78 protein-coding genes, 4 tRNA genes and 1 riboswitch (1 of these 83 running past the window's edge) are annotated in these 81,578 nt (G+C 66.5%); of the genes, 45 read left to right on the plus strand and 37 right to left on the minus strand.

Translation table 11 applies throughout. From position 1 onward, the window contains the following. From BM031_RS01490 to BM031_RS01515, 6 genes are all read right to left on the minus strand, one after another. On the minus strand, positions 1-765 hold the 5' portion of the coding sequence (locus tag BM031_RS01490; RefSeq protein ID WP_091870136.1) for a GH1 family beta-glucosidase. It extends 603 nt beyond the left edge of the window; 765 of the gene's 1,368 nt are visible here — the first part of the coding sequence; the start codon lies at positions 763-765; its stop codon lies beyond the left edge, outside the window. Between the two features lie 110 nt (positions 766-875). Further along, complete coding sequence (locus BM031_RS01495) at positions 876-1,904, minus strand: LacI family DNA-binding transcriptional regulator (protein WP_091870139.1); 1,029 nt, start codon at positions 1,902-1,904, stop codon at positions 876-878. Between the two features lie 88 nt (positions 1,905-1,992). Then, positions 1,993-3,045, minus strand: coding sequence for an ABC transporter ATP-binding protein (locus tag BM031_RS01500; RefSeq protein ID WP_091870142.1), 1,053 nt, complete (start codon positions 3,043-3,045; stop codon positions 1,993-1,995). 7 nt (positions 3,046-3,052) lie between these two features. Then, positions 3,053-3,952: a carbohydrate ABC transporter permease gene (locus tag BM031_RS01505; protein WP_091870145.1), complete on the minus strand. Its 900-nt coding sequence runs from the start codon at positions 3,950-3,952 to the stop codon at positions 3,053-3,055. Continuing rightward, positions 3,949-4,821, minus strand: coding sequence for a carbohydrate ABC transporter permease (locus tag BM031_RS01510; protein ID WP_091870148.1), 873 nt, complete (start codon positions 4,819-4,821; stop codon positions 3,949-3,951). Before BM031_RS01510 ends, BM031_RS01505 begins: the two co-directional genes overlap by 4 nt. Position 4,822: 1 nt before the next feature. Next, positions 4,823-6,079 carry an ABC transporter substrate-binding protein gene (locus BM031_RS01515; protein ID WP_091870150.1) on the minus strand — a complete coding sequence of 419 codons (1,257 nt, stop codon included), beginning with the start codon at positions 6,077-6,079 and terminating at the stop codon, positions 4,823-4,825. 311 nt (positions 6,080-6,390) lie between these two features. Here BM031_RS01515 and BM031_RS01520 point away from each other — a divergent pair, with 311 nt between their 5' ends. Continuing rightward, the gene (locus BM031_RS01520; RefSeq protein WP_229408381.1) at positions 6,391-6,897 is read left to right on the plus strand and encodes a glycoside hydrolase family 24 protein; all 507 of its coding nucleotides are present in this window, start codon (positions 6,391-6,393) and stop codon (positions 6,895-6,897) included. 125 nt (positions 6,898-7,022) lie between these two features. On the opposite strand, the gene BM031_RS01525 is transcribed toward BM031_RS01520, so the two are convergent. The 6 genes from BM031_RS01525 to petA form a co-directional block, all read right to left on the minus strand. Then, positions 7,023-7,098: transfer RNA gene (locus tag BM031_RS01525), tRNA-Thr, on the minus strand. A gap of 26 nt (positions 7,099-7,124) precedes the next feature. Continuing rightward, complete coding sequence (locus tag BM031_RS01530; RefSeq protein WP_091870153.1) at positions 7,125-7,607, minus strand: ClpXP protease specificity-enhancing factor; 483 nt, start codon at positions 7,605-7,607, stop codon at positions 7,125-7,127. Positions 7,608-7,737: 130 nt separating this feature from the next. After that, complete coding sequence (locus tag BM031_RS01535) at positions 7,738-8,349, minus strand: glutathione S-transferase N-terminal domain-containing protein (protein WP_091870155.1); 612 nt, start codon at positions 8,347-8,349, stop codon at positions 7,738-7,740. A gap of 99 nt (positions 8,350-8,448) precedes the next feature. Beyond that, positions 8,449-9,213, minus strand: coding sequence for a cytochrome c1 (locus BM031_RS01540; protein ID WP_091870158.1), 765 nt, complete (start codon positions 9,211-9,213; stop codon positions 8,449-8,451). A gap of 31 nt (positions 9,214-9,244) precedes the next feature. Continuing rightward, entirely contained in the window at positions 9,245-10,660 is a 1,416-nt protein-coding gene (locus tag BM031_RS01545; protein WP_091870160.1) for a cytochrome b, read from the minus strand. Between the two features lies 1 nt (position 10,661). Continuing rightward, on the minus strand, positions 10,662-11,276 hold the full coding sequence (petA, locus tag BM031_RS01550; RefSeq protein WP_091870163.1) for a ubiquinol-cytochrome c reductase iron-sulfur subunit: 615 nt from the start codon (positions 11,274-11,276) through the stop codon (positions 10,662-10,664). 236 nt (positions 11,277-11,512) lie between these two features. On the opposite strand from petA, the gene mscL reads away from it, so the two are divergent. From mscL to BM031_RS01575, 4 genes are read left to right on the plus strand one after another with little or no spacing between them, the layout of a single operon-like run. Beyond that, on the plus strand, positions 11,513-11,923 hold the full coding sequence (gene mscL / locus BM031_RS01560; protein ID WP_091870168.1) for a large conductance mechanosensitive channel protein MscL: 411 nt from the start codon (positions 11,513-11,515) through the stop codon (positions 11,921-11,923). 47 nt (positions 11,924-11,970) lie between these two features. After that, a complete protein-coding gene (locus BM031_RS01565; protein WP_091870398.1) occupies positions 11,971-13,122 on the plus strand; it encodes a Do family serine endopeptidase in 1,152 nt (383 codons plus the stop codon). Between the two features lie 18 nt (positions 13,123-13,140). After that, positions 13,141-13,833 carry a DUF2461 domain-containing protein gene (locus tag BM031_RS01570; RefSeq protein ID WP_091870171.1) on the plus strand — a complete coding sequence of 231 codons (693 nt, stop codon included), beginning with the start codon at positions 13,141-13,143 and terminating at the stop codon, positions 13,831-13,833. 20 nt (positions 13,834-13,853) lie between these two features. Continuing rightward, positions 13,854-14,201 carry a cupin domain-containing protein gene (locus tag BM031_RS01575; RefSeq protein ID WP_091870174.1) on the plus strand — a complete coding sequence of 116 codons (348 nt, stop codon included), beginning with the start codon at positions 13,854-13,856 and terminating at the stop codon, positions 14,199-14,201. A 185-nt stretch (positions 14,202-14,386) separates the two neighbouring features. On the opposite strand, the gene BM031_RS01580 is transcribed toward BM031_RS01575, so the two are convergent. The 5 genes from BM031_RS01580 to BM031_RS01600 all read right to left on the minus strand — a co-directional run bounded on the left by BM031_RS01580 (position 14,387) and on the right by BM031_RS01600 (position 17,307). Beyond that, a complete protein-coding gene (locus tag BM031_RS01580) occupies positions 14,387-15,418 on the minus strand; it encodes an NAD(P)H-dependent glycerol-3-phosphate dehydrogenase (RefSeq protein ID WP_091870177.1) in 1,032 nt (343 codons plus the stop codon). Positions 15,419-15,447: 29 nt separating this feature from the next. Beyond that, entirely contained in the window at positions 15,448-15,888 is a 441-nt protein-coding gene (locus BM031_RS01585; protein ID WP_091870179.1) for an SH3 domain-containing protein, read from the minus strand. A 115-nt stretch (positions 15,889-16,003) separates the two neighbouring features. Beyond that, positions 16,004-16,462, minus strand: coding sequence for a protein-export chaperone SecB (secB, locus tag BM031_RS01590; protein WP_091870181.1), 459 nt, complete (start codon positions 16,460-16,462; stop codon positions 16,004-16,006). Positions 16,463-16,620: 158 nt separating this feature from the next. Next, positions 16,621-16,884 (minus strand): glutaredoxin 3, encoded by a 264-nt coding sequence (gene grxC / locus BM031_RS01595; RefSeq protein WP_091870184.1) that lies wholly within the window; start codon positions 16,882-16,884, stop codon positions 16,621-16,623. 21 nt (positions 16,885-16,905) lie between these two features. Beyond that, a complete protein-coding gene (locus BM031_RS01600) occupies positions 16,906-17,307 on the minus strand; it encodes a rhodanese-like domain-containing protein (protein WP_091870186.1) in 402 nt (133 codons plus the stop codon). Between the two features lie 87 nt (positions 17,308-17,394). On the opposite strand from BM031_RS01600, the gene gpmA reads away from it, so the two are divergent. The 16 genes from gpmA (at position 17,395) to BM031_RS01680 (ending at position 33,342) form a co-directional block, all read left to right on the plus strand. Next, entirely contained in the window at positions 17,395-18,141 is a 747-nt protein-coding gene (gpmA, locus tag BM031_RS01605; RefSeq protein WP_091870189.1) for a 2,3-diphosphoglycerate-dependent phosphoglycerate mutase, read from the plus strand. A 10-nt stretch (positions 18,142-18,151) separates the two neighbouring features. Next, entirely contained in the window at positions 18,152-19,579 is a 1,428-nt protein-coding gene (locus tag BM031_RS01610) for a murein hydrolase activator EnvC family protein (RefSeq protein ID WP_091870191.1), read from the plus strand. Positions 19,580-19,597: 18 nt separating this feature from the next. Next, a complete protein-coding gene (locus BM031_RS01615) occupies positions 19,598-21,079 on the plus strand; it encodes a S41 family peptidase (protein WP_091870193.1) in 1,482 nt (493 codons plus the stop codon). 119 nt (positions 21,080-21,198) lie between these two features. Continuing rightward, entirely contained in the window at positions 21,199-21,957 is a 759-nt protein-coding gene (locus BM031_RS01620; RefSeq protein ID WP_091870196.1) for a HesA/MoeB/ThiF family protein, read from the plus strand. Between the two features lie 139 nt (positions 21,958-22,096). Continuing rightward, positions 22,097-22,540, plus strand: coding sequence for a type II secretion system major pseudopilin GspG (gene gspG / locus BM031_RS01625; protein ID WP_091870199.1), 444 nt, complete (start codon positions 22,097-22,099; stop codon positions 22,538-22,540). A gap of 9 nt (positions 22,541-22,549) precedes the next feature. Beyond that, the gene (gene gspH, locus BM031_RS01630) at positions 22,550-23,038 is read left to right on the plus strand and encodes a type II secretion system minor pseudopilin GspH (protein WP_091870201.1); all 489 of its coding nucleotides are present in this window, start codon (positions 22,550-22,552) and stop codon (positions 23,036-23,038) included. Positions 23,039-23,053: 15 nt separating this feature from the next. Continuing rightward, entirely contained in the window at positions 23,054-23,434 is a 381-nt protein-coding gene (gspI, locus tag BM031_RS01635) for a type II secretion system minor pseudopilin GspI (protein ID WP_091870204.1), read from the plus strand. Continuing rightward, a complete protein-coding gene (locus BM031_RS01640) occupies positions 23,431-24,099 on the plus strand; it encodes a PulJ/GspJ family protein (protein WP_091870206.1) in 669 nt (222 codons plus the stop codon). Before gspI ends, BM031_RS01640 begins: the two co-directional genes overlap by 4 nt. Further along, entirely contained in the window at positions 24,099-25,094 is a 996-nt protein-coding gene (gene gspK, locus BM031_RS01645) for a type II secretion system minor pseudopilin GspK (protein WP_091870209.1), read from the plus strand. The genes BM031_RS01640 and gspK overlap by 1 nt, the downstream gene beginning before the upstream one ends. 16 nt (positions 25,095-25,110) lie before the next feature. Beyond that, entirely contained in the window at positions 25,111-26,319 is a 1,209-nt protein-coding gene (gspL, locus tag BM031_RS01650) for a type II secretion system protein GspL (protein WP_091870212.1), read from the plus strand. Then, on the plus strand, positions 26,316-26,846 hold the full coding sequence (locus tag BM031_RS01655) for a type II secretion system protein M (RefSeq protein WP_091870214.1): 531 nt from the start codon (positions 26,316-26,318) through the stop codon (positions 26,844-26,846). The genes gspL and BM031_RS01655 overlap by 4 nt, the downstream gene beginning before the upstream one ends. Beyond that, positions 26,843-27,616 (plus strand): type II secretion system protein N, encoded by a 774-nt coding sequence (gene gspN, locus BM031_RS01660; RefSeq protein WP_091870217.1) that lies wholly within the window; start codon positions 26,843-26,845, stop codon positions 27,614-27,616. The genes BM031_RS01655 and gspN overlap by 4 nt, the downstream gene beginning before the upstream one ends. Continuing rightward, the gene (gene gspD / locus BM031_RS01665; protein WP_091870219.1) at positions 27,616-29,940 is read left to right on the plus strand and encodes a type II secretion system secretin GspD; all 2,325 of its coding nucleotides are present in this window, start codon (positions 27,616-27,618) and stop codon (positions 29,938-29,940) included. Before gspN ends, gspD begins: the two co-directional genes overlap by 1 nt. A 7-nt stretch (positions 29,941-29,947) precedes the next feature. Then, positions 29,948-31,369, plus strand: a complete 1,422-nt coding sequence (gspE, locus tag BM031_RS01670; RefSeq protein WP_091870221.1) for a type II secretion system ATPase GspE — start codon at positions 29,948-29,950, stop codon at positions 31,367-31,369. A 4-nt stretch (positions 31,370-31,373) separates the two neighbouring features. Then, on the plus strand, positions 31,374-32,594 hold the full coding sequence (gene gspF, locus BM031_RS01675; protein WP_091870224.1) for a type II secretion system inner membrane protein GspF: 1,221 nt from the start codon (positions 31,374-31,376) through the stop codon (positions 32,592-32,594). A gap of 25 nt (positions 32,595-32,619) precedes the next feature. Beyond that, positions 32,620-33,342 carry a hypothetical protein gene (locus tag BM031_RS01680; protein WP_091870226.1) on the plus strand — a complete coding sequence of 241 codons (723 nt, stop codon included), beginning with the start codon at positions 32,620-32,622 and terminating at the stop codon, positions 33,340-33,342. A gap of 53 nt (positions 33,343-33,395) precedes the next feature. Here BM031_RS01680 and BM031_RS01685 read toward each other — a convergent pair whose 3' ends face one another. The 9 genes from BM031_RS01685 to BM031_RS01725 all read right to left on the minus strand — a co-directional run bounded on the left by BM031_RS01685 (position 33,396) and on the right by BM031_RS01725 (position 41,667). After that, positions 33,396-34,130, minus strand: a complete 735-nt coding sequence (locus tag BM031_RS01685) for a helix-turn-helix domain-containing protein (protein WP_091870229.1) — start codon at positions 34,128-34,130, stop codon at positions 33,396-33,398. A 310-nt stretch (positions 34,131-34,440) separates the two neighbouring features. Next, positions 34,441-34,641 (minus strand): hypothetical protein, encoded by a 201-nt coding sequence (locus BM031_RS01690; RefSeq protein WP_091870231.1) that lies wholly within the window; start codon positions 34,639-34,641, stop codon positions 34,441-34,443. A 19-nt stretch (positions 34,642-34,660) separates the two neighbouring features. Beyond that, the gene (gene hslU, locus BM031_RS01695) at positions 34,661-35,998 is read right to left on the minus strand and encodes an ATP-dependent protease ATPase subunit HslU (RefSeq protein WP_091870234.1); all 1,338 of its coding nucleotides are present in this window, start codon (positions 35,996-35,998) and stop codon (positions 34,661-34,663) included. A 14-nt stretch (positions 35,999-36,012) separates the two neighbouring features. Then, positions 36,013-36,549 carry an ATP-dependent protease subunit HslV gene (gene hslV, locus BM031_RS01700; protein ID WP_091870236.1) on the minus strand — a complete coding sequence of 179 codons (537 nt, stop codon included), beginning with the start codon at positions 36,547-36,549 and terminating at the stop codon, positions 36,013-36,015. A gap of 117 nt (positions 36,550-36,666) precedes the next feature. After that, entirely contained in the window at positions 36,667-37,965 is a 1,299-nt protein-coding gene (locus BM031_RS01705) for an STAS domain-containing protein (protein ID WP_143084489.1), read from the minus strand. 189 nt (positions 37,966-38,154) lie between these two features. Further along, the gene (gene dksA / locus BM031_RS01710; RefSeq protein WP_091870241.1) at positions 38,155-38,604 is read right to left on the minus strand and encodes an RNA polymerase-binding protein DksA; all 450 of its coding nucleotides are present in this window, start codon (positions 38,602-38,604) and stop codon (positions 38,155-38,157) included. Positions 38,605-38,863: 259 nt separating this feature from the next. Then, positions 38,864-39,925 carry a CobW family GTP-binding protein gene (locus BM031_RS01715; RefSeq protein ID WP_091870244.1) on the minus strand — a complete coding sequence of 354 codons (1,062 nt, stop codon included), beginning with the start codon at positions 39,923-39,925 and terminating at the stop codon, positions 38,864-38,866. Between the two features lie 136 nt (positions 39,926-40,061). Beyond that, positions 40,062-40,997 (minus strand): tyrosine recombinase XerC, encoded by a 936-nt coding sequence (xerC, locus tag BM031_RS01720; RefSeq protein ID WP_091870247.1) that lies wholly within the window; start codon positions 40,995-40,997, stop codon positions 40,062-40,064. 4 nt (positions 40,998-41,001) lie between these two features. After that, the gene (locus BM031_RS01725) at positions 41,002-41,667 is read right to left on the minus strand and encodes a DUF484 family protein (RefSeq protein WP_091870249.1); all 666 of its coding nucleotides are present in this window, start codon (positions 41,665-41,667) and stop codon (positions 41,002-41,004) included. Between the two features lie 159 nt (positions 41,668-41,826). Between BM031_RS01725 and BM031_RS01730 the strand changes: the two genes are divergently transcribed. Continuing rightward, the gene (locus tag BM031_RS01730; RefSeq protein ID WP_091870252.1) at positions 41,827-42,798 is read left to right on the plus strand and encodes an IS1595 family transposase; all 972 of its coding nucleotides are present in this window, start codon (positions 41,827-41,829) and stop codon (positions 42,796-42,798) included. Between the two features lie 43 nt (positions 42,799-42,841). On the opposite strand, the gene BM031_RS01735 is transcribed toward BM031_RS01730, so the two are convergent. Beyond that, entirely contained in the window at positions 42,842-44,122 is a 1,281-nt protein-coding gene (locus BM031_RS01735) for a porin (RefSeq protein WP_091870254.1), read from the minus strand. A 212-nt stretch (positions 44,123-44,334) separates the two neighbouring features. Further along, positions 44,335-45,387: a porin gene (locus BM031_RS01740; RefSeq protein WP_177207616.1), complete on the minus strand. Its 1,053-nt coding sequence runs from the start codon at positions 45,385-45,387 to the stop codon at positions 44,335-44,337. Between the two features lie 454 nt (positions 45,388-45,841). Between BM031_RS01740 and BM031_RS01745 the strand changes: the two genes are divergently transcribed. Then, positions 45,842-47,428 (plus strand): SEL1-like repeat protein, encoded by a 1,587-nt coding sequence (locus BM031_RS01745; protein WP_091870260.1) that lies wholly within the window; start codon positions 45,842-45,844, stop codon positions 47,426-47,428. A gap of 19 nt (positions 47,429-47,447) precedes the next feature. On the opposite strand, the gene dapF is transcribed toward BM031_RS01745, so the two are convergent. Genes dapF through BM031_RS01760 form a run of 3 tightly spaced genes read right to left on the minus strand, consistent with a single transcriptional unit; the run spans position 47,448 to position 50,067 of the window. Next, positions 47,448-48,299 carry a diaminopimelate epimerase gene (dapF, locus tag BM031_RS01750; RefSeq protein ID WP_091870262.1) on the minus strand — a complete coding sequence of 284 codons (852 nt, stop codon included), beginning with the start codon at positions 48,297-48,299 and terminating at the stop codon, positions 47,448-47,450. Positions 48,300-48,355: 56 nt separating this feature from the next. Next, positions 48,356-49,219 carry an LpxL/LpxP family acyltransferase gene (locus tag BM031_RS01755; RefSeq protein WP_091870265.1) on the minus strand — a complete coding sequence of 288 codons (864 nt, stop codon included), beginning with the start codon at positions 49,217-49,219 and terminating at the stop codon, positions 48,356-48,358. Continuing rightward, on the minus strand, positions 49,216-50,067 hold the full coding sequence (locus BM031_RS01760; protein WP_091870268.1) for a lysophospholipid acyltransferase family protein: 852 nt from the start codon (positions 50,065-50,067) through the stop codon (positions 49,216-49,218). Before BM031_RS01760 ends, BM031_RS01755 begins: the two co-directional genes overlap by 4 nt. Positions 50,068-50,258: 191 nt before the next feature. Here BM031_RS01760 and metK point away from each other — a divergent pair, with 191 nt between their 5' ends. From metK to metF, 5 genes are all read left to right on the plus strand, one after another. Continuing rightward, positions 50,259-51,425, plus strand: coding sequence for a methionine adenosyltransferase (gene metK / locus BM031_RS01765; protein ID WP_091870270.1), 1,167 nt, complete (start codon positions 50,259-50,261; stop codon positions 51,423-51,425). A 252-nt stretch (positions 51,426-51,677) separates the two neighbouring features. Then, positions 51,678-53,048, plus strand: coding sequence for a sensor histidine kinase (locus BM031_RS01770; protein ID WP_177207617.1), 1,371 nt, complete (start codon positions 51,678-51,680; stop codon positions 53,046-53,048). An 85-nt stretch (positions 53,049-53,133) separates the two neighbouring features. Next, positions 53,134-53,206, plus strand: a riboswitch (S-adenosyl-L-homocysteine riboswitch). 29 nt (positions 53,207-53,235) lie between these two features. Next, positions 53,236-54,648 carry an adenosylhomocysteinase gene (ahcY, locus tag BM031_RS01775; RefSeq protein ID WP_091870276.1) on the plus strand — a complete coding sequence of 471 codons (1,413 nt, stop codon included), beginning with the start codon at positions 53,236-53,238 and terminating at the stop codon, positions 54,646-54,648. A 96-nt stretch (positions 54,649-54,744) separates the two neighbouring features. Further along, positions 54,745-55,101 carry a phage holin family protein gene (locus tag BM031_RS01780; protein ID WP_091870278.1) on the plus strand — a complete coding sequence of 119 codons (357 nt, stop codon included), beginning with the start codon at positions 54,745-54,747 and terminating at the stop codon, positions 55,099-55,101. Next, a complete protein-coding gene (gene metF, locus BM031_RS01785) occupies positions 55,088-55,918 on the plus strand; it encodes a methylenetetrahydrofolate reductase [NAD(P)H] (RefSeq protein ID WP_091870281.1) in 831 nt (276 codons plus the stop codon). The genes BM031_RS01780 and metF overlap by 14 nt, the downstream gene beginning before the upstream one ends. 96 nt (positions 55,919-56,014) lie before the next feature. On the opposite strand, the gene BM031_RS01790 is transcribed toward metF, so the two are convergent. Continuing rightward, positions 56,015-56,614, minus strand: a complete 600-nt coding sequence (locus tag BM031_RS01790) for a 5-formyltetrahydrofolate cyclo-ligase (RefSeq protein WP_091870284.1) — start codon at positions 56,612-56,614, stop codon at positions 56,015-56,017. 32 nt (positions 56,615-56,646) lie between these two features. Here BM031_RS01790 and BM031_RS01795 point away from each other — a divergent pair, with 32 nt between their 5' ends. The 6 genes from BM031_RS01795 (at position 56,647) to BM031_RS01820 (ending at position 63,978) form a co-directional block, all read left to right on the plus strand. Then, the gene (locus BM031_RS01795; protein WP_091870286.1) at positions 56,647-58,668 is read left to right on the plus strand and encodes a lytic transglycosylase domain-containing protein; all 2,022 of its coding nucleotides are present in this window, start codon (positions 56,647-56,649) and stop codon (positions 58,666-58,668) included. A gap of 21 nt (positions 58,669-58,689) precedes the next feature. Beyond that, positions 58,690-59,652 carry a complex I NDUFA9 subunit family protein gene (locus BM031_RS01800; protein ID WP_091870289.1) on the plus strand — a complete coding sequence of 321 codons (963 nt, stop codon included), beginning with the start codon at positions 58,690-58,692 and terminating at the stop codon, positions 59,650-59,652. 32 nt (positions 59,653-59,684) lie between these two features. Beyond that, positions 59,685-60,404, plus strand: a complete 720-nt coding sequence (locus BM031_RS01805) for a glutathione S-transferase family protein (protein WP_091870292.1) — start codon at positions 59,685-59,687, stop codon at positions 60,402-60,404. Between the two features lie 2 nt (positions 60,405-60,406). Then, the gene (locus tag BM031_RS01810) at positions 60,407-61,657 is read left to right on the plus strand and encodes a multifunctional CCA addition/repair protein (protein WP_441293469.1); all 1,251 of its coding nucleotides are present in this window, start codon (positions 60,407-60,409) and stop codon (positions 61,655-61,657) included. A gap of 72 nt (positions 61,658-61,729) precedes the next feature. After that, positions 61,730-63,277: a diguanylate cyclase gene (locus BM031_RS01815; protein WP_091870297.1), complete on the plus strand. Its 1,548-nt coding sequence runs from the start codon at positions 61,730-61,732 to the stop codon at positions 63,275-63,277. 50 nt (positions 63,278-63,327) lie between these two features. Continuing rightward, positions 63,328-63,978, plus strand: a complete 651-nt coding sequence (locus tag BM031_RS01820) for a GNAT family N-acetyltransferase (protein WP_091870298.1) — start codon at positions 63,328-63,330, stop codon at positions 63,976-63,978. 142 nt (positions 63,979-64,120) lie between these two features. On the opposite strand, the gene BM031_RS01825 is transcribed toward BM031_RS01820, so the two are convergent. Continuing rightward, complete coding sequence (locus BM031_RS01825) at positions 64,121-64,636, minus strand: Lrp/AsnC family transcriptional regulator (protein WP_091870301.1); 516 nt, start codon at positions 64,634-64,636, stop codon at positions 64,121-64,123. Between the two features lie 213 nt (positions 64,637-64,849). Here BM031_RS01825 and BM031_RS01830 point away from each other — a divergent pair, with 213 nt between their 5' ends. From BM031_RS01830 to BM031_RS01840, 3 genes are all read left to right on the plus strand, one after another. After that, positions 64,850-68,404: an indolepyruvate ferredoxin oxidoreductase family protein gene (locus BM031_RS01830; protein ID WP_091870303.1), complete on the plus strand. Its 3,555-nt coding sequence runs from the start codon at positions 64,850-64,852 to the stop codon at positions 68,402-68,404. 143 nt (positions 68,405-68,547) lie between these two features. Beyond that, positions 68,548-70,152, plus strand: coding sequence for a S41 family peptidase (locus tag BM031_RS01835; protein WP_091870306.1), 1,605 nt, complete (start codon positions 68,548-68,550; stop codon positions 70,150-70,152). 113 nt (positions 70,153-70,265) lie between these two features. After that, a complete protein-coding gene (locus BM031_RS01840; RefSeq protein WP_091870308.1) occupies positions 70,266-72,029 on the plus strand; it encodes a M14 family metallopeptidase in 1,764 nt (587 codons plus the stop codon). 113 nt (positions 72,030-72,142) lie between these two features. Here BM031_RS01840 and BM031_RS01845 read toward each other — a convergent pair whose 3' ends face one another. From BM031_RS01845 to BM031_RS01860, 4 genes are all read right to left on the minus strand, one after another. After that, positions 72,143-72,643, minus strand: a complete 501-nt coding sequence (locus BM031_RS01845; RefSeq protein WP_091870311.1) for a SixA phosphatase family protein — start codon at positions 72,641-72,643, stop codon at positions 72,143-72,145. An 82-nt stretch (positions 72,644-72,725) separates the two neighbouring features. Then, the gene (gene ttcA / locus BM031_RS01850) at positions 72,726-73,643 is read right to left on the minus strand and encodes a tRNA 2-thiocytidine(32) synthetase TtcA (RefSeq protein WP_091870312.1); all 918 of its coding nucleotides are present in this window, start codon (positions 73,641-73,643) and stop codon (positions 72,726-72,728) included. Continuing rightward, on the minus strand, positions 73,640-74,038 hold the full coding sequence (locus BM031_RS01855) for a dihydroneopterin aldolase (protein WP_091870315.1): 399 nt from the start codon (positions 74,036-74,038) through the stop codon (positions 73,640-73,642). Before BM031_RS01855 ends, ttcA begins: the two co-directional genes overlap by 4 nt. A gap of 9 nt (positions 74,039-74,047) precedes the next feature. After that, positions 74,048-74,833, minus strand: coding sequence for an SDR family oxidoreductase (locus BM031_RS01860; protein WP_091870317.1), 786 nt, complete (start codon positions 74,831-74,833; stop codon positions 74,048-74,050). A 64-nt stretch (positions 74,834-74,897) separates the two neighbouring features. On the opposite strand from BM031_RS01860, the gene BM031_RS01865 reads away from it, so the two are divergent. The 8 genes from BM031_RS01865 to BM031_RS01900 form a co-directional block, all read left to right on the plus strand. Further along, entirely contained in the window at positions 74,898-76,046 is a 1,149-nt protein-coding gene (locus BM031_RS01865) for a class I SAM-dependent methyltransferase (RefSeq protein WP_091870320.1), read from the plus strand. 97 nt (positions 76,047-76,143) lie between these two features. Then, complete coding sequence (locus BM031_RS01870) at positions 76,144-77,145, plus strand: J domain-containing protein (protein ID WP_091870323.1); 1,002 nt, start codon at positions 76,144-76,146, stop codon at positions 77,143-77,145. A gap of 149 nt (positions 77,146-77,294) precedes the next feature. Continuing rightward, on the plus strand, positions 77,295-78,953 hold the full coding sequence (locus BM031_RS01875) for a response regulator (protein ID WP_091870325.1): 1,659 nt from the start codon (positions 77,295-77,297) through the stop codon (positions 78,951-78,953). 3 nt (positions 78,954-78,956) lie between these two features. Beyond that, positions 78,957-80,498, plus strand: coding sequence for an HDOD domain-containing protein (locus BM031_RS01880; RefSeq protein WP_091870328.1), 1,542 nt, complete (start codon positions 78,957-78,959; stop codon positions 80,496-80,498). 445 nt (positions 80,499-80,943) lie between these two features. Further along, positions 80,944-81,028 (plus strand) — tRNA-Tyr (locus BM031_RS01885). Positions 81,029-81,066: 38 nt separating this feature from the next. Further along, positions 81,067-81,140 (plus strand) — tRNA-Gly (locus BM031_RS01890). Between the two features lie 34 nt (positions 81,141-81,174). Next, positions 81,175-81,249: transfer RNA gene (locus tag BM031_RS01895), tRNA-Thr, on the plus strand. Positions 81,250-81,327: 78 nt separating this feature from the next. Beyond that, on the plus strand, positions 81,328-81,578 hold a 251-nt coding region (locus BM031_RS01900), incomplete at its 3' end, for a GTP-binding protein (RefSeq protein WP_229408385.1).

Genomic DNA, 81,578 nt, shown 5'->3' on the forward strand with positions numbered 1-81,578 from the left:
GCCGTCATGGCGCGCGGCGGCGGCGATGTCTTCCGGCTTGCCGCTGGCCGCGCGCACCGGGTGCAGGCTCAGGGCGATGCCGACCTGCGCATCCGGCACGTTGGCGCGGATCAGCGGCACCGCCTTGCCGTGCGAGAGCAGCACGTGGTGGGCCACCTGCAGCGCGGTCTTGAAGTCGGTGTTGCCGGGCGCATGCCAGCCTTCGAAGTTGCCGATGATAGCGGTGCACCAGGGCTCGTTGTGCGTGATCCAGTGCTGCACGCGGTCGCCCAGGCGGCGCGTCATCGCATCCACGAAGGCCAGGTAGGCGTCGACGGTGGCGCGGTTATTCCAGCCGCCGGTGTCTTGCAGGTATTGCGGCAGGTCCCAGTGGTAGAGCGTGGCCCAGGGCTGCAGGCCGCGTTCCAGCATGCCGTCCACCAGGCGCGAATAGAAATCCAGCCCCTTTTCGTTCGGCTTGCCGCCGACCTCGGAAAAGATGCGCGGCCAGGCGATCGAGAAGCGGTAGGCGTTCAGGCCCATGTCGCGGCCGATGTCGAAGTCTTCCGGCCAGCGGTGGTAGTGGTCGCAGGCGACCGCGCCGCTGGAACCGTCCTTCACCTTGCCCGGGGTGGCGGCGAAACGGTCCCAGATCGACTCGACCCGGCCGTCTTCGGAAGCGGCGCCTTCGATCTGGTACGAGGAGGTGGCACAGCCCCACAAAAAGTCGGGGGCAAAATCGCCGCGCGATGGTGCGCCCGGCTCGGGAATGTCAGCTTTTTTCATGGTCTGGTCTTATGTGGATGCGCGCGTGTCGATATACGCAAGAATATTTGGAAAGCTTTCCATTTGCAATCTAAAAAAAAGGCGGACGAGGCCGCACAGGGCGCCGTCCTTCATTTTTTCGCCTTGCGGGTGGGTGCGACCCGCGCCAGCGAGGCGCGCAGGGTCACGCTGACCGGGAAGGTGCGCGAGACCGGGCGCTGCAGGTCGTAGCAGCGGTTGAGCAGGGCGTTGAGGCCATTGAGCGTCATTTCGCGCCACGGCATATGCACCGAGGTCAGGCGCGGGGCGGCAAACGCCGCGCTGGGCGTGTCGTCGTAGCCGATCACGGACAAGTCGCGCGGCACGCTGATGCCGGCTTCCTGGAAATAGGACAGGGCGCCCACCGCCATCTCGTCGTTGGCGCAGAACAGCGCGGTGCAGCTGCGGCCCGAATCGATCAGCTCCTTGGCCGCGGCCCAGCCGCCGGCCGGCGAAAAATCGCTCTCGGCCACCCACAGCTTGGCGGTATCGATGCCTTCGCCTTCCAGTTCGTCCATGAAGCCCTTGATGCGGGCCACGTTGTCGGCCAGCGCCGCCGGGCCCGAGAGCACGGCGATGTCGCGGTGCTTGTAGTCGAGCAGGGTGCGCGCCGCCATGCGCCCGCCCAGCACGTGGTCGACTGTGAAGCACTGGTCGGGAATGCCGGTGAATTCGTGGTTCAGCGCGACCAATTGGCGCTGCTTGCCGCCGAGGGTGGCGAGGTCGTCGTCGGTGAGGGCGCTGGTCATCATGATCAGGCCGTCGCAACCGCGCTCGATCAGGAACTCGATGCCTTCCATCGCCTGGCGCCGCGCGTCGCCCAGGCCGACGCCGAAGGCCACCACCATGTGCAGGCCGGCGGCGCGCAGCTCGGTGTCGATGATCTGCAGGATCGGGGTATAGAAGGTGCCGCTCAGGACAGGGATGTAGACGCCGATCATCCGGCTGGTGCCGGACAGCAGGGCGCGCGCCGCGTGCGAAGGGCGGAATCCCAGCTCGTCGATCGCCTTGCGCACCCGCTCCAGGGTGGCAGGCGACACCGATCCCTTGCCGCTGACGACACGGGAAGCGGTGCCGAGGCCAACCCCGGCGAGGCGCGCTACGTCCTTGATGGTTGCCACTGGAGATCCTTCATTCTTGAGCGGTTTTTCAAAAAACACTGAAGCATACTGCATTAAACTGACACTGGCACCTGTCTTTGCAGGGCCTTTACAAACGCTTGCCGCTGGCCGGATCGAACAGCGACACCCGCGCCATGTCGATGTCGAAGCGCACCGCCTGGCCAGCCGCCAGCGGCCGCGGGTCATGCACGATGCAGGACAGCGGATGGCCGCCGCAATCGAGCCACGCGACCTGGTGGTTCCCCATCGGCTCGACCAGGGTCACCGTCGCCTGCAGCGAGCCGCTCGGGGCCAGGTGGATATCCTCCGGGCGCACCGCCAGCGTCACCGCGCCCGGCGTGGCCGCGTGGCCGGGCGGCAGGTTGGCGACCAGGGGGCCGGCGCCGAAGCGCTGCTGCGCATCGACTTCGCCGTCAATGAAATTCATCGACGGCGAACCGAGGAAGCCGGCCACGAAGCGGTTGGCCGGGCGTTCATAGACTTCGCTCGGGGTGCCGATCTGCTGGATGCTCCCGCCCTGCATCACGACGATGCGGGTGGCCAGGGTCATCGCCTCGGCCTGGTCGTGGGTCACGTAGATCATGGTCGAACCGAGCGCGCCGTGCAGCAGCTTGAGCTCGCGGCGCAGTTCCGCGCGCAGCTTGGCGTCGAGGTTCGACAGCGGCTCGTCGAACAGGTAGACCCCCGCTTCGCGCACCAGCGCGCGCCCGATCGCCACGCGCTGGCGCTGGCCACCGGAGAGCTGGGCCGGCTTGCGCTCGAGCAGCGCTTCGAGCTGCAGCATCTCGGCCGCGCGCTGCACGCGGCGCTTGACCTCGGCCTTGGGCGCGCCCGAGATGCGCAAGCCGAAGGACATGTTCTTTTCCACCGTCATGGTCGGGTACAGCGCATACGACTGGAACACCATGCCGATCCCGCGCTCGCTCGGGTCGGCATGGCTCATGTCGATGCCGCCGATCTCGATGCTGCCGGCGGCCAGGTCGATCAGGCCGGCGATGCTGTGCAAGAGGGTCGACTTGCCGCAGCCGGAAGGGCCGAGCAGCACCAGGAATTCGCCCGGTTCGACCTGCAGGTCGAGGTCGCGTACGACCGCATTGCTGCCGCGGGTGATGCACAGTTTGCGCAGGTGGACGTTGGACATGGACTGGTTAACCTTTGACTGCGCCGGCCGCGATACCGCGCACGAACCAGCGTCCCGAGATGAAGTAGATCGCCAGCGGAACCGCCGCGGTCAGGATGGTCGCGGCCATGTTGACGTTGTACAGGCGCGTGCCGGTGGTGGTATTGATCACGTTATTGAGCTGCACCGTCATCGGCGCATGCTCGCGGCCCGCGAACACCAGGCCCAGGATGTAGTCGTTCCAGACGCCCGTCACCTGCATGATGGCGGCCACCACGATGATCGGCAGCGACATCGGCAGCATCACCTGGAGGAAGATGCGCCAGAAACCGCCGCCGTCGATGCGCGCGGCCTGGAACAGCTCCTGCGGCACCGCCGCATAGTAATTCCGGAACAGCAGGGTCATGATCGGCATGCCGAAGATGACGTGCACCAGCACGATCGCCGGCAGCGAGCCGAATATGCCGGCGCGCGCCATCATCCACACCAGCGGGTAGATCATGACCTGCACCGGGATGAAGGCGCCGGCCAGCAGCACGCCGAACAGCATGTTCGCCCCGCGCGGGCGCCAGAACGACAGCGCATAGCCGTTGATGGCCCCCAGCAGGATCGGGATGATCGTGCTCGGCACCGTGATCGCCACCGAGTTCCAGAAGCCGCCGCTGACCTGGGCCCAGGCGTCCTGCCACGGCGCGATGGTGGCCAACGCGGGCAGGGCGAACACGTTGCCGCTTCGGATCTCGTCCATCGACTTGAAGGAGGTGATGATCATGACGTACAGCGGCAGCAGGAAGTACAGCGCGGCGCTGAACAGGAAGGCATACACGCCCAGGCGCGCAGGAGACAAGCGCTTGCGGCGCGCGCGCGGCGTGGCAGGAGCGGAGTCGAACGCCATGGCGGGGGCAGCGGGCAGGGTGGTGTCGCTCATGCGCGTGCCTTCCTGCTGCGGGCGTAGGCATAGGGCGCCAGCAACGCCAGCACGGGAATGAGCAGGGTCACCGCGCCGGCCGAGGCCAGCGCGATGTTCGAGCGCAGGAACAGGTGGTCCATGATGAACTTGGCCGGCACCTCGCTGGCCGTGCCCGGCCCGCCGCCGGTCATGGCGACCACCGCGTCGTACAGCTTGACCACCGCGGTGCACAGCAGCAGGAACACGGTGGCGACGGTCGGGCCCAGCATCGGCAGCACGATCTGCAGGTACACGCGCCAGGCCGGGATGCCGTCCAGGCGCGCCGCCTTGTAGATTTCCGGGTCCACCCCGCGCAGGCCGGCCAGCATCATCGCCATCACCAGGCCCGAGGCCTGCCACACGGCGGCGATCACGATGGTGTAGATCACCATCTCCTGGTCGACCAGCCAGTCGAAGCGGAAGTCGGTCAAGCCGAGCCGCTGCACCGCCCCTTCGATGCCGGCGCCGGGCGCCAGCATCCACTGCCATACCAGGCCGGTGGCGATGAAGGACATCGCATACGGATACAGGAACACCGTGCGGAGAAAACCCTCGCCGCGCACGTCCTGGTCGATGAATGCGGCCAGCAGGAAGCCCAGCACCATGCAGGCGACGATGAACAGCGCGCCATACAGGGCCAGGTTGTTCAGCGAGATCAGCCAGCGCTCGTTGTCGAACAGGCGCGCATACTGGGCGAAGCCGATGAAGTTATCGGACGAGAAGGTGCGCGAGCTGGTAAGCGAGGTGCGCACGGTCCACAGCGCGGCGCCGATGTAGGCGACCAGCACCGTCAGCGCCATCGGCAGCAGGGCGATGTGCGGGGTGAGCTTGTTGGCGCGGGCGAGCATGTCAGTATTTGAGGGCGTTGGCGATGCTGCGCTGGGCCTTCTCGGCCGGCATATTCGTGTTCCAGTAGGCGGTCAGCACATCCTGCATGGCGCCGTTCTGGTCCGGCGTGAGGTAGACCTCGGTGACGCCGGCCTGGCGCGCGCGGTCCTTCATGATCTCGATGCCCTTCTGCGCGCACAGGTCCAGTTCCGCCGCGTTCACATCCGTACGCACGGGAATCGACCCTTTCAGCTTGCTGAAGCCCACCTGCAGCCCGGGTTGCGAGACCACGTTGGCGAGCAGGTTCTGCGCCTTCACCGCCTGGGCGTCGTCGGTGCGCGGGAAGACGAACACGTCGCCCTGGATCAGGTAGGGCGTGCCCGGCCCCAGGCCCGCCATGCAGCCGTAGTGGCGGCCCGCGACCTGGCGCGCATTGGTGAACTCGCCCTTGGCCCAGTCGCCCATCACCTGGAAGCCGGCGCGGCCGCTGATGACCAGGGCGGTGGCGTCATTCCAGTTGCGGCCCGGCGCGCCCGCATCCACGTAGGCCTTCAGGCGCTTGAAGGTGAGCAGCACCTTGCGGAAGGCGGGCGAGAGCAGGGTCGCCTGGTCGCGGTCGCGCATCGATTTCAGGTACAGCTCCTTGCCGCCCATATTGGCCAGGATGGCCGAGAACAGCACGGTTTCCTGCCAGGCCTGGCCGCCGTGGGCCAGGGGGATGATGCCGGCCGCCTTGAGCTTGTCGAGCGCGGCGAAGAATTCGGCCATGCTCTCCGGCTCCTTCGCAATGCCGGCCTTCCGGAAGGCGGACTTCGAATACCAGAACCAGGTCTGCATGTGGATGTTCAGCGGCACCGCATAGTAATGGCCGTCGACCTTGATGACGTCGATGATCGGCGCCGGCAGCAGCTGGTCCCAGTTCTGCGCGCGCGCGACGGTATCGACATTATTGAGCATCCCTGCTTCGATCACGTCGAGGAACTGCTTGGAGGTGTTGAACTGGGCGGCGGTCGGCGGGTTGCCGCCGACGATGCGGTTGATGGTCACCGCGCGCGACTGGTCGCCGCCGGCAATGGCCGTGTCGATCCACACGCCGCCGGCATTGCGGTAGGCCTGGGCCACCTGCTTGACCGCGGCCGACTCGCCGCCCGAGGTCCACCAGTGGATGACCTCCGCCTTGGGACTGGCGTGGCTTGAGGCCGACGCCGACGCAGCGTGCGCCGAAGCGGCAGCGCACAGCCATGCGCAGGCTGCCGCCAGGGTGCGTACTGTGAACATCGTGTCTCCGTTTTCGTGCCGTTATTTTTTTGGTAAGTTGGAAACGTTACCAATGGCTTCGATCGACTATAGCACCGGGTGAAATCTCGGTCAAACAAATATTGCGGTCAGGGATTTTGGCACAGTTTCACTACCCTTCAGGCAAGGATTTCTTCGAAGACTGTTTTGCTTAGCCGCAAGCAGCTTGTTCGATGTCCATGACGATGGTCGAACGCAGGCGGGATTCTGCGCTTTCTCAAGCGTCCGGGCAGGGCGCTTCCTACCATGAAGCGAAGGCTGCCCTAACGGCGGCATCACCTGAGGAGGTGGGCATGAACCTGCGCATGAAGAACCGCCTTGCGGAAAACGCGGCGCTGCTGGCGCACCCGAATGTCGCCGCCTTCATGAAGGCCATCGCCGTGGCGGAGGGCGGCGGCTACGACTTCAAGTACGGCGCGCTCAAGGGCCGCAGGGAGGACCGCTGGCGCTTCACCGACACCTCCACGCACCCGGGGCCTGGCATCGACGGCAAGACCACGGCGGCGGGCATGTACCAGATCACCCGGCCCACGTGGCAGCACCATGGCGGCAAGCTGGGGCTGACTGACTTTTCCCCGCACACCCAGGACTTGATTGCGGTCGAGATCCTGCGCAGCATCGGGGTTATCGAGCTGGTCAAGGCCGGCGACATTGCCGGCGCCATGCCCAGGGCAGCGCGCACCTGGGCCGCGCTGCCGATGGGGCCGGGGCTGTGCAATCGCTATCCGCCGCAACGCTATGTGCCGTACAACGAATTCGTGTCGGCGTACACGGCGGCGGGCGGGCAGTTGCTGGCTTGACGTGTTTTGGCTGCAGGAGCGGGGGCCCACTGCAAGCTGTCAGGGGCATGGTGCAGCAACAGTGCAGCAATATCCCAAAACGAAAAAGGGTCACAGCGTAAGACGCCGTGACCCTTCACAATTACTGGTGCCGGCTGCCGGTTTCGAACTGGCCACCTGATGATTACAAATCAACTGCTCTACCAAATGAGCTAAGCCGGCGTGATCTTTAGGACAAGAATTATACCTTACTTGATCCTGGTCAGCGTTGGGCGACCGCCCTTCTTGGGCGGCTCGTCGTTGTCATCGGGCGACGTTGCCGCGTCGGCCGGCGCTTCCGCCTGCCGGTCGGGCACTGCCGACAGCGCCGGGGCCGGGGCGTCCACGGATTCTTCCGCAGCAGGCGCGTCCGCCGCCGTCGCGCCGACTTCGAACGCCATGCCCTGGCCGTTCTCGTTGGCGTAGATCGCCAGCACGTTCTGCACTGGGATGTAGAGCTCGCGCGAGACGCCGTTGAAGCGGGCGCGGAAGTGGATGGCGTCGTTGTCCATCTTCAGGCCCGAGGTGGCGCCGTAGCTGATGTTCAAGATGATCTCGCCTTTGCGCACGTATTCCATCGGTACCGAGGTGGTGGCATCGACCTTGACGGCCAGGTAGGGCGTGTAGCCGCTGTCCGTGCACCATTCGTAGATGGCGCGCAGGAGGTAGGGCTTGGTGGAGATATCTGACATTGGTTCTGCTTGATAAGTACTAGGCGTCCACGCCAGTTTACCGGATTCGCCGGGGCGCGTCCGGGACCGGCGTGTACCGGATCAGTGGTAGCGCGCAGGGACAATGCCCGTCGCGCCACCGAGCGTCGTGTTAGCGGCGCATGACCTTTTCGGACGGGGTCAGTGCTTCGATGTAGGCCGGGCGCGAGAAGATGCGCTCGGCGTACTTCATCAGCGGTGCCGCGGTCTTGGACAGCTCGATGCCGTAGTGGTCCAGGCGCCACAGCAGCGGGGCGATGGCGACGTCGAGCATCGAGAACTCGTCGCCGAGCATGTACTTGTTCTTCAGGAACAGCGGGGCCAGCGTGGTCAGGCGGTCGCGGATTTCGGCGCGCGCCTTGTCGTGGCTCTTGTCGTTCGTCTTGTTGCGCTCGCTTTCCAGCACGTGCACGTGGACGAACAGTTCCTTTTCAAAATTGAACAGCATCAGGCGGGCACGGGCGCGCATCAGCGGGTCGGCCGGCATCAGCTGCGGATGCGGGAAGCGCTCGTCGATGTACTCGTTGATGATGTTCGATTCGTACAGGATCAGTTCGCGCTCGACCAGAATCGGTACCTGGCCGTAGGGGTTCATCGTCGAAATGTCTTCCGGCTTGTTGAACAGGTCGACGTCGCGCACCTCGAAGTCCATGCCCTTTTCGAACAGGACCAGGCGGCAGCGTTGGGAGAACGGGCACGTGGTGCCGGAGTAGAGAACCATCATGGTTTATAGTTCCTTAAGAAACAAAGGGGTGAAGCGCCAAGCGACTCACCCCGAAAAATGATTGCCCGTATTATAGCCAACCGGGCAATGAAAGCGAATTTACTTCACTTCTTTCCAGTACGACTCATTCAGGCGCCAGGCCAGGAAGGCGAAAAGGGTGAGGAATAGCAACACAATAACGCCCAACTTCTTGCGCGTGCCTTGCGCTGGCTCAGCCATCCAGCTCATGTAGGCAACCAGGTCGGCCGTCGCGGTGTCGAACTCCTGCTGCGACATCGTGCCCGGCGACACCTGCTCGAAACCGGCGAACTGGTGGATCGTCTTGCCGTGCGCGTGCGGGTCAGGCACGTCGGCGAACTTCGCCACGCGCACGCCCTGCTGCTGCCACATCACGTGCGGCATCGCCACGTTCGGCACCACCATGTTGTTCCAGCCGGTCGGGCGGGTATCGTCCTTGTAGAAGGTGCGCAGGTAGGTGTAGATGTAGTCCGGGCCGCTGCCTGCCGGCGAGGCCTTGGCGCGGGTCATCACCGACAAATCCGGCGGCACCGCACCGAACCACGCCTTGGCGTCGTCCGGGCGCAGGGCCGTCGTCATCATGCCGCCCACCTTGTCTTGAGAAAACAACAGGTTGGTCTTGATCTGCTCTTCGGTCAAGCCCAGGTCGCGCAGGCGGTTGTAGCGCATGCTCGAGGCAGAGTGGCAGTTCAGGCAGTGGTTGACGAACAGCTTGGCGCCGTTCTGCAGCGACGACATGTCGTGGCGCTCAGGCGCCCGCTCCAGCGGGAAGCCGCCTTCGGCCGCAAAAACCAGCCCCGGCACCAGCGCCAGGACTGCGATCAGTTTCTTCGCAAAATATTTCATGTGCTTGTCCTTGTGCTTTGTGTTCTGGCGATCAGTGTGGCGTGAAGGTCAGGCGCGTCGGGACCGGCTTGAACCGGCCCATCGTGCTCCACCACGGCATCAGCAGGAAGAACGCAAAGTACAGCAGGGTCGCCACTTGCGAGATCAGCGTGTAGGCCGGCGTCGGCAGCTGGGTACCCAGGTAGCCCAGCGCCACGAAGCACAGGCCGAACACGATGTACACATACTTGTGCCAGTCCGGGCGGTAGCGGATCGAGCGCACCGGCGAGTGGTCGAGCCACGGCAGGAAGGCGATGATCACCACCGACGAACCGAACAGCACCACGCCCCAGAATTTCGCATCGAGCACCTGTGGCAGCATGCCGACCACCAGCACCAGGCCGATGACCGCGACCGCGATCTTGGTCTTGTAGGCCAGGCGCGACTTGAACCAGATGAACACGACGTAGGCGGCGATCGCGGCCATCAGCACGTACATGAAGTCGGCGGTGGTGGCGCGCAGCACCGAGTAGAACGGCGTGAAGTACCAGGTCGGGGCGATGTGCGGCGGCGTCTTCATCGAATCGGCCGGCAGGAAGTTGTTGTATTCCAGGAAGTAGCCACCCATCTCAGGCGCGAAGAACACGATTGCCGAGAAAATGAGCAGGAACACCGACACGCCGAAGAAGTCCTTGGTCGAGTAGTACGGGTGCGACATGATGCCGTCCACCGGGTGGCCGTCCGGGCCCAGGTTGTCCTTGATCTCGATGCCGTCCGGGTTGTTCGAGCCCACTTCGTGCAGCGCGATCAGGTGGGCGGCGACCAGGCCCAGGATCACCAGCGGCAGCGCGATGACGTGGAAGGCGAAGAAGCGGTTCAGGGTGGCGTCGGACACCACGTAGTCGCCGCGGATCCACAGCGACAGGTCCGGGCCGATGACGGGAATCGCACCGAACAGGTTGACGATCACCTGGGCGCCCCAGTACGACATCTGGCCCCATGGCAGCAGGTAGCCAAAGAAGGCTTCGGCCATCAGGCACAGGAAGATCGCGAAACCGAAGATCCAGATCAGCTCGCGCGGTTTGCGGTAGGAGCCGTACATCAGGCCGCGCGCCATGTGCAGGTAGACCACGATGAAGAACATCGAGGCGCCGGTGGAGTGCATGTAGCGCACCAGCCAGCCCCACGGCACTTCGCGCATGATGTATTCGACCGAACCGAAGGCCAGGTTGGCGTCCGGCTTGTAGTGCATGGTCAGGAAGATGCCGGTGACGATCTGCAGCACCAGCACCAGCATGGCCAGCGAGCCGAAGATGTACCAGAAATTGAAATTCTTCGGGGCGTAGTACTTGCCCCACTGGTCGTTCCACAGCTTGGTCAGCGGGAAGCGGTCGTCGACCCAGGCCAGGGCCTTCTGGCCCACCGGCGCGTTGGCCGGCAGTTGCGTCTCTTTGAAGGGGGCGCCCATGTTATGCCTCGCCTTTCTCATCTTTGCCGATGATCAGGCGGTTATCGGACAGGTACATGTACGGCGGCACATCCATGTTGGTCGGCGCCGGCTTGTTCTTGAACACGCGCGCCGACAGGTCGAAGGTCGAGCCGTGGCAAGGGCACAGGAAACCGCCCGGCCAATTATCGGGCAGGTTCGGTTGCGGGCCCGAGGCGAGGCGCGACGATGGCGAGCAGCCGAGGTGGGAACAGATACCGACGGTGACCAGCACTTCCTTGTGCTCGGCGCGGGCGCGATAGGGGTTCTTGGCGTATTCCGGCACCGGCAGCTGGAACTCTTTCTCGGAGTTCGGGTCGGCCAGTTCGCCCGCGTCCTTCTCCAGGGTGGCCATCATTTCCGGCGTGCGGCGCAGGATCCAGACCGGCTTGCCGCGCCATTCGACGACCTTCATCTCGCCTGGCTTGACGTCGCCGATGTCAACCTCGACCGGGGCGCCGGCGGCTTTCGCGCGCTCGGACGGCTGGAAGGTGCTGACGAGCACGCCCGCCGTGGATACCCCGACAACGCCGCCGGCCGCGCATGTAGCGACGAGCAGCCCGCGTCGGCCTGAATCGACCTGTTTTTCGTTACTCATACCAACCCCACTCCGTGAAAATACGAACTTTAAGAATCAAGTAAAGAGCTTCCAGCAACGCAAAATTATATGTGAACGGCAATACCGATTGGAAAAAAATTATCAAGCGGACACAACAAGCTTGAAATATGAAGCTTTTCGGGGCCATAAAGATGCTGGGAAGCCTGTGCGTACACCCCCCGGGAGCTTGGAGTATGATGAAGCTCCTTGCCTCAATAACAATGAAAGGAATGGCCATGAGCATGATGGGTGAGTTTAAAACGTTCGCAATGCGCGGCAACGTCGTCGATCTTGCGGTCGGCGTGATTATCGGTGGCGCTTTCGGGCGGATCGTCGACTCCTTGGTCAAGGACGTGATCATGCCCCCGATCAGCATGTTGTTCGGTGGCCTCGATTTCGCCAATTACTATCTTCCGCTGAACGGCCAGGACACGGCGCTACCCTTGGCCGAAGCCCAGAAAGCGGGCGCCGTGCTCGCTTACGGCAATTTTTTGACCATCCTGCTGAACTTCATCCTGCTGGCGTTTGTCATCTTCCAGATGGTGCGGCTGGTGAACCGGCTGCGCGGACCGATCGAGCCGGTAACGGCCGCGGAAGCGGAAGAAATTTTGCTGTTGCGTGACATTCGCGATTCGCTCAAAAAGTGAAAGACGGCGCCCTCCACGAACTCCGCCCGGCCCGCCAGCGCGGGCCGCTGCAGCGCTATTGGCTGCTGTTCGCGCAGGCCGTGACGGTGGCGTTGGCGCTGTATTTCGTGGTGGCGGCGCTGCAGCCGGAGTGGCTGCAGCGCGCCCCGACCCAGGTCGGCGTGGGCGTGCCGGGCAGGGCGGTGCCGGTGCTGCAGGGTGCGAGCGTGCCGGCCAGCGGCAGCTACCGCGAGGCGGCGGGGCGCGCCATGCCGGCGGTGGTCAATATCCTCACCAGCAAGGCGTCGCGCGACACCCATCCGCTGCTGAAAGACCCCTTCTTCCGCCGCTTCTTTGGCGACCGCATGCCGCCCGACGAACAATTGGCCAGCCTGGGCTCGGGGGTGATCGTCAGCACCGAAGGCTATATCCTCACCAACAACCATGTGGTGGAAGGCGCCGACATCATCGAGGTCGGCCTGGCGGACGGCCGCAAGGCGCCGGCGCAGGTGGTGGGCACCGATCCGGAAACCGACCTGGCCGTGATCCGCATCGCGGCGCGCAATCTGCCCGTCATGGTGCTGGGCGACCCGGAAGCGGCGCGGGTGGGCGACGTGGTGCTGGCCATCGGCAACCCGTTCGGGGTCGGCCAGACCGTCACGCTCGGCATCATTTCCGCGCTGGGGCGCAACAACCTGCACATCAACCACTTCGAAAATTTCATCCAGACCGACGCCGCGATCAACTTCGGCAACTCGGGCGGGGCGCTGGTCGATACCCAGGGGCAGCTGCTCGGGATTAACTCGGCGATTTACTCGCAGACCGGCGGCTCGGTCGGCATCGGCTTCGCCATTCCCGTCACCACGGCCAAAACCGTGCTGGAATCGATCATCAAGCACGGCCAGGTGGTGCGCGGCTGGATCGGCATCGAATCGCAGGACATCACGCCGGAACTGGCGGAAAGCTTTGGCCTCGGCCGCTCCAGCGGCGCCATCATCGCCGGCGTGGTGCGCGGCGGGCCGGCCGACCGCGCCGGCATGCGCCCGGGCGACATCCTGGTGGCCGTGGCCGGCAAGGCGGTGGCCAATACCAGCGACATGCTCAAGCTCATCGCCGCGCTCGAGCCGGGCGAAAAAGTCCCGCTGCGCATCCTGCGCAAGAACCGCGAGTCCACGCTCGACGTCACCGTCGGCAAGCGGCCGCGCCAGCCTTCCCAGTAACCCTTTTTTGGACCACCCATGCACCTGCGTGACCTGACGCAATTTTTAAGCGAGCTCAGCGAAAACAACACCCGTCCCTGGTTCATCATGAACAAGCCGCGCTACGACATCCTGCGTGCGGAATTCCTCGACGTCGTCACCGAGCTGATCCGCGAACTCGGCAGCTTCGACAAGCAGGTGGCCGGCTGCGACCCCAAGAAAGCCATGTTCCGGATCCACCGCGACGTGCGCTTCGCCAAGGACAAGCGCCCCTATAAAACCCATTTCTCGGCCGGCATCGCACCGCTCAACAAGCGCCGCCCGAGCGCGGCGGGCGGGCCGACCTATTACTTCCACATCGAGGCCGACGGCAAGCTGTTGTTCGGCGCCGGCGAATACCTGCCGCCAGCGCACCGCCTGAAAGCGATCCGCGAACACGTGGTCAACGATGCGACAGGCTTCAGCAAAATGTTGAAGAATAAGCATCTACGCAGCACCTATGGCGACCTGCAGGAAGAAGACAAACTGCAACGCCCGCCCAAGGGCATCGACCCCGGCCACCCGCTGGTGGAATACCTGAAGCTCAAGAGCTTTTTCGTGTGGATCGAGGTGCCGCTGAAGCTCAACGCACCGGACCTGCTGGTGCCACAATTGGCCAGCGGCATGAAGGACGCGTTCGCGCTGGTCACCTGGCTGCGCGGCGTGCCCGAGGTGCACGAAGAACCGGAATGAACCACTGAACAGGAGGCGACATGGCCTTGCAACATGCAGTTTCGGGCGAGCGGATCGCCTTGCAGCGCGGCGACAACGACATCGCCCATTTCACCTCGATTGCGCTGGTCAAGACCGAGCACATGGAACTGATCCGGCTGGTGCTGCCGAAGGAAAAGCCGATGCCGGAGCATAGCGTCGAGGGCGAGATGACCCTGGTGTGCCTGGAAGGGGAAATCGCATTCGACGCGTACGGCAGCACCACGGTACTGCGGCCCAACGAGATGGTGTACCTGGCCGGCGGGGTGCCGCATGCGATCCGGGCCAATGAGGATGCGGTGGCCTTGCTCACCATTTTGCTGGGGGCGGGGCGGAACAAGGGGAGTTGAGGGGGCGTTTTTGGTGCGCGACCAACTTGGGTGCCGGCCTTCGCCGGTACGACGGTTTTTAGGGCGTTGGTGCTAACGAAGCCGGTGTCCCGCTAACTAAACCAACGTCGTACCGGCGAAGGCGGGAACAATGCCACTGGCATTGTTCCCCCTAATTTTGCGCGAGCAGCGTTAACCCAAAACGATCACGCCAACTCATCCCTCGGATCCCGCGCCAGCAACTGCTGCGCCATCTCCGTCGCGTCCACCCCATCGAACAGCACCGCCGCCACCGCCTCGGTGATCGGCATATCGACCCCCAGCCTTCGCGCCAGCGCGCGTACCGACTTGGCACAGGGTACGCCTTCGGCCACGTGCCCGAGCTCGGCCACGATGGCGTCGAGCTGCTTGCCCTGCGCCAGCGCCAGCCCGACGCGCCGGTTGCGCGATAAATCCCCGGTACAGGTCAGGATCAGGTCGCCCATCCCGGCCAGGCCCATGAAGGTGCCGGGCTGCGCGCCCAGGGTCACGCCGAGGCGGGTGATCTCGGCCAACCCGCGGGTGATCAAGGCCGCGCGGGCGTTCAGCCCCAGCCCCAGCCCGTCGGCCGTGCCGGTGGCGATCGCCATCACATTCTTTACCGCGCCGCCCACTTCCACGCCGACCATGTCGTCGCAGGCGTAGACGCGCAGGTTGTTGCCGTGCGCCGCCGCCACCACGCGCTCGCGCAGCGCGCCCGAAGTCGAGGCCACGGTGAGGGCGCAGGGCAGGGCGCGCGCCACTTCCTGGGCGAACGAGGGACCGGACAGGGCCGCGCCGGCAACCTCATTGCCCAGCACCTCGGCCACCACCTGGTGCGGCAGCAGGCCGGTGCCGGCTTCGAAGCCCTTGCACAGCCAGACCACGTTGGGAATCTTCCGGCCCTGCAGCTGCCCCAGCAGCGGGCGCAGGCCGGCCACCGGGCAGGCCAGGATCAGCAGCGGGGCTTCGTCGTCCAGCGCATCCATCACGTGCCCGAGCGCGGCCTCGAAATCGGCGCTCACTTTCAGGCTGGCCGGCAGCGGATGGCCGGGCAGGTAGTGCAGGTTCTCGCGCGCGCCTTCGGTCTCGGCCATCTGCGCGGGATTGCGGCCCCACAGCAGCACATCGTGGCGGGACGCCAGCGAGATGGCCACGGCGGTGCCCCAGGCGCCGGCGCCCAGGACGGTGATCTTGCTTGGTTTTTTCTGTTGTTGCATGTGTGTAGCCTGAGGGTGAAGCGGGGCGCCTACAGGCCCCAGACGTCGTTCGACCTGACAAAACCCAGGATGCCGTCGCGGTGGCGCACCCGGACCCAGGTGATCGCGGCCGGGTCGACCAGTTCCAGCACCACGCCCTTGTCGGCCGTCATCAGGACCTGGGATGCGTCGTCGGGCCCGGCATGCACCCTGGCGCCGGGCGTGCGCACCACCACGTTGCGGCGTGCGCTCAGGCCCTTGGTTTCGGTCCAGGCCAGTTCGCCGTTCATGTCGCGCACCTTGACCCACTCGCCATAGGTCGACACGATCTGCAGCGGCATGCCGCGCGGCGCCACGTACATCCGGGTGCCCCGGGTCGATGGCGTGTCGTACAGGATCACCGTGGCGCTGCCCACGCTCTTGAAATCGAGGGCGTACGCAGCCGGTGCTGCCACCAGGAGCAGGCTTGCAAGGAGACGGGATAGGATCATGGCGGGCCGGGAATCGGATGAAAACCGAGGTGTAACCGCGGGTGGCGCCGGGGCGGGCGGCACGGGCGCCGCAAGCGGCGCCCGGGGAAGGCACATTGACTGTGCCGCTTGCTGCTTACTGTGCCGGGGTAGCGGCCGCTTCGACCATGGCCTGCTGGCGCTGCTGGTAGAAGGCTTCGAAGTTGATCTCGGCCAGGTGCACCGGTGGGAAGCCGGCGCGGCTGATCACGTCGGCGATGTTGGCGCGCAGGTACGGGTACACGATGTTCGGGCAGCCGATGCCCAGCAGCGGATCCATCTGGTCAGCCGGGATGTTGCGGGCTTCGAAGATGCCTGCCTGCTTGCCTTCGACCAGGAAGGCGACCTTGTCTTTCAGCTTGGCGGTGACAGTGATGGTCACGGTCGACTCGTAGATGCCTTCGGCAATGCTTTCGGCGCCGACGTCCAGCGACACTTCGATGGTCGGTGCTTCCTGCTCGAGGAAGATGGCTGGGGAATTCGGTTGCTCCAGCGACATGTCTTTCAGATAGACGCGTTGGATTTGGAAGACTGGTTGCAGGTTTTCGTCAGACATGGAACGCTTTCAAGAAATTAGGATGGACGGACGCGCCGTCCCGGAACTTTGGTCAAACGCGACGGCAATTGTATCAAAATCAATTTGGATAAAATACCCCCACCGCCGCGGACCCGAAAGCCCGTCAAATCAGGCGCTTTTGGGCGGAACCTTTGGCGTCAAGCGCCCTGCAGCAGCGGCTCGAGGCGGCCGGCCTGCTCGAGCGCGTACAGGTCGTCGAAACCGCCGACGTGGGTCTCGCCCACATAGATCTGGGGCACGGTGCGGCGGCCGGTGCGCTGCATCATGATCTGGCGCTGTTCCGGATCCAGGTCGACGCGGATGCGTTCGATGTCGGTCACACCCTTGGCTTCGAGCAGGCGCTCGGCGCGCACGCAGTAAGGGCAGCTGGCGGTATGGTAGAGGACGACGTGTTGGCTCATGATGCTTCCTTCAAAATGGTTTTACTTGGTTACCGGCAGGCCGGCCGCCTTCCAGGCAGCCAGGCCGCCTTCGAGGGCATGCGCGTCCTCGAAGCCTGCGGCCTGGAGCTGGCGCACCGCCTTGTCCGCGCGCGCGCCGGTCTGGCACACCACGATCACGGTACGGGTTTTCGACTTTTCCAGCTCGCCGATGCGATTGCCCAAGTCTGCCAGCGGGATGTTTTTTGCGTCGCGCACATGACCAGCGGCAAATTCGTCGGCCGAGCGCACGTCCAGCACAAGGCTCTTGCCGCGGTTGATCATCTGCGTGGCCTGCAGCGGGCTCGCACGTTTGCCGCGCGGCGCCAGGGCCGGCCAGAGCAGGGCGGCGCCTGAAACGACAGCGATCGCCACGACGAAGATGTTATCGATAATGAAATTCACAAGGGTTCCATGGTTGAACTGAATCGGCGCATTATAAAATAGATGCTGGACCGGATTTCAATCGCACTTTTATCTAAAGAAGAGCTTATGTACAAAATCGTATTCATGCGCCACGGCGAATCGACCTGGAACCTGGAAAACCGCTTCACCGGCTGGACCGACGTCGACCTGACCGAGAAGGGCATCAAGGAAGCAAAAGCGGCCGGCCGCGTGCTCAAGGAAGCAGGTTTCACCTTTGACGTGGCCTACACCTCGGTGCTCAAGCGCGCGATCCGCACCCTCTGGCTGGCGCTGGACGAAATGGACATGATGTACCTGCCGATCATCAACGACTGGCGCCTGAACGAGCGCCACTACGGCGCCCTGCAGGGCCTGGACAAGGGCGAGACGGCCGCCAAGTTCGGCGACGAGCAGGTGCTGGTCTGGCGCCGCAGCTACGACACCCCGCCGCCGCCGCTGGCCGCCGATGACGAGCGCACCTCCTTTAACGACCCGCGCTATGCGTCCCTGTCGAAAGAGCAGATCCCGCTGACCGAGTGCCTGAAGGATACCGTGGCGCGCGTGATGCCGGCCTGGGACGAGGAAATCGCCCCGGCCATCCGCGCCGGCAAGAACATCCTGATCTCGGCCCACGGCAACAGCCTGCGCGCCATCATCAAAATGCTGGACAACATCAGCGACGCCGACATCGTGGGCCTGAACATCCCGAACGGCCAGCCGCTCGTGTACGAGCTGGACGCCGACCTGAAGCCGATCAAGAGCTATTACCTGGGCGACCAGGAAGCGATCGCTGCCGCCGTGGCAGCCGTGGCCAGCCAAGGGAAGGCAAAGTAACGTCTTGCGTTTGCCATTCACGAAGTTCGCCGGCAGTGCGCTCCTGTGCGCGCTGCTGGCCGCCGCACTGTCCAGCCCCGCGTCAGCCCAGCGCCAGACCGAACGCAGCCGCCAGAAAGTCACGGCGGAGAAGCAGCGCGCAGGCATCAAGCAGCGGCTGGCGGCGATCCAGCGCGACATCGCCCGTACCGAAAGCGAGAAGGAAGACGCCGCCGACGAGCTGGCGGAGTCCGAGGCCGCCATTTCCGACGCCAACCGCGCCCTGCGCGACCTGGCCGAAGAGCAGGACGCCACCAGCACCCGCCTGGACCTGCTGTCGACCGAAGGCGCGCGGCTGCAGCAAACAATTGTTACTCAAAAGAAACAATTGTCGCAGCTGCTGCGCGAACACTACGTGGCCGGCAACGAAGACCGGATCAAGCTGCTGCTCTCCGGCGACAACCCGAACCGCATCAACCGCGACCTGCAGATGATGGCCTATGTCTCCCAGGCCCAGGCCAGGCTGCTCGATTCGCTGCGCACCAACCTGGCCCAGGTCGAAGCCAACAAGGACAAGGTCGAGAACGCCCAGCTGGAACTGCAGGAAATCGCCGACGAGCAGCGCGACCAGAAGGCGCGGCTGGAGCAGGAAAAGGGCAAGCGCAGCGCGCTGCTGCAGAACCTGTCGACCCGGTTGGCCGACCAGCACAAGCAGGCCGACCGCCTGCAGCGCGACGAAGCCCGCATGAGCGACCTGGTAGACCGCCTGTCGCGCCTGATCCGCGAGCAGGCCGAAGCCGAGCGCCGACGCCAGGCCGCGCTGGCCGCCGCCAAAGCCAAGGCCGAAGCCGAAGAAAAAGCCCGCGCCCTGGCGCGCGCCAAGGCGGCCAGCGAGAAGGCCGAGCGCGAGCGCATCGCGCGCCAGAACGCGAAGCCGGGCACGAAACCGGCGCCGGTGCCGGAACCGGAGCCGCCGAAAGTGGCCGAGCAGCCCAAGCCGGTCGAGACCCGGCCGAGCACGCCGCCGCCGCAGGAAGTCCCGCTGGCGCCGCCGCTGCCGGCAGGCGCTTTCGCCAGCCTCAAGGGCCGCTTGACGGCGCCGGTGAGCGGCGCCATCGCGGCCCGCTTCGGCCAGCGCCGTACCGAAGGCCTGAGCTGGAAAGGCATGTTCATCAAGGCCCCGGAAGGCACCGATGTGCGCGCCGTCGGCCCGGGCCGCGTGGTGCACGCCGACTGGATGCGCGGCTGGGGCAACGTGATCATCGTCGACCACGGCGGCGAGTACCTGTCGACCTACGGGAACGCTTCGGCCATGCTCAAGCGCGCCGGCGACATGGTGCGCGCCGGCGACGTGATCGCGAGCGCGGGCAGTACCGGCGGTAACGCGGAATCGGGGCTATACTTTGAGCTCAGGTATCGCGGCAAGGCCTTCGACCCGGCAAGCTGGGTCAAATTCTAGGAAAGACAGGAACAAGCGATGGGCAAAGCGAAGAATCTCGGGCTGGTCGGGTTGGGCATGGTGGCCGGCGTCGCCGCCTCCTTCCAGTTCTCGGCCTATGCGCAGAAAGACATCCAGTCGCCGCTCCCGCTCGACGAGCTGCGCCAGCTGGCCGATGTCTACGGCCTCATCAAGACCGACTACGTCGAACCGGTGGAAGACAAGAAACTGCTGTCCGAAGCCATCGGCGGCATGGTCGCCTCGCTCGACCCGCACTCGGTCTACCTCGACCAAAAAGCCTTCCGCGAGATGAAGGAGTCGGTGCAGGGCAAGTTCGTCGGCATCGGCGTCGAAGTGGCCAGCGAAGACGGCTACGTGAAAATCGTCGCCCCGATCGAAGACACGCCTGCGCACAAGGCCGGCATCAAGTCCGGCGACCTGATCACCCGCATCGATAACGTCCCGGTGCGCAATATGTCGCTCGACGAAGCGATCAAGCGCATGCGCGGCAAGGCCGGCAGCAAGGTCACCCTCACCATCGCCCGCCGCGGCGAAGACAAGCCCTGGGTGCTGCCGGTGCTGCGCCAGGAAATCGTGCTCCAAAGCGTCAAGGCGAAAATGATCGAGCCGGGCTATGCCTGGCTGCGCGTGAGCCAGTTTCAGGAAAACACGCTCGACGAACTGGCGAAGAAGGCCAAGGCCTTGTACGCCGACAATCCCGACATCAAGGGCCTGGTGCTCGACCTGCGCAACGACCCGGGCGGCCTGCTGCCGGGCGCGATCGGCGTCTCGGCCGCCTTCCTGCAGCAGCCGGAACAACTGATCGTCTCCACCAAGGGCCAGCTGGCCGATTCCAACCACCAGTTCTACGGCCGCCGCGAGTTCTACGCCCAGCGCGGCGCCGACCCGCTGGCCGGTTTGCCGACCGCCCTGAAGACGGTGCCGATGGTGGTGCTGGTCAACGGCGGCTCGGCTTCGGCTTCCGAAATCGTCGCCGGCGCGCTGCAGGACTACAAGCGCGCGATCATCATGGGCAGCCAGACCTTCGGCAAAGGCTCGGTGCAGACGCTGCGCCAGTTGTCGCCCGATACCGCCGTCAAGCTCACCACCGCGCGCTACTACACCCCGAAGGGCCGCCCGATCCAGGCCACCGGCATCGCGCCCGACCTGCGCGTGGACGAAACCGCCGACGGCGACGCCCTGGCCGTGCTGCGCGTGCGCGAAGCCGACCTGCAGCGCCACCTGGCGAGCGAGGGCGAGAAGGAAAAGACCCCGGCCGCCAAGGACCAGAAAGAAGCCATGGAAGCGCAGCAGCGCGCGATCGCCCAGCTGAAGGACCGCAAGCCGCTCGACTACGGCAGCAAGGACGATTTCCAGCTGGCGCAGGCGATCAATCACTTCAAGGGGCAGCCGGTGCAGCTGGCCAAGGCGGATCCGGATGCGGCCAAGCCGGCGGCGCCGAAGGTGTTGCCGGGGGCGGAGGTCAAGCCGCCTGAGTTGAAGGCGCCGGCGAAGAAGTAAGGTCGTCGTGACGGTTTTTAAGCAGGGGGCAGGAAACGCTGCCGTAAGCTCCTAGCCCTAAGACCGTCGTACCGGCGCAGGCCGGTACCCAATTTGACGTTCGCCGCACACCCCGCAAAATGAACGACACCCAACTCCTGCGCTACTCCCGCCACATCCTGCTCGACGATATCGGCATCGACGGCCAGCAGCGCCTGCTCGCCGCCCACGCCCTGATCATCGGCGCCGGCGGCCTCGGTTCCCCCGCGGGGCTCTACCTGGCCTCAAGCGGCATCGGCCACATCACCCTGGTCGACGACGACGAGGTCGACCTCACCAACCTGCAGCGCCAGGTCATGCACACCAGCGCGCGCATCGGCCAGCCGAAAGCCGACTCCGGCCGCGCCGCCCTGCTCGCCATCAACCCGGACATCGACGTCACCGCCCTGCGCGAACGCGCCAAAGGCGCGCGCCTGCAGGAACTGGTCCGCGCCGCGACCGTCGTGCTCGATTGCAGCGACAACTTCGCCACCCGCCACGCCGTCAACCGCGCCTGCGTGGCGGAGAACAAACCCCTGGTCTCGGGCGCCGTGATCCGCTTCGACGGCCAGCTCTCGGTGTTCGACACCCGCATTCCCGATGCCCCCTGCTACGCCTGCCTGTTCCCCGAAGACAGCGCCTTCCAGGACGCCGCCTGCAGCAGCATGGGCGTGTTCGCGCCGCTGGTGGGCGTGGTTGGCGCCATGCAGGCGGCCGAGGCCATGAAAGTGGTGATGGGCATCGGCGACCCCCTGGCCGGACGCCTGCTGCTGCTGGACGGCCGCGCCATGGAGTTCACCAGCGTGAAGGTGGCGCGCAACCCGGCCTGCCCGGTGTGCGCCGCGCGCGCGATGTCATAGCAATAAGCCTGCATTAAGCGAAGATTAAAACGGGGTTTTGCAAGCCCTGGATTACAATTGCACACCCATCGTGGGTGGCCGCAGCCCGCCTTGAAGGCGTATACTGTTTCGCTTCAACCGACCCTTGCAAAGATTATCTATGCACATTGATTCGCAACGTAAGCAGCGCCGCGCACGCGGTTTCACCCTGGTCGAGATCATGGTCGTCGTGGTCATCATTGGCATCCTCGGCGCCCTGGTGGTGCCGAAGCTGCTGGGCCGCACCGGTGAATCGCGCGTCACTGCCGCCAAGGTCGACATCGCCACCATGATGCAGGCGCTCAAGCTGTACAAGCTCGACAACCAGCGCTACCCGAGCACCGAGCAGGGCCTGGTGTCCCTGGTCACCAAGCCGACCGCCGGCCCGGCCGCCAATGGCTGGAAGTCCGGCGGCTACCTCGAGAAGCTGCCGAAAGACCCATGGGGCAATGCTTATCAGTACCTGTCGCCCGGCATCCATGGCGAAGTGGACATCTTCTCGCTGGGCGCCGATGGCCAGCCCGGCGGCACCGGTGAGGATGCCGACGTCGGCTCCTGGGAGTAAGGACCTTTCATGCGGGCCCGTGGCGCCCTGCGCAGCGTAGCCAGGTGGCGCGGCTTCACCCTGGTGGAGCTGCTGGTCGTGATGGTCATCATCGGCATCACGCTGGGCCTCGCTTCGCTCAACGCCATCCCGTCCCCGCGCCAGGCCCTGCAGCAGGAGGCCCAGCGCATCGCCCTGCTGCTGCAGCTGGCGCGCGACGAAGCCATCGTGCGCAACCGGCAAGTGGCCTTCGAGGCCAACCCGGAACGCTACCGCTTCGTGGTGCGCAACGATACCGGCTGGGAGCCGGTCACGCGCGACGACCTGCTGCGCGAACGGAAGTTCAAGAGCGCACCGCTGCAGCTGGTGCTGCAACCGAATAGCGGCGCCGATCCCAGCGCCGTGCGCATCACCTTCGGACGCGAACCGGTCGACAAGCCCTTCGTGCTCACGCTCGCCACCGGCGGCAACGCGGTCGCGATCCACGCCGACGGCGTCGGCCACTTCACCGTCGAATAAGCAAAGGCACCCACCATGCGCGCACGCGGCCACCACGGTTTTACCCTGCTCGAAGTGCTGGTCGCGCTCGTCATCGTCGGCACCGCGCTCGGCGCCGGTTTGCGCGCGGTCGGCAGCCTGACCTCCAACAGCGCCGGCCTGCGTGCCTCCATGATGGCGACCTGGTCGGCCGAAAACCGCCTGGTGCAAATCCGCCTCGGCAAGGAATTCCCGGAAGTCGGCAAGCGCAATTTCCCCTGCGCGCAAGGCGACCTCAGCCTGATCTGCGAGGAAGAAGTGCTGACCAGCCCGAACCCGCAATTGCGCCGGATCGAAGTGTCGGTATTCGACGCCGAACGTCCGGAGCGCCGCATCGTCAAACTGGTACAGCTCGTACTGAGGCCATCGCGGTCATGACATCCCACCCAGCGCGCCGTCGCGGCTTTACCCTGGTCGAACTCCTGGTGGCGATCAGCATCCTCGCCATCCTGGCCGTGCTCGGCTGGCGCGGGCTGGACGGCATCGTGCGCGCCCGCATCGCCCTGACCGAGCAAATGGAAGTCACGCGCGGCATGCAGCTGGCCTTTGCCCAGATGCAGAGCGACTGCGAACACCTGGCCGCGCGCGACCTCATCGGCCGCCGCGCCAACCTGCTGTTCGACGACGGCCGCCTCACCTTGGTGCGCAAGGTCTACAACGAGAACGAACCCTCGCAGCTGGCCGTGGTGTCCTACCGCGTGGTCAACAGCATCCTGGTGCGGCGCGAGTCGCCCGGCACCCGCGACCTGGCCCAGCTCGACGGGCTGTGGCAGGCGGCCGCCAGCGACACGCCGTCCGAATCGTCGCCGCCGGTGGCGCTGCAGACCGGCCTGGCCGCGATGCAGGTGCAGGTGTGGCAGAACAATGCCTGGCACAAGGAGCCGGTCGCGAGCGGCGACGGCGCCCCGCCGCCGGTGCCACCGCCCGGGCAGCCGGCGCAGGCCCTGCCGCAGACGCCGGAACCCGACGGCATCCAGGTCGGCCTCACCGCCACCGGACTGGCCGGGCCGATGGTCAAGGCCTTCCTGCTGGGAGGCACCTGATGCGCGCCTACCGCTCGGGGCTGCGCCAGCGCGGCGTCGCCGTGGTCACCGCCTTGCTGCTCACCACGCTGGCCATCGCGATCGTCGCCAGCCTGTTCTGGCAGCAGCAGGTCCAGGTGCGCAGCATGGAAAACCAGCGCCTGCACCTGCAGACCAAGTGGATCCTGCGCGGCGCCCTCGACTGGGCCAGCCTGGTGCTGCGCCAGGACGCCTACACCTCCAACTACACCTCGCTCGACCAGGTCTGGGCCACGCCGCTGGCCGAGACCCGGCTCGACCAGTACATCGAGCGCGAGCGGGTCGCCGGCGAAACTTTCGACGCGTCACTGTCCGGTAACATTATCGACGCCACGTCGCGTTACAATCTGGGCAACCTGGCCAAGGACCGCATGAAGAACCCGGAGCAGGTCAGGATTTTCGGCCGCCTGCTGGACAACCTGCGGGTGGACGCGCGCCTGGCCGAACGGGTGGCCAATTTTGTCGCCCAGGGCCAGCAGGCGCCCGCGGTGGTGGACCCGCCGGCAGGCGGCAGCACGACGACGGGGCAGCCCCAGCCGGTGCCGCCGACCGCCGGCGTGCCGATCCCGCTGCTGCAGCCGGACGACCTGCTGGCGGTGCAGGGTTTCACGCCGGAGATCATGGCGAAGCTGCGGCCGTTCCTGATCGTGCTGCCCGGCCCCGAGCTGACGCCGCTGAACGTCAACACGGTGCCGGCCGAACTGCTGTCGGCGCTGGTGCCGGACATGTCGCTGTCCGAGGCGAACAGCCTGGTGGCGCGGCGCAAGACGGCGGCGTGGCGCGAGAAAATCGCGTTCACGAGCCAGGTCAGCCATGGCGACAAGGTGGAAGATACGGCGTTCAACGTCAAAAGCGACTGGTTTATCGTACAGAGCCGGATCCGGCTCGACCGCGCCGCACTCAATGCCGAGTCGCTGATCCAGCGCAGGGGCATCGTCGGCGGCGGCACCCAAGTAATCTGGACCCGCCAGAATTAAAAGAAAGCGAGACAGTTTGACGACTCTTTATATACGGCACCCGGCCCGGGCAGAAGGCGAGGGCGCATTGTGCCGGTTCGCGCAGGTGCTTGACGACGGCGCCATCGCCCAGCAGGGCGAAGGCCCCTTGCGCAATCTCGGCGACGTGGTCGCCGCGAGCCGCCGCGTGGTGCTGCTGCTGGCCGGCGCCGACGTCACGCTGCTGCCAGTGCAAGCCCCACCGCTGTCCGGTGCGCGCCTGCGCGCGGCCCTGCCGTCCCTGGTTGAAGAACATATCCTGGGCGACCCGATGGATTGCGTGCTGGTGGCCGGCCCGGCCCTGCCCGATGGCCGCCGCCCGGTCGGCGTGGTGCACCGCAACTGGCTCGAGCCGATGGTGAAAGCCCTGCTCGGCATGGGCGCGCGCTCGGTCTCGGCCGTGCCCTCGCAGCTGTGCCTGCCCCTGCAGCCGGGCAGCGTCAGCGCCGCCATCGGCAACAATGAATTGCTGCTGCGCCAGGGCCAGTACGAAGGCCTCGGCCTGGCTCTCGATGGCAACCCGACCCTCAACCTGCAGACGGCGCGCGCGCTGTCCGGCGACGCGCCGCTGGTGCTGTACGTGCCGCAGGAACAGGTCGGCGAATACCAGGCGCTGCTGGCCGAAGCCGGTCCCGGCATCACGCTGGAAAGCGAAGCCTGGGCGCACTGGATTGCCGGCTCGACAAGCAGCACCCTCGACCTGGTGCCGGGCCTGGGCACGGCCGGCGTCGCCCAGCGCGACTGGAGCCGCTGGCGCTGGCCGCTGCGGCTGGCGCTGGCCGCGATCGTGGTCAACATCGTCGGCGTCAACATCGAATGGCTGCGCCTGAAGCGCGAAGCCGACGCGGTGCGCCAGGAAATGACCCAGGCCTTCCGCAGCGCCTACCCGAACCAGCCCGTCATCGACCCGGTGGCGCAGATGCGCCAGAACATCGCGCGCGCCAAGGCCGCCAGCGGCCAGGTCAGCCCGGAAGAGTTCGGCTGGGTCGCCGGCGCCTTCGGCGAAGCGGTGCGCGGCCTCGCGCGCCAGCCCGGCATTGCGTCAATGGAGTTCAGGGAACGCGTGCTCACCGTGCGCGTCAAACCCGAAACGGTCGATCCCGCCACAACGAGCCAGCTGCGCGCCGTCCTCGGCGCGCGCAACCTGGCCATGGAAGAAACCGCGCCCGCCACCTGGGTCATCCGCAGTACAGGAGCCACGCCATGAAGGCAGCTGCACAATTCGGCGCACAGCTTGGCGCTCTGCGTGAACGCGCGCAAACCTGGTGGCTGGGCCGCACCGAGCAGGAGCGCAAGTTCCTGGCGGTGGGCGCGGGCATCGTGGTGGTGTCGCTGGTCTACGCGCTGCTGCTGGCCCCGGCCGTCGAGGGACGCGACAATCTGCGCCGCGCGCTGCCGCAATTGCGCCAGCAGGCGGCCCAGCTGCAGACCATGGCCGCCGAAGCGCAGGCCCTGTCCGCCACCCCGGCGCCGTCGGCGCCGCCCATGACGCGCGAGGCGCTGGTGGCCAGCATGGCCCAGCGCAGCCTGGTGGCCGGCTCCATCACCATGACCGGCGAATACGCCAAGGCCCAGTTCAATGGCGTGTCCTTCGCCAATCTGGTGTCCTGGCTCGACGCCCAGCGCCGCGAGAACCGCATCCAGGTGCAGGACGCCGCATTTACCGCGCTGCCCGCGGTGGGACAGGTCGATGCCACGCTCACCCTGCGCCAGGCCAGCGCGACCGCCCAATGAAGCGCCTGCTCCTGTGGCTGGCGCCGGTGGTGCTGGCCGTGCTCGTTACCGTGCTCGCCTTCCTGCCCGCTGCGTGGCTGGGGCCGATGGTTGAACAGCAGACCGCCGGTCGTTTGACTCTCGGGGATGCGCAGGGTACGCTCTGGAACGGCTCAGCCTTTATCGGCGGGGCGCCGGGCGAGGGCGGGGCTGTGACGCCGCTGCTGCCGGGACGCTTCGCGTGGCGCCTGTCACCGCTGGTGCTGTTCGGCCAGGTCAACGTGGAACTGGAAAACCCGCAAGCACTCGCGCGCAAGGTCGCCATCAACGGCAGCTGGTCGCAGTGGCAGGTGAGCAGTGGCGAACTGCTGCTGCCGGCCGAGGGCCTGTCCGGCCTGGGGGCGCCGCTCAACACGCTGGCGCCGTCCGGCACCATCCGCCTGGTGTGGAATACGCTCGACCTGCTGCGCCAGCCCAATACGGTGGCGGTGCAGGGCCGTACGGTATTGAGCATGACCGACATGGGTTCGCGCATGTCGCCCATCAAGCCGCTGGGCAGTTATGAGATGGCGTTCGATTGGCGCGGCAGCCAGGCCGACCTGAACCTGCGCACCGTGCGCGGGGCGCTCGTGCTCACCGGCTCGGGTATGCTGCAAAACGGCCGCCTGCGCTTTTCCGGCCAGGCCTCGGCCGCACAAGGATACGAAGAGACGCTGGGTAACATGCTCAACCTGCTGGGCCAGCGCCGCATGGTGAACGGCAAGAACATAATCGCACTCGAGTTCAGATAATGAAAAAAATTTCCCGCAGCACGTTTGCTCCGACCGTTTCCCTCCCCCGGCTGCGCCGCCTCGCGGCCGGCGCCATGCTGTGCTGCGCCGCCACCCTGGCGCTGCCCCCGGCCCCGGCCCGGGCCCAGGACAGCGCCAATTCGGCGGCGCTGAGCTTCGTCAACGCCGACATCGAATCGGTGATCAAGGCGATCGGCCACTACACCGGCATGACCTTCATCATCGACCCGCGCGTGAAGGGCACCATCACCCTGGTGTCGGAAAAATCGCTAAGCAAGACCCAGGCCTTCGGCCTGCTCACCTCGACCCTGCGCCTGCAGGGCTATGCCGTGGTGACCAGCGGCGACGGCTACGCCAAGGTGGTGCCGGAAGCCGAAGCCAAGGCCCAGTCCTCGCCGACCCAGGTCGGCGGCGTGCGCGCCAGCCGCGCCACCGGCGACCAGATCGCCACCCAGGTGTTCTACCTGTCATATGAATCGGCGGCCAACCTCACCGCCGTGCTGCGTCCCTTGATTTCGCCGAATAATTCCATCATGGCGAACCCGGGCAACAACACCCTCGTCATCACCGACTACGCCGACAACCTGCGCCGCCTGGCCAAGATCATCGGCGCGCTCGATACGCCGGTCGCAGCCGACCTCGACGTCATCCCGGTGCGCAACGCCATCGCCAGCGACATCGCGGCCCTGGTGTCGCGCCTGATGGAGCCGGCCGCCGGCGGCGACTCGGGCCGGGTCTCGGTACTGGCCGACCCACGCACCAACTCGGTGGTGGTGCGCGCGCCGTCCCAGGCGCGCGCCAACCTGGCCAAGTCGCTCATCGCGCGCCTCGACCAGCAGACTTCGTCGCAAGGCAATATCCATGTCGTCTACCTGAAAAACGCCGACGCCAGCCGCGTGGCCCAGACCCTGCGCGCGGTGGTGTCGCAGGATTCCTCGGCGGTGCCGGTGCAGCAGCAGGGCACCTCGGGCGGCTCGATCCAGTCCGGCGCCACCTCCGGTGGTGGCGGCCTGGGCGGCCAGCAGGGCCAGCAGAGCAGCACCGGCATGGGCGGCACCGGCAACACCTTCGGCCAGCAGAGCCAGCTCACCGCCAGCGGCGCCGGCGGCGGCCAGGGTTCCGGCTTCATCCAGGCCGATGCCTCCACCAACAGCCTGATCATCACCGCGCCGGACGCCGTCTACCGCAACCTGCGCAACGTCATCGACCAGCTCGACGTGCGCCGCGCCCAGGTGTACATCGAGGCGCTGGTGGTCGAAGTGACCTCCAACAAGGCCTCGGAATTCGGCGTGCAATGGGTCGGCGCCAGCGGCGACTCGGACAGCAAGTACCGCATCGGCGGCCTGCAATCCTTCGCCACCACCGGCGGCAGCAATATCGTCAACCTGGCCGCCGCAGCACGTGGCGGACTGTCCGGCGACTCGATTCCTTCGCTGCCGGGCGGCCTGTCGATCGGCCTGTTCCGCCAGGTGGGCGGCGAGCTCGGGCTCGGCGCGATTGCCCGCTTCCTCGAGAACGACGGCAACGCCAACATCCTGTCCACGCCCAACATGATCACGCTCGACAACGAACTGGCCACCATCAAGGTCGGCCAGAACGTGCCGATCATCACCGGTTCCTTCACCACCGGCACCAGCGGCAGCTCCAACCCGTTCCAGACCATCGACCGCAAGGACGTCGGCCTGCTGCTCAAGGTGCGCCCGCAGATCTCGGAAGGGGGTACCATCAAGATGGCGATCTACCATGAGAACTCGAGCGTCGACACGTCCACCCGCACGCTGTCCTCCGGCGTGACCACCAATGTGCGCGCGATCGAAAGCAACGTGCTGGCCGATGACGGCCAGATCATCGTGCTCGGCGGCCTCATCGAAGACACCGAGGGCGATGGCGAAGAGAAAGTACGCGGCCTGGGCGACATCCCGATCCTTGGCAACCTGTTCAAGTACCGCAGCCGCACCCGGACCAAGACCAACCTGATGGTGTTCCTGCGCCCGGTCGTGGTGCGCAGCAAGGAAGCGTCGAACTCGCTTGCCATGGACCGTTACGACTACATGCGCGCCGTCGGCGCGGCCGGCCAGACCGGCGAAGACTCGGTGCTGATGCGCAACCTCGGCGCACCGCTGCTGCCGCCGCTGGTCAATGGCCAGCCACCGGCTGGCGGCGCGATGGCGACCGCACCGGTGCAGGCAGCACCGGCGGCCGGCAGCGCGCCCGGCGCGGCGGCAGGCCAGGCAACCCAGGAGCAATTGCGCCAGGGCCAGCAAACCCAGCCCGCCACGCCGCAGTCCCAGTTCCGTCCGGTAACGCCACCGACCCGGAAATAAGCCGACCATGAACAATCTGTTGCCTTACGCCTTCGCCCGCGACCACAATTTGCTGGCGCGCAGCAGCGACGAAGCGGGCCAGGCCATCGAAGTGCTGGTCTCCGGCGCCACCGCGCCCGCCGCCATCGCCGAGGTGTCGCGCCGCTTCGGCCGCATCGCCCTGCGCCGCCTCGACCGTGGCGAGCTCGACGACGCCATCGCCAAGGCCTATGCCGGCGCCGGCGGCGACGCCTCGCAGGTGGTGGACGAATTCGACGCCGACCTCGACCTGACCAAGCTGCTGCAGGACGTGCCGGCCATCGAAGACCTGCTCGAATCCTCCGACGACGCGCCCGTCATCCGCATGATCAATGCGCTGCTTACGCAATCGCTGCGCGAAGGCGCGTCTGACATCCATATCGAACCCTTCGAGCAGACCTCGGTGGTGCGCTTCCGCGTCGACGGCGCGCTGCGCGACATCGTGCGCCCCCGGAAAGCCATCCACGCCTCGCTCATTTCGCGAATCAAGATCATGTCGCAGCTCGACATCGCCGAGAAGCGCCTGCCGCAAGATGGTCGCATCACCCTGCGCATCGGCGGCAAGCCGGTCGACGTGCGGGTGTCCACGCTCCCTACCGGCCACGGCGAGCGCGCCGTGCTGCGCCTGCTCGACAAAGAAGCCGGCCGGCTCGACCTGAGCCATCTCGGGATGGCGCCCGACATGCTGCCGCAGTTCGACCGCCTGATCAACCAGCCGCACGGCATCGTGCTGGTCACCGGCCCGACCGGTTCGGGCAAGACCACCACCCTGTACGCCGCGCTGTCGCGCCTGAATGCCTCGACCACCAACATCATGACGGTGGAAGACCCGATCGAGTACGACCTCAACGGCGTCGGCCAGACCCAGGTCAATGCCCGCATCGACATGAGCTTTGCCAAGGCCCTGCGCGCGATCCTGCGCCAGGACCCGGACGTCATCATGATCGGCGAGATCCGCGACCTCGAAACCGCGCAAATCGCCGTGCAGGCTTCGCTCACCGGCCACCTGGTGCTGGCCACCCTGCACACGAATGACGCGGCCTCGGCCGTCACGCGCCTGCTGGACATGGGGATCGAACCCTTCCTGTTATCGTCCTCCCTGCTGGGCGTGATGGCGCAGCGCCTGGTGCGCAAACTCTGCACCCACTGCAAGGTGCAGGACGCCACCGGCTGGCATGCGGCGGGCTGCGAGCGTTGCGGCCACACCGGCTACCACGGCCGGGTCGGCGTCTACGAGCTGCTGGAAACCACCGAGGCGATCCGGGCCCAGATCCACAACCAGGCCTCCGAAGCCGACATCCGCGCCGCCGCCCAGAAGACCGGCATGAAGATGATGCGCGAAGACGGCGAGCGCTGGCTGGCGGACGGCACCACGACACGCGCCGAGCTGGTGCGCGTGACCAAGGACTAAGCCGATGCCAGCCTTCCGCTACGAGGCCGTGGACGCGGCCGGCGCCACCCGCAAGGGCGTGGTCAACGCCGACAACCCGCGTTCGGCCAGGTCCGACCTGCGCACCCAGGGGCTTACGCCCCTGTCGGTGGAGCAGATCGCGGCCCAGGTCGACGACGCCGGCGTGGCGCGCTCGCGCGGTTTCGGCGAGCGCCTGTCGCAAATCGAGCTGGCCCTGTTCACCCGCCAGCTGGCCAGCCTGCTGGAAGCCGGGCTGCCGCTGGAACAGGCGTTTACGGCCCTGCTGGAGCAGGCCGAGCGCCCTTATGTGCGCGACCTGATCGCCTCGATCCGTTCCGAAGTCATCGGCGGCGCCGCCTTCTCCAGCGCGCTGTCGCGCCATCCGCGCGATTTCGCCGACATCTACCGCGCGCTGGTGTCGTCGGGCGAGCAGATCGGCCAGCTCTCGCGCGTGCTGTCGCGCCTGGCCGACTACATCGAGCGCCGCAATGCGCTGGTGCAAAAGGTGCGCCTGGCCTTCACTTATCCGGCCATCGTCACCGTGGTGGCGTTCGCCATCGTGATCTTCCTGCTCACCTACGTGGTGCCGCAGATCGTCTCGGTGTTCGCCAACACCAAGCAAAAGCTGCCCTTCCTGACGGTGGCCATGCTGGCCGTGTCGGACTTCGTGCGCGACTACGGCATCTATGTCGGCATCCTGCTCATTGGCGCGTTCTGGCTGTGGCGCCGGGCGCTGCGCAACCCCGACCTGAAACGGCGCTGGCATACCTGGCTGCTCACCGCGCCCGTGTACGGCAAGTTCGAGCGCAGCCTGAACACGGCGCGCTTTGCCAGCACGCTGGCGATCACCACCGGTTCCGGCGTGCCCATCCTGCGCGCGCTGGAAACCAGCCGCGACACCTTGTCCAACGTGGCCATGGCCGAACTGGTCGACCAGGCCACCGGCAGCGTGCGCGAAGGGGTCAGCCTGGCGCGCGCGCTGTCGGCGCAGAAGCTGTTCCCGCCGATGCTGGTGCACATGATCCGCGCCGGCGAAATCACCGGCGAGCTGCCCGCCATGCTCGAGCGCGCCGCCAATTCGCAGCAGGCCGACCTCGAGCGCCGCACGCTCACCATCGCCGGCCTGCTGGAACCGGTGCTGATCCTGGCCATGGGCCTGGTGGTGCTGCTGATCGTGCTGGCGGTGCTGATGCCGATCATTGAAATCAACCAGCTGGTGCAGTGAACCTGGAAAGCATGCAAGGACACCGATGAACAAGCGTTTGCCCCTCCTCTTCACCCTGCTCGCGCTGATCCTGCTGGCGGCCTCGCTCGCCTACTGGGTCCTGCAGCTGTACAAGCCGGCGCAGCGCCCGCTGGCGCCGGCGCCCGCCATGGCCCAGGCCGAGCCGAGCCCGGACGCCGCCGCCACCCTGTTCGGCGGCCAGCCGACGGCGGTGGCCATCTCCAGCTACCAGCTCACCGGGGTGGTTTCGGCCGGCCGCGACAGCGCCGTGATCCTGGTGGCCGAAGGCTCGCCGCCGAAAGCGGTGCGCATCGGCCGCGAGATCGTGCCAGGCGTCACGGTCGCCGAAGTGCATCCGCGCTACGTGATGCTGTCCGAGGGCGGCATCATGAAACGCGTGGACATCGCCGCCGACGCCCGGGCGGCAGGCCAGCTGGGCGGCATGGCGCCGCCGCTGCCCGGACAGCCGATGGCGGTGGCGCCGCCCCCGGGCGTCGAGCCGCAGACCGCCCCCGGCGCCGTGGCCGTGCCATCGAACATGCAATCGGTCCCGCCACCCGGCGGCCCGCCGGACGGCACGCCGACCACGCCGGAGAGCGCGGTGCCGGTGCCGGAACCGCAAGTGGATCCTTCCGAGCAGGCCGTGCAGCAGCAACCGGGGTATCCGCCGCCACCGAACCAGGTGCAGATGCCGCCGCCAACCCGGTCGGTGAACAGCCCGGTGGGGCAGCCGCCGCAGGTGCAGTAAATGAACAACGCCGCAGTGATGCGGCGTTGTTGTAAGCGGTAATGCTTGCGCGCTCACCCCCTTCGCAAGGCCGTAAACGCCGCAAACTCCCACGACCTGAACCCCAGCAGCAAGGTATAGCCATCGCGCTCCTGCGCCGGCAGCTTGCGGTCGTTCCGGTGCAGCCGCGCCAGTTCTCCCGCCAGCTGTTCGATCTTCTGCCCCAGTTCCTGGGCGCTGGCCGGCGACAGGCGCGCCGGCAGGCACATCAGTGCTTCGCCCGGCCGGTCGAAACCGCCCGCGAAATAATCGGCCACCACGTGCTCGCGGAAGTAACGCTGCACCGGCCCGTCCGGCAGCCAGCGGAAAGCATTCGACACCCGCAGGCTGTAGCGGTTCAGGGGTTTGAGTTCGATCACGCCGAGCCGGTCGAGCTCGGCCAACAGGGTGATGCATTCCGGTTCGGTCAGCCGGTAGGTCTCGATCACCTGCTCCAGGCTCCAGTGCCCGAGGCAGCAGATCGCCATCAGCAGCAGGCGCGGATTGGCAACCAGCGAGGTTTCCTGCGGCAGGGTGAGGGCGTCGGCCTGCGGCCGTGCATCGGCCGCACGGCGCAGCACGTCTTCCAGCGCAATCCCGGTCACCTGGCAAATCTGCGCCAGCCGCGACAATGCCATGTCCTTCTGCCCGAACATCCGCTTGACGCTCGATTCGCTCACGCCGATACGGTCGGCCAGGCCTTTATAGGTGATGCCCGTCGCACGCAGTTCCGCGCGCAGCACGTCGAGTACCAGCTCTGGTGAGCTCATGCGATTCCTGTCAGGTAGATAACTAAAAGAAAATGTACAGCCGAATTCCGCACGGCACAAGGGCTGTATACCTCCGTACCCTCGTACCTTCGGGGTCAGGTCTGACATTCGGACACGAGCCCTGCACTAAACCCACTTCGATGACGTAGCGACACCGAATTGGCCTGTATCCCGCCCGGAATTCTCGGCGGGCCGGCTTTCACGGCCGAGTCCGTGTCCGAATGTCAGACCTGACCCCGAAGTTGGGAAATAAAAAAGGCGGACACGCTCGCGCGGTCCGCCAAGGGGAATCGTCGGAAAGGAAGAGGGCTCAGTCGTCTTCCGCCACCAGCTTGGCTTTTTTCAGCGCGCGCTTGGCTTCCTGGCGCTCGCTGGCGAGCGGCTTGGCGTGGGCGCCGGCGGCGCGTGCCTTGGCCAGGGCGGCGATCGGGTTGCGCGGCTTGCCGAAGTTCTGGGATGGCTCGATCCGCAGCCGCATCTTTTGCCGGGTTGCCAGTGCCTTGTTCGCCATCGTCCTCTCCTCCCTAGAATTACAGCACGTAGCGCGACAGGTCCTCGTTGATCGCGAGCTTGTCGAGCCGGTCGTTGACGTAGGCGGCGTCGATGGTCACCACCTGCTCCTTTTCGGCGCCGGCCGTGAACGAGACTTCCTCGAGCAGCTTTTCCATCACCGTGTACAGGCGGCGCGCGCCGATGTTCTCGGTGCGCTCGTTGACAGCGAACGCGATCTCGGCCAGGCGGTGGATGCCTTCGTCCAGGAAGTCGACGGTCACACCTTCGGTGGCCAGCAGCGCTTCGTACTGCTTGGTCAGGCTGGCGTCGGTCGAGGTCAGGATGCTCTTGAAGTCTTCGATCGACAGCGACTCGAGTTCGACCCGGATCGGGAAGCGGCCCTGCAGCTCCGGGATCAGGTCGGACGGCTTGGCCAGGTGGAAGGCGCCCGAGGCGATGAACAGGATGTGGTCGGTCTTGATCATGCCGTACTTGGTGTTCACCGTCGTGCCCTCGACCAGCGGCAGCAGGTCGCGCTGCACGCCGGCGCGCGAGACGTCGGCGCCGCCGTGCTCGGAGCGGGTGGCGATCTTGTCGATCTCGTCGAGGAACACGATGCCGTTCTGCTCGACGTTGGCGATGGCCTTCTGCTTGAGCTCATCCTCGTTGACCAGCTTGGCGGCTTCTTCATCCACCAGCAGCTTCATCGCGTCCTTGATCTTCATCTTGCGCGGCTTCTTGCGCGCGCCGCCGACACCGGCGAACATCGACTTGATCTGCTCGGTCATTTCTTCCATGCCCGGCGGCGCCATGATCTCCATCTGCGGGGCGGCGTCGGTGACCTCGATCTCGATCTCGCGCTCGTCCAGCGAGCCTTCGCGCAGGCGCTTGCGGAAGGTCTGGCGGGTGGCGTCGCCTTCCTTCGGGTCGCTGCCGTTATTGACATTGAAGCCGAAGTCGCGCGCCGGCGGCACCAGGATGTCGATCACGCGGTCTTCGGCCGCATCCTCGGCGCGCTGGCGCACCTTTTTCTGCTCGCTGGCGCGGGTCTGCTTGACGCCGATGTCGATCAGGTCGCGGATGATGGTGTCGACGTCGCGCCCGACGTAGCCGACCTCGGTGAACTTGGTGGCCTCGATCTTGATGAAGGGCGCGTCGGCCAGCTTGGCCAGGCGGCGCGCGATCTCGGTCTTGCCCACGCCGGTCGGGCCGATCATGAGGATGTTCTTGGGGGTGATCTCGTGGCGCAGCGGCTCGGCCACCTGCTGGCGGCGCCAGCGGTTGCGCAGCGCGATCGCGACCGCGCGCTTGGCCTTGCCCTGGCCGACCACGTGCTTGTCCAGCTCCGAGACGATCTCGGGCGGCGTCATGTTCATGATGGGGGACTGGTTCATTCCAGGGTCTCGATGATGTGGGACATATTGGTGTAGATGCACAGCTCGCCGGCGATCGTCAGCGCCTTCTTGACGACCTCGGCCGGCGGCAGCTCGGTGTTCTCGAACAGGGCCTTGGCGGCCGACTGGGCGTACACGCCGCCCGAGCCGATCGCGCCAATGCCGTCTTCCGGTTCCAGCACGTCGCCGTTGCCGGTGAGGATCAGGGTGGATTCGCGGTCGGCCACCAGCAGCATCGCCTCGAGCTTGCGCAGCATGCGGTCGGTACGCCAGTCCTTGGCCAGTTCGACCGAGGCACGCATCAGGTTGCCCTGGTGCTTTTCCAGCTTGGCTTCGAAGCGGTCGAGCAGGGTGAAAGCGTCGGCGGTGGCGCCGGCGAAACCGACCAGGACCTTGCCCTGGTAAAGCTTGCGCACCTTGCGCGCCGAGCCCTTCATGACGACGCTGCCCAGCGTGACCTGGCCATCGCCGCCGAGCGCAACCTGGTTGCCGCGCCTTACCGTGACGATGGTGGTGCCGTGAAATTGTTCCATTTTTAGCCTCGTGGTTGTCTAGCACCCCGCAGATGGGGTGGCTGCATAAAATTGCAAGACAATGTCAGGCCAAAAACTGTCGTACAGGCAAAACCGCTGCCCCCGGCGCGACAAGCTTCAGTAACGATGCGGGTAAAGACGCACGCCGCCCTCGACACCGAGCAGGCGCAGCAGGGCGGCCACCAGGTGGTTCAGGTCGCGCAGTTCGACCCGTCGCCCCTGGGCCGATTGCGCGCGCAGCCGGCCCAGCAGCGCGGTGGCGCAGGCGTAATCCATGCGCGCCAGGCGCGCGCAATCGAGCACCAGCACCTCGCGCCCGTCGGCATAGGCGTCGACCGCGTCGAGCAGCGCGGCGCAGTCGCCCAGCGCCAGCGGCGGCAACAGGAAGCGGTCGCCCGCGCCGGGGGCCGGCGCTGCGGTCGAGACATGTTGCGGGGTTTCGAAGGAGGGCGGCGAGAGCTCGAAGGTGACGCAGTAATCCATCGCCGATTCCTCGAAATCCTTTTCGCGGTTGGACAGCAGCAGCAGTTCGAGCAGCAGCAGCCACGGCGCTTCGCCCGAGGCGCGCTCGCCCACCGCCAGCATGGGCCGCAGCACCGCCAGCAGGGTGTCGGCGCCGGCCAGCACCAGCTCGCGCCCCTGCTTGCGCAGCGACTGCAGGGCTGCCAGCAGCTCGGCGCAGCCTGCGGGCGTGGCGCTGTGCACCGCGCCGACATCGATCCGCACCAGCGGCGCGTTCGATGCGAGCAGGCGCTGCAGGCGCGGGGCGATGCCGCCGTCGAGCAGCGGGCCCAGCGCTTCGCCGGCGGCCACGCCCGCCAGCGGCGCCGCATCGTGCGCGGGCTGCAGTGGCTGCCATGCCGGGGGCGAGGTTTCGAAGTGGCTGGCGTAATCGATCGCGATGCTCTCGAACTCGGTTTCGCGTCCGGTGGCCTGGTAGAGGTCGAACAGCATCCACCAGGGCAGGCGTTCGGTGTGGCCGAAGCCGGCCAGGCTGTCGCGCAGCAGCTGTTCGGCGGCGGCGGCCTGGCCATTGGCGTACAGGATGGCGCTTTCCTCGACGGCCGGGGCGGTGGCGGGCGCTGCCGCAGCATCCGGGAGCTCGTCGGTGGCGGCCTCGGGGACCGGCGCCGTTGCGGCAGCAGCGGGACGGCGCGCCCCGCTGCCCCAGGGCGTTTCGTCATCGAAGATGTCGGACGCCATCGCCAGCTCGATCTCGTCGATCTTGGCGGCGGTGGCGCGTGCGATTTCACGCTGGCGCGCGCGTTCGGCTTCGCTGTGCAGGCGCGACGGCTCGCCCGCGCGCAAGTGCGTCGCAGGCGCATCGAGCGTGGCCAGCCGGTCGCCGGACGGCGTATCGCGCTTTTTCTTCAGGAAGGAGAACAGCCCCATGGTCCCCAGTGGATAAATGAACAAGTCTGCAGCACGAGCATGACGGTAGCACGGCTGCGGGCGGCGCGTGCTGCGCGCACGCGTGCCGTGCCGGCGGATGCTGCGCAGCTAGTGTATCCCATGGGAAATGAAACGGAAGCACGGCAGGCGCCGCGCAAAAGAAAAAAGCATGCGCCTCGCGGAGCATGCTTTTCTTGGAGAAGCGGGCAGGGCTCAGTCGCCGTACAGCTTTTGCTTGAGTTCGCGGCGCTGCTGGGCTTCCAGCGACAAGGTCGCGGTCGGGCGGGCGATCAGGCGCGGGATGCCGATCGGCTCGCCGGTTTCTTCGCACCAGCCGTATTCGCCGGCATCGATCGACTGGATCGATTGCTGGACTTTCTTGAGCAGCTTGCGCTCGCGGTCACGGGTGCGCAGTTCGAGCGCGTGTTCTTCTTCGATGGTGGCGCGGTCGGCCGGGTCCGGTACCAGCACGGTTTCGCGCAGGTGTTCAGTGGTCTCGCCGGCGTTTTTCAGGAGCTCTTTCTCGAGCTCTTGCAGGCGGTTGCGGAAAAACGCCAGCTGCGCCGGATTCATGTACTCGTCGTCGCCCATCGCCCGAATTTCTTCTTCCGTCAGGAGGCGTTCTTCGAGCTGCGCGGTATTCGGTTTCGTTGTTTTAGTCATGATGCCTTCGATACGACAGGGGGTTTTCATTTTAGCAGCAAACTGTGCATTGACACCTTAACAACAGGTGCCTGCGGAAGCCGCTGCCCGGACGGCGACCGCCGTCCTTTACTGCCTGTCCCGACCCGCCTGGTGGCAGGTCATTGGGACGATGCCCGGATGCGCATGGCGCCGGTATTGCCGGCGCTGCCGCCCGGCCCGCCAACTGTCGTGGCCGGTCGTCAGGCGGGCCCGGACGCGCCCGCAAAACTGAGCTAGTTTATACCAAACACTGTTCGAGTCCGCGGATAAATACCTCTTTTGGTAAATTTTTACCAATAAACACCATTTTACTCCCGCGTGTTTCTCCCTCGCCCCACTTTGCGCCCAGGTCGCTGCCCATGATTTGATGCACGCCTTGGAATACGACCTTGCGCTCGGCGCCCACCATCGACAGCACGCCCTTGTAGCGCAGCATTTGCGGGCCGAACACCTGCACCATGCTGCCCAGGAACTGGTCGAGGCGCTCCGGGTCGAACGGGCGTTCGTTGCGGAACACGAAGGCGGCGATGTCGTCGCTGTGGTGGCTGTGGTGGTGGTCGTGGGCGCAGGAGGCGTCGTGCACATGGCCGTGGTCGTGGCCGCAGTGTTCGTCGTGCACGTGCTCGTGGTCGTGGCCATCTTCGGCGCGCAGGAAATCCGGGTCCAGTTCCAGCTTGTCGTTCAGGTTGAAGCCGCGCAGGTCGAGCACGTCCGAAATGGGAGCGCGGCCGAAGTCGCTGGTGCTGATCGGCGCGCGCGGGTTGATCCGGTGCAGGCGCGCTTTCAGGGCGTCGACGGCGGCCGCATCGACCAGGTCGGTCTTGGACAGCAGGATCTTGTCGGCAAAGCCAACCTGGCGCTGGGCTTCCTCGTGCTGGTCCAGCTGCTCCATGGCGTGGCGCGCATCGACCACGGTCACCACCGCGTCGAGCATATAGCTGGCGCCCACTTCCTCGTCCACGAAGAAGGTCTGCGCCACCGGGCCGGGGTTGGCCAGGCCGGTGGTTTCGATTACCACGCGGTCGAAGCTGATCTCGCCGGCCGCGCGCTTCTGCGCCAGGCTGTTCAGGGCCACGATCAGGTCGCCGCGCACGGTGCAGCAGATGCAGCCATTGTTCATCTCGACGATCTGCTCGCCGCTGTCGCGCACCAGGATCTCGTTGTCGATGTTCTCCTCGCCGAATTCGTTCTCGATGACGGCGATGCGCAGGCCGTGCTCCTCATGCAGGATGCGGTTGAGGAGGGTGGTCTTGCCCGCGCCGAGGAAGCCGGTGAGGATGGTGCTTGGGATGGGTTCCATGTTCGCTTCGATGTTCGCTTGTTGCGGTTGCGGCGCCACTGGCCGTGATTGTCAGGCATGAAAACCGGGCGATTATGCCGCATTTCGTGACACATCACCATCAACCGTGCAGTGTCTTGACGCCGCTCAAGCCGGCTTACTTGGCCTTGGCGCGCGGATGGGCCCGGTCGTAGACGGCGGCCAGGTGCTGGAAATCGAGGGCCGTATATACCTGGGTCGAGGTGATGCTGGCGTGTCCTAGCAGTTCCTGCACGGCGCGCAGGTCGCCGGACGATTGCAGCAGGTGCGAGGCGAAGGAGTGGCGCAGCACGTGCGGATGCACATGCACCGGCGTGCCGGCGCGCAGCGCATGCGCGTTCAGGCGATTCTGCACCACCCGCGGCGTGATGCGGGTGCCGCGCGCCGACAAGAACAGGGCGGCGCTGCCGTCGCGCGCGGGCGGGCGCACCGCCAGCCAGGCGGCCAGCGCCGTGCGCGCGGGGGCGCCGACGGGCACGCGCCGCATGCGCCGGCCCTTGCCGGTGACGACGACTTCGCCGGCCTGCAGGTCGAGCCAGCCGACCGAGGCGGGCACGCCGTTGCCGCCTTCGGTATAGACCAGGTCCAGGCCAGCAAGTTCCGAGACCCGCAGGCCGCTCGAATACAGCAGTTCGAACATGGCGCGGTCGCACAGTTCGGGCGGTTCCGGGTGGCCGTGGGCATTGCCCTCCATCAGCTGCACCGCGTCGTCGACCGACAAGGCCTTGGGCAGCGACTTGGGACGGCGCGGCGCGCGGACGCCCTCGACCGGGTTGGCCGCCAAGGCCAGCTGCTGCGACAGCCAGTCGTAGAAACCGCGCCAGCCGGACAGCTTGCGCGCGATGGTGCGCGCCGACTGGCCGCCGGCGTGCAGCCTGGCGGCGAAGCGGCGGATGTCGTGGTGGGTCAGGCGCGGCCAGTCTTCGTGGCCGGCCAGGAGGGAAAGTTCCTGCAGGTCGCGGCGGTAGGCCGCGACCGTGTGCGGCGACAGCTGGCGCTGGGTGGCCAGCTCGCCGAGGTAGCGTGCCGGCCAGCCGGTCTGCGCCGCCGTCATGGCGTCACGCGCGCAGCGGGGCCAGCGCGGTGCTGGCGGTGGCGGCGATGTGGGCCAGGAAATCGGTGGCCATGGTGGACGTGAAACGGTCGGCGTCGGGCGCGCCCAGCACCAGCAGGCCGAAGGTCTTGCCTTCCAGGCCCAGGGGCATCAGCACGGTCGAGCGCACCGCGGCCGGATCGTCCAGCCAGCGCACCGCCTCGAAGTCGTTGTTCATGCCGCAGTAAGGCGCGCGCAGGCCGCTGGCGAACAGGCGCGCGTCGTCCGACACATCGCTGGCGAACCATTCGCCGGCATGCTCCGGCGCCAGGTTCCACAGGCGCAGCGTGACTTGCGGCACCATGAATTCGCTGCGCAGCGCATCGACCAGGTCGCGCGCCATGGCGGCGGCGCCGTCGGACTTCAGCAGGGCTTGGTTCCAGGCGTGGAAGCGGTTGGCGATCGCATGGTTCTCTTCGGCGCGGCGGGTCAGTTCGGCCAGGCGCAGTTCCAGCACGCGGTACTTGTCGCGCATGACTTCCATCTGGCGTTCCTGCAGCGATACGGCGCGGCCGGTGAGCGGGCTCGACAGCTTCACTTCGCCCAGCAGGCCGGCGTGCTCTTCGAAGAATTGCGGGTGGTCGATGAGGTATTGGGCAACAGCGCTGGCGTCGAGTGTGTCGGTGGTCATGAATGGGGTCGGGTTTGAAAGATTGCGTCCACCATTTTACCTGACAGCCACCTATGGGCGGCCATAAAAAAGGCGCTGTCACCTTTCCTTGTTGAGTCAACTGAACTGTCGAGCCGCCGCGCTGTCTGACCTTTCATTCCAAGGACAGGAGACGGGGCGATGCGCACGATCGGTTTCCAGCAATGGCTGCAACGGGCGGCCCGGCTCACCCGGCGCCAGCGCGAGCAATTGTTCGCTTTCCTGCGTCCGGCGGTGGACCTGGACCGGGCCTGCGCAACGATCGAACAAGCCAAACCGGACCTTGCCTGTCCGGATTGCGCGGGCCGGCGCCTGCACCGCCATGGCATCTACCGGGGCCTGCAGCGCTACCGCTGCCGCGCTTGCGGGCGAACCTTCAACCCCCTCACCGGCACGCCCCTGGCCGGGTTGCGCTATCGCGAGCGCTGGTTGCCCAACCTTGACGGCATGCTCGAGGGAAAATCCGTCCGCGCCACCGCCGAAGCGCTCGGCGTGCACCGCAATACGGCGTTTCGATGGCGCCACCGCTTCTTGCACCTGACCAAACATGACCGTCCGCAAGCGCTCACCGGCATTGCCGAGGCCGACGAACTGTTCGTGCTCGAGTCGCAAAAAGGGTCGCGCAAGCTCGACCGGCCCGCGCGCAAGCGTGGGGGCGTGGCCCGATGGCGCGGCATCAATCGCGATCATGTGTGCGTGCTGGTGGCGCGCGACCGGAGCGGTGCAACGTTCGACTTCGTAACCGGCCGCGGGGCAGTGACCTGCGCCCAGTTGCACCGGCACCTGCTCCCCGTGCTGGATCCCGACGTCTTGCTGGTCACCGATGGGCACGCTGCCTACAAGGCGTTCGCGCTGGCCACGGCGATGTCGCACGCAGCGGTGAACCTGCGCGCAGGAGAGCGGACGCGCAGCGCCCTGCACGTGCAGAACGTGAACGCCTACCACAGCCGTTTTCGCCAATGGCTGTCGCGCTTCAGGGGCGTGGCGTCGCATTACCTGCCGAACTACCTGGGCTGGCAATGGGCGCTGGACGGCCGGCGCATCCGATCGGCGGAGCAATTTCTTGTGGCAGCGCTGGGCATGGTCCAACAGCGAACGGTGACAGCGCCATAAAAAAAGACGCCCGGAGGCGTCTTTTCGTGGGTGCCGCGAAGGCTTAGAAGCGGTGGCGGATGCCCATCTGCAGCGCGCGGCCATCTTCGCCTGGACGCTTGGTGAAGCCGCCTGGGTTGCCGGCGGTGCCTGGTGCGTACTGGCCATCGTTCTGGTTGCGGATGATGGCGGCGACGGTGTACAGGTCGGTGCGCTTGGACAGGAAGTGGTCGTAGCCCAGTGCGTACAGGTCGGCGTCGCTGTTCGATGCCAGGCGGTCGTTCTGGTGCGCGTACGAAGCCATGATGCGGCCGCTGCCCAGTTTGTAGTGGGCGCCGACTTGCCAGCTGTTGGCGTCCTGCTGGGTGTTGGCGGTGATGGCGCGCACGAAGATGCCGCGCAGCGCTGCCTGGTTAGCCGCCGGCACGCCCTGCTGGGTCAGGACCGGGGTCACGCCGGCATCCCAGCCGCCGATGTAGTCGGCCAGCAGGGCCGAGTTGGTGTTGCGCTGGCTGTGGAAGCCGGCGAACACTTTCCAGGTGTCGTTCAGGGTGTACGAACCGCCGATGGTGGTGGTGCGCAGGCTTGGACGGTTCTGCTGGTCGTAGCCGTGGTTGTAGCCCAGGCCGACGTCGAAGCCGTTGGCCTTGTAGGTGATCGCGCCGGCGCGGAACTTGTTGTAGCGGCCGAGGTAGCCCGAACCCTTCGGACCGTACATGACCGAGCCGCCCAGGCCGTTCGGCAGGGCGATGCGGTACTGGACCGCTTCCTGCGAGCGGATGTCCGCGCCCAGGGCGGTGAAGCCGGCGGTGCCGCCGGTGATGTGGCCCCAGGTGCCGGCAGTGCCGGACTCGAAGGCGTCGGCCATGTTGAAGACTTCATAGCCAGGGGTGTACATGCGGCCGAGCAGGATGGCGCCGACCGGGGTGATCATGCCGACCATCGCGGTACGGTCGAACAGCGCGCGTTCCTGGTTGACGGCCGGGCCGCCTGGTGGCTGGAGCAGGGTCTGCAGGCGCGCCAGGATCGCCGGCGGGATGCCGGTCATTCCCTTGAGCAGGTAGACGCCCGGATTGTCGTTCATCAGGGTTGGCTGCTGGGTGCCGGTGTCGAGTTCGACGCGCGCTTCCAGGTTGAAGATGGCCTTGTAGCCGTTGCCCAGGTCTTCGGTGCCCTTGAAGCCGATGCGCGAGCCGTCGGCGCCGCCGCTGTAGATCTTGGTCGGGCCGCCGCTCTGGAACATGACGCCGGCGTCGGCGATGCCGTAGATTTGCACGCTGGTCTGCGCGAAGGCCGAAGTTGCGAAACAGGTGCCGAGCAGCGCGGCCAGAATACTCTTCTTCATTGCATCTCCAATATTAATTTTGCGAACGAGCGTTTAGTTATACGCCTTGCCAATATGCCATTGCTGTGGCGCACTGTACAGAATCTGGACGCGCAGCGGGCAGGCGCCTTGGCAGACGTTGCTTAAAAACTACAAAATAAGGAATAAACGACGGGATAAAACAACAGGGGCGGGCATGGTTGCCCATGTCCGCCCCGTGCAGCAGCCTGGCCTTAGAACGAGTGGTTCACGCCGACGTCGTAGTGGTTGACGGTCGACGGAATGGCGGTGGTGCCTTTCTTGCGCGACGCATCCACGTACAGGTAGGTGCGCTTCGACAGGCTGTACTCATAGCCCAGCGAGAACTGCTTGACCTTCTGCAGGCCGTCGACGTCCTTCTGGCCGTAGCCGGCCAGCAGCTTGCCCGGGCCCATCGTGTAGTTGGCGCCCAGCACCCATGCGGTGGTGTTGGCGTTGGCGATGCGGCTGTGCTCCTGGTCCTGCTTCGAGTAAGTGCCCATCAGCTTGAGTTCCGGGGTGGCGGCGAGCGACGCGCCGATCGACCAGATCTTCGATTCGATGGCGTTGCGCTCGTAGCCGGCCATGAAGGCCGCCGGGCCGTTGTTATAGGTGCCGGTGATCGAGAACGGGTTGGCCGATGCTTCGGCGCCTGCCGGGTACTGCGGCGCGGCCGCGGTGCCGCGGCCGACCACGGCGGGACCGCCGCTGTTTTCCTTGGTCGCCACCGCGGCGTTGACCTGGAAGCCGCTCTGCAGCGGCGAGTTGTACCAGACCGCGTTCGAGAAACGGTTGTTCGAGTAGCCCGCCACGTCCAGCGGCTGCGAGGTGTAGCCGGCGACGCTCAGGTCGGTCCAGAAACCGGCCGGGCTCGGCGACGCGTGGAACGGGTCGAAGGCGCCGATGGTTTCATGCAGCGGGGTCAGGCCGCGGCCGATGCGGACCATGCCGAAGTCGCCCTGCAGGCCGACCCGGCTCTGGCCCTGGAACAGCGGACGCTGGGTGCCGTTGGCGCCGATTTCATTGGTGCCGGTATCCGGCTCGTAACGCATTTCCAGCTGGAACAGTGCCTTGAGGCCATTGCCCAGTTCTTCGGTCCCTTTGAAGCCGAGGGTGTTCGAAGCACGCTTGCCGATGTTCAGGGTCTGGCCGCTGCGCTTGATGATGCCAGCGTCGACGGTGCCATAGATCTGGACGGCGGTTTGTGCTTGCACGGTGCCGGCAGCGAATGCGCCAAGCAGTGCGACAGCCATGAGGGAGTGTTTCATTATTCGTGTTCCTTTTTTTCTTGGTTCAATCTCAGTCACCCGGGGCACGGCCTTACTGCTGAGTACCCGGATAAGCTGAACCTTAAATGCTTGAGTCGTCAAGATTGTAGGTTTGGTCAATTATCGCCGTCGCAATTGGTCGAAAGCCAATAAATCCAATCGTGCTGTTGTATTTTTGAAACGCGTGTCATGTCGATGACACAATTTCCCACGATACAAGGATCAGCCGCTGGGGCGGACGATTTGCGCCGCCTCAAGAAAGGCGGGGATTACATCGAAGCGGCGGCGGGGACGCCTTAGACTCTGCGTCACCTGAGGCCTGCGACGACGGCAATCCGGGAATTCTTGTATATTGGCAACTTTTTTGGGATGCCGCCCGCGTGGTGGCGCCTGCCGATGCCATGGATTCCCGCCGTGCCGCCGCGCCGGTCGATTCCCACCACGACACATCATCATGGCTAACCGAGAAGAACTGGCGATCATCCGCAACGCCCGCGCCGGCCAGGCTGCCGCCCAGCTCGAGTTGGGCAGGCTCTACCTGTTCGGCAGCGCCGGGCTGCCGCGGAGCCTGCAGACGGCGCTGCACTGGCTCGAACGGGCCGCGCGCCAGGAGTGCCAGCAAGCCTGGCAACTGATCGGCAACCATATCCCGCTCGCGCTGGCCCAGGGAAGCGCCGCCGCGCTCGCGCCCTGGTACGAGCGCGCCTACGACGACGGCAGCGTGCACGCCGGCCTGGTGTTTGCGCAACTGGTGCTCGGTGGGGCGGCCGAGGCCGGCGCGGCGCCTGCCGGGCCCAAGGCCCTGCGCGCGCTCCAGGACGCCGCGCGTGCCGGCTTCCCCGATGCGCAGTGGCTGCTGGCGCGGCGCCGCGACGCCGCGCCCGTGGTGCAGCTCGCCGCCGGCCCGGCGCCGGCCCTGGCCCAGGGCTGGCTGCGGTGCGCGGCCGACAGCGGCGTCGCCGAAGCCCAGTCCGCCGTGCTCGACCAGGCTTGGCAGGCCGGGCGCTTCGGCGACTACCTGGCGCGCGCGCTGCCGCTGGCGCGCGCCCTCGTGCGCACGGCGGCCAGCCACGACGGCGTGCACCGGCTGGCGCCGGGCGACATCGCCCTGCTGTCGCGGGTGGCGCGCCTGCAGGACGGCGCCCACGGGGCCGGCCAGCACGACGGCTTCCAGCACGGACTGGCGCTGGCGCCGGGAGAGCCGCTGTGCTTCTGGGAACTCGCCGCAGCCGAGCACGACCGCCATGCCCAGCTCGCGATCGGCCTGCGTTGCGCCCGCATGGGCGTCGATGGCCGGCGCGTGGCCGGCCACGGCGCCGCCAATTTCAAGAAGGCGATCCGCTGGCTCAGCCTGGCCGGCGAGCAGGGGCTGGCCGAAGCCTGGTACGCGCTGTCGCGCATCTATATCAAGCCCGAATTTTCACAGCGTAACGTGGGCGACGCCCAGCGCTACCTCGAACGCGCCGCCGAAATGGGCTATCGCGCGGCCCAGCTCGAATGTGGCCACAATGCCTGGCGTGCCCGCCGCGAGAATGAAAACAAGGATGTCGCCGCCGTGTACTGGTTGCAGAAAGCGGTGGCCCAGGGCTGCGCCGAGTCGGCCGCGATGCTGGGCAAGATCGCGCCGCGCCTGGCCACGCCCCCGTACGTCGAGACCGGCCGCCTGCTGGCTGGCCAGGGCGAAGCGCTGCGCGCCTACCCGCTGCTGGGCGCCCGGCTGGAACTGGCGGCCCTGTTCAAGCTGTCGCGCGCCGAAGCCCTGCTGCTCGACGTGCCGGCGGCGGACCACGGCCACTGCCTGGTGATCGACATCCGCGCCAGCTACGGCCGCAGCAAGCGGCGCCTGGTGCTGGTCGATACCGCGCAGGAGCGCCACGCGCTCGACCGCATCGCGCGCCTGTTCGAAGGCATCGATTGCGGGCCGTCCGGGCCGGAAGGAAACTACCGGCAGCGGCTGTACCGGCTGCGCACGCTGCTGGGAGCGGCTGTCAAAGGCGGGGAAGATGGCGAGGGCCCGGCCGAGATCGGCCTGGCGGCCTAGCGTATGAGCGTCAGGCGCTCTAAATTTCCACTTCGCCTTCGAACACGGTTACCGCCGGCCCGCTCAGGAATACCGGCTGCCCGTCCCCCGCCCAAGCAATGCTGAGCTCCCCGCCGCGCGCCGACACGCGCACCGGCGAATCGAGCAGTCCGCGCCGGATCCCGGCCACCACCGCGGCGCACGCGCCGGTGCCGCAGGCCAGCGTCTCGCCGGCGCCGCGCTCATACACGCGCAGGCGGATGTGATGGCGGTCGACCACCTGCATGAAGCCCGCATTGACCCGCTTCGGGAAACGGGGATGCGCTTCGATCGCCGGGCCGCTGGATTCCACCGGCGCGCTGTCGACGTCGTCGACCACCTGCACCGCGTGCGGGTTGCCCATCGAAACCACCGACACGAACACCGTCTTGTCGCCAATGTCGAGCGGCCAGGCCGTGTCCGCGCCCTCGTCCCAGCCACCCAGGCCGCTGCTGTCGAAGGGCACGGCCGCAGGCGCGAGCACCGGCGCGCCCATGTCCACCGTCACGCTGCCATCATGCTCGAGGCGCGGCGCGATGATGCCCTGCATGGTCTGGACGCGGATGCTGCGCTCGCTCGACAGGCCCTTCTCGCTGACGAAACGGGCAAAGGCGCGCGCGCCATTGCCGCACTGCTCGACTTCGCCGCCATCGCTGTTGAAAATGCGGTAGCGGAAATCCACGCCCTCGGTGGCCGGGCGTTCCACCACCAGGATCTGGTCGGCCCCGATGCCGAAGCGGCGGTCGGCAAGCCGGCGCCATTGTTCCGGGCTAAGGGACACCTGCTGGTTGATCGCGTCGACGACGATGAAGTCGTTGCCGGCGCCGTGCATCTTGGTGAATTTGAGTTTCATGGTCGGCCCAGCCGGATTAGCCCGGCTTAACGTTTTTTAAAATAGATTAGCCCAGCTTAATCGTAGAACGATGGCTCGCCCGCCGGCCGGGTCTTGAAGCGCTTGTGGGTCCAGAAGTATTCGGCCGGCGCCTCGCGCACGCGCTCCTCGATGAAGGCGTTCATGCGGCGCGTCGCTTCCACCATGTCGTCGCCCGGATAATTCTCCCACGCCGGGTAGAAACGCACACGCCAGCCCTGGTAATCCGGCAAGTAGGTCGCGACCACGGGAATCACCTTGGCGCCGGTGGTGGCCGCGATGCGGCCCAGCGCAGTGAGGGTGGCGGCCGGAATGCCGAAGAAGGGCACGAACTCGGCATCCTTCTCGCCGAAGTCCATGTCCGGCAGCATGAAATAGGGCAGGCCGTCGCGCAGCGCGCGCAGGATCGGCTTGATGCCTTCCTTGCGCGTCACCAGGCGCACCGGGCCGTAGCGTTCGCGGCCGTGGCGCAGCAGCTTGTCGAAGGCGGCGTTCTTTTGTGGCACGTACATGCTGCACACCGGGATCACGCGCGAGGCCACGCCCGCCACGTCGAGGCACACGAAGTGCGGGCACAGCAGGATGGTAGGGCCGTCTTCCATCGCCGCCTGTGGCACCGCCGGCTCGACGTGGATGAGCTTGCGTACGCGCGCTTCCGGCGCCCACCACAGGATCGAACGCTCGAAGATGCTGCGCGCGTAGGCGCGGAAATGCTGCTGCGCGATCGCATGGCGCTCACTGTCAGATTTTTCCGGCATGCACAGGCGCAGGTTGGTGAGGGCAATGCGGCGCCGCCGCCCCATCACCAGGAACATCAGGCTGCCGACCGCTTCGCCCAGGCGGGCGAGCAGGGGCAGCGGCAGGAAATGCAGCAGCCACATGAAACCAAGCAAGACCCTCATGACGCGGCCCCGCTGTCCGGGCCGGCCACGCCATCGGGCTGCTTGTAACGGTTATAGCTCCAAAAATACTGCGCCGGGGCACGTGCAATCAGCTGCTCCATGGCGCGGTTGATCGCCGCGGCCTGCTCGGCGGCGCTGCCCGACAGGTCGCCCTCGAAGGGCACGAAGCGCACCACGTAGCCGCGCCCGCGCGGCAGGCGCTCGGCATATACCAGCAGGATGTCGGCCTTGCCCAGCTGGGCCAGCTTGGCGGGCAGGGTCATGGTATAGGCGCTGCGTCCGAACCAGGGCGCCCACGCGCCTTCGCCTTCCTGCGGCACCTGGTCGGGCAGCAGGCCGATCGGCTGGCCGCCCTTGAGGGTCTTGGCCAGGATGCGCACGCCGGCCAGCGTCGCCGGCGCCAGGTGCAGGTTGTGGCGGGCGCGCGCGCCTTCGACCAGGGGTTTGAGCGCGCTCTTGCGCGGCGGGCGGTACATGACGGTCAGCGCGGTCTTGAGCGCGATCTGCTGCGCCGTCATCTCGAAGCAGCCGAGGTGGGGCGTGAGGAACACGATGCCGCGGCCGGCGTCCAGGCGCTGCTGCACCAGGTCCCAGTTCTCGACGCTGGCGAGGCGGTTGACACGCGCCGGGTCGGCGCACCAGACGAAGGCCAGCTCGATGATGGCCTTGCCGGCTTCGGCGACCGCGGCGTGCAGCTGGGCTTCATAGCCGGCCTGGGCCAGGTTGGCGCGCAGGCGCTTGCGGTAGGAGGAAGACAGCAGATAGACGAGCCAGCCGAGTACGGACCCGAGGGCATGCAAAAACGGCAATGGAAATACCGATAGTGCACGAAATAAAAGAACTAACATGCGATTGACCAGAGTTGAACGAAGTGAGCCTTGCTAGAGCAAAATTCTCGAAGGCAGCGTAAAATACCACTTAATGCAGGATCCGCCGAGTTAATGACAACTTGCGATGCGGAATATAAATGTCGCTAAAGCGTCGCAGGCACCAGTTGCTGCGGCACGTTACAACCCACCGCAGTAACCGGAGCCCCCCCATGTCCAACGACTACCTCTTCACTTCCGAATCCGTCTCGGAAGGCCATCCCGACAAAGTCGCCGACCAGATCTCGGACGCCATCCTCGACGCCATCCTGGAACAGGATCCGCGCGCGCGCGTTGCCGCCGAAACCCTGTGCAACACCGGCCTGGTCGTGCTGGCAGGAGAAATCACCACCCACGCCAACGTCGACTACATCCAGGTCGCCCGCAACACCATCAAGCGCATTGGCTACGACAACACCGATTTCGGCATCGACTACAAAGGTTGCGCCGTCATGGTCTGCTACGACAAGCAGTCGCCCGACATCGCCCAGGGCGTGGACGAAGGCGCCGGCATCGACCTGGATCAAGGCGCCGGCGACCAGGGCCTGATGTTCGGCTACGCCTGCGACGAAACCCCGGAACTGATGCCGGCCGCTATCTACTATGCGCACCGCCTGGTCGAGCGCCAGTCGCAGCTGCGCAAGGATGGCCGCCTGCCGTGGCTGCGCCCGGACGCCAAGTCGCAGGTCACCCTGCGCTACGCCAACGGCCGCCCGGTCGCCGTGGACACCGTCGTGCTGTCCACCCAGCACCATCCTGACGTCTCCCACTCGCAGATCGAAGAAGCGGTCATCGAAGAAATCATCAAGCCGACCCTGCCGCGCGAATGGCTCGAAGGCACCAAGTTCCTGGTCAACCCGACCGGCCGCTTCGTCATCGGCGGCCCGCAGGGCGACTGCGGCCTGACCGGCCGCAAGATCATCGTCGACACCTACGGCGGTGCAGCCCCGCACGGCGGCGGCGCGTTCTCGGGCAAGGATCCTACCAAAGTCGACCGTTCGGCAGCCTACGCCGCCCGCTACGTCGCCAAGAACGTGGTGGCCGCCGGCCTGGCGCGCCAGTGCCAGGTGCAGGTCAGCTACGCGATCGGCGTGGCGCGCCCGATCAACATCACCGTGTACACCGAAGGCACCGGCGTGATCCCGGACGACAAGATCGCCCAGCTGGTCATGGAACACTTCGACCTGCGCCCGAAAGGCATCGTGCAGATGCTCGACCTGCTGCGCCCGATCTACGCCAAGACCGCCGCCTACGGCCACTTCGGCCGCGAAGAGCCGGAGTTCACCTGGGAACGCACCGACAAGGCGGCGCTGCTGCGCGCCGAAGCCGGCCTGTCGTAATCCTCGTCACAACGCGGGTCCGGCTTCGCCGGGCCCGCGCGGCGCGGCCACTCGCTGCCGCGCTTGCCGTGCTCGCTTCCTGCGTCTTGCAGGCGAATCTGTGGTGGCGAATGGGTATTTTTCCTGATGTTCTTCGGCAGGTGCTCGTTTCTGTTGCATACTGGAACATTCGTCATTTCCTCTTGGCATCAATAATTCGGTGAAGGCACACTTCACGCGCTTGTCAGAGCAGTTCCCATGCCAGAAAGGCACATGCCCCACCCCATCCTCACCAGCGCCATCGTTTGCGAACTCGACGTGATCGCCTCGCGCCAGCGTGCCCGCCAGATCGCCGCACACTGCGGTTTCGGCTCGCACGACCAGGCCCGTATCGCGACCGTCGTGTCCGAACTCGCACGCAATGCCTTCAGCTATGCGGTCGGGGGCAGGGTGGCGTTTTCGCTGGGGGTGCGCGGGGCGCGGCAGATGCTGGAAGTCGTGGTCGACGATACCGGGCCGGGCATCTCGGACCTGGACGCCTTGCTGGCGCGCGCCGGCGAGTCGCACCACCTGGCCGGCAGCGGGCTGCTGGCGGCGCGCCGCTTCATGGACAGCTGCGATATCACCACCGGCAGCAGCGGCACCCGCATCGTGCTGGTCAAGCTGCTGCCCCTGGCCTCGCCCGCGGTCACGGCCCTCGAGCTTGCCCGCGACCTGGCCGGCGTAGCGATGCCGAGCAATGTGGCGTTGTCGGAAGCCCATCACCAGAACCGCGAACTGACCGATGCGCTGGCCGCGCTGCAGGAGCGCCAGGACGAGCTGGTCGAGGTCTCGCGCCGGCTGGAACAGACCAATGCGCGGGTCGAGGAACTGAACCGCCTGCTCAACGAGAAAGCGGCGTCGCTGATGTCGGCCGACCGCCAGAAGAATGAATTCCTGTCGATGCTCAGCCACGAACTGCGCGGGCCGCTGTCGGCCGCGGCCATGGCGGCCCACCTGCTGAAGAAGAACCCGGGGGCGAGCACCCAGACCATCGGCCTGGGCGAACTGATCAACCGCCAGGTCGGCCACATGAACCGCCTGGTGGAAGACTTGCTGGACGTCTCGCGCATCAGCCGCGGCCTGATTTCGATCGTCAAGGCCCCGGTCGACCTGCGCGACGTGGTCAATGCCGCCGTCGAGCAGATCATGCCGGCGGCCCAGCGCAAGGGCCAGCGGGTCGAGCTGGCGCTGCCGCCGGCGCCCTGTGCCGTCGAGGGCGATGCGACGCGCCTGGTCCAGGTCATCGGCAACCTGCTCGGCAATGCGATCCGCTATACCGGGCACGGCGGCCATATCAGCTTGAGCCTGGCGCAGCGCGAGGGCAACTGCGCGCTGCAGGTCGCCGACAACGGCCAGGGCATCGCCCCCGAACTCATCCCCCACCTGTTCGACCTCTACATGCAGGCCGAGCCATCGTCGGAGCGCCAGCATGGCGGCCTGGGCCTCGGGCTGGCGCTGGTCAAGAGCCTGGTCGCCCTGCATGGCGGGACGGTGACGGCGGCCAGCGACGGCGTCGGCCGCGGCAGCCGCTTCGACATCAGCCTGCCGCTGCTCCAGCTGCAGGCTGCGCCGGCGCCCACGCAAGCCATGAGCACTGCCTGAACGGCGGCCGTTGCGCCGCCGCAAATACCCTGGCGGCAAGCCCCGGCGCCTCTCGCAGCATTGGCGGACTCGTGTTAAACTTGCCCATTCCGAGGAGCGTTGCGACGAAGATTCCCATCTTCGCCAGGCTCGGATATCCGCAACCGCGCTCACGTTAACTTTTTTCAACCATTGAAAGGAGCGCGTGATGAGCGCCGTACTTAAAGATCTCAAGGACTTCCATATCGCCGACATCTCCCTGGCAGCCTGGGGCGAGAAGGAAATCCGTATTGCAGAAACCGAAATGCCGGGCCTGATGGCGATCCGCGAGGAATACGCCGCCGCCCAGCCCCTGAAGGGCGCGCGCGTTGCCGGTTCGCTGCACATGACCATCCAGACCGCGGTCCTGATCCGCACCCTGGAAGCCCTCGGCGCCGACGTGCGCTGGGCCTCGTGCAACATCTACTCGACCCAGGACCACGCTGCGGCCGCCATCGCCGCGGTCGGCACCCCGGTGTTCGCCGTCAAGGGCGAAACCCTGGACGAGTACTGGGAATACACCCACCGCATCTTCGAATGGCCTGGCGACAACCACGCCAACATGATCCTCGACGACGGCGGCGATGCGACCCTGCTGCTGCACCTGGGCGTGCGCGCCGAGAAGGACATCTCGGTGCTGGACAAGCCGGGCTCGGAAGAAGAAATCTGCCTGTTCAATTCCATCAAGGGCCGCCTCGCGCGTGACCCGCAGTGGTACAGCAAGCGCCTGCCATGCATCCTGGGCGTGACCGAAGAAACCACCACCGGCGTGCACCGCCTGTACCAGATGCACCTGGAAGGCAAGCTGGCCTTCCCGGCCATCAACGTCAACGATTCCGTCACCAAGTCGAAGTTCGACAACCTGTACGGCTGCCGCGAATCGCTGGTCGACGGCATCAAGCGCGCCACCGACGTCATGATCGCCGGCAAGGTCGCCGTGATCGCTGGCTACGGCGACGTCGGCAAGGGCTCGGCCCAGGCCATGCGCGCGCTGTCGGCCCAGGTGTGGGTCACCGAAATCGATCCGATCTGCGCACTGCAGGCGGCGATGGAAGGCTACCGCGTCGTAACCATGGACTACGCGGCAGAACACGGCGACATTTTCGTCACCTGCACCGGCAACTACCACGTCATCACCGAGCAGCACATGCTGCGCATGAAAGACCAGGCCATCGTCTGCAACATCGGCCACTTCGACAACGAAATCGAAGTCGCGGCGATCAAGAAGTACGAGTGGGAAAACATCAAGCCCCAGGTCGATCACGTCATCTTCCCGGATGGCAAGCGCATCATCCTGCTGGCCGAAGGCCGCCTGGTGAACCTCGGTTGCGGCACCGGCCACCCGTCGTACGTGATGAGCTCGTCGTTCGCGAACCAGACCATCGCCCAGATCGAGCTGTTCGCCAACACCGCGAATTACCCGGTCGGCGTGTACACGCTGCCGAAGCACCTGGACGAGAAAGTCGCGCGCCTGCAGCTGAAAAAGCTCAACGCGCAACTGACCGAACTGACCGAAGAGCAGGCTGCCTACATCTCGGTGAGCCAGGCCGGTCCGTACAAGCCGGACCACTACCGTTATTAATTCCTGGACGGTGAACGCGGGCGCTTCGATAGCGCCCGTTTTTTCAACAGCCGGGCCTTTTGCAAAAATGGCCCGTGTACCACGAAAGTCGATGCGATGCGCCTGCTTGTTACCTGGCTGATCAATGCCGCCGCCCTCATGGCCCTGCCGTACCTGATGCACTCCGTGTCCGTCTCCAATTTCACGACCGCGCTCATCGCCGCGCTCGTGCTCGGGCTGGTCAATACCCTGATCCGCCCCATCCTGGTCATCCTCACCCTGCCGGTGACCGTGGTGTCGCTGGGCCTGTTCATCCTCGTCATCAATGCCGCACTGTTCTGGATGGTGTCGCACTGGATCGCCGGCTTCGACGTGACCGGCTTCGGATCGGCCTTCCTCGCAGCCATCCTGTACAGCATCATTTCGTGGGCGCTTTCTTCCTTGCTCCTCAAAGACAAAGATGGAAACTCATAATTTCAGTATCGAGTTCTTCCCGCCGAAAACCGACGAAGGCGCGGACAAGCTGCGCGTCGTGCGCCAGAAGCTGGCGCTCCTTGCCCCGAAGTATTTCTCGGTGACCTTCGGCGCCGGTGGAACCACCCAGCAGGGCACACTGCAGACCGTGCTCGAGATCCAGTCCGAAGGCCATGCCGCAGCGCCGCACCTGTCCTGCGTGGGCGGCACCGCCGAATCGCTGCGCGCGATCCTGCAGCAATTCCAGGACAGCGGCATCCGCCGCCTGGTGGCGCTGCGCGGCGACCTCCCGAGCGGCTACGGCGGCGGCGGCGAATTCCGCTATGCCAACGAGCTCGTCGAGTTCATCCGCAAGGAAACCGGCGACTGGTTCCACATCGAAGTGGCGGCCTATCCGGAAATGCACCCGCAGGCGCGCTCGCCGCAAGACGACCTGCAGGCCTTCGCCCGCAAGGTGCAGGCCGGCGCGAACGCCGCGATCACGCAGTATTTCTATAATGCGGACGCCTACTTCGAGTTCGTCGACAACGCGCGCAAGCTGGGCGTGGACGTGCCGGTGGTGGCCGGCATCATGCCGATCACGAACTACACGCAGCTGATGCGCTTCTCCGACATGTGCGGCGCCGAGATCCCGCGCTGGGTACGCATGAAGCTGGCCAGCTACGGCGACGATACCGCCTCGATCAAGGCCTTCGGGCTGGACGTGGTCACAAGCCTGTGCGAACGCCTGCTGGCCGGCGGCGCGCCGGGGCTGCATTTCTACAGCATGAACCAGGCAGCGGCGACCACGGCGATCTGGCAGCGGCTGGTGAAATAACGGTCTTGCCGTTGTAGGGTGGACGGCTATGCCGTCCGCGCGTTCAAACAGATCATGAATATTCGCGGCAGTGCAATGGGTGCTTGAACGCGCACCCTACGCTTCCGTGATGATCGCATCGAGCGCAATGTCATACTCCCCGCTGTCGAACTCCACCTGCTGGCACGCATACGCGATGCCCACCGTTCTCGGGCGCGGCGCGGCCGCCAGCGTCCTGTCATAAAACCCCCCGCCATACCCCAGCCGGTAGCCCTGCGCATTGAACCCGAGGCAGGGAATGAGCAGCACGTCCGGCCGCGCCACCATGCGCAAATCCGCCGGCACCGCGATGCCCATGCTGTCCACATGGGTAGGCTCGCCCGGCGCCCATTCGGCAAACCCGAGCGCCGCATCGCGTGCCACCACGACAGGCAAGGCCAGCCGTACGCCTGCCCGGGCCAATTCCGCGTAGGCTGGATGCAAGTCCGGTTCACCCGCCAGCGGCCAGTACACGGCCAGCGAGGTGCCCGGATGGTCGCGCCACGAGGCCAGCACGCGCGCGCCGATGCGCTCGTCCCAGGCGCGCTTGAGCGCGGGATCGATCGCGCGGCGCCCTTCCTTGAGCAGGCAGCGCAACTGTGGTTTATCGGACGTGGTGCTTGCGCCCTTGTCTGGCAGTAGCCCGGGGGCACATGGTATTCTTGAATCGCCGGTCATGGTCTGAATGCAGCGTAGAGTGAGAGTTGTGGATGTTCCAAAAGAGATTGACTACCGGCGCATTGCCGGCCGCCCTTGCCCTGGTATTGACGATGTCGACGCTGCCGTCGAGCGCCGCCGCCGCCGCGCCCGAAGCGCCCCCGGCCGCGCAACTGGTGCCGCCGGTGCCCGCTGGCGCCCCCGCAGTGCCGGGCGCCAGCGATGCGCGCGCCGACGACGACACCTTCCTGCTGCTGCGCGAAGCGGCGCGCCAGAACGACGCCGCGCGCACCAATGCGCTGGCGTCGCGCCTGCCCAACCATGCGCTGGCGTCCTATGTCGACTATTATCGTCTGAAACCCCGCCTGCGCGACGCACCCGCCGATGAGATCCGCGAGGTGCTGCGGCGCCACGAAGGCAGCGCCGTCGCCGAGCAGCTGCGTACCGAATGGCTGCTCGACCTCGGCCGCCGCCGCGACTGGACCGGCTTCGAGCGCGAAGTGGGCCAGCTGGCGCGCGGCGACAACCTGCAGGTGCGCTGCTACGCGCTGCTTGCGCGCGCCGGCCGCGGCGAACAGGTGGCGGCGGAAGCGCGCACCTTGCTGGGCAACCCGGCCGGCTACGGCGAAGCCTGCGCCGCCCTGGTCGCCCAGCTGCTCCAGTCCGGCCAGATGAACCAGGAAGACGTGTACTGGCAGCTGCGCCTGGCCGGCGAAGCCGATGCCACCGGTCCGGCACGGCGGCTGGCCGCGCTGCTCGGCGCCTCGGAAACCCGCGCCGCGCAGGCGGTCGACGTGCCGGCGGTGGCGATGGCGCGCGGGATCGGCGCCACCCGCGCCGAGCGCGCCATCTACCTGGTCGCCCTCGGCCGCATGGCGCGCACCAGCCTCAGGCTGGCCACCGTGGCCCTGCAGAAGAACAGCCCCAAGCTGAGCGCGGAAGAACGCGCGATCGGCTGGGCCGGCATCGCCCACGCGGCCTCGATCGTGCTCTCGCCCGACGCCGCCACCTACTGGCAGCGCGCCAATGGCGTGCCGCTGACCAACGAACAGGCGCAGTGGAAAACCCGCATCGCGCTGCGCCGCGGCGACTGGAAAACCGTGCGCGCCACCATCGAGGCGATGCCGCCAGCCTTGCGCGCCGAGTCGGCCTGGGTGTACTGGCTGGGACGCGCCGACAAGCACGAGGGCCGCATGGTCGAAGCGAATGCGGCCTTCGAGCGCGTCGCCACCCAGCAGCATTTCTATGGCCAGCTGGCGCTGGACGAGCTCGGCCGGCAGGTCGTGGCGCCGCCGCCGGCCACGCCGGTGAGCCTCGAGGAGCTGGGGCAGGCGATCGCCAACCCGAGCCTGCAGCGCGCCCTGAAGTTCTATAGTTTGCGCCTGCGCGCGGAAGGCAACCGTGAATGGAACTGGGCGCTGCGCGGCATGTCTGACCGTCAGTTGCTGGCTGCCGGCGAACTCGCTCGCCGCAACGACCTGCTCGACCGCACGGTCGACACCTCGCTGCGCACCCGCACCGAGCTCGACTACGCACAGCGTTTCCCGGCGCCGCACCTCGACCTCCTGCACCCGACCGCCCAGGGCCTGGGCCTCGATAAAGCCTGGGTCTATGGCCTGATCCGCCAGGAATCGCGCTTCATCAGCGACGCGCGTTCCGGTGTCGGCGCCTCCGGCCTGATGCAGGTGATGCCCGCCACCGGCAAATGGGTCGCGGGCAAAATTGGAATGGATAATTTTGTGCATGGCATGCTCACCGACTTGCGTACCAATATCACGCTCGGGGCCAACTACATGAACATGGTGCTCGCCAACTTCGACGGCGACGAAATCCTGGCCACCGTCGCCTACAACGCCGGGCCCTCGCGCGCGCGCGCCTGGCGCGGTGTGCTCGACGCGCCGATGGAAGGCGCCATCTTCGTGGAAAGCATCCCGTTCGCGGAAACCCGCGGCTACGTGCGCAACGTGCTGGCCAACGCCACCAACTACGCCGCCGTGTTCGAGCAAAAACCGCAATCGATCCGCACCCGCGTGCGCACCGTGCAGCCGCGCGAGCGCGCGTCGATCCTGCCCTGAACCCCTGAAAGGAACGGCGCCATGCGCGAACAGAACGTGGTGGTCATCGGCGGCACCGGCTTCATCGGCGGCCACCTGCTGGCGCGCCTGGCGCGGGACGGCGTCAATACCCTGGTGCCGGTGCGCCAGTACGAGGCCGCCAAGCACCTCGCCACCTTGCCCTACCTCGACCTGGAAGTGGCCGACATCCACGACGACGCCACCCTGCGCCGCCTGTTTGCCGGACGCGACGCCGTCATCAACCTGGTCGGCGTGCTGCACGGCGGCCATGGCGACCCCTACGGGCCCGGCTTTCGCCGCCTGCACGTCGAGCTGCCGCGCCGCATCGCCCAGGCCTGCGCGGAGACGGGCGTGCCGCGCTACCTGCACATGAGCGCCCTGGGCGCCAACAGCCGCGGCGCCTCGATGTACCAGCGCTCCAAGGGCGACGGCGAACAGGCCGCGCGCAGCCAGTTGCAGGTTGCCGCCACCATTTTCCGCCCGTCGGTCGTGTTCGGGCCCGGCGACCATTTCCTGACCATGTTCGCGAAACTCCAGCGCCACCTGCCGGTGCTGCCGCTGGCCTGTCCCGATGCGCGCTTCCAGCCGGTCTACGTGGAAGACGTGGCCGCCGCGTTCGCCCAGGCCCTGCGCGACCCGCACACGCGCGGCGCCACCATCGAGCTGGGCGGGCCGGGGGTGTACACGCTGGCCGAACTGGTGCGCCTGAGCGGGCGCTACAGCGGCCACGAACGGCGCGTGCTGGGGCTGCCCGACTGGGCCGCGCGCCTGCAGGCGCGGGTGTTCGAGCTGCTGCCCGGCGAGCCGGTCATCAGCCGCGACAACCTCGATTCCATGAACACCGATAATGTGGTCGATGTGCAAACGCAAGCCTTGACAGCCGGCGCGCTGGGAATCAAGCTCACGTCGCTCGAGGCGGCTGCCCCGCACTACCTGGCTCCCGGCCGTGGCCTCGACGACTACCGCGAGCGCGCGGGCCGCTGACCGTCCATCATCGCACCGACCACAGGAAATCCATGCAGACCATCGAACTCGATCCAGCCCTGTCTTCCACCCTCGACCAGGCGCGCCAGCCTGGCCTGACCCTCGTCATCGGCAACAAGAACGTGTCGTCGTGGTCGATGCGGCCATGGGTGGCGGCCAGGGCCTTCGGGATCCCGTTCACCGAGATCCGGGTCTTGCTCGACAAGCCAGACACCTCCGCCAACATCGCGCGCTACTCGCACGCGGGCCGCGTGCCGGTGCTGCTGGCGGGCGAGATGACGATCTGGGACAGCCTGGCCATTACCGAATATTTGGCAGAGCAATTTCCTGACAAGCATATGTGGCCGCAGGACGTGGCCGCCCGCGCGCTGGCGCGTTCCATCGTGGCCGAAATGCACTCGGGCTTCGGCGAGCTGCGCACCGCGATGTCGATGAACATTCAGGCCCGGCTGCCGGGGCGCGGGCGCACCCCGGGCGCGCAGGCCGACATCGGCCGCATCTGCGAAATCTGGGAAGACTGCCTGTCGCGCTTCGGCCACCACCGCTTCCTGTTCGGCGAGTTTTCTATTGCCGACGCCTTCTACGCGCCGGTGGTGTGCCGCTTCCAGACCTATGGCGTGGCGCTGGCGCCGGCGCTGCAGGCCTACTGCGAACGCGTGCTGGCCCACCCGGCGGTGGCGCACTGGGTCGAGGAAGCCATGCGCGAGGACGACCCGACCCCGAAGCACGACCTCGAGCTGCCTCGGGAATGAGCGTGAAGAGTTACGTGGTCGGCGGCGCCGTGCGCGACGCGCTGCTCGGGCGCCCCGTGACCGACCGCGACCACGTGGTGGTCGGCGCCACCCCCGAACACATGCTGGCCCAGGGCTTTCGCCCGGTCGGCAAGGACTTCCCGGTGTTCCTGCACCCGGACACCCACGAGGAATACGCGCTGGCGCGCACCGAGCGCAAGACCGCGCCCGGCTACCACGGCTTCGTGTTCCACACGTCCCCGGAGGTCACGCTGGAAGACGACCTGGTGCGGCGCGACCTGACCATCAATGCGATGGCGCGCGCCGAGGACGGCAGCATCGTCGATCCCTACCACGGCCAGGCCGACCTGGCCGCCCGCATCTTCCGCCATGTCTCCGCGGCCTTTGCCGAAGACCCGGTGCGCATCTTGCGCCTGGCCCGGTTTGCCGCGCGCTTTCCCGACTTCCGGGTGCACGAGAGCACCCTCGCCCTGATGCAGGGCATGGTCGAAGCGGGCGAGGTCGACGCGCTGGTGCCCGAACGGGTGTGGCAGGAACTGGCGCGCGGGCTGATGGAAGAACGGCCTTCGCGCATGTTCGCCGTGCTGCGCGACTGCGGCGCCCTGGCGCGCATCCTGCCCGAACTCGATGCCTTGTGGGGCGTGCCCCAGCCGCCGGCCCACCACCCGGAAATCGACACCGGCGTGCACATCATGCTGGTGGTCGACTATGCGGCCGAGCAGGGATACCCGCTCGAAGTCCGCTTCGCCGCCCTGGTGCACGACCTGGGCAAGGGCCTGTCCCCCAGCGAAGGCTGGCCGGCCCACCACGGCCATGAGGGCGAAGGCCTGGCGCTGGTGACGGCCGTGAGCAGGCGCCTGAAGGTGCCCAACGAATGCCGCGACCTCGGCCTGATGACGGCGCGCGAGCACGGCAACGTCAGCCGCGCGCAGCTGCTGCGCGCCAACACCATCGTCTCCCTGCTGGAACGCTGCGACGCCTTCCGTAAACCCGAGCGCTTCGCCCAGATGCTGCTGGCCTGCGAATGCGACGCGCGCGGGCGCGGCCACGAAGCGCACCCCATGCGCTTCCAGGACTATCCGCAGCGTCCTTACCTGCTGCGCGCGCTGGACGCGGCGCGCGCCGTGAACGCCGGCGAGGTGGCGGCGCGCTTTGCCGACAACCGTGCCCGCATCCCCGAGGCCGTGCACGCGGCGCGGGTGTCGGCGGTCAAGGCCGCCCTGCGCGAGGATGGTCCTGAGGTGCGCGACTGAACGGCAGTTTTTGCTATTCTTCATGGCTGAAGGAAGTGAACATTCGCAATACCTGATGTAACGGAGAACACCATGGTTGCCGTGCTGGCGCAGCGCGTAGCGAGCTTGAGACCGCGTCGCCGCCTGCAACTTGCCGGCCTGGCGGTGCTGGTGCTGGCCCTGCTGCTCGCCTTTTTCTATATCCGCTCGGAAGCGGCCGATCCCGAGATCCGCAACGACGTGCTGCTCAACCTGCGCGAGCTCGAAAAGCTCGACGCCGAATGGGACGCCAATATCCTGCGCGCCCACATCGGCCGCGCGCCGGCCACGGCGGCCCTGACCACCCAGCTGCCGCGCATGCGCGAGCTCACCACGCGCCTGGGCGAAGCCGTCACCGCGACCTCGGGCGCCCCGGTGCGCACCGCCTATTCGCTGCTGCGCGACGCCATGCAGCGCAAGGAGCTGCTGGCAGTGCAGTTCGGACGCCACAACCCGCCGCTGCGCGAGGCGCTGGTGTACTTGCCGCCGGCCGTGGCCGACCTCAAGACCGAGCTGGGCGGCATCGAAGGCGCGCTGGCGCCGGCGCGCCTGGTGGTGCGCCTCGATGCCTCGCTCAATGCGCTGCTCACCGAGATCCTGCGCTACAACGTGACGCCGAACCCGCCGCTCGCCGCCCGCATCGACGAAATCCTGGGTGACATCGCGGCCCAGCAGATCGCGTTCTCGCCGGCTGTGGTCGAGAAGATGGATGCCCTGATCAAGACGTCGCGCGTGATTCTCGTCAAACGCCCGCTGGAAAACCGGCTCGAAGCACACATCGCCGCCACCGCCACCGGCGCGGCCCTCGATCGCCTGGGCCGCGAGTTCGACCGCGCCTTCGACACCGAGCTGGCGGTGCGCGAGCGCTACCGCGGCTACCTGTTCGGCTACTCGGCCTTCCTGCTCCTGCTGCTGGCCTACGCCGGCATGCGGCTGCGCCGCAGCTACCGCATCATCGGCGAGGTCAACCACCGGCTGCAGGCGGCCAACGAAAACCTCGAGCACCGGGTCGCCGAACGCACCGCCGAACTGGAAGCGCAGTCGAAGCAGCTCGAACGCCTGGCCCAGCACGACAGCCTCACTGGCCTGATCAATTACCGGCAGCTCACCCGGCTGCTCGAACGGGCGCTGGCGCGCGCCAACCGGCGCGATTCGGTGGTGGTGATCATGTTCATCGACCTCGACGGCTTCAAGGCGGTCAACGACACCTATGGCCATGCCACCGGCGACCTGGTGCTGCAGATGGTGGCGCGCCGGGTGCAGGAAAAGCTGCGCGCCGAAGATGCGCTGGCGCGCCTGGGTGGCGACGAGTTCGTCATCATGCTGGAAGAGGTCGCGTCGCGCGAAGGCGCGCTGCGGGTGGCCCAGCTGGCGCTCGACCAGATCCGCTCGGTCACCGAGGCCGACGGCAACCCCGTCACGATTTCCGCCAGCATCGGCATATCCAGCGCGCGCGGCCATCTGGGCGCGGCGCGCGGCTCGGCCGCCCTGCTGGCCGAGGCGGATAAAGCCATGTACGACGCCAAGTCATCCGGCAAGGGCGGGTTCGTGGTCAGCCCGTCGGCCCAGTGGCTGGCGCCGGGGCAGGGCGGCGCGCACTAGCAGAATCCGCTACAATCGCGTTATGTTGCACTGCACAATAGGATAGTTCCATGCTGGACAACCCACTGGTTCGCTGGCTCAAGGCCCTCAAAGGCAAGCCCGGCCGTCCGACCGTCCTGGTCAAGGAACTGGGCGAGCGCGACCGCCGCCGCATCCTGCGCCACTTCCTGGCGCTGGACGACAGCGACCGCCTGCTGCGCTTCGGCAGCATCATTCCCGACGAACAAATCGCCAAGTACGTCGCCAAGCTCGATTTCAGGCGCGACATCGTCTTTGGCGTGGTGAACCGCGTGTTCCAATTGGTGGGCGTGGGCCACCTGGCCTTCGCCAAGGCCGAGAGCGGCAAGCCGACGACCAAGGAACGGGTAGCGGAGTTCGGGGTGTCGGTGTCGAAATCGGCACGCGGGCAGGGCGTCGGCTCGCGCCTGTTCGACCGCGCCGCAATCCACTGCCGCAATGCGGACGTGGATACCCTGTACATGCAGTGCCTGACGTCGAACCAGACCATGATGCATATCGCGAAAAAGGCCGGCATGGCGATCAAGCGCGAGTACGGCGAAGCCGACGCCTACCTCCAACTCCCGCCCCCGAGCGCCGGCAGCGTGATGGCCGAGGCGCTGGAAGAGCAGTGGGCGGCGATCGATTATTCGATGAAGGCGAATGCGAGGGCGGCGGTGAAGTGGCTGGGGCCGAAGAAGTAGGGTTATATGGTCGTTGAAACTTGTTGACCCCATTCCCACTCCAGCCCAAAAACCGTCAAAAATTGGATTCCGGCCTGCGCCGGGATGACGATTCATACATGTGTGGATTGAACGGCTGTCGTGGATTGCAAGGGAAAACCCCTCACCCCACCACCGGCAACGCCGTCGTCTCCTTAATCCTCTGCAACGCAAAACTCGACTTCACATCCAGCACCGCCGGATGCTTGAGCAAGGTCCCCATCATGAAACGCGAGAAGTGGTCCATGTCTTCCACATGCACGCGCAGCAGGAAATCCATCTCTCCCGTCATCGCATAGCAGGCCACCACTTCCGGCCAGGTTCCCACCGACACCGCGAAATCATTGCGCGGCGAGGTTGCCGGCAGGCCTGGCGTGCCGCGCGCGCCGCCCGCCACTTCGCTGTGCTTTTCCAGGCGCACGTTCACGTAGGCCAGCAGCCCGAGCCCGATCTTGTCCGGGTCCACCAGGGCCACATACTGGCGGATCACGCCGGCCTCTTCCAGGCGCTTGATGCGGCGCAGGCAGGGGGAAGGGGACAGGTTGACGCGCTCGGCGACATCCTGGTTCGACAGCCGCCCATCGGACTGCAGGACCGCCAGGATTTTGCGGTCAGTCTTGTCGAGCTCAATTTTTGACATGTTTTCCCCGGTGAATTCGCGAACACGGCAATTTTATTGCGCAAATCGTCTGGCGGGGGGAATTGTTTGGAATTTAATGCCGGAGGGGCAGGACTATACTGGGCGCCATATGGGAGCAGGCCAGCCCTGCCCAGTCGCGCCCGCCACGATGACCACCAAGAGTCTGTGCTGCGCGCCCTGACAAGACCACGCGAAAGTAGACGGAGACACCGCATGAACGCACCCCTCGAGCGCGCCGACCTGGCCGCGCCGCAGCAAGACATCACCCTCGACGACAAGTGGACGCTCGAGCGCGGCCGCGCCTTCATGACCGGCACCCAGGCCCTGATCCGCCTGCCGATGCTGCAGCGCGAGCGCGACCTGAAGGCGGGCCTGAACACCGCCGGCTACATCACCGGCTACCGCGGCTCGCCCGTCACCGCCGTCGACCAGACCGCGATGAAGGCGAAGAAGCACCTCGAGGCGCACCACGTCAAGTTCCACCCGGGCATGAACGAAGACCTGGCGGCCACCGCCGTCTGGGGCACCCAGCAGACCAACCTGTACAAGGACGCCAAGTACGACGGCGTGTTTGCCATGTGGTACGGCAAGGGCCCTGGCGTGGACCGCTGCGGCGACGTGTTCAAGCACGGTAATAACGCCGGTTCCGCCAGGCACGGCGGCGTGCTGGTGCTGGCCGGCGACGACCATGCGGCCAAGTCCTCGTCCACCGCGCACCAGTCCGACCACATCCTGACCCACTGCGGCATCCCGGTGCTGTATCCATCCTCGGTGCAGGAATACATCGACTACGGCCTGCACGCCTGGGCCATGAGCCGCTACACCGGCCTGTGGGTATCGATGAAGTGCGTGACCGACATCATCGAATCGGGCGCCGTGGTCGACCTGGATCCGGACCGCGTGCAGATCGCACTCCCGACCGACTTCGAAGTGCCGCAGGGCGGCCTGAACATCCGCTGGCCCGACGCCGTGCTGGACCAGGAAGTCCGCATGAGCAACTTCAAGTGGTACGCCGCGCTGGCCTATGCCCGCGCCAACAAGCTCAACAAGATCATCTGGGACGCCCCGCAAGCGAAGATCGGCATCATCACCGCGGGTAAAAGCTATGTCGACACGCGCCAGGCGCTGGCCGACCTCGGCATCGACGAACAGGCGGCGCGCGACATCGGCCTGCGCCTGTACAAGGTCGGCATGACCTGGCCGCTCGAATCCGAAGGCGTGCACGAATTTGCGCGCGGCCTGGACGAGATCCTGGTGGTCGAAGAAAAGCGCCAGGTGATGGAATACGCGCTCAAGGAGGCGCTGTATAACCTGCCGGACGCCCAGCGCCCGCGCGTGGTCGGCAAGTTCGACGACACCGGCGAGTGGAGCAACAAGGACCGCATGGGCCACGGCGACTGGCTGCTGCCGGCGACCTACGAGCTGAATCCGGCGCAAATCGCCCGTGCCATCGCTTCGCGCATCTCGCACTATTGCGCCGGCCACCCGGTCGAGCAGCGCGTGAAGGAACGCATCGCTTTCCTCGAGGCGAAAGAACTGGTCCTCAAAAATATCCCGGCCAAGGCCAACCCGGAAACCGACCGCATCCCGTACTTCTGCTCGGGCTGCCCGCACAACAGCTCGACCAAGGTGCCGGAAGGCTCGCGCGCCATGGCCGGCATCGGCTGCCACTACATGGTGCTGTGGATGGACCGCGAGACCTCCACCTTCACCCACATGGGCGCCGAGGGCACGACCTGGATCGGCCAGGCCCCGTTCACCGACGAGAAGCACGTGTTCGTCAACCTGGGCGACGGCACCTACTTCCACTCGGGCATCCTGGCGATCCGCGCGGCCGTGGCCGCGAAGGTCAACATCACCTACAAGATCCTGTACAACGACGCGGTCGCCATGACCGGCGGCCAGAACGTCGACGGCCCGCTCGACCCGGGGATGATCAGCCGCCAGATCGCGGCCGAAGGCGTCACGCCGATCATCGTCGTCACCGACGAACCGGGCAAGTACCCGGACGACTACGCCTGGGCCCCCGGCACCACCGTGCGCCACCGCTCGGAACTGATGGACGTGCAGCGCGAGCTGCGCGAGATGCCGGGCGTCTCGGCCGTCATCTACGACCAGACCTGCGCGTCCGAAAAGCGCCGCCGCCGGAAAAAAGGCGAGTTCCCCGACCCGGCCAAGCGCGCTGTGATCAACGAAGCCGTGTGCGAAGGCTGCGGCGACTGCTCGGTGCAGTCCAACTGCCTGTCGGTCGAGCCGCTGGAAACCGAACTGGGACGCAAGCGCCAGATCAACCAGTCCTCGTGCAACAAGGACTTCTCGTGCGTGTCGGGCTTCTGCCCGAGCTTCGTCACCGTCGAAGGCGGCGGCCTGAAGAAGCCGAAGAAGGCAGCGTCGTCGGAAGCGACGCCGCCCGTCTTGCCGATGCCGGTGATCCCGTCGACCGCCGCGCCTTACGGCATCCTGATCGCCGGCGTCGGCGGCACCGGCGTGGTCACCGTCGGCCAGATCCTGGCGGTGGCGGCCCACGTCGAAGGCAAGGGCGCCATCGTGCTCGACCAGTCCGGCCTGGCCCAGAAGGGCGGCCCGGTGATGTCGCACGTGCGCCTGGCCGATAAACAATCCGACCTGCACTCGACCCGCGTGGGCACCGGCAGCGCCGACCTGGTGATCGGCTGCGACCAGATCGTCACCTCCAGCCGCGATGCCCTCTCCCGCATGGGCGAAGGCCGTACCTGGGCCGCCGTCAATTCCACCGGCGCCACCACCGCGGCATTCGTGAAGAACCCGGACTGGCAGTTCCCGGGCGAAGGCTCGAAGGGCGCCATCCTGCAGGCCTGCGGCGCGCAGAACGTCGACTTCGTCGATGCCGGCAAAATCGCCACCGCCCTGATGGGCGACTCGATCGCCACCAATATGTTCATGCTCGGCTACGCGTTCCAGAAGGGCCACGTGCCGCTGGCGGAAGCCTCGCTGATCAAGGCGATCGAACTCAATGGCGTTTCGGTGCCATTCAATAAAGCCGCCTTCAACTGGGGCCGCAGCGCGGCGCACGACCTGGCTTCGGTGACCAGGCAGGCCGCGCCAGGCCAGGTGATCGAGTTCAAGCGAAGCCAGACCCTGGACGACGTGATCAACCGCCGCGTCGAGCTGCTCACCGCTTACCAGAACGCCGCCTACGCCGGCCAGTACAAAGCCTTCGTGGATGGCGTGCGCGCCCAGGAAGCCAAGCTGGGCGGCGGCACCCGCCTGAGCGAAGCCGTGGCGCGCTACTTCTACAAGCTGATGGCCTACAAGGACGAGTACGAAGTCGCCCGCCTGCACACCGACCCGGCCTTCAAGGCCAAGATCGCGAACATGTTCGAAGGCGACATCAAGCTCAAGTACCACCTGGCGCCGCCGCTGCTGGCCAAGCACGACAAGCAAGGCCGCGCGATCAAGCAGGAGTTCGGAGGCTGGATGATGGGTGCTTTCGGCGTGCTGGCCAAGCTGAAAGGCCTGCGCGGCACCCCGCTCGACATCTTCGGCTACACCGCCGAGCGCCGTACCGAGCGCGCCCTGATTGGCCAGTACCGCCAGACCGTGGAAGCGCTGTTGCCCAAGCTCACGCCGGAGAACCTGGCGCAGGCGGTGGCGATCGCCAGCATCCCGGAAGACATCCGCGGCTACGGCCACGTGAAGGAGCGCCACCTGGCGGCGGCCAAGCAGAAGGAAGCGGCGCTGCTGGCGGCTTTCCATGCGCCGGCAGGAGCGGCGCCACGCGCGGCCTGATGCCAGACTGATATCGTCGACGACGGCCGGCTTGTCCGGCCGTGTTCTTTTGGCATGCCGTCTAGCATTTCTTGTTGTGTGTCAGACCCAACTGTTACAGTTGGTTGCACTTCGTGCATATGGCCCCGACTATAATCGACCGCATGAAATCGCCATTCGCCCATGGTCGTGCGACGACCGCGCCCCGCCTGATCGCTTCGCTTTTCGCAGCATCCTTCGTCCTCGCCGGCTGCGGCGGGGGCGGTGGTTCGCCCGGTGTGGGCGCCAATCCAGGCCAGACCGGCCAGAACCCGCCACCGACCATCCCGGTAACGCCGACGCCGCCGGTCACGTCGACGCCGCCTACCGCGGCCGATCTCGATCCGAACACCCTCGGCAATGCCTTCACGACCTACTGGAACCTGTGCGCCAAGCCGCGCACCGGCCTGGATCCGGATGGCCGGCCGTTCCCGGACAAGCAGGGCACGCTGCTCGACGAGCTGAAGTTCCTGCGCGCCTGGTCGAATGAATACTACCTCTGGTACAACGAGATCCCGAACACCTACAAGATGGCGGATTTCACCAACCCCATCGACTACTTCAATGTGCTCAAGACCTCGGCTCTGACCGAGTCCGGCCAGCCGAAGGACAGGTACCATTTCACGTACACGACCGAAGAGTGGGAAAAGCTGCAAAGCTCGGGAATCGACCTGGGCTACGGCGTCACCTGGAAACGCAATAGCGCCACCGCGCCGCGCACCTGGATCGTGAGCCTGGTCGAGCCGGGTTCCCCGGCCGCTGCCGCCGGCCTGCGCCGCGGCGACATGCTCACGCGCGTGGACGGCGTGGACTTCGTCAACGCCACCGGCGCCGACGCGGTCAACCGCATCAACGCCGGCCTGTTCCCGGAATCGGCCGGCTCGGCGCACCAGTTCACGCTGCAGCGCGGCGGCGTCCCGTACGACGTCACCATGACCGGCGCCGAGGTGCGGGTCGACCCGGTCAAGAACGTGCAGGTGCTCGACACCCCCACCGGCAAGGTCGGCTACCTGAGCTTCGAGACCCACAACCAGGTCTCGGAAAAGGAGCTGGTGGACGCATTCACCACCTTCCAGCAAGCCGCGGTGAGCGACCTGGTTCTGGACATGCGCTACAACGGCGGCGGGCTGCTCTACATCGCCAGCGAGCTGTCCTATATGGTGGCCGGCCCGGACGCGACCAGGGGCAAGATCTTCGAGCGTCCGCTGTACAACGACAAGACCGCACTGCAGCCGGCGATTCCCTTCCTGAGCACCGCCTATGGCTTCAGCTCGCCGAACCCGGTGCGCGCCGGCACGCCGCTGCCTTACCTGGGCCTCAAGCGCGTCACGGTGCTGACCACGGCGGGTAGCTGCTCGGCCAGCGAAGCGGTGATCAATGGCCTGCGCGGCGCCGACATCCAGGTCGACGTAATCGGCAGCCAGACCTGCGGCAAGCCCTACGGCTTCACGCCGGTGCCGAACTGCGGCACCACCTACTTCTCGATCGAGTTCAAGGGCGCCAACAACAAGGGCTTCGGCGACTACGCGGACGGCCTGGCGCCGACCTGCCAGGTGGCCGACGACCTGAGCCGCGAGATCGGCGATCCGGCCGAAGGCCTGCTGGCCGCCGCACTGGCCTACCGCCAGACCGGCATCTGCCCGCCGGCCACCCGCGCCCGCGAAGTGAAGATGGACATCGTGCGCCATCCGGCCAAGGAAATCTCGATCTACACCAGGCCGCGCCCATAAGCGCAGCGTGAACCAGAACGGCCCGGCCAGCCTCGCTGCCCGGGCAGTTTTCATTCTGGAAACGGGACTATAATCACCGGCTTTGCCACCCGACGATTGCTGGAGTGTTCACGATGATCCGTTCCGCCCTGATGCTGGCCATGCTGGCCGCGACCCCGCTGTCCCACGCCGCGGCGCCCGCCCTCACCACCGTGTCCGAACGTTCGGGCTTCCAGGCCACCGGCCGCTACGACGAAGTGATCCAGCTGTGCGCCGCGTTCCAGAAGGCTTATCCGAAGGCGGTCAAGTGCGTCGAATTCGGCCGCACGCCGGAAGGCCGCCCGATGATGGCGCTGGTGGCCTCCACCAGCGGCGCGTTCACGCCGCAGGCGGCGAAGAAGCAGGGCCTGCCGGTCACCCTGGTCCAGGGCGGCATCCACGCCGGCGAGATCGACGGCAAGGACGCCGGCTTCCTGGCCCTGCGCGAGATCCTCGACGGCAGGCTGGCCAAGGGTGTGCTCGGCAAGCAGGTGCTGGTGTTCGTCCCGGTGTTCAACGTGGACGGCCATGAGCGCTTCGGCAGGTGGAACCGCCCGAACCAGCGCGGCCCGGTCGAAATGGGCTGGCGCACCACCGCCCAGAACTTCAACCTCAACCGCGACTACGTGAAAGCCGATGCGCCCGAGATGCAGGCCATGCTGGGCCTGGTCAACGCCTGGGACCCGCTGACCTACGTCGACCTGCACGTGACCGACGGCGCCAAGTTCCAGCACGACGTCTCGATCCAGGTCGAGCCGGTGTACTCGGGCGACCCGGAATTCCGCCAGGCCGGCCTGGCCCTGCGCAGCAACGTGATCGCCGATATCGCGAAGCAGGGCTCGACCCCGCAGTCCTACTACATGTCCTTCGCCAAGACCGACGACCCGCAGTCGGGCTTCGTGGACGGCGTGTCCGACCCGCGCTTCTCGACCGGCTACTTCCCGCTGCGTAACCGCATGGCGCTGCTGGTCGAGACCCACTCGTGGAAGGATTACCCGACCCGCGTGCGCATCACCCACAACTCGGTGGTCTCGATCCTCGAGCAGGTGGCGAAGCATGGCGCGCAGTGGCTGCGGGCGGCAAGCGCGGCCGACGCGCGCGCCTCGACGCTGGCGGGCAGCACGGTGGCGCTGAGCTACCGCACCACCGACAAGGCCCGGATGGTCGATTTCAATGGCTACGAGTACACCCGTACCCCATCCGATGTGTCGGGCATCCTGATGACCCGCTACGATGAAAGCAAGCCGCAGGTGTGGCGCGTGCCGCTGCGCGAAGAAGTGGTGGCCGAGCGCGAAGTGACGGCGCCGCGCGCCGGCTACATCGTGCCGGCCGCCTACGCGGACATGGTGGCGAAGAAGCTGGCGCTGCACGGCATCGCCTTCCGCAAGCTGGGCCAGGCGCTCCCCGCGGCCCAGGTCGAGACCTTCCGCGCCGACAAGGCCGTGTTTGGCGCGACCTCGTTCGAATCGCACCAGCGCCTGACGCTGGAGGGCGCGTGGAAGGCGGAAGCGCGGGCGGTGGCCGGCGGCGCGCTGTACGTGCCGGTGAACCAGCCCAAGGCGCGCCTGGTGGTGGCGATGCTGGAGCCGCAGGCGCCGGACTCGCTGCTGGCCTGGGGCCTGTTCAACAATGCCTACGAGCGCAAGGAATACATGGAAGAGTACGTGGCCGAGGATGTGGCGCGCGAACAGATGGCCGCCGACCCGGCGCTTGCCGCCGAATTCAAGCGCCGCCTCGAGACCGATGCGGCGTTTGCCAAGAACCCGCACGCGCGCCTCGAGTTCTTCGCCAGGCGCCACGCGTCGTGGGATGAGCGCTTCAATCTGTATCCGGTACTGCGGACGAACGTCGCGCCTTGATGTTTTAGTACAAGACCTAACGACCGTCGTACGCGCCACTGGCGCCTACGACTCCCCGCCTGCGCGGGGATGACGTTGGTAGGGACGGGGATGGGCTTACTGTGCGACGTCGATCACGGCGTCGTCAGCAAGACCGTATTCACCGCCCCACCCACGCCCGGCGTCAGCTGGTACAGCCGGTCGTACTCGTTATCGCCGATGTCGGCCCCCGGCGCCCCGCCGAACAGCCGCACCAGCTCGGGCAGCGTGTTCGAGTGCCCCACTACCAGCACCGCCCCCGTCAATCCCTTCACCTTTTCCACCAGCGCCTTCGGATTGCGCGGGTCGTATTCCTCCACTTTCGTGGCAAGGCGCTGGGCCAGCGGCTCGGCGGTCTGGTGGGTGCGCCTGGTCGGGGTGGTGAAGATGCGCGTGATGCCGGCCCGGTGCAGCAGCACGCCCACATGCTGCGCCCGCGCCTGGCCGCGCGCGCTCAGGTCGGGGTCGCCCTGTTCGCTCATCTTCTCGCCGTGGCGCACCAGGTAGATGGCGCTGGGCTCGGCCATCGCGGCGCAGGGCGCGAGCATGGCGAGGGCAATGGAGAGCTGGCGAAACAGGCGGGCAGGCAGGCGCATGGCGGATCCTCTTTTTTGAAGGTAGGGACGAAAAAAAGGCAGGGTACCATGACCCTGCCTCCTTGCCGCTGCTGCGCCGCCTTTACAACTGCGTCAGCGAAATCGTGTTCGCCGCCGGCGTTGAGCACGGCTCTTCGTCGAACGCGATATCGCCCAGCGGATTGGCCACGCCATCGGTCTTCAGGTCGACGAAGCCGAACATGCCGCGGTCCATCAGGTGCGAGGGCACCACCGTGGAGAGCGACGAGAAGATGTTCTCCACCCGGCCCGGGTGCTTCTTTTCCCACTCGCGCAGCATGTTCTTGATCTGCTTGCGCTGCAGGTTTTCCTGCGAGCCGCACAGGTCGCACGGGATGATCGGGAAGCCCTTCACCTCGGCGTAGCGCTCGGTGTCGGCTTCCTTCACGTAGGCCAGCGGGCGGATCACCATGTGCTTGCCGTCGTCCGACACCAGCTTGGCCGGCATGCCCTTCAGCTTCCCGCCGAAGAACATGTTCAGGAAGAAGGTCTCGAGGATGTCGTCGCGGTGGTGGCCGAGGGCAATCTTGTTGCAGCCCAGTTCATCGGCCACGCGGTACAGGATGCCGCGCCGCAGCCTGGAACACAGCGAGCAGGTGGTCTTGCCCTCCGGGATCAGGCGCTTGACGATGCTGTAGGTGTCCTGGTTCTCGATGTGGTAATCCACGCCCAGTTTGTCCAGGTAGGCCGGCAGGATGTCGGCCGGGAAGTTCGGCTGCTTCTGGTCGAGGTTGACGGCGACGATGTCGAAGTGGATCGGTGCGCGTTCGCGCAAGGTCAGCAGGATGTCGAGCAGCGCGTAGCTGTCCTTGCCGCCCGACAGGCACACCATCACCTTGTCGCCGTCTTCGATCATGTTGAAGTCGCCGATCGCCTGGCCCACCTGGCGGCACAGGCGCTTGTGCAGCTTGTTGTTCTCGTGCGCGATCTTTTCCATCGTCCTGGTGGACACGCCCAATTGGTCGAGGTCTGCTTCGCTCATGCTTCTTCCTTTACCTGGAACACTTCGCAGCCCACGCCTTCGCAGTCCGGATACACGTCCGGCTTCATGGTCGAGACGCGCGCGGCGCGCACGCGCGGGTGGGTCAGCATGGCCTTCACCACGTCGTCGCACAGGGTTTCCTGCAGGTGGATGTGGCCTTTGGAGATACGTTTGGCAATCGTTTCGCGCATGAAGTCGTAGTCGACCACTTCCGACAGCTGGTCGGCCTTGGGCGTGGACAGCTCGAGCGGGATGTACAGGTCGACGTTGATCATGACGCGCTGTTCCGCCTTCTTCTCGAAGTCATGCACGCCGATGTTGATCATTACTTCGTAATTGCGCAGGAACAGCCGGCGGCAATCGCGCAAGCTCGGGTGGGACAGGGCGGACAGCATAGTAAAGCCTTATGAATGTTGGTTTGGTTCGGTCAGGAACATCACGTCGCGCTGCGACGGCGCCAGGTGCTGGCCGCCGTCGACCAGCAGGGTGGTGCCGGTCAGGGCGCGGGCGCCGGCCGCGTACACCACGGCGCCGGCGATGTCCTGCGGGGTCGAGGAACGGCCCAGCGGCGTCATGCGGTGCGCCTGGGCGAAGCCTTCCTCGGTCTGCTCGCCCGACACCATCGTGATGCCAGGCGCCACCCCGACCACGCGCACGGTGGGCGCCAGCGCCTGCGCCAGCATCGTGGTGGCCGCATGCAGCGCGGCCTTGGACAGCGTGTACGACAGAAAATCCGGGTTGAGATTGTACAGTTTCTGGTCCAGCAGGTTGATCACCACGGCCTGGCTGCCGGCGGGCGTGGCCGCGTGCAGGGCCTGCGCCAGCAGCAGCGGCGCTGCGACATTCGCCCCCATATGGGTCGCCAGCAGGGCCGGAGAAAACGCGGTGGCACTGTCGTATTCAAACAACGAAGCATTGTTGACGATGCAAGAGATGGCCCCCAGTTCGGTGGCGGCGCGGCCCGGCAGCGCGCGCACGGCGGCTTCGTCGAGCAGCTCGGCCTGCAGCACGGCGGCGCGCCGGCCGAGGGCGCGGATGGCCTCGGCCGTCTCGAGCGCCTCGCGTTCGGAGTGGCGGAAATGCACGGCCACGTCCCAGCCGGCGGCGGCCAGGCCGAGCGCGATCGCGCGGCCGAGGCGGCGGCCGGCGCCGGTCACGAGGGCGACCCTGGGGGCGTTGTCCATCATCATTGAACCTGTTCGGGCTTAGCTGTTGATCTGTGCTCGCTGCGCATCATTTCGCTACAATGCCGGCATGTCCCTGCCCGCACCCACTCCTGACGCGCTCGCCGCATCCCAGTCCCTGCAACAGCTGATCGCCGCCGAAATAGAACAGCTTGGCGGGGCGATGGCGTTTTCACGGTTCATGGAACTGGCGCTGTATGCGCCAAGGCTCGGGTATTACAGCGGCGGCGCCTCCAAGCTCGGGGCCAGCGGCGATTTCACCACCGCGCCGGAGATCTCGCCCCTGTTCGGGGCGTCCGTGGCGCGCGCGGCAGCCGCTATTATCGCCCAAAGCGCGCCCGACATCATCGAATTCGGCGCCGGCACCGGCAAGCTGGCGCGCGACGTCCTCGGCGCCCTGGCCGGCATGGGCGTGCAGGTGCGCTCGTACACCATCATCGAACTGTCGGGCGAACTGCGGGCGCGCCAGCAGGAAGCCCTGAAGGACTTGCCGCAGGTGCGCTGGGCCGATGGTTTCCCCGGATCCTTCAGCGGCGTGGTGCTGGCCAACGAGGTGCTCGACGCCATGCCGGTCGAGCTGGTGATCCGCAAGGACGGCCAGTGGCTGCGCCAGATGGTCACCGTGGAAGCCGGCGAATTCGCCTTCGTGCAGCGGCCGCTGACGCAGCAGCTCGCGGCCCATGTGGCGCGCCAGATACCGCACGGCGACACCCTGGCCGAGGGCTACCTCACCGAGATCCACCCGGTGGCCGAAGGCTTCATGGCCTCGCTGGCCGGCATGATGAAGGGCGGGCGCGGCGCCGCCTTCCTGTTCGACTACGGTTTCCCGGCCCACGAGTACTACCTGGACCAGCGCGTCGGCGGCACCCTGATGTGCCACTACCGCCACCATTCCCATCCGGAAGCCTTCTACCTGCCGGGCCTGCAGGACATCACGGCGCACGTGGACTTCACCGCCATGGCGCTGGCGGCGCAGGAGGCCGGCCTGCCGGTGCTGGCCTACATGAACCAGTCGTCCTTCCTGCTGGCCTGCGGCATCGGCGAGCTGCTGCTGGAAACCGATCCGGAGGATGCGTTGCGCTACCTGCCGCGCTCGAAGGCGGTGCACAAGCTGGTCTCGCCGTCGGAAATGGGCGAGCTGTTCAAGGTGCTGGTGGTGGGGCAGGGCGTCGATTTGCCGGACGCAATCGTGCGGGCCGACCGTGCCCACCGCCTGTAGAATTTTTGACATCTTGCGCTCTGGATACAAATCCGGCTAAGCTGTACAACCGGATCGGCACGACCTCGACGACGAAACAAGCGCACCCCCAGACACCATGGCCAAGATCCACACCCACTATGACAACCTGAAGGTTGCGCGCGGCGCACCGGCGGAGGTCATTCGTGCGGCCTACAAGGCGCTGAGCCAGAAGTACCATCCCGACAAGAATCCGGATGACGAGAAGGCCGCCAAGATCATGGCCATCGTCAATACCGCCTACAACACCCTGTCCGACCCGGTGCGCCGCAAGGAGCACGACGAGTGGATCGCGTCGGAAGAGTGGGAAGTCGAGTGGCTGGAAAGCACCGGCGCCGAAGACGGCACGGGCCGTACCCGTCCCGACAGCTGGGAGCCGCCGGCCCAGGTGGGGCGCCCGCGCGCGCGCCTGATGCGCGACCCGCGCTGGTGGCTGGGCCTGGTGGCCTGCTTCGCCGCCGGCGCCGCCGCCGCCGTGTTCCTGGTGGAACAGCCGCGCAGCCGGCTGCCCAGCGCCCTGGCCTGGGCCGGCAAGCCGGATCCGGTCGCCATGGCCGCACCCGCACCCGCACCCGCGCCCGCAGCCGCGCCCGACCGTCCGGACGCGCTCGGTACCGATGCCAGCACCGAAGGCTGGGCGCGCCGCTTTGGCGGCGAAGGCAAGGCGCCGCCGCCCGAGATCAAGGCGCTGGCCGTGACCCAGCTGGTGGTGCCGGCGCGCGCGCCCGACTGCGGCAGCGACCTGCAGCCGCTGGCCGCCCCGAGCGGCGATCCGTGGCCGGCCGAATCCGGCTACCTGGCCGGCTACCCGGTCGGCAACAGCGGCGACGAGATGCAGGTCGTGGTCGACAACAGCGCCAATGCCTCGCCGATCTTCGTCAAGCTGTATGACCTCGACCGCCGCTCGAATGTGCGCCACGCCTACGTGCTGCCGCGCGAGAGCTTCGTGATCGACAAGCTCAGTGCCGGCAAATACGAAGTCCGTTACCAGAACATCATGGCCAGCGACGGCAAATCCGAATGCGTGAACGGCCAGCGCGTGCCGCTGCGCCAGGCCGCCGCCTTCGCCCCCGGCGGCTAGGCTGTCGTTTTTTCTCCGCAACAACCATTAGTTGCGTTGCGTATTTATCCAATTTAACTATTTCGTTCCCCAGCCGTAATATACTCGGCGGCATGCAGCATGCCCATGCAGCAGCTGCACCATGCCCAACGCAGGCTTACGGAAACAGAATGAACGAACTGGAAGGCCTCACGGCACTGATCATCGAGCCACACTCGGGCATGCGTGCGAATATCCACAGCATGCTCAATATGTGCGGTCTCACGAAAATCGAGCATGCCAGTTCGTCCAACCTGGCGGTCAAGCACCTGGCGCTGCGCAGCTTCGACATGATCCTGTGCGAATACGACCTCGAAGGCGGCCAGGATGGCCAGCAGCTGCTCGAGGACGTGCGCCACCACAAGCTGATGCCGCTGTCGACCATGTTCTTCATGGTCACCGCCGAGGGCAACCACAGCAAGGTGGTCAGCGCCGCGGAGCTGGCGCCGACCGACTATGTCCTCAAGCCTTTCACCGCCGACCGCCTGCTCGACCGCATCGCCCGCGCGCTCGACAAGCGCAGCGCCTTCATGTCGGTCTACACGCTGATGGAGGCGGGCGACCAGCGCGACGCCATTGCGGCCTGCATCGATGGCGAGCGCCTGCACCCGCGCTACGCGGTCGACTTCCTGCGCCTGCGCGCCGAACTGCACGTGTTCCTGGGCGAAGCCGACCAGGCCGAACCGATCTACCGCCAGCTGATCGAGGTCAAGGCGATCGCCTGGGCGCGCCTGGGGCTGGCCAAGACCCTGTTCCTGCGCAAGCAGTTCGATGAAGCCAAGGTCCTGCTGGAAGACCTGGTCGACTCCAACCGCAACTTCGTCGACGCCTACGACTGGCTGGCGCGCACCCATGCGGCGGTGGGCGACCTGGGCAAGTCGCAGGCCGTGCTGGCCGACGCGGTGGCGGTGTCGCCGCACGCGGTGCGGCGCCTGCGCACGCTGGGCGAAACGGCCTTCGAGGCGGGCGACACCGAGGCCGCCGAAAAGGCGCTCAAGCAGGTCGTCGCCAAGGCCAAGTATTCGGAGTTCCGCGACCCGGAAGACCACGTCAAGCTGGTGCGCACGCTGGTGAAGAAGGGCGACCCGGTGGCGGCCGCCTCGGTGGTGCGCGACCTCGACCGCTCGATGGGCGGGCGCCCGAATACGACCCTGTGCAGCGCGATCTCGTCGGCGCTGCTGCATGAGTACACCGGCAACGAAACGCGCCTGAACGACTCCCTGAACACGGCGCTGTCGGCCTGCAAGGACGCGCCCGGGCTGTCGGCCGACATCAAGCTGGAACTGGCGCGCACCTGCCTCGAAAATAATATGGAAGAGGGCGGCGCCGACCTGGTGCGCGACGTCATGCGCAACGCGGCGAGCGACGCCGGCATGGCGCGCGCCATGGGCGTGCTGGAGAAGGCCGGCTTTCCCGACCTGGCCCGCACGCTGGCGCAGGAAAGCCGCCAGCACGTGGTCGACCTGGTCGCCGACGGCGCCGCGCGCGCCCGCAGCGGCGACTACCAGGGCGCCGTGAGCCTGATGCTGGAAGCGGCCGGCAAGCTGCCCAACAACCCGTCGGTGGCCTTCAACGCCACCCTGGCCACCTTGCGCTGCCTCGAGCACGACGGCTGGGACGACCGCCTCGGCCAGCAGGTGGCCGGCCTGATCGCCAACGTGCGCAAGCTCGATCCGGGCAACGCCAAGCTGGGCGCTTTGTCGGCGCTGCACCACCAGGTGCTGAAGAAATACGAGCGCAATGCGCAGGGGCGCCCGCTCAAGCCGGCGCCGGCACAGAAAGCAGGGTAAGCCATGGCCGATCCCACCCTCGCGCCGGAAGGCGTGACCCGGCGCGTGCGCGCGGCCCTGATGCACAAGGTCTGCGGCGACGAAGAGATGTTCGCGCTTGGCGCTTCGATCGCCCGCGTGGTCGAGATGGCCTCCAGCGACGACCAGGGCACCCACGACCTGGCCTATTACGTGGTGTCCGACCCCGCGCTGACCCAGCGCATCCTGCGCCTGTCCAACACCATCCAGTACCGTACCGTGTCCGGCACGCCGGTGACCACGATCTCGCGCGCGATTTCGCTGCTGGGCTTCGACAACGTCAAGACCACCGCACTGGCGATGCTGCTGGTCGACGCCCTCGACAGCTCCGAGCATGCCGGCAGCGTGCGCCTGGAACTGGAGGCGGCGCTGTGCGCCAGCCTGGTGGGACGCGAGATGGCGCGCCACAGCTTCTTCCAGGGCGCCGAGGAAGCCGCGATCTGCGCGCTGTTCAAGAATATCGGCCCGCTGCTGGTGGCCAGCCACGAGCATGACCGCTACCGCGAGATCGGCGCCCTCATCCTCGGGGGCAAGCACAGCATCGGCCAGGCCTCGCAGATGATCCTCGGCTGCAGCTACGACGCGCTGACCCAGGCGGTGCTGGGCGAATGGAAGATCCCCGACGTCATCGTGCGCGCCCAGGCCGCGCTGCCCCCGTCCACGGTCCGGGTGGCGGCCAACCGCGGCGAGTGGATGCGCCAGGTGGCGTCCTTCGGCCAGGACCTGGCGCGCCTGCTGGCCAAGACCCGCGAACCGGCCGGCTCGCCGGAAGCAGCCGCGCTGCTCGCGCGCTACGGCCACGCGCTCGACCTCGACCGCACGCGCATGGACGAGCTGATGTCGGCGGTGCAGGAAGGCATGCGCGGCCTGATGGACAGCATGAACATGCAGCCGGCGCCCAAGACCGAGCCGGAGGCAAGCGGTTCCGGCCTGCCCAATGTGCTGCTGCTGGCCACGCTCGACGCCGGCGAAGAAGAACAGGCCGGCCACCACCCCAGCGGCAAGCCGAAGAACGCCCGCGACCTGCTGCTGGCCGGCGTGCAGGACGTGACCCAGCTGCGCGCCTCCGGCCGCGGCAAGCTCAACGACGTGGTGCTGGCCGTGCTGGAAACCCTGTACGGCGCGCTGGGCTTTCGTTTCGCCGCCGTGTGCCTGAAAGACGCCCGCAGCGGCCAGTTCCGCGCCCGCGCCGTGCTGGGCGACGACAGCGCCCGGCTGCAACCCGGCTTTGCCTTCCCTGCCGCCTCGGCGCGCGACCTGTTCCACCTGGCGATGGAGAACGACGCCGACCTGATGATCTCCGACGCCTCCAGCCCCAAGATCCGTGACCTGCTGCCCGAATGGCACCGCAAGCTGCTGCCCGACGCCAAGAGCTTCATCGTGCTGCCGCTGGTGGTGGGCAAGGCCCAGCTGGGCCTGTTCTACGCCGACCGCACCAGCACCGCCCCGGAGGGCGTGCCGCCGGACGAGACGGCGCTGATCAAGGCCTTGAAGGGACAGGTGCTGGCGGCGCTGGGGCAGGGGTAGCCGAGTCGTCGTCCCGGCGCAGGCCGGGACCCAAGTCCGCCGCGCAGCCTTACCGCCTCCCTTGTGACCACTAACAGATGCCCGTCGTACGCGCCACTGGCGCCTACGACTTCCCGCGCGGGCGGGAACCGAAGTTCTCTCCTCACCGTTAGCACTCAACACAGTCGCTTGCGTCACGCACACAAACTTGGATTCCCGCCTGCGCGGTAATGACGGTTTTTAGGACAGTGGAAATTGCAAAATCCACGTCGCTGCAGCCTCCCGAACCCCCATTCCCCCTCGTTTTTCGCTCCCCCAGCAATTCTCATCAAATCACCCTTGTGGTTTTGCATCCCGCCCGTTACAATCACGCCCCGAAGCAACGCTGCTATGCGACGACAGACAAAGTCTGTTGGGACAGAGTTGACAGTACGTTGAGCTTGCTTCATACTCTGCGGTTCTTCGCGGTGGGGTGGCCGAGTGGTTAAAGGCAGCAGACTGTAAATCTGCCCTCTCTGAGTACGCTGGTTCGAATCCAGCCCCCACCACCAAAAGAAGAGTCGTGAAGACGAATTGAAAGTTGTACCTCGCGGGTGTAGCTCAATGGTAGAGCAGAAGCCTTCCAAGCTTACGACGAGGGTTCGATTCCCTTCACCCGCTCCAGTGTTCGCGGTGTAAGTAGAAAACCGCAAAATCAGCCCTTTTAGCTCAGTGGTAGAGCACTCCCTTGGTAAGGGAGAGGCCACGTGTTCAATCCACGTAAAGGGCACCAGAATTCAAAAACGGCAGTGCGCTGTACTCGTCCGTCAGGTGTGCCTGGTAATTCTCAAAATATCGTTAGGAGTCTCAAATGGCAAAAGGTAAATTCGAACGGACCAAGCCGCACGTCAACGTCGGCACCATCGGTCACGTTGATCACGGCAAAACCACCCTGACCGCGGCTATCGCGACCGTCCTGTCGAAGAAATTCGGCGGCGAAGCTAAAGCCTACGACCAGATCGACGCTGCACCAGAAGAAAAAGCACGCGGCATCACCATCAACACCGCGCACGTCGAGTACGAGACCGAAAACCGTCACTACGCGCACGTTGACTGCCCAGG

The sequence above is a fragment of the Massilia yuzhufengensis genome (assembly GCF_900112225.1).
In the GTDB taxonomy this organism is placed as follows: Bacteria; Pseudomonadota; Gammaproteobacteria; order Burkholderiales; family Burkholderiaceae_D; genus Telluria; species Telluria yuzhufengensis.

Bases quoted from the DNA above. Each gene is read 5' to 3' on its own strand.
- petA (WP_091870163.1), bottom strand. From the start codon at position 11,276: ATGAGTAACGAAAAACAGGTCGATTCAGGCCGACGCGGGCTGCTCGTC.
- ahcY (WP_091870276.1), top strand. From the start codon at position 53,236: ATGAGCGCCGTACTTAAAGATCTCAAGGACTTCCATATCGCCGACATC.
- BM031_RS01870 (WP_091870323.1), top strand. From the start codon at position 76,144: ATGGCCAAGATCCACACCCACTATGACAACCTGAAGGTTGCGCGCGGC.
- BM031_RS01505 (WP_091870145.1), bottom strand. From the start codon at position 3,952: ATGAGCGACACCACCCTGCCCGCTGCCCCCGCCATGGCGTTCGACTCC.
- BM031_RS01760 (WP_091870268.1), bottom strand. From the start codon at position 50,067: ATGTTAGTTCTTTTATTTCGTGCACTATCGGTATTTCCATTGCCGTTT.
- BM031_RS01520 (WP_229408381.1), top strand. From the start codon at position 6,391: ATGAACCTGCGCATGAAGAACCGCCTTGCGGAAAACGCGGCGCTGCTG.
- BM031_RS01640 (WP_091870206.1), top strand. From the start codon at position 23,431: ATGACATCCCACCCAGCGCGCCGTCGCGGCTTTACCCTGGTCGAACTC.
- BM031_RS01770 (WP_177207617.1), top strand. From the start codon at position 51,678: ATGCCCCACCCCATCCTCACCAGCGCCATCGTTTGCGAACTCGACGTG.
- gspD (WP_091870219.1), top strand. From the start codon at position 27,616: ATGAAAAAAATTTCCCGCAGCACGTTTGCTCCGACCGTTTCCCTCCCC.
- gspE (WP_091870221.1), top strand. From the start codon at position 29,948: ATGAACAATCTGTTGCCTTACGCCTTCGCCCGCGACCACAATTTGCTG.
- BM031_RS01730 (WP_091870252.1), top strand. From the start codon at position 41,827: ATGCGCACGATCGGTTTCCAGCAATGGCTGCAACGGGCGGCCCGGCTC.
- BM031_RS01500 (WP_091870142.1), bottom strand. From the start codon at position 3,045: ATGTCCAACGTCCACCTGCGCAAACTGTGCATCACCCGCGGCAGCAAT.
- gpmA (WP_091870189.1), top strand. From the start codon at position 17,395: ATGTACAAAATCGTATTCATGCGCCACGGCGAATCGACCTGGAACCTG.
- metF (WP_091870281.1), top strand. From the start codon at position 55,088: ATGGAAACTCATAATTTCAGTATCGAGTTCTTCCCGCCGAAAACCGAC.
- BM031_RS01860 (WP_091870317.1), bottom strand. From the start codon at position 74,833: ATGATGATGGACAACGCCCCCAGGGTCGCCCTCGTGACCGGCGCCGGC.
- BM031_RS01755 (WP_091870265.1), bottom strand. From the start codon at position 49,219: ATGAGGGTCTTGCTTGGTTTCATGTGGCTGCTGCATTTCCTGCCGCTG.
- hslV (WP_091870236.1), bottom strand. From the start codon at position 36,549: ATGGAACAATTTCACGGCACCACCATCGTCACGGTAAGGCGCGGCAAC.
- gspK (WP_091870209.1), top strand. From the start codon at position 24,099: ATGCGCGCCTACCGCTCGGGGCTGCGCCAGCGCGGCGTCGCCGTGGTC.
- BM031_RS01510 (WP_091870148.1), bottom strand. From the start codon at position 4,821: ATGCTCGCCCGCGCCAACAAGCTCACCCCGCACATCGCCCTGCTGCCG.
- BM031_RS01580 (WP_091870177.1), bottom strand. From the start codon at position 15,418: ATGCAACAACAGAAAAAACCAAGCAAGATCACCGTCCTGGGCGCCGGC.
- BM031_RS01715 (WP_091870244.1), bottom strand. From the start codon at position 39,925: ATGGAACCCATCCCAAGCACCATCCTCACCGGCTTCCTCGGCGCGGGC.
- BM031_RS01685 (WP_091870229.1), bottom strand. From the start codon at position 34,130: ATGAGCTCACCAGAGCTGGTACTCGACGTGCTGCGCGCGGAACTGCGT.
- BM031_RS01725 (WP_091870249.1), bottom strand. From the start codon at position 41,667: ATGACCACCGACACACTCGACGCCAGCGCTGTTGCCCAATACCTCATC.
- BM031_RS01800 (WP_091870289.1), top strand. From the start codon at position 58,690: ATGCGCGAACAGAACGTGGTGGTCATCGGCGGCACCGGCTTCATCGGC.
- BM031_RS01875 (WP_091870325.1), top strand. From the start codon at position 77,295: ATGAACGAACTGGAAGGCCTCACGGCACTGATCATCGAGCCACACTCG.
- BM031_RS01540 (WP_091870158.1), bottom strand. From the start codon at position 9,213: ATGAAATATTTTGCGAAGAAACTGATCGCAGTCCTGGCGCTGGTGCCG.
- BM031_RS01735 (WP_091870254.1), bottom strand. From the start codon at position 44,122: ATGAAGAAGAGTATTCTGGCCGCGCTGCTCGGCACCTGTTTCGCAACT.
- mscL (WP_091870168.1), top strand. From the start codon at position 11,513: ATGAGCATGATGGGTGAGTTTAAAACGTTCGCAATGCGCGGCAACGTC.
- BM031_RS01790 (WP_091870284.1), bottom strand. From the start codon at position 56,614: ATGACCGGCGATTCAAGAATACCATGTGCCCCCGGGCTACTGCCAGAC.
- BM031_RS01830 (WP_091870303.1), top strand. From the start codon at position 64,850: ATGAACGCACCCCTCGAGCGCGCCGACCTGGCCGCGCCGCAGCAAGAC.
- BM031_RS01570 (WP_091870171.1), top strand. From the start codon at position 13,141: ATGCACCTGCGTGACCTGACGCAATTTTTAAGCGAGCTCAGCGAAAAC.
- BM031_RS01740 (WP_177207616.1), bottom strand. From the start codon at position 45,387: ATGAAACACTCCCTCATGGCTGTCGCACTGCTTGGCGCATTCGCTGCC.
- BM031_RS01835 (WP_091870306.1), top strand. From the start codon at position 68,548: ATGAAATCGCCATTCGCCCATGGTCGTGCGACGACCGCGCCCCGCCTG.
- BM031_RS01780 (WP_091870278.1), top strand. From the start codon at position 54,745: ATGCGCCTGCTTGTTACCTGGCTGATCAATGCCGCCGCCCTCATGGCC.
- BM031_RS01655 (WP_091870214.1), top strand. From the start codon at position 26,316: ATGAAGGCAGCTGCACAATTCGGCGCACAGCTTGGCGCTCTGCGTGAA.
- BM031_RS01585 (WP_091870179.1), bottom strand. From the start codon at position 15,888: ATGATCCTATCCCGTCTCCTTGCAAGCCTGCTCCTGGTGGCAGCACCG.
- BM031_RS01845 (WP_091870311.1), bottom strand. From the start codon at position 72,643: ATGCGCCTGCCTGCCCGCCTGTTTCGCCAGCTCTCCATTGCCCTCGCC.
- BM031_RS01745 (WP_091870260.1), top strand. From the start codon at position 45,842: ATGGCTAACCGAGAAGAACTGGCGATCATCCGCAACGCCCGCGCCGGC.
- hslU (WP_091870234.1), bottom strand. From the start codon at position 35,998: ATGAACATGACGCCGCCCGAGATCGTCTCGGAGCTGGACAAGCACGTG.
- BM031_RS01825 (WP_091870301.1), bottom strand. From the start codon at position 64,636: ATGTCAAAAATTGAGCTCGACAAGACTGACCGCAAAATCCTGGCGGTC.
- gspF (WP_091870224.1), top strand. From the start codon at position 31,374: ATGCCAGCCTTCCGCTACGAGGCCGTGGACGCGGCCGGCGCCACCCGC.
- BM031_RS01840 (WP_091870308.1), top strand. From the start codon at position 70,266: ATGATCCGTTCCGCCCTGATGCTGGCCATGCTGGCCGCGACCCCGCTG.
- gspG (WP_091870199.1), top strand. From the start codon at position 22,097: ATGCACATTGATTCGCAACGTAAGCAGCGCCGCGCACGCGGTTTCACC.
- metK (WP_091870270.1), top strand. From the start codon at position 50,259: ATGTCCAACGACTACCTCTTCACTTCCGAATCCGTCTCGGAAGGCCAT.
- BM031_RS01855 (WP_091870315.1), bottom strand. From the start codon at position 74,038: ATGCTGTCCGCCCTGTCCCACCCGAGCTTGCGCGATTGCCGCCGGCTG.
- BM031_RS01620 (WP_091870196.1), top strand. From the start codon at position 21,199: ATGAACGACACCCAACTCCTGCGCTACTCCCGCCACATCCTGCTCGAC.
- gspI (WP_091870204.1), top strand. From the start codon at position 23,054: ATGCGCGCACGCGGCCACCACGGTTTTACCCTGCTCGAAGTGCTGGTC.
- BM031_RS01545 (WP_091870160.1), bottom strand. From the start codon at position 10,660: ATGGGCGCCCCCTTCAAAGAGACGCAACTGCCGGCCAACGCGCCGGTG.
- dapF (WP_091870262.1), bottom strand. From the start codon at position 48,299: ATGAAACTCAAATTCACCAAGATGCACGGCGCCGGCAACGACTTCATC.
- dksA (WP_091870241.1), bottom strand. From the start codon at position 38,604: ATGACTAAAACAACGAAACCGAATACCGCGCAGCTCGAAGAACGCCTC.
- BM031_RS01805 (WP_091870292.1), top strand. From the start codon at position 59,685: ATGCAGACCATCGAACTCGATCCAGCCCTGTCTTCCACCCTCGACCAG.
- BM031_RS01615 (WP_091870193.1), top strand. From the start codon at position 19,598: ATGGGCAAAGCGAAGAATCTCGGGCTGGTCGGGTTGGGCATGGTGGCC.
- BM031_RS01535 (WP_091870155.1), bottom strand. From the start codon at position 8,349: ATGATGGTTCTCTACTCCGGCACCACGTGCCCGTTCTCCCAACGCTGC.
- BM031_RS01575 (WP_091870174.1), top strand. From the start codon at position 13,854: ATGGCCTTGCAACATGCAGTTTCGGGCGAGCGGATCGCCTTGCAGCGC.
- BM031_RS01820 (WP_091870298.1), top strand. From the start codon at position 63,328: ATGCTGGACAACCCACTGGTTCGCTGGCTCAAGGCCCTCAAAGGCAAG.
- ttcA (WP_091870312.1), bottom strand. From the start codon at position 73,643: ATGAGCGAAGCAGACCTCGACCAATTGGGCGTGTCCACCAGGACGATG.
- BM031_RS01880 (WP_091870328.1), top strand. From the start codon at position 78,957: ATGGCCGATCCCACCCTCGCGCCGGAAGGCGTGACCCGGCGCGTGCGC.
- BM031_RS01680 (WP_091870226.1), top strand. From the start codon at position 32,620: ATGAACAAGCGTTTGCCCCTCCTCTTCACCCTGCTCGCGCTGATCCTG.
- BM031_RS01530 (WP_091870153.1), bottom strand. From the start codon at position 7,607: ATGTCAGATATCTCCACCAAGCCCTACCTCCTGCGCGCCATCTACGAA.
- BM031_RS01515 (WP_091870150.1), bottom strand. From the start codon at position 6,079: ATGTTCACAGTACGCACCCTGGCGGCAGCCTGCGCATGGCTGTGCGCT.
- grxC (WP_091870184.1), bottom strand. From the start codon at position 16,884: ATGAGCCAACACGTCGTCCTCTACCATACCGCCAGCTGCCCTTACTGC.
- secB (WP_091870181.1), bottom strand. From the start codon at position 16,462: ATGTCTGACGAAAACCTGCAACCAGTCTTCCAAATCCAACGCGTCTAT.
- gspN (WP_091870217.1), top strand. From the start codon at position 26,843: ATGAAGCGCCTGCTCCTGTGGCTGGCGCCGGTGGTGCTGGCCGTGCTC.
- BM031_RS01795 (WP_091870286.1), top strand. From the start codon at position 56,647: ATGTTCCAAAAGAGATTGACTACCGGCGCATTGCCGGCCGCCCTTGCC.
- xerC (WP_091870247.1), bottom strand. From the start codon at position 40,997: ATGACGGCGGCGCAGACCGGCTGGCCGGCACGCTACCTCGGCGAGCTG.
- gspH (WP_091870201.1), top strand. From the start codon at position 22,550: ATGCGGGCCCGTGGCGCCCTGCGCAGCGTAGCCAGGTGGCGCGGCTTC.
- BM031_RS01690 (WP_091870231.1), bottom strand. From the start codon at position 34,641: ATGGCGAACAAGGCACTGGCAACCCGGCAAAAGATGCGGCTGCGGATC.
- BM031_RS01815 (WP_091870297.1), top strand. From the start codon at position 61,730: ATGGTTGCCGTGCTGGCGCAGCGCGTAGCGAGCTTGAGACCGCGTCGC.
- BM031_RS01865 (WP_091870320.1), top strand. From the start codon at position 74,898: ATGTCCCTGCCCGCACCCACTCCTGACGCGCTCGCCGCATCCCAGTCC.